The organism is Brevibacillus fulvus, from assembly GCF_016908525.1.
Lineage (GTDB): Bacteria > Bacillota > Bacilli > Brevibacillales > Brevibacillaceae > Brevibacillus_G > Brevibacillus_G fulvus.
This window is the reverse complement of record NZ_JAFBEB010000001.1, coordinates 2,501-116,205: the sequence shown is the minus strand read 5'-3', so window position 1 is coordinate 116,205 and position 113,705 is coordinate 2,501. Positions and strand designations below refer to the sequence as shown.

111 protein-coding genes, 5 tRNA genes, 1 other RNA gene, 2 pseudogenes, 1 riboswitch and 1 other annotated feature (2 of these 121 running past the window's edge) are annotated in these 113,705 nt (G+C 51.1%); of the genes and pseudogenes, 36 read left to right on the top strand and 83 right to left on the bottom strand.

Translation table 11 applies throughout. The features are described 5' to 3' along the window. Positions 1–81: the 3' portion of a molybdopterin-binding protein gene (locus JOD01_RS00615; RefSeq protein ID WP_204516282.1), read on the top strand. 423 nt of this gene lie to the left of the window's left edge; 81 of the gene's 504 nt are visible here — the last part of the coding sequence; its start codon lies beyond the left edge, outside the window; the stop codon is at positions 79–81. Between the two features lie 108 nt (positions 82–189). On the opposite strand, the gene sda is transcribed toward JOD01_RS00615, so the two are convergent. The 4 genes from sda to JOD01_RS00595 form a co-directional block, all read right to left on the bottom strand. Next, on the bottom strand, positions 190–327 hold the full coding sequence (gene sda / locus JOD01_RS00610; RefSeq protein ID WP_204516281.1) for a sporulation histidine kinase inhibitor Sda: 138 nt from the start codon (positions 325–327) through the stop codon (positions 190–192). Between the two features lie 351 nt (positions 328–678). Continuing rightward, a complete protein-coding gene (locus JOD01_RS00605; RefSeq protein WP_204516280.1) occupies positions 679–966 on the bottom strand; it encodes a hypothetical protein in 288 nt (95 codons plus the stop codon). A 248-nt stretch (positions 967–1,214) separates the two neighbouring features. Then, positions 1,215–3,467: an Ig-like domain-containing protein gene (locus tag JOD01_RS00600; protein ID WP_204516279.1), complete on the bottom strand. Its 2,253-nt coding sequence runs from the start codon at positions 3,465–3,467 to the stop codon at positions 1,215–1,217. A 24-nt stretch (positions 3,468–3,491) separates the two neighbouring features. Continuing rightward, a complete protein-coding gene (locus tag JOD01_RS00595; RefSeq protein WP_204516278.1) occupies positions 3,492–4,700 on the bottom strand; it encodes an MDR family MFS transporter in 1,209 nt (402 codons plus the stop codon). A 133-nt stretch (positions 4,701–4,833) separates the two neighbouring features. Between JOD01_RS00595 and JOD01_RS00590 the strand changes: the two genes are divergently transcribed. After that, the gene (locus tag JOD01_RS00590; RefSeq protein ID WP_204516277.1) at positions 4,834–5,715 is read left to right on the top strand and encodes a LysR family transcriptional regulator; all 882 of its coding nucleotides are present in this window, start codon (positions 4,834–4,836) and stop codon (positions 5,713–5,715) included. 7 nt (positions 5,716–5,722) lie between these two features. Here the strand turns inward: JOD01_RS00590 and JOD01_RS00585 are convergent, their stop codons facing one another. Together JOD01_RS00585 and JOD01_RS00580 are read right to left on the bottom strand one after the other, a co-directional pair. Further along, positions 5,723–6,388: a phosphatase PAP2 family protein gene (locus tag JOD01_RS00585; RefSeq protein WP_204516276.1), complete on the bottom strand. Its 666-nt coding sequence runs from the start codon at positions 6,386–6,388 to the stop codon at positions 5,723–5,725. Next, the gene (locus tag JOD01_RS00580) at positions 6,375–6,830 is read right to left on the bottom strand and encodes a DUF188 domain-containing protein (protein WP_204516275.1); all 456 of its coding nucleotides are present in this window, start codon (positions 6,828–6,830) and stop codon (positions 6,375–6,377) included. Before JOD01_RS00580 ends, JOD01_RS00585 begins: the two co-directional genes overlap by 14 nt. A 130-nt stretch (positions 6,831–6,960) precedes the next feature. On the opposite strand from JOD01_RS00580, the gene JOD01_RS00575 reads away from it, so the two are divergent. Further along, positions 6,961–7,227 carry a hypothetical protein gene (locus tag JOD01_RS00575; RefSeq protein ID WP_204516801.1) on the top strand — a complete coding sequence of 89 codons (267 nt, stop codon included), beginning with the start codon at positions 6,961–6,963 and terminating at the stop codon, positions 7,225–7,227. A gap of 46 nt (positions 7,228–7,273) precedes the next feature. On the opposite strand, the gene JOD01_RS00570 is transcribed toward JOD01_RS00575, so the two are convergent. From JOD01_RS00570 to rnz, 3 genes are all read right to left on the bottom strand, one after another. Then, positions 7,274–7,936: a YczE/YyaS/YitT family protein gene (locus tag JOD01_RS00570; protein ID WP_204516274.1), complete on the bottom strand. Its 663-nt coding sequence runs from the start codon at positions 7,934–7,936 to the stop codon at positions 7,274–7,276. After that, positions 7,924–8,094: a hypothetical protein gene (locus tag JOD01_RS00565; protein WP_204516273.1), complete on the bottom strand. Its 171-nt coding sequence runs from the start codon at positions 8,092–8,094 to the stop codon at positions 7,924–7,926. Before JOD01_RS00565 ends, JOD01_RS00570 begins: the two co-directional genes overlap by 13 nt. Before the next feature lie 72 nt (positions 8,095–8,166). Further along, positions 8,167–9,111: a ribonuclease Z gene (gene rnz / locus JOD01_RS00560; RefSeq protein ID WP_204516272.1), complete on the bottom strand. Its 945-nt coding sequence runs from the start codon at positions 9,109–9,111 to the stop codon at positions 8,167–8,169. A gap of 212 nt (positions 9,112–9,323) precedes the next feature. Here rnz and JOD01_RS00555 point away from each other — a divergent pair, with 212 nt between their 5' ends. Next, on the top strand, positions 9,324–10,175 hold the full coding sequence (locus JOD01_RS00555) for a manganese catalase (RefSeq protein WP_204516271.1): 852 nt from the start codon (positions 9,324–9,326) through the stop codon (positions 10,173–10,175). Between the two features lie 46 nt (positions 10,176–10,221). On the opposite strand, the gene JOD01_RS00550 is transcribed toward JOD01_RS00555, so the two are convergent. From JOD01_RS00550 to JOD01_RS00540, 3 genes are read right to left on the bottom strand one after another with little or no spacing between them, the layout of a single operon-like run. Next, positions 10,222–11,670: a glutamate synthase-related protein gene (locus JOD01_RS00550; protein ID WP_204516270.1), complete on the bottom strand. Its 1,449-nt coding sequence runs from the start codon at positions 11,668–11,670 to the stop codon at positions 10,222–10,224. Then, positions 11,654–11,956 (bottom strand): hypothetical protein, encoded by a 303-nt coding sequence (locus tag JOD01_RS00545; RefSeq protein WP_204516269.1) that lies wholly within the window; start codon positions 11,954–11,956, stop codon positions 11,654–11,656. Before JOD01_RS00545 ends, JOD01_RS00550 begins: the two co-directional genes overlap by 17 nt. A 39-nt stretch (positions 11,957–11,995) precedes the next feature. Continuing rightward, positions 11,996–12,334 carry a hypothetical protein gene (locus JOD01_RS00540; protein ID WP_204516268.1) on the bottom strand — a complete coding sequence of 113 codons (339 nt, stop codon included), beginning with the start codon at positions 12,332–12,334 and terminating at the stop codon, positions 11,996–11,998. A gap of 170 nt (positions 12,335–12,504) precedes the next feature. Here JOD01_RS00540 and JOD01_RS00535 point away from each other — a divergent pair, with 170 nt between their 5' ends. Further along, entirely contained in the window at positions 12,505–12,708 is a 204-nt protein-coding gene (locus JOD01_RS00535; RefSeq protein WP_204516267.1) for a hypothetical protein, read from the top strand. Between the two features lie 210 nt (positions 12,709–12,918). Here JOD01_RS00535 and JOD01_RS00530 read toward each other — a convergent pair. The 3 genes and pseudogenes from JOD01_RS00530 to JOD01_RS00520 form a co-directional block, all read right to left on the bottom strand. Continuing rightward, positions 12,919–13,281: pseudogene (locus JOD01_RS00530) on the bottom strand (transposase); the annotation flags it as partial. A gap of 357 nt (positions 13,282–13,638) precedes the next feature. Beyond that, the gene (locus JOD01_RS00525; RefSeq protein ID WP_204516265.1) at positions 13,639–14,184 is read right to left on the bottom strand and encodes a hypothetical protein; all 546 of its coding nucleotides are present in this window, start codon (positions 14,182–14,184) and stop codon (positions 13,639–13,641) included. Positions 14,185–14,211: 27 nt separating this feature from the next. After that, positions 14,212–15,378 (bottom strand): alpha-hydroxy-acid oxidizing protein, encoded by a 1,167-nt coding sequence (locus JOD01_RS00520; RefSeq protein WP_338028498.1) that lies wholly within the window; start codon positions 15,376–15,378, stop codon positions 14,212–14,214. A gap of 301 nt (positions 15,379–15,679) precedes the next feature. On the opposite strand from JOD01_RS00520, the gene JOD01_RS00515 reads away from it, so the two are divergent. From JOD01_RS00515 to JOD01_RS00505, 3 genes are read left to right on the top strand one after another with little or no spacing between them, the layout of a single operon-like run. Continuing rightward, positions 15,680–16,672, top strand: a complete 993-nt coding sequence (locus JOD01_RS00515) for an ABC transporter substrate-binding protein (RefSeq protein ID WP_204516264.1) — start codon at positions 15,680–15,682, stop codon at positions 16,670–16,672. A gap of 5 nt (positions 16,673–16,677) precedes the next feature. Continuing rightward, the gene (locus tag JOD01_RS00510) at positions 16,678–17,475 is read left to right on the top strand and encodes an ATP-binding cassette domain-containing protein (RefSeq protein WP_204516263.1); all 798 of its coding nucleotides are present in this window, start codon (positions 16,678–16,680) and stop codon (positions 17,473–17,475) included. Next, positions 17,462–18,268: an ABC transporter permease gene (locus JOD01_RS00505; protein WP_204516262.1), complete on the top strand. Its 807-nt coding sequence runs from the start codon at positions 17,462–17,464 to the stop codon at positions 18,266–18,268. The genes JOD01_RS00510 and JOD01_RS00505 overlap by 14 nt, the downstream gene beginning before the upstream one ends. Before the next feature lie 164 nt (positions 18,269–18,432). Here the strand turns inward: JOD01_RS00505 and JOD01_RS00500 are convergent, their stop codons facing one another. The 3 genes from JOD01_RS00500 to JOD01_RS00490 form a co-directional block, all read right to left on the bottom strand. Then, positions 18,433–19,923, bottom strand: coding sequence for a catalase (locus tag JOD01_RS00500; protein WP_204516261.1), 1,491 nt, complete (start codon positions 19,921–19,923; stop codon positions 18,433–18,435). Positions 19,924–20,261: 338 nt separating this feature from the next. Further along, a complete protein-coding gene (locus JOD01_RS00495) occupies positions 20,262–21,212 on the bottom strand; it encodes a tetratricopeptide repeat protein (RefSeq protein WP_204516260.1) in 951 nt (316 codons plus the stop codon). A gap of 133 nt (positions 21,213–21,345) precedes the next feature. Continuing rightward, on the bottom strand, positions 21,346–21,723 hold the full coding sequence (locus JOD01_RS00490) for an ATPase (protein WP_204516259.1): 378 nt from the start codon (positions 21,721–21,723) through the stop codon (positions 21,346–21,348). A gap of 174 nt (positions 21,724–21,897) precedes the next feature. Here JOD01_RS00490 and JOD01_RS00485 point away from each other — a divergent pair, with 174 nt between their 5' ends. Beyond that, positions 21,898–22,332, top strand: coding sequence for a DUF2621 domain-containing protein (locus tag JOD01_RS00485; RefSeq protein WP_420829062.1), 435 nt, complete (start codon positions 21,898–21,900; stop codon positions 22,330–22,332). 56 nt (positions 22,333–22,388) lie between these two features. On the opposite strand, the gene JOD01_RS00480 is transcribed toward JOD01_RS00485, so the two are convergent. Then, positions 22,389–22,931 (bottom strand): DUF502 domain-containing protein, encoded by a 543-nt coding sequence (locus JOD01_RS00480; protein ID WP_204516258.1) that lies wholly within the window; start codon positions 22,929–22,931, stop codon positions 22,389–22,391. Between the two features lie 97 nt (positions 22,932–23,028). On the opposite strand from JOD01_RS00480, the gene JOD01_RS00475 reads away from it, so the two are divergent. Both JOD01_RS00475 and JOD01_RS00470 read left to right on the top strand, forming a co-directional pair. Continuing rightward, positions 23,029–23,862 (top strand): sulfurtransferase, encoded by an 834-nt coding sequence (locus JOD01_RS00475; protein ID WP_204516257.1) that lies wholly within the window; start codon positions 23,029–23,031, stop codon positions 23,860–23,862. Between the two features lie 65 nt (positions 23,863–23,927). Then, positions 23,928–24,683: pseudogene (locus JOD01_RS00470) on the top strand (DUF817 domain-containing protein); the annotation flags it as partial. Positions 24,684–24,686: 3 nt separating this feature from the next. On the opposite strand, the gene JOD01_RS00465 reads toward JOD01_RS00470, so the two are convergent. Both JOD01_RS00465 and JOD01_RS00460 read right to left on the bottom strand, forming a co-directional pair. Next, on the bottom strand, positions 24,687–25,853 hold the full coding sequence (locus JOD01_RS00465; RefSeq protein WP_204516256.1) for an MFS transporter: 1,167 nt from the start codon (positions 25,851–25,853) through the stop codon (positions 24,687–24,689). Between the two features lie 112 nt (positions 25,854–25,965). Continuing rightward, a complete protein-coding gene (locus JOD01_RS00460; RefSeq protein ID WP_204516255.1) occupies positions 25,966–27,570 on the bottom strand; it encodes a peptide chain release factor 3 in 1,605 nt (534 codons plus the stop codon). A gap of 185 nt (positions 27,571–27,755) precedes the next feature. Here JOD01_RS00460 and JOD01_RS00455 point away from each other — a divergent pair, with 185 nt between their 5' ends. Beyond that, positions 27,756–29,276, top strand: coding sequence for a carboxypeptidase M32 (locus tag JOD01_RS00455; protein ID WP_204516254.1), 1,521 nt, complete (start codon positions 27,756–27,758; stop codon positions 29,274–29,276). Positions 29,277–29,394: 118 nt separating this feature from the next. On the opposite strand, the gene JOD01_RS00450 is transcribed toward JOD01_RS00455, so the two are convergent. The 3 genes from JOD01_RS00450 to JOD01_RS00440 form a co-directional block, all read right to left on the bottom strand. Next, a complete protein-coding gene (locus JOD01_RS00450; protein ID WP_204516253.1) occupies positions 29,395–30,534 on the bottom strand; it encodes a Ger(x)C family spore germination protein in 1,140 nt (379 codons plus the stop codon). Continuing rightward, on the bottom strand, positions 30,531–32,129 hold the full coding sequence (locus tag JOD01_RS00445; RefSeq protein ID WP_239565101.1) for a spore germination protein: 1,599 nt from the start codon (positions 32,127–32,129) through the stop codon (positions 30,531–30,533). Before JOD01_RS00445 ends, JOD01_RS00450 begins: the two co-directional genes overlap by 4 nt. A gap of 296 nt (positions 32,130–32,425) precedes the next feature. Further along, positions 32,426–33,529 carry a GerAB/ArcD/ProY family transporter gene (locus JOD01_RS00440; RefSeq protein WP_204516252.1) on the bottom strand — a complete coding sequence of 368 codons (1,104 nt, stop codon included), beginning with the start codon at positions 33,527–33,529 and terminating at the stop codon, positions 32,426–32,428. A 171-nt stretch (positions 33,530–33,700) separates the two neighbouring features. Here JOD01_RS00440 and JOD01_RS00435 point away from each other — a divergent pair, with 171 nt between their 5' ends. Beyond that, entirely contained in the window at positions 33,701–34,276 is a 576-nt protein-coding gene (locus tag JOD01_RS00435; RefSeq protein ID WP_204516251.1) for a mismatch-specific DNA-glycosylase, read from the top strand. A gap of 44 nt (positions 34,277–34,320) precedes the next feature. On the opposite strand, the gene JOD01_RS00430 is transcribed toward JOD01_RS00435, so the two are convergent. Continuing rightward, positions 34,321–36,180 (bottom strand): bifunctional homocysteine S-methyltransferase/methylenetetrahydrofolate reductase, encoded by a 1,860-nt coding sequence (locus JOD01_RS00430; protein WP_204516250.1) that lies wholly within the window; start codon positions 36,178–36,180, stop codon positions 34,321–34,323. Positions 36,181–36,279: 99 nt separating this feature from the next. After that, positions 36,280–36,379: riboswitch (SAM riboswitch) on the bottom strand. A gap of 189 nt (positions 36,380–36,568) precedes the next feature. Between JOD01_RS00430 and JOD01_RS00425 the strand changes: the two genes are divergently transcribed. From JOD01_RS00425 to argS, 3 genes are all read left to right on the top strand, one after another. Beyond that, entirely contained in the window at positions 36,569–36,670 is a 102-nt protein-coding gene (locus JOD01_RS00425; RefSeq protein ID WP_204516249.1) for a YjcZ family sporulation protein, read from the top strand. 150 nt (positions 36,671–36,820) lie between these two features. Then, positions 36,821–37,303, top strand: coding sequence for a hypothetical protein (locus JOD01_RS00420; protein ID WP_338028497.1), 483 nt, complete (start codon positions 36,821–36,823; stop codon positions 37,301–37,303). Between the two features lie 32 nt (positions 37,304–37,335). After that, positions 37,336–37,568 (top strand) — a binding site (T-box leader). 47 nt (positions 37,569–37,615) lie between these two features. Beyond that, positions 37,616–39,328, top strand: a complete 1,713-nt coding sequence (argS, locus tag JOD01_RS00415) for an arginine--tRNA ligase (protein ID WP_204516248.1) — start codon at positions 37,616–37,618, stop codon at positions 39,326–39,328. Positions 39,329–39,358: 30 nt separating this feature from the next. Here the strand turns inward: argS and JOD01_RS00410 are convergent, their stop codons facing one another. The 10 genes from JOD01_RS00410 to JOD01_RS00365 all read right to left on the bottom strand — a co-directional run bounded on the left by JOD01_RS00410 (position 39,359) and on the right by JOD01_RS00365 (position 50,325). Next, positions 39,359–39,769 (bottom strand): hypothetical protein, encoded by a 411-nt coding sequence (locus JOD01_RS00410; protein ID WP_204516247.1) that lies wholly within the window; start codon positions 39,767–39,769, stop codon positions 39,359–39,361. Positions 39,770–39,829: 60 nt separating this feature from the next. Continuing rightward, entirely contained in the window at positions 39,830–40,690 is an 861-nt protein-coding gene (locus JOD01_RS00405) for a deoxyribonuclease IV (RefSeq protein WP_204516246.1), read from the bottom strand. 51 nt (positions 40,691–40,741) lie between these two features. Continuing rightward, positions 40,742–41,641 carry a phosphogluconate dehydrogenase (NAD(+)-dependent, decarboxylating) gene (gnd, locus tag JOD01_RS00400; RefSeq protein WP_204516796.1) on the bottom strand — a complete coding sequence of 300 codons (900 nt, stop codon included), beginning with the start codon at positions 41,639–41,641 and terminating at the stop codon, positions 40,742–40,744. Positions 41,642–41,709: 68 nt separating this feature from the next. Continuing rightward, the gene (locus JOD01_RS00395; protein WP_204516245.1) at positions 41,710–42,342 is read right to left on the bottom strand and encodes a cyclase family protein; all 633 of its coding nucleotides are present in this window, start codon (positions 42,340–42,342) and stop codon (positions 41,710–41,712) included. Between the two features lie 14 nt (positions 42,343–42,356). Further along, positions 42,357–43,868 carry a glucose-6-phosphate dehydrogenase gene (zwf, locus tag JOD01_RS00390; protein WP_204516795.1) on the bottom strand — a complete coding sequence of 504 codons (1,512 nt, stop codon included), beginning with the start codon at positions 43,866–43,868 and terminating at the stop codon, positions 42,357–42,359. Positions 43,869–44,135: 267 nt separating this feature from the next. Next, positions 44,136–45,677 carry a solute symporter family protein gene (locus tag JOD01_RS00385; protein WP_204516244.1) on the bottom strand — a complete coding sequence of 514 codons (1,542 nt, stop codon included), beginning with the start codon at positions 45,675–45,677 and terminating at the stop codon, positions 44,136–44,138. 120 nt (positions 45,678–45,797) lie between these two features. Next, the gene (locus tag JOD01_RS00380) at positions 45,798–47,330 is read right to left on the bottom strand and encodes a solute symporter family protein (protein WP_204516243.1); all 1,533 of its coding nucleotides are present in this window, start codon (positions 47,328–47,330) and stop codon (positions 45,798–45,800) included. A 6-nt stretch (positions 47,331–47,336) separates the two neighbouring features. Then, positions 47,337–47,675 (bottom strand): DUF485 domain-containing protein, encoded by a 339-nt coding sequence (locus JOD01_RS00375; RefSeq protein ID WP_204516242.1) that lies wholly within the window; start codon positions 47,673–47,675, stop codon positions 47,337–47,339. 147 nt (positions 47,676–47,822) lie between these two features. Further along, positions 47,823–48,551, bottom strand: coding sequence for a LytR/AlgR family response regulator transcription factor (locus JOD01_RS00370; protein WP_204516241.1), 729 nt, complete (start codon positions 48,549–48,551; stop codon positions 47,823–47,825). Beyond that, positions 48,526–50,325, bottom strand: coding sequence for a LytS/YhcK type 5TM receptor domain-containing protein (locus JOD01_RS00365; RefSeq protein WP_239565100.1), 1,800 nt, complete (start codon positions 50,323–50,325; stop codon positions 48,526–48,528). The genes JOD01_RS00370 and JOD01_RS00365 overlap by 26 nt, the downstream gene beginning before the upstream one ends. Positions 50,326–50,446: 121 nt before the next feature. On the opposite strand from JOD01_RS00365, the gene asnB reads away from it, so the two are divergent. After that, a complete protein-coding gene (gene asnB / locus JOD01_RS00360; protein WP_204516240.1) occupies positions 50,447–52,291 on the top strand; it encodes an asparagine synthase (glutamine-hydrolyzing) in 1,845 nt (614 codons plus the stop codon). Positions 52,292–52,345: 54 nt separating this feature from the next. Here the strand turns inward: asnB and rnpB are convergent. Continuing rightward, positions 52,346–52,728: RNase P RNA component class B (rnpB, locus tag JOD01_RS00355), an RNA gene on the bottom strand. A gap of 145 nt (positions 52,729–52,873) precedes the next feature. On the opposite strand from rnpB, the gene JOD01_RS00350 reads away from it, so the two are divergent. Continuing rightward, on the top strand, positions 52,874–53,194 hold the full coding sequence (locus tag JOD01_RS00350; RefSeq protein WP_204516239.1) for a hypothetical protein: 321 nt from the start codon (positions 52,874–52,876) through the stop codon (positions 53,192–53,194). 45 nt (positions 53,195–53,239) lie between these two features. After that, positions 53,240–53,773, top strand: coding sequence for a gamma carbonic anhydrase (locus JOD01_RS00345; protein ID WP_204516238.1), 534 nt, complete (start codon positions 53,240–53,242; stop codon positions 53,771–53,773). A gap of 66 nt (positions 53,774–53,839) precedes the next feature. On the opposite strand, the gene JOD01_RS00340 is transcribed toward JOD01_RS00345, so the two are convergent. Beyond that, positions 53,840–54,505, bottom strand: a complete 666-nt coding sequence (locus tag JOD01_RS00340; RefSeq protein WP_204516237.1) for a DUF1385 domain-containing protein — start codon at positions 54,503–54,505, stop codon at positions 53,840–53,842. A gap of 240 nt (positions 54,506–54,745) precedes the next feature. Between JOD01_RS00340 and JOD01_RS00335 the strand changes: the two genes are divergently transcribed. Further along, complete coding sequence (locus JOD01_RS00335; protein ID WP_204516236.1) at positions 54,746–55,015, top strand: alpha/beta-type small acid-soluble spore protein; 270 nt, start codon at positions 54,746–54,748, stop codon at positions 55,013–55,015. A gap of 16 nt (positions 55,016–55,031) precedes the next feature. Here JOD01_RS00335 and JOD01_RS00330 read toward each other — a convergent pair whose 3' ends face one another. The 4 genes from JOD01_RS00330 to JOD01_RS00315 all read right to left on the bottom strand — a co-directional run bounded on the left by JOD01_RS00330 (position 55,032) and on the right by JOD01_RS00315 (position 58,221). After that, entirely contained in the window at positions 55,032–55,220 is a 189-nt protein-coding gene (locus JOD01_RS00330; RefSeq protein ID WP_204516235.1) for a hypothetical protein, read from the bottom strand. Between the two features lie 79 nt (positions 55,221–55,299). After that, positions 55,300–56,103: a carbon-nitrogen family hydrolase gene (locus tag JOD01_RS00325; protein WP_204516234.1), complete on the bottom strand. Its 804-nt coding sequence runs from the start codon at positions 56,101–56,103 to the stop codon at positions 55,300–55,302. Positions 56,104–56,211: 108 nt separating this feature from the next. After that, positions 56,212–56,526, bottom strand: a complete 315-nt coding sequence (locus JOD01_RS00320; protein WP_204516233.1) for a LysM peptidoglycan-binding domain-containing protein — start codon at positions 56,524–56,526, stop codon at positions 56,212–56,214. Between the two features lie 159 nt (positions 56,527–56,685). Continuing rightward, on the bottom strand, positions 56,686–58,221 hold the full coding sequence (locus tag JOD01_RS00315; protein WP_204516232.1) for a fumarate hydratase: 1,536 nt from the start codon (positions 58,219–58,221) through the stop codon (positions 56,686–56,688). Between the two features lie 228 nt (positions 58,222–58,449). On the opposite strand from JOD01_RS00315, the gene JOD01_RS00310 reads away from it, so the two are divergent. Next, positions 58,450–60,354 carry a beta-propeller domain-containing protein gene (locus JOD01_RS00310; RefSeq protein WP_204516231.1) on the top strand — a complete coding sequence of 635 codons (1,905 nt, stop codon included), beginning with the start codon at positions 58,450–58,452 and terminating at the stop codon, positions 60,352–60,354. Positions 60,355–60,437: 83 nt separating this feature from the next. Next, positions 60,438–61,127 (top strand): tetratricopeptide repeat protein, encoded by a 690-nt coding sequence (locus JOD01_RS00305; protein ID WP_204516230.1) that lies wholly within the window; start codon positions 60,438–60,440, stop codon positions 61,125–61,127. A gap of 15 nt (positions 61,128–61,142) precedes the next feature. Here JOD01_RS00305 and JOD01_RS00300 read toward each other — a convergent pair whose 3' ends face one another. The 8 genes from JOD01_RS00300 to xylF form a co-directional block, all read right to left on the bottom strand. Continuing rightward, complete coding sequence (locus JOD01_RS00300) at positions 61,143–61,838, bottom strand: MBL fold metallo-hydrolase (protein ID WP_204516229.1); 696 nt, start codon at positions 61,836–61,838, stop codon at positions 61,143–61,145. Positions 61,839–61,980: 142 nt separating this feature from the next. Next, on the bottom strand, positions 61,981–62,874 hold the full coding sequence (locus JOD01_RS00295; RefSeq protein WP_204516228.1) for a DMT family transporter: 894 nt from the start codon (positions 62,872–62,874) through the stop codon (positions 61,981–61,983). Positions 62,875–62,920: 46 nt separating this feature from the next. Further along, positions 62,921–63,697: an ABC transporter ATP-binding protein gene (locus JOD01_RS00290; protein WP_204516227.1), complete on the bottom strand. Its 777-nt coding sequence runs from the start codon at positions 63,695–63,697 to the stop codon at positions 62,921–62,923. Between the two features lie 168 nt (positions 63,698–63,865). Continuing rightward, entirely contained in the window at positions 63,866–65,365 is a 1,500-nt protein-coding gene (gene xylB / locus JOD01_RS00285; protein WP_204516226.1) for a xylulokinase, read from the bottom strand. A gap of 11 nt (positions 65,366–65,376) precedes the next feature. Continuing rightward, positions 65,377–66,702 carry a xylose isomerase gene (gene xylA / locus JOD01_RS00280; protein WP_204516225.1) on the bottom strand — a complete coding sequence of 442 codons (1,326 nt, stop codon included), beginning with the start codon at positions 66,700–66,702 and terminating at the stop codon, positions 65,377–65,379. A 55-nt stretch (positions 66,703–66,757) separates the two neighbouring features. Then, positions 66,758–67,933, bottom strand: coding sequence for a sugar ABC transporter permease (locus JOD01_RS00275; RefSeq protein ID WP_425550340.1), 1,176 nt, complete (start codon positions 67,931–67,933; stop codon positions 66,758–66,760). After that, positions 67,914–69,446 (bottom strand): xylose ABC transporter ATP-binding protein, encoded by a 1,533-nt coding sequence (locus JOD01_RS00270; protein ID WP_204516223.1) that lies wholly within the window; start codon positions 69,444–69,446, stop codon positions 67,914–67,916. The genes JOD01_RS00275 and JOD01_RS00270 overlap by 20 nt, the downstream gene beginning before the upstream one ends. A 78-nt stretch (positions 69,447–69,524) precedes the next feature. Beyond that, positions 69,525–70,634 carry a D-xylose ABC transporter substrate-binding protein gene (xylF, locus tag JOD01_RS00265; RefSeq protein WP_204516222.1) on the bottom strand — a complete coding sequence of 370 codons (1,110 nt, stop codon included), beginning with the start codon at positions 70,632–70,634 and terminating at the stop codon, positions 69,525–69,527. Positions 70,635–70,796: 162 nt separating this feature from the next. Here xylF and JOD01_RS00260 point away from each other — a divergent pair, with 162 nt between their 5' ends. Next, complete coding sequence (locus JOD01_RS00260; protein ID WP_239565099.1) at positions 70,797–71,981, top strand: ROK family transcriptional regulator; 1,185 nt, start codon at positions 70,797–70,799, stop codon at positions 71,979–71,981. A gap of 51 nt (positions 71,982–72,032) precedes the next feature. Here JOD01_RS00260 and JOD01_RS00255 read toward each other — a convergent pair whose 3' ends face one another. Continuing rightward, positions 72,033–72,380, bottom strand: coding sequence for a carboxymuconolactone decarboxylase family protein (locus JOD01_RS00255; protein WP_204516220.1), 348 nt, complete (start codon positions 72,378–72,380; stop codon positions 72,033–72,035). Between the two features lie 117 nt (positions 72,381–72,497). Between JOD01_RS00255 and uvsE the strand changes: the two genes are divergently transcribed. Beyond that, a complete protein-coding gene (gene uvsE / locus JOD01_RS00250; protein WP_204516219.1) occupies positions 72,498–73,412 on the top strand; it encodes a UV DNA damage repair endonuclease UvsE in 915 nt (304 codons plus the stop codon). A gap of 65 nt (positions 73,413–73,477) precedes the next feature. On the opposite strand, the gene JOD01_RS00245 is transcribed toward uvsE, so the two are convergent. Beyond that, entirely contained in the window at positions 73,478–73,978 is a 501-nt protein-coding gene (locus tag JOD01_RS00245) for a hypothetical protein (protein WP_204516218.1), read from the bottom strand. 332 nt (positions 73,979–74,310) lie between these two features. Here JOD01_RS00245 and hutH point away from each other — a divergent pair, with 332 nt between their 5' ends. After that, a complete protein-coding gene (hutH, locus tag JOD01_RS00240) occupies positions 74,311–75,810 on the top strand; it encodes a histidine ammonia-lyase (protein WP_204516217.1) in 1,500 nt (499 codons plus the stop codon). 118 nt (positions 75,811–75,928) lie between these two features. Here hutH and JOD01_RS00235 read toward each other — a convergent pair whose 3' ends face one another. The 5 genes from JOD01_RS00235 to JOD01_RS00215 form a co-directional block, all read right to left on the bottom strand. Further along, a complete protein-coding gene (locus JOD01_RS00235; RefSeq protein ID WP_204516216.1) occupies positions 75,929–76,438 on the bottom strand; it encodes an acyl-CoA thioesterase in 510 nt (169 codons plus the stop codon). Positions 76,439–76,544: 106 nt separating this feature from the next. Beyond that, positions 76,545–77,324, bottom strand: a complete 780-nt coding sequence (locus tag JOD01_RS00230) for a DUF3109 family protein (protein WP_204516215.1) — start codon at positions 77,322–77,324, stop codon at positions 76,545–76,547. Then, positions 77,321–77,635: a hypothetical protein gene (locus JOD01_RS00225; protein WP_204516214.1), complete on the bottom strand. Its 315-nt coding sequence runs from the start codon at positions 77,633–77,635 to the stop codon at positions 77,321–77,323. Before JOD01_RS00225 ends, JOD01_RS00230 begins: the two co-directional genes overlap by 4 nt. Positions 77,636–77,859: 224 nt before the next feature. Continuing rightward, positions 77,860–78,546, bottom strand: a complete 687-nt coding sequence (locus JOD01_RS00220; RefSeq protein ID WP_275581906.1) for a deoxynucleoside kinase — start codon at positions 78,544–78,546, stop codon at positions 77,860–77,862. Positions 78,547–78,569: 23 nt separating this feature from the next. After that, positions 78,570–79,217, bottom strand: a complete 648-nt coding sequence (locus JOD01_RS00215; RefSeq protein WP_204516213.1) for a deoxynucleoside kinase — start codon at positions 79,215–79,217, stop codon at positions 78,570–78,572. A 174-nt stretch (positions 79,218–79,391) separates the two neighbouring features. Here JOD01_RS00215 and cysK point away from each other — a divergent pair, with 174 nt between their 5' ends. Further along, entirely contained in the window at positions 79,392–80,300 is a 909-nt protein-coding gene (cysK, locus tag JOD01_RS00210) for a cysteine synthase A (RefSeq protein ID WP_239565132.1), read from the top strand. On the opposite strand, the gene dpsA is transcribed toward cysK, so the two are convergent. The 4 genes from dpsA to thiD all read right to left on the bottom strand — a co-directional run bounded on the left by dpsA (position 80,287) and on the right by thiD (position 83,153). Then, positions 80,287–80,829, bottom strand: a complete 543-nt coding sequence (gene dpsA / locus JOD01_RS00205; RefSeq protein ID WP_204516211.1) for a DNA starvation/stationary phase protection protein DpsA — start codon at positions 80,827–80,829, stop codon at positions 80,287–80,289. The two genes, cysK and dpsA, sit on opposite strands and share 14 nt — an antisense overlap. Positions 80,830–80,868: 39 nt before the next feature. Next, a complete protein-coding gene (gene splB, locus JOD01_RS00200; RefSeq protein WP_204516210.1) occupies positions 80,869–81,942 on the bottom strand; it encodes a spore photoproduct lyase in 1,074 nt (357 codons plus the stop codon). 62 nt (positions 81,943–82,004) lie between these two features. Further along, the gene (locus JOD01_RS00195; RefSeq protein WP_204516209.1) at positions 82,005–82,217 is read right to left on the bottom strand and encodes a hypothetical protein; all 213 of its coding nucleotides are present in this window, start codon (positions 82,215–82,217) and stop codon (positions 82,005–82,007) included. A 132-nt stretch (positions 82,218–82,349) separates the two neighbouring features. Beyond that, complete coding sequence (gene thiD, locus JOD01_RS00190; protein ID WP_204516208.1) at positions 82,350–83,153, bottom strand: bifunctional hydroxymethylpyrimidine kinase/phosphomethylpyrimidine kinase; 804 nt, start codon at positions 83,151–83,153, stop codon at positions 82,350–82,352. Between the two features lie 107 nt (positions 83,154–83,260). On the opposite strand from thiD, the gene JOD01_RS00185 reads away from it, so the two are divergent. After that, complete coding sequence (locus JOD01_RS00185) at positions 83,261–84,070, top strand: sensor histidine kinase (RefSeq protein WP_204516207.1); 810 nt, start codon at positions 83,261–83,263, stop codon at positions 84,068–84,070. After that, a complete protein-coding gene (locus JOD01_RS00180; RefSeq protein ID WP_204516206.1) occupies positions 84,067–84,717 on the top strand; it encodes a response regulator in 651 nt (216 codons plus the stop codon). Before JOD01_RS00185 ends, JOD01_RS00180 begins: the two co-directional genes overlap by 4 nt. Positions 84,718–84,774: 57 nt before the next feature. On the opposite strand, the gene JOD01_RS00175 is transcribed toward JOD01_RS00180, so the two are convergent. The 3 genes from JOD01_RS00175 to acsA form a co-directional block, all read right to left on the bottom strand. Continuing rightward, positions 84,775–86,007, bottom strand: a complete 1,233-nt coding sequence (locus JOD01_RS00175; protein ID WP_204516205.1) for an aminopeptidase — start codon at positions 86,005–86,007, stop codon at positions 84,775–84,777. A gap of 61 nt (positions 86,008–86,068) precedes the next feature. Further along, positions 86,069–86,980: a M15 family metallopeptidase gene (locus tag JOD01_RS00170; protein ID WP_338028496.1), complete on the bottom strand. Its 912-nt coding sequence runs from the start codon at positions 86,978–86,980 to the stop codon at positions 86,069–86,071. Positions 86,981–87,331: 351 nt separating this feature from the next. After that, positions 87,332–89,047 (bottom strand): acetate--CoA ligase, encoded by a 1,716-nt coding sequence (gene acsA, locus JOD01_RS00165; protein WP_204516204.1) that lies wholly within the window; start codon positions 89,045–89,047, stop codon positions 87,332–87,334. Positions 89,048–89,333: 286 nt separating this feature from the next. On the opposite strand from acsA, the gene JOD01_RS00160 reads away from it, so the two are divergent. Further along, the gene (locus JOD01_RS00160; protein ID WP_420829061.1) at positions 89,334–90,218 is read left to right on the top strand and encodes a metallophosphoesterase; all 885 of its coding nucleotides are present in this window, start codon (positions 89,334–89,336) and stop codon (positions 90,216–90,218) included. 75 nt (positions 90,219–90,293) lie between these two features. Here JOD01_RS00160 and JOD01_RS00155 read toward each other — a convergent pair whose 3' ends face one another. Next, the gene (locus JOD01_RS00155) at positions 90,294–90,935 is read right to left on the bottom strand and encodes a trimeric intracellular cation channel family protein (RefSeq protein ID WP_204516203.1); all 642 of its coding nucleotides are present in this window, start codon (positions 90,933–90,935) and stop codon (positions 90,294–90,296) included. 203 nt (positions 90,936–91,138) lie between these two features. Between JOD01_RS00155 and JOD01_RS00150 the strand changes: the two genes are divergently transcribed. Next, the gene (locus JOD01_RS00150; protein ID WP_420829065.1) at positions 91,139–92,530 is read left to right on the top strand and encodes a S8 family peptidase; all 1,392 of its coding nucleotides are present in this window, start codon (positions 91,139–91,141) and stop codon (positions 92,528–92,530) included. Between the two features lie 19 nt (positions 92,531–92,549). After that, positions 92,550–93,143, top strand: coding sequence for an NAD(P)H-dependent oxidoreductase (locus JOD01_RS00145; RefSeq protein ID WP_204516202.1), 594 nt, complete (start codon positions 92,550–92,552; stop codon positions 93,141–93,143). Between the two features lie 16 nt (positions 93,144–93,159). Here the strand turns inward: JOD01_RS00145 and JOD01_RS00140 are convergent, their stop codons facing one another. The 5 genes from JOD01_RS00140 to JOD01_RS00120 form a co-directional block, all read right to left on the bottom strand. Next, the gene (locus JOD01_RS00140; RefSeq protein ID WP_204516201.1) at positions 93,160–93,672 is read right to left on the bottom strand and encodes a DUF3907 family protein; all 513 of its coding nucleotides are present in this window, start codon (positions 93,670–93,672) and stop codon (positions 93,160–93,162) included. A gap of 179 nt (positions 93,673–93,851) precedes the next feature. Continuing rightward, positions 93,852–94,484: a YhcN/YlaJ family sporulation lipoprotein gene (locus JOD01_RS00135; RefSeq protein WP_204516200.1), complete on the bottom strand. Its 633-nt coding sequence runs from the start codon at positions 94,482–94,484 to the stop codon at positions 93,852–93,854. A gap of 106 nt (positions 94,485–94,590) precedes the next feature. Then, on the bottom strand, positions 94,591–95,379 hold the full coding sequence (locus JOD01_RS00130) for a copper amine oxidase N-terminal domain-containing protein (RefSeq protein ID WP_204516199.1): 789 nt from the start codon (positions 95,377–95,379) through the stop codon (positions 94,591–94,593). 135 nt (positions 95,380–95,514) lie between these two features. Next, a complete protein-coding gene (locus tag JOD01_RS00125; protein WP_204516198.1) occupies positions 95,515–96,156 on the bottom strand; it encodes a nitroreductase family protein in 642 nt (213 codons plus the stop codon). Positions 96,157–96,302: 146 nt separating this feature from the next. Continuing rightward, a tRNA-Ser gene (locus tag JOD01_RS00120) sits at positions 96,303–96,388 on the bottom strand. A gap of 185 nt (positions 96,389–96,573) precedes the next feature. On the opposite strand from JOD01_RS00120, the gene JOD01_RS00115 reads away from it, so the two are divergent. Further along, on the top strand, positions 96,574–97,833 hold the full coding sequence (locus JOD01_RS00115) for a DUF1343 domain-containing protein (RefSeq protein ID WP_204516197.1): 1,260 nt from the start codon (positions 96,574–96,576) through the stop codon (positions 97,831–97,833). 83 nt (positions 97,834–97,916) lie between these two features. Here JOD01_RS00115 and JOD01_RS00110 read toward each other — a convergent pair whose 3' ends face one another. The 8 genes from JOD01_RS00110 to JOD01_RS00075 form a co-directional block, all read right to left on the bottom strand. After that, positions 97,917–98,540, bottom strand: a complete 624-nt coding sequence (locus JOD01_RS00110; protein ID WP_204516196.1) for a DsbA family oxidoreductase — start codon at positions 98,538–98,540, stop codon at positions 97,917–97,919. 102 nt (positions 98,541–98,642) lie between these two features. Further along, positions 98,643–98,731, bottom strand: a tRNA-Ser gene (locus JOD01_RS00105). 138 nt (positions 98,732–98,869) lie between these two features. Next, positions 98,870–100,288, bottom strand: coding sequence for an aldehyde dehydrogenase family protein (locus JOD01_RS00100; protein ID WP_204516195.1), 1,419 nt, complete (start codon positions 100,286–100,288; stop codon positions 98,870–98,872). A 17-nt stretch (positions 100,289–100,305) separates the two neighbouring features. Further along, a complete protein-coding gene (gabT, locus tag JOD01_RS00095) occupies positions 100,306–101,661 on the bottom strand; it encodes a 4-aminobutyrate--2-oxoglutarate transaminase (protein ID WP_204516194.1) in 1,356 nt (451 codons plus the stop codon). A gap of 63 nt (positions 101,662–101,724) precedes the next feature. Beyond that, on the bottom strand, positions 101,725–103,005 hold the full coding sequence (locus JOD01_RS00090) for a peptidase (RefSeq protein ID WP_204516193.1): 1,281 nt from the start codon (positions 103,003–103,005) through the stop codon (positions 101,725–101,727). 20 nt (positions 103,006–103,025) lie between these two features. Then, a complete protein-coding gene (locus tag JOD01_RS00085) occupies positions 103,026–103,691 on the bottom strand; it encodes a 3-oxoacid CoA-transferase subunit B (RefSeq protein ID WP_204516789.1) in 666 nt (221 codons plus the stop codon). Continuing rightward, the gene (locus JOD01_RS00080) at positions 103,682–104,380 is read right to left on the bottom strand and encodes a CoA transferase subunit A (protein ID WP_204516192.1); all 699 of its coding nucleotides are present in this window, start codon (positions 104,378–104,380) and stop codon (positions 103,682–103,684) included. Before JOD01_RS00080 ends, JOD01_RS00085 begins: the two co-directional genes overlap by 10 nt. Continuing rightward, the gene (locus tag JOD01_RS00075; protein ID WP_204516191.1) at positions 104,377–105,744 is read right to left on the bottom strand and encodes an aspartate aminotransferase family protein; all 1,368 of its coding nucleotides are present in this window, start codon (positions 105,742–105,744) and stop codon (positions 104,377–104,379) included. The genes JOD01_RS00080 and JOD01_RS00075 overlap by 4 nt, the downstream gene beginning before the upstream one ends. 153 nt (positions 105,745–105,897) lie before the next feature. Here JOD01_RS00075 and JOD01_RS00070 point away from each other — a divergent pair, with 153 nt between their 5' ends. Then, positions 105,898–107,460, top strand: a complete 1,563-nt coding sequence (locus JOD01_RS00070) for a PucR family transcriptional regulator (RefSeq protein ID WP_204516190.1) — start codon at positions 105,898–105,900, stop codon at positions 107,458–107,460. On the opposite strand, the gene ablB is transcribed toward JOD01_RS00070, so the two are convergent. Next, on the bottom strand, positions 107,441–108,283 hold the full coding sequence (ablB, locus tag JOD01_RS00065; protein WP_239565096.1) for a putative beta-lysine N-acetyltransferase: 843 nt from the start codon (positions 108,281–108,283) through the stop codon (positions 107,441–107,443). The genes JOD01_RS00070 and ablB overlap by 20 nt on opposite strands. 408 nt (positions 108,284–108,691) lie before the next feature. Here ablB and JOD01_RS00060 point away from each other — a divergent pair, with 408 nt between their 5' ends. Beyond that, on the top strand, positions 108,692–109,438 hold the full coding sequence (locus JOD01_RS00060; protein ID WP_204516189.1) for a glycerophosphodiester phosphodiesterase: 747 nt from the start codon (positions 108,692–108,694) through the stop codon (positions 109,436–109,438). Positions 109,439–109,664: 226 nt separating this feature from the next. On the opposite strand, the gene mnmL is transcribed toward JOD01_RS00060, so the two are convergent. Next, on the bottom strand, positions 109,665–110,627 hold the full coding sequence (gene mnmL, locus JOD01_RS00055) for a tRNA modification radical SAM protein MnmL/YtqA (RefSeq protein WP_204516188.1): 963 nt from the start codon (positions 110,625–110,627) through the stop codon (positions 109,665–109,667). A gap of 174 nt (positions 110,628–110,801) precedes the next feature. Between mnmL and JOD01_RS00050 the strand changes: the two genes are divergently transcribed. Together JOD01_RS00050 and JOD01_RS00045 are read left to right on the top strand one after the other, a co-directional pair. After that, on the top strand, positions 110,802–110,996 hold the full coding sequence (locus JOD01_RS00050; RefSeq protein ID WP_204516187.1) for a spore coat protein: 195 nt from the start codon (positions 110,802–110,804) through the stop codon (positions 110,994–110,996). Positions 110,997–111,020: 24 nt separating this feature from the next. Further along, entirely contained in the window at positions 111,021–111,308 is a 288-nt protein-coding gene (locus tag JOD01_RS00045; RefSeq protein ID WP_204516186.1) for a spore coat protein, read from the top strand. A gap of 59 nt (positions 111,309–111,367) precedes the next feature. On the opposite strand, the gene JOD01_RS00040 is transcribed toward JOD01_RS00045, so the two are convergent. The 4 genes from JOD01_RS00040 to JOD01_RS00025 form a co-directional block, all read right to left on the bottom strand. Beyond that, positions 111,368–112,606, bottom strand: coding sequence for a glycosyltransferase family 2 protein (locus tag JOD01_RS00040; protein WP_204516185.1), 1,239 nt, complete (start codon positions 112,604–112,606; stop codon positions 111,368–111,370). An 890-nt stretch (positions 112,607–113,496) separates the two neighbouring features. Continuing rightward, a tRNA-Arg gene (locus tag JOD01_RS00035) sits at positions 113,497–113,573 on the bottom strand. A 10-nt stretch (positions 113,574–113,583) separates the two neighbouring features. Beyond that, positions 113,584–113,657: transfer RNA gene (locus tag JOD01_RS00030), tRNA-Cys, on the bottom strand. A gap of 3 nt (positions 113,658–113,660) precedes the next feature. After that, positions 113,661–113,705, bottom strand: a tRNA-His gene (locus JOD01_RS00025) (it continues 31 nt past the right edge of the window).

The following is a 113,705-nucleotide window of genomic DNA, read 5'->3' as shown; positions in this document are numbered from 1 at the left end:
GTCTATTTGTATCTGCCCGAGACTTGGAAAAAGAAGGAACCAATCGATCAAATTACGGTTTTTGAATTTGTCAAAGAATAATTGCCAATCATTGTCAATCCTTGGGGAAGCAGGACGAAACCCGCTTCCCCTGTAAAAAATAAAAAGCTATCCTTTGTCGGATAGCACTTATACGTTCGAGCAGCCAAATTAGACAACAATCCGGTCGGTAGCAATTGCGCGTCTTTTCATCTCTTCGAACAACAACTGGATAAACTCGTTATCTAATTGAAGGTCGACAGCTCGCTGGTATACTTCTACTAACATCTGATCGCTCAAGTATCTCACGGTTGTCACCCCCACATTTTCGGTCTGTGTTCATTCTAGCATCTGATAAAAGGCGGGACAACTATTTCCCTATCCACAGCGCTTGTGGACATCATGTGGGTAGACTGTGGGTAGTTTGTGGGCAAGCTGTGCACATATACTCAAAAAGCAGTTCCCCGTTTGGGGATTTCTTTTTTACATTTATCCACAATAAGTCGATATTTGTCGAAAGATTTTTTGTTTCACGCCCCTTTTGCATGAAATTACATTTATCCGGTAAAGGAATCCAGGCAAAAGGAAAAGGCTTGTCTCCGGTATGATCCCGCAGGCAAGCCTTTTCTGTTGTGTCATGTCCGATCCAATCCCGCTTATTTACTCTCGCTTCCACCTTTTTTGAATGAGCATCAGCGAACAGCCTGACAGCAAGGCAAAGGCCATATCCGTCAGTCCATAAATCAGCCAGGCGTCGAGATTGGCCACCAGTGTCGTTTGATCAGATGCGATCGCCAACAATGGCAAAAAGAAAGCAAGCAAAGGCCCGATCCACAAGCGCTTGGCTGCAAAATACCCTACTGCCCCGAGCAAAAAAGCCAACAGCGGCAATATCATAAAAATGAAGACATATGGGTCAAAATCTATCGAAAAATAACGGTAGAGCATGTTTGTCACCTTTCGTTCCGTTTGACTGATGATTGCTTTGCTTTACAGGCCGAACGCTAACGGATCGATACCCGAACAATTTCCGTAATGACAACCAATGCGAAGACGAAAGCACCTGCGGAACTGGTTAACAGCAGCAGACGTTTCAATTTTTTGATTTCTTCCATTTTTGTCTCCCTCACTCTCTTCCATCCCGGTTTTTCAGGAATGTTACTTCTTATACGAATGAAGGAGCAAAAAAGTTTCAATTATTTTTGCACGGTTTTAAACAGATAAACCGTTTTTTGTTTTAACGCTTTGCCATGAACCGAGCGCAAACCTGTTGTCATTTTGACGCAATAGAACGTATCGTACTGCAAGCGTTGCTTTGGCAGGACATAGATGCTTTTGCCGTCTTTTGAAAGACTTAGCTCAGCCGCTACTTTTTCTCCGGTGGCATCCTCCAGCCAAATATACCGGGAAGTAACCGATTGCTTGTCCAGTTTGAGCGTAAAATTGATCGAGATTCCTTTTGACACAGACCGATCCAGATCGACTTGCGCAAACAGCTTGTAGCCATCCAGCCAACCGCGGTTTTCCTGCTGTCCACCGACGGTAAATTTGACAAGCGGCAGTCCTTTGTAGCGCAGCATCAAAGCTTCTCCTGACGGCCATTGCCGCTGCGGCTTGATCGATAAAGCGTGGCTGCCAGGGGAAAGCCGATAATCGACTTGTTCTCCATCCGCTGTGCTCACGGAGAATTGGGCGGCCGCAAGAGCAGGGTCAATCTCATCGTGAAACTCCAGTTCGATTGGTTCATCTGCGGCCAGCATTTCCCCCCACTTTGGCGTCAGCATTTGCAATAAGCCGTCCCTTGATGGTTCGGGCAGTTTTTGCTTGCGCTTTTGCTCCGTCCACTCCAGCCACAATTGATTCCAAGAGTAAGCAAGCAAAGCGTCTTGCAATCCCCCGTCATCCAAATCCGACCAGGCGATGTTTAAATCCTCGCCTTGCAAATACAAGTTTCGTCCATCACGCTTCAAGGCGTTCGGATCGAGGCGCTCAATCTCTTTTTGCCACACTTGCTCCAGCGAGATTGTTTCGTCGCGAACCGCAATGAGGTAGTAGCCGGCAACCCAGCCTTTACCGCGATCGCTTTTGATCTGATACCAGAACAGATCATCTTTCTCTCGCGGGCCGGACAAGATTTCCGCCCGTTCCCGCGCCTGCAGCGTATCGACCACTTTTTCTCTCATCCCCGGCGCTTGCCGGACATTTAATGAACCGGCAGCAGCCGCCACTTCCACCGTATCTCCCTCGGCAAAATGGCGGCGCTCCACATCCTCGCCGGCCTCATGAATGGGCAGCGGAGTATCGTAACGTTTGCTGCCGCCGGGAACGCCGCTGGCGGGAATCAGTTCCCGGGGAATCGGCGTAATCGGCTGGCCAAACTGCTCGCGGGCAATTTTAATAATATTGTCCTGATAGGCCAGCGTTGTCCGAAACTTATTAGGAATATTGTGCGGATTGTTGTATTGGGACCAGCCGTTGTATGCCCAGAGAGCAAAATACCAGCTTTCCATCTCGTCCTTGTCCATCTTGCCGATTCGCGGCAGCAATCCGGATTCGGTGTAGGCCCGTTTTTCCAACAGCACCTGCGCCCCTGCCTCGAGGTTGTACCGAAGATCGTATTTCAACCGCTGTTGATCAAAGCGGGTTTGGTTGGTCAACTGCATCATGCCGATGCCGCCGTCATAGCTGATCAGCGGGTTCCCGTTGCTGTCAAACTGCCGCCAACTGCTTTCTTGCCAGGCCACTGCCTTGAAAATAACGGCAGGAATGCCATATTCTTCGGCAACTTCCTCGAGTTCCGCTTCGATTTCGGCCAACGGAGGATTTTTGCTGGTGCGGGCGGCAGCGGTCGTTTGCCATCGGTTGCTTGTCTCGGAGCGGCTCTCGCTCAATTTGGTAAAAGGAATGCCTGTCCAATGCTCTGTCACCCGTTCGGAAGGAAAGGCCGTCGCATCGCCATCGCGGTAGACCGAATACTGGACATAAACGCCGTCCGCCTTTACCTCCACCTGCCCTTGCGGATATTCATCCGATTGGTAAACAAGCTGCGGTTGTTCTCCGCCCTCCACTACCCAAAAAGATGCCGCGCCTGCCGATGAAGCCTCCTTGAACACAAGCAGCAGTTCCGGACGGGCATCCCCATTCAAATCGGCCGTCCAGCCGGCGACGGGTTGGAAAAACGGCGGCGTCATCCGGGAAAACAACAGTTGCCCTTCCCTTCCTGTCCATTCCACAAAATACTGATCGTCGACGGAAGTCCAACGCAAATGTTCGCTTTGTCCGCCACGTTCTGGATCATCGAGGCTTAGCTCGTTTTGTGTCTGCAAGTCGTAATGCCCAATGTTTCCCGTTGACTCGGCGAAAACCGTTTGGTCTGCGATCAGCAGACTACAAAGAAAAGCTGCTGTGACCAGCACAGCAGGCAAACGTTTCAGTTTCAATTTCGTCACCCATCTCGCTCCCTTCTGCCTAAACTATTTAACGCGCGACGGGCTCAATTGTTGCTCCAGTTTTCCTTCCATTCGGTAAAGATTCCAGACGACCACCATACCGACAAGCAAACATAAGGTCCATGGCAGCCACTGCATATCCAGATTCTTGCCGACATCATAAATCCATCCGCCAAACAATTGGCTGACCGTACCGCCGATCGCCAATGAATATCCGTTAAAACCGTAGTAGGCGGCCACATGCTCTTTCGGCGCAAATCGCGGGACCATATCAACGATTTGCGGCATGGAGATCATCGTGCCGAGCGAAAAAATAAACGCATCCAGCATCAAAAGCCACAAGTGATTGGCAAACATCAGCAAAAACAGGCCAATCCCCATGACCATCGCCCCGATTCCGATCAGAATGAGACGCTGCTTGTACGATTGCAGCCACTCGACGATTTTCATTTGCAGCAAAATAACCGACAGCGAGATCGTCGACAAAACAATGCCGACATAGGTTTTGTTGTGCATTATGTCTTCGACCAGCTGAGGAATTGTCAGGAACGTTTGCATGTAAAGATAATAGTAACCGATCAAAACAATCGTATATTTCAGGAAAAATTGGTCATGCAACACATGGGAGAAGCTGCTCCAAATCCCCTGTTTCGTGTTCGTTGCCGCAATCGGCGGCAAGAACAGAAAAGCGACCACGGCCGTGGTTGCATAGAGCGCTCCGGCAAACAGGGACAGCCAGTAAAAATCAAGGCTGGCCAAGGCCGTTCCCACGATTTGCGAACCGACGACTCCGACGTTTTGCAGTACATTGCGAAAGGCAAACACTTCTTTGCGAATCGCATCAGGGGTCAGCACGGCATAAGCGGCTGATCCGGCTGGTTCAAACAGCGATCCGCCCAGACCCGACAAAATGGCGGCTACAAAGAAGTGCCATTCTTTTGTACAAAAGGCAAACAGGGCAAACCCGATTGCCCGGATTGACATCCCGAGAATCATCGTGCTTTTGTAGCCAAACTTGTCGGCGACCATTCCGCCGAGAAAAGCAAAACCTTGCTGGGAAAACTGGCGGACTCCCAAAACCAGGCCGGCCATCGCCAACGTCCAGCCGATACTTCCGGTCAGGTGAAGGGTCAAATAAGGGATCAGCGCGTAAAAACCAAGATTCATAATAAAAGAAGTGATGTACAGCAGTTTGACTGATGCAGGCGTTTGCCTCCATATGTCCGATTTCATTGTGGAGCTTCACTCCGTTCGCTTATTGTGTTAATTTTGGATACCCTCAAATATAAAGAAAGAGTTATAATTTTAGAAACGATCTTTTTTGCATATGGTTATCAAAATTTCACATAAGAAGGACTTAATATCGATGGACTTTGATCAATTGAAAGCCTTTTATATCGTCGCCCAGACGAAAAACTTTACCAAAGCGGCCGAACTGTTGCATTTGGTGCAATCGACCGTTACGATGCGCATTAAACAATTAGAGGAAAAAGTGGGCAAACCGCTGTTTATTCGCGACAAGCGCAGCGTCGAAATCACCCAGGCCGGACTGACGTTGCTGCCCTACGCCGAGCGTATTTTGAAATTGGCCACCGAGGGCTTGTCGGAAGTTGCCGCCTTGCACCCTTACGAAGATTATTTGTCGATCGGGAGCCTGAACTCGATCTGGACGGCGATCCTGGAACCGATGCTGAAAGAGTACCATATCCGTTATCCGAACATTGCCGTGAAAACCCGGACCGGTCATTCCTCCGACGTCATCCAATACTTGCTTGACAATCTGATTCAAATTGGCATCGTTTACATTCCGCCGTCGCTGCCAAATTTTGAGGTTATTCCGACGTATGAAGATGAGATCGTTCTGGTCAGTCCGATTCATTCCTCTGTTTTGCCTGATACGATGATTGATGCCAACGATTTGGCGAAATTGCCGCTCATTTATATGAACTGGGGACCGCCGTTTCTTGACTGGATTTCATCGACGCTGCCCGCCAGTTATGTTCCCAAACTGCAAGTAGACAAAGCGGAACTGGCGATCGACTTTGTCAAGGAAGGTTTGGGGCTTAGTTTGCTTACCCGCTCTGTGGTCAAAGCGGAACTGGAGCGAGGAAATTTGCGGGAGATTGCGATTATTGGCAACAAGCCGCCAAAGCGGTCGGTTTATATCGTTTTGCCAAAAGAGAAAAAAAATCGACCCAGCGTCGAAAAATGGCTGGGTCTGATGAGAGCTTTCGGTTATTCTACTTGACAGGCGATCATTTAAAAAGAGAATGGCGACTCGGGCGGTAGACGTTGACCGCATGATTGTACACATAGCGGACCAGAAAGTACCAAACAGCGGAAAAACACAATCCGGCCAGCACATCGCTGGCGTAGTGAACGCCCAAATAGATGCGGCTGAGGCAAAGTCCAACGAGCAGCAGACTGTACAACGGCGTGATCCAGGAACGCCACGGCGCGTCTTGCCCCACTCGTTTCAGCATGTAGGCGAGCACGCCATAAAAGGCGACTGCGACCATCGCGTGACCGCTCGGAAAAGAGTATGATTCCGGCAAGGCGATGAGATGAAAGGCGTCGGGACGGGGCCGGGCAAATATTTCTTTGGTTATGTCCTGCAGCCAGTTGCCCGCCACCAGCGTAACCAGGATAATTAATGCTTCGATCCGATAGCCTCGCAGAAAAAAGCCGATGATGATCAGCGCGCCCAAAGGAGCGACAACGATCGCGTCGCCAAGCAGCGTGATTGTTTTCATCACGGCGGTCAACCAGGGAGTCTGCACCATTTCCGCGATCCGAAAGGCCGTCTCATCAAGCGGACGGTACGCATCCTTGTAAAAGAGAGTGATCGCCAGCGCAGACAATAGAGCAAAGACAAGCGCCCATAACAATTGGATTTGTTGTTCCCGTTCAGTTCGATTCATTCTGTTCCTCCTCGATGAGTTGGCGAAGCGACCGTTCAAACCGCAAATCATCCTGTTGCGTCCGCGGAGCAGGACCGCGCGTTCTGCCGCCGCCTCTGCGGTAACGGGCTTTTTCGTTTCGCTCCTCAAGTTGAAATGCGATCGTCTCGGGGCGGAAAATTTTCCCCTGCGGGCTGAGCACTTTGGCTTGCCTGCCCAGCAGCAAAGCAGCCAGCCCAATATCTTGCGTCACTGCTATATCGCCTGCCCGCGTTTCGTTGGCAAGCCGCAGATCGACAGCCTGCGGACCGGCATCGACGATCGTATGGTTCGGACCGGCAAGCTGGTGGTTATATGTGGCATAGGTCAGGCATGTCCACCCTTTTTCCCGGCAGACGTTTTGCGCGATCGCCAGCGCTTGTCGCGGACAAGCGTCAGCATCGATCAAGACGCGATGTGGCACGTTCGTTTCTCCTTTCGCAAGGATTCTCCCTCTCCTTCAAAATTTTTGGTATGATGAATAGCGAGAGAGGAGTGACCCAAAGTTGCGCTATCAATTTACACTGGATGATCGCTTGGGCATACGCTTGCCTATGCTGTACCTTGATTGGGAAGAATATACCGCCGCGGAACGAAGTGAGATTCTGCTGGAATGGGAAACGATCCGGGCAAAAATTCCCGATCGCATCCTGGCGTTGGAAAAAGTCATTATCACCAAGCAGGATCAGCTCTTTGAAGAAGAAGATTTTGAGCGCTCCTGTGAATTAAACAGCGAAATTGCGGAGTTGGCCAGTATCATTAACGATTTGAATATATGGTTTCGTGTCCAACAAGATTATGATACCAAACCTCATCAATAACAAAAAGAGCGGGACAACCTGTCGCCCGCTCTTTTTTGTTTCCTATTCAGTGGCTGATCTGTGCCGGTATCGAGTGTTTCTGTTGCTGCGGCTGGTACTGCCGTTTCATCAGCTTTTCCCAAAAAGGGATCGTCCGCTGGATGAGCGGTCCGGTCAAACCGGCGATGATCAGCGTGCCGATCGAGACAGGACCGCCCATAAGCCAGCCCACTGCCAACACCAGCACCTCGATCATCAATCGAACCTTCTGAATACTCCACCCCGTCTTTTCATGCAAAGCCAGCATAAAACTGTCACGAGGACCGGCACCCACGCGCGGGGAAATATACATGCCGATCCCGATGCTGATGACCAGCAATCCGGCCAACAGCAAGATCATCCTTTGCCACATCGCCTGATATTCGGGGATCAGGTCAAGATAGGTAAAGAAATCGAAAAACAGCCCAAACAACAGCATGTTGAGCCATGTCCCAATCCCCGGTTTCAGCCGGGCGACTGCATAAGAGGTCACGATCACAAATAAGCCGACGACTTGCGACCAGACCCCGATGGTTAAGCCGAAAGTCCGATACAACCCGATATTTAAAGTATCCCAGGGAGCAACGCCCAAATTGGCCCGAACGGTCATCACACTGCCCAGTGCCATAATCGCGATCCCCAAGGTAAACATCAAAAAGCGCACGCAAAGCGGTCGATTTATTTTACCCATTTGGCCTTACCCTCATCGGATTCCCTAAGTTGCCGGCTGCCCGCCGCCACTTCAGGGGTTCCTCTGTCCACTTCGCGGTGTCTCTTTACATCCACTCTCCGTTCAACATGCTCATACTTGCTCAGCTCCGCTGCTGAGGCGCTCGCCTCCCGGTTCACCACATCCACCTCGTCTATTCCATCGCTGTTCTTTAACGCGTGTATCCATTATAGAGCAGGGTTCCTTCGCTGTCATCCTTTTTCCCGCGACCGTTTCAGTTCATAGCGAAAGAAGTCTGCGGCCAGCAGCGTCTGCGGAAATTCCCGTTGCGCCTCTGCCAACAGTTCATCGAGCAAATGCTCTTCTTCGCGATCATAGCGCGGACTGAAATGCGTCAAAATCAACTGTTTTACGCCGGCTTCCCTGGCGATCAGCGCCGCCTGTCTGGCGGTGGAATGTCCGCTGCGCTCTGCCAACCATTTGTCACTATCGGCGTATGTCGCCTCGTGAATCAGCAAATCGGCCCCTTCCGCCAGTTTCACCATTGCCTGGCACGGTACTGTATCTCCGCTGTAAACAAATTTCCGTCCAGGCTGTGGCGGGCCAACCAGCTGTTTGCCATCGATAACTGTTCCATCAGTCAGTTGTACCGTCTCTCCCCTCTTCAGGGCGCCGTACAACGGACCTGGCGGAATGCCAGCCTGTTTGGCCAAATCGGCGCGAAATGATCCTGGTCGTTCTTTCTCTACTACCGCGTATGCAAAAGACGGAACCCGGTGTTTCATGGGGGAACAGATAACGGTGACCTCGTCATCTGCGAAAATTTCGCCTGCTTCAATCACGCGAATCGAAAAAGGATACTGCAAGTGCACCGGACTTACCGACATGACCGCTTCGACATATCGCTCAATTCCCGGCGGACCGTACAAGGTGACGGGATCGGGCGCTCCGCCCCGCAGCGAGCGGCTGGCCAAAAGTCCCAGCAATCCGTACAAGTGGTCCCCGTGCAGATGGGTGATGAATATTTTTTCCAAATGACTGACCTTGAGCGGCGAGCGCATGATTTGATGCTGGGTCGCTTCTCCGCAATCGAACAGCCACCATTTCCCGGTTTGGATGAACTGCAGGGCAATAGCACTCACATTGCGCTTTGTTGTCGGCGCTCCCGAACTTGTTCCCAAAAAGGTAATAATCAAGCTGTTTACCTCCAATTTCTGCTTCGCACTGCAATTTGCTGAATGCGTTCATTTTGCCACAACTTCCGGCAAATAGGCAAATCAATCCTTTTGACAGCAGAAAAGCTGCCGAATTGCTCGACAGCAGGAACTGAGCATTTGCTTCACCAAATAGTAGGCACTCGCATATGTGTGTAGGAGGAAAAACCAATCAAACTGAAGAGGTGGACGACATGTTTTTTCATATTAAGGAAACCCAATATTACGCCCGTCCCGAACGGCCCGATCCGGTTTACGCCAAAAAACTGCAGGAAATATTAGGCGGCGCCCACGGGGAAATGACTGTGGCGATGCAATACCTGTTTCAAGGCTGGAATACGCGAGGCGACGGCAAATATCGCGATCTGCTGCTTGATACCGGTACGGAAGAGCTGGCGCATGTGGAGATGTTGGTCACCATGATTGCCCGTCTGCTCGACAATGCTCCGGTTGACGAACAGGAAAAAGCAGCGCAAGATCCATTAATCGCCGCTGTGTTGGGAGGCATGAATCCGCAGCATGCGATCGTTTCAGGTTTGGGAGCCCAACCGGCAGATGCCGTCGGCTATCCCTGGAACGGACGTTACGTGGACGCAAGCGGCAACCTGCTCGCCGATTTCCGCTCGAATCTGAACAAAGAATCGCAAGGTCGTTTACAAGCCGTTCGTCTGTATGAAATGACGGACGATCGCGGCGTCAAAGATATGCTCTCCTTTTTGATCGCCCGTGACACGATGCATCAAAATCAGTGGGCCGCCGCGATCTATGAACTTGAACAGCGCGAAGGATTGGTTGTGCCCAGCACGTTCCCGCGGAAACTGGAAAAACAGGAAGTCTCCTATACGTTCTTCAATTTCTCTCGCGGCGAAAAAAGCAGCACCGGCCGTTGGGCAAGCGGCCCCAGCATGGACGGCTGCGGTGAATTTACTTATGTGGCGCAACCTCAACCATTTGGCGAACGGCCCTATATCATCCCCGCTCCGCCGTATATTCACGACACGTTGCCGGCCGTCATGAAAGGACAACGGATTGATCCCTGCTTGTAACGAAAAAGCTGTCGCCTTTAGACGACAGCCTCGGTTACGCCGGTTTTCAATGGACTTGCGGCTGAGCAGATTCAGGTTGCTCCGGCACATACCGGAGTTGTTTCGGTTCAACAGTACGGGGGAACAACGCCTCCGTATCCGCAAAGAAACGTTCCTGACGATCGGACGCGACATAGCCCAACTCGATTCCGGTCGCCTTGGCCAGGAAAGGATCAAGCGTGCACAAATCCGATTTGGATACGTCGCTTAACGCTGTTTTTCCCAACGTGATCGCCACCAGTTCCATTTCCCGCACACAGGCGTTTAAATAACGAACGAGATTTTTGGCGGCCTCCTCAACATTCAGTTGATCGGTCGCCTTTCCCGTATAAACGAGCAAACTGGTCGGCGCTTCAAACGGCAATGTTTTGACCATCTGTTCACTGGCCAATGCCATGACGGCGGCGGTGCCGATATATACCGCATCCGCGCCGAGCGCGATCGCTTTCAGCATTTGCCCGGGCGTCACCAAGCCACCGGTGGCGATCAGGCTGATTTCCCGAATGACCCGCTTTCTGGTGAAAAATTCCGTTGCTCGCGTAATCGCAAACATTGTCGGCAAACCGACATCGTCCTGCAAGGTCGGCGCGCCTCCATGTGTGCCGCCTTCCGCTCCATCGAGCGTGACAAAGTCCACTTCCGCTTCGATGGCTATTTGCAATTCTTGCTCCAGATGATGAGTTGCGGCGATTTTCAAGCCGACAGGCACACCGGTTTCGTCTTTCAGCTTGCGAACCAACTGAATAAATTCCTCTTTGCGGTTGACGCCGGACAGACGGGAATGGATCATGGCGTCTTCCCCTTCCTGCAAGCCGTACACTTCTCGGTAATCTTCCCCGATATTTTTGCTTGTCGTCCGCTGTGGAGCGGAACCTTGGGCGCCTTGCCCCAACTGAATTTCGATCGCATCCAGCCGTTTGTACTTGTCCGGTGTATTCATCCAGCCGCCGCGATTGTATTGGCCGATAAACAGCTGCGCTTCTTCCCGCTCTTCTTCCATCAATCCCGCTTCCCCGGAATTGGTCGCCGTGCCGACGGCCGTTGCCGCTTTCGCCAAAGCCAACTTGCTGTTTTTGCTTAAAGCCCCGCCGAAAGACATGCCCGCGATCATAATCGGGATAGAGATCGTCAGCGGTTTTCGCGCGTTGGGACCGATCGTCACCGCTGTTTGAATCGCGACATTTTCCGGTGTCGGAAAGCGAAACAGATGAACCGGATTGAACAGAATCTGCTGCCATGGCGAAAAATGCAGCGGGCTGCCCAGCGGCCGCGGCACCGGCATCCCCATATTTGCGCGCATGGCCAGCTCCATCAGGTTGGTCACGCCGACCTTGTTGGCAACCGGTATCATCTCAAAGATGTTTTCGATGTACTGATCTTTGACCATTCGGCTGACCGCTTTGTCAACCGTTTCATTCACGATCGAGCGGACAAAATTTTCAATGAGTTTCAGCACGTGGCGCACTCTCCTGCATGTTTCCGCCATCCAGAGCGTTTTTCATCGCTTCGATTTTTTCGGCCATCGCCAGGCACATCGTTTTCATCGTACCGAGTTGACGGGCAGCGTTCTGCTCCTCAACCGCGATGTCCATCAAATCACGCTGGTCAAAATTGGTCAGTTTGTAATAATGCTGCCTTTCGACTGTCGACAAAGTGCCCGCCATCGTTTCCAATCGGTTCAGTTCGGAATGCAGATAGCTGAGCGTATTTTTCAAGTCTCGTATGTCTTGCGTATTTTCCATGCTGGCTTCACCTCGTGACCTTTTGATTTTGACAGATTTTTAAGGGTAATACCGATCAGGTATTTCCAGAAACCCCCGCAGACGGTTGACTGCACTGAGCAGTTCATTTTGCCGTTTGGTATCCGGATGGCTTTTTGCGACTTCTTCCAACTCGGAGTACAGGTCCTGCAGCAAGTACAAAGGATGGTCTTCCTGCAGTGGTTGCCGGTCAGCCGTTTGCGTTACGACCATGTTGTACTGATCGGCAAAACTCGCCTCCGTTTGCGCTTCAATGACCTGCATGGCATGCTGCAACTTTCGTTCAACCGCTGGCGGCATTTGGTCGGCATGTTGGGCAAACAACTGCAAAGCGCTTAGCAAATACTGTTTTTTGCTCATTTGTTCCCCTCCCCGACAAAGGTTGGTTATTGGTTATTTAAAGGCTTTCCTGTTTGTCCAGGATTATGCGTAAGCTCTTGCCGAACGAGTGACAGGCGTAACGGTATGAAAGCAGCCGCATTCAAGCAAACTAATCGGTGAACATTCACCTAGCGAAAAGGGGAAAGCCGATGCAATTTGACGTTTCATTGATTCAGCGGGTTGGAAAAGATATTGAGGAGTCGGGCAAACGACTGCAAGAGTATGTAAACGCTCCCGACGAGCTTCAATCGGAAGTGCAAAAAATTCAAGCAAACCTCAACAGTTTGCTGTCCTTGGCGAAACAAACCGATAGCGCCGGTGCCAATGCCCGAACTTATCCGGCAAACAGTTGAGTTACTTATGATCGTAAAAAATGCGCCTGGCGGATTTGCTGTCTGCCAGGCGGTTTTGTCCCCAAAGGAGAGTCCTGCAAAATACCTCTGTTGAGGTTTGCGGATCGGGTAACCCACACTATTTTTTTACAAAAAAGGACTTTAACGAAAAATGCAGTCCATTCTCCTTTAAGAGACGGGCTGCATTTTTTCTGCCAATTTTATCATCCGTTATACATTTACGACGAAAGTCGTAAGTATTGCCTGTATTCGCATACGAAAGAGACCACGGTACTTGGCCTTGGTCATCCCATGATACCTTTTTAATACAGCATTTTTGTGCTCAATAATCGGTCTGCGACGAATACGTTCTTTGAACGTATCGCTGTTTTCAAACTCGATTTGCGCCTTGTAGGGTTCCGTCACGATCCGGATGGAGTAGGTCTTGCTCTTCGCTCCTGGTTTGAAACAGCCTTCCCTAAGTGGGCATGTCTTACATTTCTCCGTATCGAAGTAAAAAACGAGAGAACGACTTTTGCCACTCTGCTTGCTTCCTTGGACAGCCTTTCGGATACTATGTTGTCCTGCCGGACAAGAAGTGATTGCTGACACCGCATATTCGGGTAAAGATAACTGATGCAGACTTTGTTTCCAGGCCGAGCGACTAGCGGAGTCCAGCCGAGCGGAACAGCGAAGCCCGGGGAGACAGAAGCGCAATCCATGAGTAACCTTCGGAGCTGCGCGCCGTTTTGCGCTTCCCCCGGGATCGCTGTGGAGCGGACAGTTTCACATCCTTGCAGGACGTAGACCGGAGCGCAGATCGGAAACATGCTTCTCCCCATTACAGCTACATTCTCGATAATTGAAACCCCAGTACCTAAGGGCACTAGGGTTACGGTTTACAGATATTAGGTGGACTTTTGCAGGGCTCCCCCAAAGGCGAGGATTTTTTTATGGCGATACGGTTGGCGGCGGTGGATCGTTGTCAAAATTGGGGGCTTTCCCTGTGGTTGGTGCGGGAACGACAGAAGAATAGGTAGTTTTGGCCAGCGCATGGTCCAAATCGAGCAACTGGGTATTCAATCGATCCAACATATCGGTCAGTTCATTTTCGTCGCGATAGGCTTGCAACGACTGGTAGGCCAGCGGGTTGTTCATTTGTTGTTCTGTTGCCGTCGCCTGTTCAAACTGTTCTTTTTCTTCTCCGATTGCATTTCGGTAGACATTGGCCAAAGTGCTTTGCGATTGACCAATTTTGTTGCGCAGGTCATCCAGCTCGATGCGGATGGCCACCAATTGCTTCCGCGTGCTTTCGACCGTCTGTTTATTGCCGCTGAAACGAGGGCTGTTTAGTCTATCGGTGACCGCCTGGATATCTTTGCTGATTTTATTCAGCTCTGAGGCAAACAGGGCGCCTTTGGTCATGGACATTTGGTTGACCGCAGCCAATGTTGAATCCATTTGATTGATCATCTGGGTGATCTCTTGGTTCGCCATGATCTTGCCTCCTCCTTCACAAAAGGTTCAATTCCGGCTTCGGGCCAGAACACTTTCATCCAATTCCGTTACTTTCGCTTTGCCGGAAATCGCCAGCTGCAATTCTGTCTGCGCGACAAAATGACGTAACACTTCCTCGACACCGGCTTGACCGGCCACGGCCAATCCATAGATGTACGGTCTGCCGATCAAGACCGCCGTTGCGCCTAAACAAAGCGCTTTGATGATGTCTGCTCCGCGTCGGATACCGCTGTCAAGCAAAAGCGGCACACGTTTGTTTACCGCTGCAGCAATCGCCGGAAGCATATCCAGCGTAGCGACCGCTCCATCCAGTTGGCGTCCGCCGTGGTTGGAAACGACAATTCCGTCCACCCCGTGCTCGATCGCGATCAACGCGTCATCCGGATGGGTAATCCCTTTGATCAAGAGCGGCAGGTTTGTCATTTTTCTCAGTTTGTCCAATTCGCGCCAGGTAAAACAGGTGTTGTTTCCCTCCGACAGAGCCAGTTTGCAAGCAGCCAGCTTGTTTTCTTCGAGCGGTTGCTTCAGCTTTTTGCGAAAAACAGGATCGGAAAAGTAATTGCCCAATCCCTCCCCATGGAGGAAAGGCAGATACCCATTGGCCAAATCTTTCTCGCACCAGCCGAGCAAAGTCGAATCGATGGTCACGACAATCGCGGAGTAACCGGCTGCCTCCGCCCGTTCCAGAAAACTTTTGGCCAGCTGTTCATCCTTGGGCGGGTAAAGCTGAAACCAGCGGACAGCCTCACCCATCGCTTCCGCTACCTGTTCCATCGGCGTGGTGGACACGTTGCTGAGAATATAGGGGACCCCTGTTTTGGCCGCCGCCCGAGCAGCAGCCAACTCGGCATCCCGGTGCACGATGGAATTGACGCCAATCGGAGCCAGCAAGAAAGGATAAGGAAACGTCTGTCCAAATAAAGAGATGGACGTGTCTCGTTTGGAAATGTCCATACAGACGCGAGGGCGAATCTGCACTTTTTGAAACGCTGCCAGATTGGCTTTTAACGTATCGCCGGCACCCGCTGCCCCGAACACATAATCAAAGGGACCTCGAGCGAGAATTTTCCGCGCTTCCTCTTCCCAATCTTCAAATGAGACGGGAAGTCTTCTGGAGTGATCCAGACCCCGTTCATACATCTCCATCTGGATCTGTTCACAACTGACCGTCACACGTAGTTCCTCCCTTTTCCTTTCTATACCAGCTTCTTTTTGTTGTGAATGTGGCTGGCCCGTTGGGGCTTTGCTGCCTACATCACGCAAGCCATTTAATAATGTAACCAATCTGCTTGCCGTTATCCCGTGCTGCGGCCTTATCCTCGTTTGCCCCTGTTCCGCCCGTTCGCCAGCTGAATATGCATATCGTATACGACAGCTCGGCGTTCGCGCTGATTTGTTGTCTGCCCCCTGTGACATTCACCCCTATTTCGGAACCTGCATAGTCTGTATAGACAAATGCCTAGGAGGAATTGCCATGAAACCATTACTGTCACTGGGCCTGGCAGTCGGTCTCGGATTTACGACATTGCTTGCTGGCTGTTCCGGCGGTTCGGAAAAAGTGCGAATCGGAGAGGTCACCCGCTCGCTCTTTTATGCACCGGAATATGTAGCCATTGAACAAGGTTTTTTCAAAGAACAGGGTCTCGACGTGGAGCTGACGACAACGTGGGGCGGAGACAAGACGATGACGGCCTTGCTGTCCGATGGGATTGACGTCGCTCTCGTCGGTTCGGAAACAAGCATTTATGTCGACCAGGAAGGCGGAACGGATACCGTAATCAATTTTGCCCAATTGACGCAAACCGACGGAACGTTTCTGTTTGCGCGCAGCACGCAGGGCGACTTTTCATGGGATCAACTGAAAGGGACGGTTTTCCTTGGACAGCGCAAAGGCGGAATGCCGCAAATGGTCGGCGAATATGTGCTGAAGCAGCACCAGATTGATCCGCACCAAGATTTGCAACTGTTGCAAAACATTGATTTTGCCAATGTGGCTCCTGCATTCGCATCGGGTACGGGCGAATTTGTTCAATTGTTTGAGCCGCAAGCGTCCCAGTTTGAACAGGAGGGCCTCGGCAAGGTCGTTGCCTCGTTTGGCACCGAAAGCGGCAAAGTCCCCTATACCGTGTTTATGGCCAAACAAAGCTATATCGAGAAAAATCAAGAAACGATCCAAAAGTTTACCAACGCGATTTATCAAGCGCAACAATGGGTAACCAGCCATTCACCGGCGGAAACAGCCAAGGTGATCGCTCCTTATTTCAAAGAAATCAAAATGGACATTTTGGAAAGTTCGATCAAACGTTACCTTGAACAAGGGTCCTACGCCTCTGATCCGATTTTGGAGGAAGAAGAATGGAACCGACTGCAGGATATTATGGATGAAGCCGGCGAACTGAAGCAACGGGCCGATTACAACAAACTGGTCAACACCACCTTCGCCAAAACCGCAATGGAAGGGAGGTAATCATCGTGAGCCAAGTTCCTTCTTCACCAGCAAAGATCCAATTGCATCACGTGACTCATTTGTATGTTTCATCCACAAACGCGTTTATGGCCGTCCAAGGAATCGACTTGCGCGTAGAGGAAGGGGAATTTGTCTGTCTGGTCGGACCGAGTGGCTGCGGAAAAACAACCTTGCTCTCCTTGATTTCTGGACTGGAACAACCAACCGCCGGCAAAGTTCTGATCGATGGCGAAGAAGTACGCGGCGCTTCCCGCAAGGTCGGCTACATGCTCCAGCAAGATTATTTATTTAATTGGCGAACGATTGAGGAAAACATTTTCCTTGGTTTGGACATTCAAGGGATTCGGAACCGGGAAACGGAAGAGTACGCCCTGCATTTATTGAATGAAATGGAGTTGAGCCAGTTTCGCCATGCTTATCCCTCTCAATTGTCCGGCGGGATGAGACAACGGGTGGCATTGGTTCGTACGCTCGCCTGCCAGCCGGAAATTCTGCTGCTCGATGAACCGTTCTCCGCTTTGGACCATCAGACCAAATTAAAACTCGAAGACTTGATTATTCTGACCTTGCGGCGTCACAAAAAAACAGCCGTTTTGGTCACCCACGATTTGTCCGAAGCGATTGCGATGGGCGATAAAGTATATATCCTTAGCCGTAATCCGGGACGCATCAGCAGCGAACTCGAAGTACCGAAAACCATTTCCGCTTTGCTGCCATTTCAAGCCAGGAATCATGAAAGCTTTTCTGAACTTTTTCACAAGGTTTGGAAGGAAATGGAGGCGGCGATTGATGGAACAAAATGAAATCAATGAGATTCACCGGGCGTATTTGCGGCATGAAGCCAAAACACGCACCTTCGTATATCTTTCGCAACTTCTGCTATTGGTGCTTTTTTTCGGCGTGTGGGAATGGCTGGCCCGGCTCAATTTGATCAACGTATTGATTTTCAGCTATCCCAGCAAAATTTGGGCGTTGTTTTGGGAAAAGTTATGGGATGGCACGCTGCTGCCCCACGTGGGTATGACGGTGTTTGAAACCGTCGTCGGTTTTTTGTTGGGTACGTTGCTGGGAACGATCATCGCGATCATTATCTGGTGGTCCCCTTTTCTCTCCCGCGTGCTCGAACCTTATCTCGTTATCGCCAACAGTATGCCCAAGGTAGCGCTGGGACCACTGTTTATTGTGGGCATGGGCACAGGACTCGTTTCGATTGTCGCGATGGCTTGCACGGTTTCCGTGATTGTCACCACTTTGGTGATCTATACAAGCTTTAAGGAAGTCAACGAAAATTATATCAAAGTGGTGCGCACGTTTGGTGCCAACAAGCAGCAAATCTTCCGGTTGGTCATCCTGCCGTCGAGCATACCGACCATTGTGTCCACCCTAAAGGTAAATGTCGGTTTGTCCTGGATCGGGGTAATTGTCGGCGAATTTCTCGTATCAAAAATCGGTCTCGGCTATTTGATCATTTACGGTTTTCAAGTATTCAATTTCACGCTGGTGATGGTCGCCCTTGCCGTGATCGCGATCGTCGCCACATTGATGTATCAGGCTGTCGCCTATCTGGAGAAACGCTTGACGAAACAGTTCAAATAAACGCCGGTCATTTCATTCTGCAGCGCGCCTGTTTATGTAATTGAAAGCAATGGCTCACAAAGGTACTTTCTGCGTGAAAGAAAACAGTCGCTTTACCCGCTGCTCGCCTGTGCGGAGCCGGGAAAGCGACTGTTCTTGTATTGATCAGCTTATAACGTCAAACTTTATTTCGCGAGCGCCGCTTCGATCTCGCTCATCGCAATGCCCAACGCGTTCGCGACACCTTCACCGTATGCCGGATCAGCTTTATAGCAATTGACAATATGTCTCACTTGAATTTCTTTGGTAGTTCCTTGCATCGCGCGCGCAGTGTTTTCAAACAATCTTTGCTGCTCTTCTGGGCGCATCAAATTGAACAGTTTGCCTGGTTGTTCATAATAGTTATCGTCATCTTGGCGGAAATCATGATAATCGGCATTGCCGAACAAATCCAATGCCGGTTCTTGATGTTCCTTGCTGTCTTGCCATTCGCCGTAGCTGTTCGGGCTGTACGATACCGATCCTCCTTCAGCAGGATTGAAAATTCTCATCGCGCCGTCTCTGTGATATGGATGGAAGTTTTCCGTATTTTTCGGATAGTTGACCGGAATTTGCCAATGATTTACGCCCAATCGGTAACGTTGCGCATCGCCGTAAGAGAACAGGCGGCCTTGCAGCATTTTGTCTGGCGAGAAACCAATCCCCGGTACGATGTTTGTCGGCGCGAATGCGGCCTGCTCGACTTCGGCGAAGTAGTTTTGCGGATTGCGATTTAATTCGACAACCCCTACTTCAATGAGCGGGAAATCTTTCTTATACCAAACTTTGGTCAAATCGAACGGGTTGTAAGGGAGATTTCTCGCTTGTTCTTCCGTCATCACTTGAATGTACATCGTCCATTTTGGATAATCGCCGCGTTCGATAGCTTCGTACAAATCTCGTTGATGGCTGTCACGGTCTTTTCCGATTAATTCTTGCGCCTCCTGATCGGTCAGGTTTTTGATTCCTTGTTGTGTCAGGAAGTGGAATTTTACCCACACACGCTCATTGTTCGCATTAAACAGGCTGTAAGTATGGCTTCCGAACATATGCATATTGCGATAGCTTGCCGGAATACCGCGGTCGCTCATGGTGATGGTCACTTGATGCAGCGCCTCGGGCAGCGAAGTCCAGAAATCCCAGTTGGACTGGGCATTATGCATATTCGTTTTGGGATCGCGTTTCACTACATGGTTCAAATCCGGAAATCTTTTTGGATCTCGCAAAAAGAAGACCGGCGTATTGTTCCCGACCAGATCCCAGTTTCCTTCTTCGGTGTAAAATTTCATCGCAGTTCCGCGAATATCGCGCTCGGCATCCGCTGCTCCGCGCTCGCCGGCTACTGTGGAGAAGCGGATAAACATATCGGTTTGTTTGCCAACTTCGGAAAACAGCTTCGCTTTTGTATATTTCGTAATGTCATGGGTTACGGTAAACGTCCCGTATGCGCCGGATCCTTTGGCGTGCATCCGGCGTTCCGGAATCACTTCTCGATCAAAATGCGCCATTTTTTCCAAAAACCAGACATCTTCCATTAACAGCGGACCTCTGGCGCCAGCCGTTTTCGAATTGTCGTCGTTTGCTACCGGTGCCCCAAATGCGGTCGTCATTTTTTTCGGATTTTCTTTTTCACTCATGCGATATTCCCCTCCGCAATTCATAAATTGTAATAATTATAACTTAATATTTGATTTAAATATAATTTAATACTAATTATAAAACAAGTGGCATTTTTGTGAACGTCCATGCAGCAGTGCTTTAAATGATCTGCTCACACTTTTCTTCTCTCAACAGTGCGGGAATAGTCATGCATTTCGAGGCGTGCGGCCTTACATCAGTAACGTATGACAAGAGACAAGACGATATGCTCGCGGGGCGGACCGTTCCCAAGATGTTTTGCAAAGCATCTTCAGGCCCACGTTGCTTGCCGTTATCTCCAAGCAAAAAAACCCGAGAAACATCTCGGGTTTTTGTTTTATTTCCAGATTTTCCACCATGCTTTTTTTGCTTCCCCGTCTGCTGCCGCCGGTTGTTCCGTCATAACCGGCTGCTCGTTGGCGCCGGGGATGCGTTCGATAAATTGATCAACCATCTCTTTCTTTTCTTCCGGAAGATGCTGCTGACATTCTCGCAAAATCGCGAGAGCCTTCGCTTTTTGGTCGGTAACCAGCAAGGCATTGGCATAGTTGAAGGCAATGTACGGCTGGGCAAAAGTCGGCAGCCAGTACTTTTCACACATTTGGATCAGCTGATAAACATAGCCCGCCTGCCCGAGTTCACCGGTAACCGCCAGCAATGCTGCTTCTCTTTCGACGGTTCGTTCCAATGCTTGCGAAAAAAATTGCATCGCTTGCAGCAAGTTTCCCTCTTGCATCGCAAGCCGTCCAATCGTTAACTGGGGCCGCCAAGCGGATTCTTTTTCTCCCCATTGCTGCAATTTGTCCAACAGTTCCTCGTTTTTCTCCAGCTTAAGGCAGTTCTCTACATATAATTTGAGCCCGGTTTCATGGTTGGGATCTTTGGACAATACTTGTTCCAATGTTTCCAAAGCTCGCAAATGGTCGCCCTCATAAGCGAAAATTCTTGCCAGATTCAGATAACCGGTGTCCGAGTCGGGATAACGTTCGATCGCTTCCCGGATTTTTTTCTTGGCCTTGTCCCATTTGCCCGCTTGCATATACACGACTGCGCGGAAGATCAGAGCGGATTCAATCGGGCCATATAATTCCAGCAATCGGTCCGCAGCCGTCGCTGCATGGGCGGTAAACTTGTCCCGAACGAGGTCCACGGCAAATTGGCGCAATGACTCCCGGTCATCCCAAAACCGTTCCAGATTGTACGGAATGATCTTCTCTTCATAATCGGCACGCGGCATCTGTACAGCATGCCCGTGTTCATTGGTAAACGTGATATATTCTTCAGACATCCGTTCCGTCATCCCTCTTTCTTCGTTTTCTGCCAAAAAGCAAACCGAATGATCATCTGATAAGCCATTCCATTGTATCATGTTACATAAGAAAGCGATCTCCTTTTGGGAAATCGCTCTGAGTGGTGACGTCTTAAATCCACGCCTTGATGTTTACTTTACGAATGAATTCTTCCGTAGATTCTTTGATTGAATCACCTGATTCCTCCGCAGAATCAGATTGTATTCCCATCACTTGTCGAAAAAGCGCCTCGTTGCGTGTAGCAAGAGCGTAATCAAGCAGAGTCTCACGTTGCACACGTTCGGCTTCTTGCTCTAATAACGTTTCCTCTAAGGCGATATCTGCCTCGACAATTTGAAAATGCTTATCAATTTTCGGAATACGAACGATCCATTGAAAAACGCTGTCCGGATTCCGATCGCGACCAATAATATATGCATGCTCACCAAGAGGAAGGCCTTGCTCATAGGAGTCAGCAACGATTATGACGCGTTGTCCAAGCTTGAACATAGCCGTCAACTCCTTTATGCTTTGTCTTTTATCATACTAAATTGCATACCCGATTGGGAAGGGCAAACTGAAAAAATCGCTTTGAAAGTGCAATCGATCTCGCCGCTTGTTGGAAAAGCAAAAATCAGCTAAACTTCAAAGTAAACGATTTCGTATTGAGGTGGAAAGTGTCAGATGCAAATGTCATGGTCGTTATCCCTGTTTATCGTCGCATGGATGTTTGTTCTCGTCGGATTGTTCGCCATCGGCGGCTATTTCATGTTCCGGAAATTTCTCAAATCCATGCCGAAGCAGGATGGAAAATCGGATTTGGACTGGCAAGATTATTATATCGAACAAACCCGCTCGTTGTGGAACGATGAAACACGGGAATTTCTAAATGAACTGGTAGAGCCCGTCCCGCAGCTGTTTCGCGATGTTGCCAAAAGAAGCATCGCCGCCAAAATCGGTCAGCTGGCCTTGGAAAGCAAAGCCGACGCCATTACTACCGAGCTGATTATAAAAGGATATATAATGGCGACCCCGAAGCGTGACCATAAGTGGTTAATTCAGCATTTAACCAACAAACAGATCAACTATGCACCCTACGAAAAATATTTGAAAGCATAGAACGAAAAAGCTCCGCTGTCAAGGTGACAACAGGATCTTTTGGTTTTTTTCGGCGATTACCGGCCCGATACCCCGCCAGAAACGAGAAAAGCCATCGCCTCCGCACTGTCAATTTCCAGTGGTTGCACTTGCTCTTCGGGAAAAATCAGCAGGTTGCCGGCGAAATTGTAAGACTGGGGCAAGTAGACGGCGACATGCCCAATCAACCCGAAACTTTCCATGCTTTCTTTGGTAATAAATCCGATCGCTTTGGCCGAGCCATTTGGCGTGAGCGAGACCAGCACCGGCTTGTCAAAGCTTTTTTTCTCCCCGACAAACGCTCCGATCAAATCTTTCAGGGAAGTATAGATCAACTTGATAAACGGCACCTTTTCGAACAGATGATCAATCCAGGAGATCAATCGTCTGGTCAAAACATTGGAAGCAAGAAACCCGATCAAGGTAATCGCGCAAATCGTAATGACGAATCCGACGCCCGGTATTTTCAAGCCGAGAAATCCATCGACGATCTCAAATATTTTATACAGAATGTAAACGGTCACGGCCAGCGGGATGACATACAGCAATCCCTGCAAGAAATAGCTTGCTACACGCTTCATGTTGTTTCTCCTTTTCCTGCTTTTTTAAGGTAATTGTATCCCAGTGTCAGTGAATCTGCTATCATTTAAGGAAAAAAGATTGGAAAGAGGGGATTCCATGCAGCAGCAAAACCTTGTCAGCACCGACTGGCTCGAACAGCATTTGCATGACACCGACCTTGTTGTGATCGACTGCCGTTTTCAAATGGGCAAACCGGATCAGGGAATTGCCGACTATGTTCAAGCTCATATCCCCGGCGCGCTGTATTTTCATCTGGAACAAGACTTATCCGCTGCCAAAGCAGCCCATGGCGGACGCCATCCGCTTCCGGACCAGGCCGCGCTTACCCGCCTGTTTTCGCAAGCCGGCATCGACGAGCGGGTCACCGTCGTCGTTTATGACGGTCAGGACCTTTCGATGGCCGCGCGTCTTTGGTGGCTGCTTCGCTATATGGGACATGACAAAGCAGCCGTACTGGACGGCGGTTTTGCGGCTTGGCAACGGGAAGGACGCCCGGTTACGCAGGAAGTAACGACGCCGGCGCCACGCGTTTTCACCGCCAAGCCGCAGACATGGATGCTGGCGACCGTAAAAGATGTGCAGGAAAGACAGCCGGAAACGGCGCTGCTGGACTCTCGGGCCGGCGAGCGCTACCGCGGCGAAGTCGAGACGCTTGATGTCAAGGCGGGTCACATTCCCGGTGCAGTCAACTACTTCTATAAAGACAATTTGCGCGAAAACGGGACGATGCGGCCTCTGGCTGAACTGCAAGAACGCTTCGCCTCGCTCGCTGATCGCCCATTGATCGTTTATTGCGGTTCCGGCATCACGGCTTGTGTGAATCTTCTGGCGCTGCATCAGATCGGACGGACAGACGCACGATTGTATGCCGGCAGTTGGAGCGATTGGATCAGCTACGAACAAAATCCGATTGCCACCGGAGAGGAGTAGCCATCTCCGGCAATCGCGGAAACATAAAGGAGGTTTTCTCCATTTTTTCTTTTCTATCGGGCAAGATCAAGCGTTGGGTTTACTTTTTGCTTCATTTTGGTTACCAGGAAGCTTTATCTTGCCTGTTTGCTGTTTTTATTTTTGCCATTTTGGGACTCTCCCGGCTCGTCGCGATCCCTGGTCTGCCCCGCTATGACCTGCTGCTGCTGCTCTGTTTGCTGTTTCAGTATGCAATGGTTCGCAGCGGTCTGGAAACACGGGACGAACTGAAGGTGATCTCCGTCTTCCATCTGTTGGGATTAACGCTGGAACTGTTCAAGGTTCATATGGGTTCATGGTCCTATCCGGAGGCGGCCTACACGAAATGGTTTGGAGTCCCGCTGTACAGCGGATTTATGTATGCGAGTGTCGCCAGTTATCTGTGTCAGGCTTGGCGGCGTTTGCACGTCTCTTTGGAACGGTGGCCCGATTACCGTTTGACGGTGCCATTGGCCATCGGCATTTATTTGAATTTTTTCACCCATCATTATATTTGGGATGTCCGCTGGCTGTTGACGCTGGCGATCTTTCTGATTTTTTGGCGCGCCAAAGTTCATTTCCGGGTTGCGGGCAGCGACTATCACTTGCCGCTTGCCCTTTCCTATTTGTTGATCGGATTTTTTATTTGGATCGCCGAAAATATCGCCACCTTGCTGGGAGCGTGGCGATATCCCAACCAGGATCAAGGCTGGCAGCTCGTGCATGTCAGCAAAATCAGTTCATGGTTTCTGCTGGTGATCGTCAGCTTTATCATCGTCGCCCAATTGAAACGGCTTAAATCGGAGCTACTCTCGCGCCCGGCTGACCACGCCGAACTGCAGCAAACAGAGCAAACTGCAAGTCATCAGGACAAAGAAGGCAATAAAAAAAGCGTGATGCAAGTTGTCAATAAACCCGGAGACAAGCGGACTGAAACTGGTGCCAATCGACAGGACAGCGGAAAACAAACTGAATAGACTGCCGTACAAATGAGGCGGAGCCTGTTGCGCCAGCAATGTTTTGATCGCCGGAAAAAGCAGGCCAAAACAGGCGCCCGCCAGAAACATCAGCACATAAAGGGAAAAGGGCAAGCCGACCGCCACCAGGTACATCAACAAGCTTAACGCCAACAAGCCGAAAAAGATGCGGAGCTGCGGCTGCGTACGACTCAGCCACATTTGCGCCAGGACGAGCAGCGAGCCAAGCCCCATTACGCTGAACAATGCTCCGGTGACGGAAGGCGACAGCTGCTGACGCAAAATTAACAACGGAACTTCATAAACGAGTGTTCCCTGTGCATACAAGACCGCAAAGCCGCTGATAAACACCAAATACAACCAATGACTGCCAACGATATATTGCCAGACTTTCGCTCTCTCCCGCACCGCTTCCGGTTCCTTTTTCCCTTCCTTGCTGACCGCCTGTTTGGGCGTCAAGCGAAACAGAGCCAACGCGCTGGCCACCATCATGATCGCCCCAAACAGCAAAAAGGCATTGGCGTAGCCAAAATGAGCAGCCAAGTAGGCGCCGATACTGGGAGAGACAATCGAGGCTGCGGTCATCACCATCCCGCTCTTCGCCATCAGTTCCCCTTGCTCTTGCAGCGTGCGTCCATGCTGGGCCAAAATGGCATAGCAAGCCGGTGAGACAAATGCCATGACAAACCCTAAAGCGAGTCGGAGATAAAGAAAATAATCAGGTTCTTCCGCAAACCCTTGCCCCATCAGCAGAGCCCCGGCGAACAGCAACCCTACCGTAATAAACAGTTTTTTGGAAAACCGGTCAAGCAGCGGACCGGCGATCAAATTCCCCGTCAAATTGCTGATGGAATATGCCCCCATCACAATCCCGATCATCGCGGTCGACGCCCCCAGCAGGTGCAAATAAGGCGACAACAGCGGTAGCTGCGCATGACTGTCGAAGGAACACAGAAACAAAATGGCGAGCAACAGCCATAAAGGGCTGCCTATCATGGTTTCTCCCTCCTCGATGCTTTTTGTCCCATTATATGACGGCTTGGCCCGATCCATGAAAAAAACCGCCAATCGGTAAAACCGTTGGCGGTTCTTGATTTTATACATCCATTCAGTCTTGATTTGCTTTCAATCCGAGCGAACTTTCATGGAAGGTGATCGACGGATATTTCTCCTGCGCCATCCGCAGCTGATACTCGCTTTCAAACAGCATCACCGGCCGTTCATAACGGTCTTTCACCGTTTGACTGCGATTCATCAGCGTATTGATTGTCGCCTTGTCCCCTTCCAGCCAGCGGGCAATTTGATACGGCAAACGCTGCAGCGAAATATCCACGCCATACTCCGCTTTCAGGCGGTATTCCAATACCTCAAACTGCAGCACGCCAACGACTCCCAGAATCAGTTCATCCATCGGCGATGTGCGGAACAATTGCACCGTTCCCTCTTCGGTCAGCTGCATAATCCCTTTCTGGAATTGTTTATGCTTCATCGCATCTTTTACGGTTACTTTGGAGAAAAATTCCGGTGAGAAATGCGGCATCTCTTCATATTCAAAGCTTTCCCCGACACAGAGCGTATCACCAATCTGGAAAATTCCCGGATCGAACAGGCCGATCACGTCGCCGGCAAAAGATTCTTCGACGATTTCCCGATCCTGGGCCATAAACTGCAAAGGCTGCGCCAACTTGATTTCCCGGTTCAGGCGGACATGCTTCACCGTCATTCCCCGTTCAAAACGACCCGAGCAAATCCGCAAAAAAGCGACGCGATCGCGGTGTGCCGGATTCATATTGGCCTGGATCTTGAAAACAAAACCGGAGAACGGGCGCGTATACGGGTCGATCGGCCCGATATTGCTTTTTTTCGGACTTGGCGCCGGCGCCATCGCCAGGAAGTTGTCCAAAAACGTTTGCACCCCAAAATTGTTGATCGCGCTGCCGAAAAACACGGGAGTCAGCTCGCCTTTGCTGATCAATTCCGGGTCAAAACTGTCCCCGGCCACGTCCAGAAGCGAAATCTCATCTTGCAGCTGTTGCCACAAATCTTCCCCGACACGCTGCCCGATCAACGGATCTTCAGGGCCGTTGACCTCGAAAAACTTGATTTCTTCGTGGTTGCCACCCTCTTCGTATAACTCGACCCGCGATTTCACCCGGTCGTATACGCCGTTAAAGTAGCTGCCCATCCCGATCGGCCAGTTCATCGGATAGGAACGAATGCCCAACACGCGTTCCAGTTCTTCTAAAAGCTCAAAAGGATCTTTCCCGTGACGGTCCAGTTTGTTGATAAAGGTGAAAATCGGAATCCCGCGCATCCGGCAAACCTTGAACAATTTAATCGTTTGCGCTTCCACACCTTTGGCAACGTCGATAATCATGACCGCCGCATCCGCCGCGGTCAAGGTGCGGTACGTATCTTCACTGAAATCTTGGTGGCCAGGCGTATCCAATATATTGATATGATGATCTTTGTAAACAAAATCCATCGCACTGGAGGTAACGGAAATTCCCCGTTTTTTCTCAATCTCCATCCAGTCGGAGGTGGCATGTTTTGAATTCTTGCGACCTTTCACCATTCCTGCTTCGCGGATGGCTCCGCCGTAATACAACAGCTTTTCGGTCATCGTGGTTTTCCCTGCGTCCGGGTGGGAGATGATCGCAAACGTACGTCTTTTGGCAATCTCCTCCTGCCATTTTGGATCGATCTGAGTCATTCGTCATTCTCCTTCTCGTTACTCATGCCCTCTGTCGGCTGCACACACTTACCACGTACGATTATACAGAGAAAACGGAAAAGGCGAAAGTGGCAAAGCCAAGGCAAAAGGAGCTGGAAAATTTACCCTTGTCATTATAAGATGGATGCAGGACTTTCGAATTATGGCTGGGTAGGAGGTTATTTATGAACAAAACACCCTTGGAAAAACGCACTGCCGCTTTCCGCGACTATGTCAAGCGTATGATGAGCTACAGCCAGGCGCTGGCCATCCTTAATTGGGACTTGCGAACAAAAGCCCCGCGCAAAGGCGTAGATGCCCGTTCCGAATTGATCGGCGTCATGTCTGGAGAACATTTCCGTCTGCTGACTTCCCCGGAATTGGCGGAGCATTTGGCTGCCTTGCAAGAGGCGGGCACTTGGGAGCAACTCGATGCGATAACCCGCGGCACTGTTCAGGAATGCCAAAAAGAGCTCGCGCGGTTTCAAAAGATTCCTGCCGATCGCTACCAAAAATTTGTGACGCTCGCGGCCAAATCGGGAGCCGTCTGGGAAGAAGCGCGCGCTGCCAACGACTTTGCCTCCTTCCGCCCTTATCTGGAAGAAGTGGTCAAGTTTCAATTGGAATTTATTGAATACTGGGGATACCAAGACAACAAGTACGATACATTGCTGGACATCTATGAACCGGGGATGACAGTCGCTCAATTGGACCCGCTCTTTCGACAATTGCGGGAAAAAACCGTGTCACTGGTCAACGCCATCGCTGCAGCTCCCTACAAACCGGACACCCGTTTTCTCGGCAAACATTATCCGGAAGCCGCGCAAGAAGCGTTCAGTCGCTTTGTCTTGGAAAAGATCGGTTATGATTTTCAGGCGGGCCGGTTGGATCGCAGCGTTCACCCGTTTTGTACCAGCTTCGCTCCCGGCGATGTCCGCATCACCACACGCTTTAATCCCGATCATTTGAACGAGGCGTTGTTCGGCTGTATCCACGAAGCCGGGCATGCCATCTATGAACAAAACATCAATCCGGAGCTGTTTGGCACACCGCTGTGCGACGGGGCATCGATGGGGATTCACGAATCGCAATCGCGTTTTTGGGAAAACATGGTCGGACGGAGTCTCCCTTTTTGGCAACATTTCTTCGCGGAAGCAGTCCGCCGCTTCCCCGATCAGCTGGCAGGAGTCAGCGTCAAACAATTTTACCACGCTGTCAACGAAGTCACACCTTCGTTGATCCGGATTGAAGCGGATGAGGTTACCTACAATCTGCACATTATGATCCGTTATGAAATCGAAAAAGGGTTGATTGAGCAAACGATCGAAGTCGGAGAGCTGCCAACGATCTGGAACCAAAAAATGAAGGAGTACTTGGGAGTGGTTCCGTCTACCGATTCGGAAGGAGTGCTGCAGGATGTCCACTGGTCTGACGGCAGCTTCGGTTACTTCCCAACCTATTCGCTCGGCAATATGTATGCCGCGCAAATCGCTGCCGTCATGAAAAAACAGATCAGCGGCTATGAGCAATTGATCGCTCGGGGAGAGTTTGCCCCCATCCGGGAATGGTTGCACCAAAACATCCACCAATACGGCAAGCTGAAAAGTCCCTCGCAACTGCTGCACGATATAACCGGCGAAGCGCCAAATGCCGACTATCTGGTTGAGTATTTGGAGAGCAAATACAAAGCGATCTATCAATTATAGTCAACAAAGAGTCCCATTCGGCAAATTCTCTCGCTTGCTTGCCGAATGGGACGTTTGCTGTGGGCCTATTTCAAATGGTCGATAAAGCTTTGAACACGAATGCCGGAGCGCCGCAATTTCACCAGCACATCCACCTGTACTCTCGCTCGGGCAAATTCGTCATTCCAATTTTTTTCACCTGGGCAAATTGTTCGGGGTTCTGGCGATATAAGATCAAGCCGAACCCGAAAATATCAGAGGCAAACTTTTTCTGCACCGTGTGAATCGTTGTCTTAATCTGTTTTTCTATCTCCGCTTTGGTTTGTCTCTCCAGTTCCCGATAACTCTTCGGATCGTCCAGTTTGCTGTTAAACTGCGCCGTATCGATGCGGCCCTCCGCCTTTATTTTGATGGAAATCACCGGCCTGCCTTGTTGGTAATCAACGTTTATTCGTGTGCCGCTGCGAAAGATGCGGACACTGAAAAACTTGTTGTTTTTGTACGGCACGAGCAAAGACGTAAACCGCAGCTTGTTGCGAATCCACATAAAATTGCGGGTATCGGTTACGGATACATATCCCAACAGCTTCTCTTTTTTAAAGACGCCCATTCCTTTGACAACCAACAGCGCATTCGGTTCGACCGACTTTTCGTTATCCATGGACATGCCTTGTTCCGCATCTCCCTGCACGCCCACCGCGATCGCCACCGGCTCAATTCCTTCTGTCGTCAGGGCGTTGATCACATCCGCTTCCCGGACATCGGGAGAACCTCCCCAATCTCTCGCCAGCGCTTGCAATTGCGCATGAACTTTTAACGACGGGGCTTTTTGAATCGGGTATGTAATCGCTAACGCATCCTTGGCCGGCACGCCGCTTGCGACGATCATGTAAAAGTCATCGCGAATTTCTCTGTCCCGCTCCAGGAAATCGAGAAATTCCAAAAATCCTTTCCTGGCGATTTTCTCATCGATATAGACGATTCGCATATGCGAATAGACCATTCTTCTGGACATGCCCACATCCATTTTATTACGCAACTGGGAGAGCGCGTCTCCCTCCATGCTGTAAGTGATCGCGGGTGTCGTACTGGTGCCTTTCGCCGGGTTAAGCTCCGCCGTTGGATTGATCACTTCTACCGTCATGCGATATTTTTTCTTTTCTCCCTGTTCGACTGCCATCCCGCTCACCATCGAGATTTCGTTCAGTTCGCGACGATCCCAGCAACCCGTCAAGAACAGACTTGTCAATAAAAGAAGTATCATCACCTTGCGTTTCATGACAGCAAATCATCTCCTTCCGGCGGAGAAGGTGATTGGGAATTTCTCTGCTTGATCAACCGCTTCACTTTGGAAAACGGCGAACGCGTCTTCAATGTGAAGATAGGCAGTCGGATGAACACGTCTTTTTGCGCCCCGATAGACAACGGCGCAACCGGCGAGAGGTAAGGCACGCCGAAGGAACGCAGGCTGGCCAAATGGGCGACCATCGTCACCAGTCCCAACAGCACACCGTAAAGACCGAGAAACGAAGCAAACAGAATCAGCACGAATCGCAGCAAACGCGAGGAGACGGAAAAACTGTACACGGGAGAGACAAAGTTCGAGATCGCGGTCAAGGCGACGACGATGACCATTGTGTTGGAAACGATCCCCGCTTCCACCGCCGCCTGCCCAATCACCAATGCGCCGACGATCGAAATCGTCTGTCCGACGGCACGAGGCATTCTAATCCCCGCTTCCCGCAAAATTTCAAAAGTCAATTCCATTGCCAGCACTTCCACAGCCGCTGGCATCGGCACCCCTTCCCGTTGCGCCATCAAATTGACCAGCAAAGCAGTGGGAATCAGTTCAATATGATAGGTGATAACCGCCAAATATAAGGATGGGAGGACAAGCGAAATTAAAAAGGCTACATAACGAATCACACGGATAAAAGACGCCATTAAAAATGGTTGGGCATAATCTTCGGTCGTTTGGAAGAAATCTGGCAACGTTACAGGCACAAGCAAGACAAATGGAGTACCGTCCGTAATGATCGCGATCTTTCCCTCGACGAGATTGGCTGCCACGCTGTCGGGGCGTTCGGTATTATAGACGGTTGGGAACGGCGTGATCGTTTTATCTGTGATAAATTCCTCGATATTGCCGGAGTCAAAAACCCCGCTCACTTGGATATCTTTGATTCTGCGGCGAACTTCCTCAACGACCTGCCCATCGGCAATGCCGTTGATAAAACAGACTGCCAGCGCTGTCTGTGTGTCCTTGCCGACGATATACCGCTCAAAACGTAATTGGGGATTGTGCAAGATTTTGCGAATTAAGGTGATATTCGTATCCAACGATTCCACAAACCCTTCTTTTGGTCCGCGAATCGTCGTCTGGGTACTCGGTTCAGTAATGGATCGGCCTTCTTCGGTCGTTGCCCGTATGACCAGCGCAGCCTCGACGTTGGCAATGATGATCAGCACATACCCCAGCAAAAGGTCCCGGACCATTTCGCTCTCGTCCATAATGACCTTCGCCATCAGTCCGCCCAACTGTTCCCGACGAAATTGCTTCAGCTTGTCTACACTGGTCAATTCGTAGTTTTGCCCGGCTTGTGTCAGCTTGTTGACGACTTCCTGAGAAATCAGCTTGGGATTGACCATACTTTCCAAATAAACAATCAGCCCCGGCTGTTTTCCCACCGATAAGTGATCCAAATAGAAATCAAGGGTGTTGCCAAAAATACGGCGTAATTCTTGTTCAATTTCGGGTAGCCCTTTGCTTAACAAATCCGACACCTCAGGCTTGGGCAGCAAAGCCGACGAAGTCGTCGCCGGAGTAGGTTGATATTTTTGCTTCTGGTTAAACCAATTGCGAAAAATGTTCAAGCAGGTGTTCCTCCTTTCCTTCCAGCATGGAGTGACGGATGAACCATTTATGAATGTGACTGTTGTTGTTTGTTCTGCTTTTCTCGTATTCGCTTGTAGTCGGTACGGATTGTACTTAATAACCCGACCAACAACGCAACAAACACAAACGATCTGCCGGTTTTCGCTTCCTCCCAGAAGATCAACCGGAGAATACTGCCCACGGACTCATGAAAGAGCAAAACATCAAAAAAAATGTTCACAGAAAGCAATAACACAAAGAGCAGCAAATACCAAAATGTAACCATCCCTATCACCTATGACCTTGCAGTCTTCCATTTGCGCCAGAGCAAAAAGAGCAACACGAACCCGGGGACGACGATTTGAAACGGAATGTGCAAGAGGAGCGGAACAAGTTCTAGCCCCTCTTTTATATGCTCTGCGTAGTTTTCCGCGCTGATAATCGAGAAAAAGGTGATCAGCATACAAACGGGAACCACAAAGGAACGATACTGAAGACGCGTGATCGCTTCCAACCCTTTCAAGCCGGCAAAGACATACAGGCTCACTTTTACAATGATCCCCAGCATCATGATAAAGACAACCAGTGCGTCGATGCGCTCGATGAAATTGGCCACAGAGATTTCACGCACGGCACTGAGCAAGGGAAAATTTGCTCTCAGTTTCGAATCGACGCCTAGCGCTGCGAGTTTGATCATCTCGGAAATCGTCAGCAAAATCGTGGTGATCAAAATGCCCATAACCGCTGCAACCCGAGATTGACGAAAGAAATTGACATGGCCGAACACGACCGTAAACACCACCAACTCCCCAAAAGGGAAGGTGATCAGCGACGGAAACAATGCCGAAAGGACGGGCTGCACTCCTTCCGGCAGCAACGGCAGGAGATTGACCCATTCCATTCGTCCGGTCAAAACGAGCATCAGGGCAATAATGATCAAAAAGATCAACAAATAAGGACTAAAGATCTCGGAGGTACGGGAGACCACTTCCAGTCCCAAATAAATCAGATACCCAATCATCAGCATGAATGTAATCGAGATAACCTCAATCGGCGTGTTGGGCAAAATGGCTGTTACGATCAACTCGCAAAAATCCCGCAGTACCCGGGCGGCCAAATAAAAGAAGTACATCACGTAAAGCGAACCGAAAAAAACAAGAATGGCGCGTCCCCACAGACTCTCCATAATTTGGAACAAGTCTTCCTTTCCGGATAAATGAATCAATCCGTGGTAGAAGAAGACAAACACCAATCCGAATGCACCGGCGACGAGCGTGGCTATCCAGGAAGCCTGCTTTGCTTCTGGAGCAATCCCTACGACGATTGCGCTGCCTAATTCAAAATTGACGATGAGGGTAAATAACTGCCACAACGATATTTTTTCAATCAAATGTTTCATAAGCGACTCCTGCTTCCCATTGTTTGGCTGCCTTAGTTTTCCTCCTTCCCTGAAAATCATTCCTGCTTGGGGAGCACTTGCATGATTTTTTGTATGTTTGTCAGGCTCGCCATGTTGCTCATGGCTTGGGTATAATGTCGTTGGGCTGTTTCCCGCAAGGAGGAGATTAGGATGGAAAAGTTTACCGAGAGATGGTTGCCGACTTATGTGAAACGAGATCTGGTTGTGCTTTTTTGCGGAATCAACCCAGGGCGAATCTCTGCAACCGCGGGGTATCATTATGCCAATCCGGCCAATCTGTTTTGGCGCGGTTTGTACGCAGGAGGTCTGACCCCCCGCCAGTTTCGCCCGGAAGAAACGGCGCAATTGCTTGAGTTGGGATACGGAATCACCGATTTGGTTGCCCGTCCGACATTATCCTCCGGCGATTTGCACAAAACCGATTTTGCTCAGGGGGCAGCCGATTTTGTCCAACTTGTCCAAACGTATCGACCGCGGCTCATCTGCTTTAATGGCATCACCGCTTTCCGCCATGCAACCGGCACAAAGCGGGGAACCGTAACCTTGGGCTTGCAAACGGGAACATACTTCGGGACGGAAGAGTGGCCGGGCAGTTTCGTCTTCGTGATCCCTTCGACCAGCGGTGCCAACGCCGCCTACACGCGTGAACAGCGGCTGGCCATGTTTCAATCATTAAGCGACGTGCTCCGCGAAAAAGGCTGGCATCCGTTGCAGACAAAAAAATAGCCCCACGTTGCCTTTGGCAGCATGGGGATGGAGCTATGCGCGGCTTAACCGTTGGCCGCCTGGTTCAAGGCGGTGCGTTGCCGGATATATTGCAGCAACTCGACACTCATTTCGTAATAATGAAACGGGGTTATCAGATAGAGCCCCTGAAAATATTGAATGGCCACATCCAGCAGTTCTTTCGCGAGCGCCAATCCTTCCCGGCGGGCCGCTTCGCCCTGCACCTGTCTCATCCGCTCCAGCGCGGCTGGCGACAGTTTGATACCGGGCACTTCATGGTGTAAAAACTGCGCATTGCGATAACTTGTCAACGGCATAATCCCGATAAACAGCGGAATCGGAATATGCCGAGTCGCTTGATGAATCAGTTTGAGCGTTTCCACGTCATATACGGGCTGGGTCATAATAAAATCAGCGCCCGCTTCCACTTTTTTCTCCAACCTGCTGACCGCCGCCTCAATCTGCCGCACATGCGGATTAAAGGCGGTGCCGACAATGAACTGCGCCTTTTGTTTTAAAGGTCTCCCGGAAAAGGAAATTCCCTCGTTCAACTGCTTGACCATGCGGATCAATTCAAAAGAGGTCACATCAAAGACAGAACTGGCCCCTGGCAAATCGCCAAAACGCGACGGATCGCCCGTGACGACCAACACCTGGTCGACGCCCAATGCGTATAGCCCCATCAGGTGGGATTGCTGGCCGATTAGATTGCGATCGCGGCAAGTGAGATGGACGAGCGGATCGATCCCGTATTTGCTTTTCATAATCGCTGCCAGCGCCATGTTGCTCATCCGGACGTTGGCCAGCGAATTGTCCGCCAATGTTATCGCATCCGCTCCCGCTTTGTGCAATTCGCAACAACCATGCAAAAACTGTTCCACTTCCAAATCTTTGGGAGGATCAAACTCAACCAGAACGGTATAGCCATGTTTGACTTGCTCGACAATACTCGGCTGATGCCGTTCCTTGACCGCTTGCACCGCGACAGGCTGCTGCTCTGGCAGCGGTTGCGGATTGATGCGGGGAAGCGGCGGCAACCCGGCTAACGCCTGAGAAATTTGTCGCACATGGGCCGGTGTCGTCCCGCAACAGCCGCCAATCAAACGAACCCCCAATTCGCGCAATTGCAAGGCAGTTTCCGCAAAGTAGTCCGGTGTCGATTTATAGGCATAAGCTCCATCGTGCAAGCCCAGCCGGCCGGCATTGGCAAATACAGACAAGATCACGTTCTCCGGCGTAACGGTTTGTTCAAATGACCGCAGCATCTCCGCCGGTCCCAGGCGACAGTTCAAACCGATGATGTCAGCCCCCGCTTCTTGCATCTGGCAAAACGCTTCGGTCAGCGTATAACCATCCCGCGTCCTGCCCACTTCCAGGGTGGCCAACTGCCCGATGATCGGCAAGTCAGTCAAGGGACGAATCGTGTCCAGCGCTAGCAGAATTTCCTCCAGATCGAGAAACGTCTCCAGCATCAACCCATCGACTCCGGCATGCAGCAGGGCGATTGCTTGCTCTTCGAACTGATCGCGCAGATCTCCCGACAGTTTCGTCCGTACACGTCCGGCGATGATCGAACCGATGCTGCCGACCACATAAGCGTCTGTCCCCGCCGCTTTTCGGGCAATCGTCACCGCTTCGCGATTGATGCGCGTCACCTTGCTTTCTAATCCGTAGCGGCTCAAGTTGTCCCGGTTGGCGGCAAAGGTATTCGTTTCCAACAGGCGTGCTCCAGCTTCATAGTAAGCTCGATGCACTTGATAAACCAGTTTGGGATTGGATAGGCACAATTCTTCAAAGCTGACGCCGATCGGTACGCCCAATTGATACAGTTGGGTCGCCATCGCCCCATCGCCGACGAGCAAATTGTCTTGCAAACATGCACGCAAATCCAGCTTTTTGTCCATCTGCTTCCCCTTCCCTGCTTCACAACTCTTGCGCGGCAACCGTCTGAATAAAAAAACCTCTTCCCGAAAGAAGAGGATTTGCCTGCGATCCGCCAGATCCTCTTATCTTTCAAAGCTGTTCGCTTTGCTGGATTTGGCACCTGCAATATCGGTTGCCGAGGCTTCGTAGGGCCAGTCCCTCCACCTCTCTTGATAAGAGTTGTTGCTTTTATGAACTTGTTTTTCCCGATGAGTTTGTTTGAAAGTATCGTATCACCACTTATCTTTCCAGTCAATCCATAATTTTCCTTGCAATTTCGCCTAATTTTGGCGGATTGGGGCATCCGCCCAGTCCAAAAATTATCGCTGCGTATAGACTATAGCATAACTGAAAGGAGGGAAAACAAACGTGAGTACATCTTACTCCGGTAACTTCTTTTGCGATAATTTCGCCCTGGTGCTCGTTCTGTTTATCCTGTTGGTGATCGTGGGTGCGACCGAAGATTGTTAATGGGCAAACCTTAGCCCGCTGACAAAAGCTAAGCTAGAGGGCCTGTTCACAGGCTCTTTAGCTTTATTCCCCGGTGTTTTCCGGCGATTGTCAGCAACCGGCAGTTTTGTTATCATGGGAATACTTCAAAAAATAAAGGGGCGAACGGTCGTGCCAAATGAACTTCCAGGCAACGTAACAGAGTTTCTCTCCCGTTTGCAAACGGTTAAGATGCTGGAAACAACCGATTTTGAAACATACTCGATTGTCAAGGATAAAGAGAGCGGTCAACACTATCTCCGCTACTCCTTCTTTCATATCCAGGTATCGGCTGGGGGAACACGATTTGACTATGAACAATTCCTTCCGCTGGAAGCCGACGATGTGCTGGGCTTGGTCTTCGGCGAACAGCCTTACCGGTTTCCCGATCATTGGCGATCGGTTTACTACCGCAGCGGCACAGACGGACGTTTGATGTTGTTCGATCCCAGCGAAAATCATGATTTGGAAAAGGCGGCCGCAGCCGAACGGGACATGTTGGAAAAGCTGCTCGAATACAAGCAACGCTGGCAGGCAGCGGAGCAACGGGAAGAGCTGACCAAGCAATTGTTTGCCGATCTGGATGAAATTATGAAAAAAACGGATGACAAGTAGTTGCATCCCTTCTTTCACTTTCGATATAATAAAAAAAATCGTGGATGAGGAAAGTACATATTCGTGAAGCGACAGCGAGCTGGGAGCCGGTGGAAGCCCAGCGTGGAGCGGATAAGGAAGCGCCCCTCGGAGATGCGACCTGAACGGCAACTGCCTGGTAAGGTTCGACGGGACTGCCCGTTACAGCAGTCAAGCGGCCTTTCGCCTGTGGCGGAGGCAAGAAGAGTGGCACCGCGGGAGTAAATGATCACCTCTCGTCTCTTCCTTATGGAGAGATGAGAGGTTTTTTTGTTGAGAAAGGATGTATGAACAATGAGCTACAAACAACAAGCCGCCGAAAAAATCGCCGCGGCCATCAATCAGTTGGGGGTTGCAGATTTCCCCGCAGAAAAAGTGCAAGCAATGCTGGAGACGCCGCCGAATCCGCAAATGGGTGACATCGCCTTCCCTTGCTTTCAACTAGCCAAAGCGTTGCGCAAAGCACCGCCAGCGATCGCCGGTGAACTGGCCCCGTTGCTTTCCGGAGCGCCATTGCGGGAAGCTGCGGCTGTCGGCCCCTATGTCAATCTGTTTCTGGACCAACAACAGGTGGCCGCCGAAGTCATTACAAAGGTAACCAAGGAAAAAGAGGCGTACGGCAGCCGCAATCTCGGTCAAGGGCGCAAAGTGCCGATTGACCTGTCCTCGCCTAACATCGCGAAGCCTTTTTCCATGGGCCATCTCCGTTCCACCGTTATCGGCAACGCGATCGCCAACATTATGGAAAAACACGGTTACCAGCCGGTACGGATCAATCATATCGGGGATTGGGGTACGCAATTCGGCAAATTGATCGTCGCTTACCTCAAATGGGGCAGCGAAGAAAAAGTCAAAGCCGAACCGATCAAAGAACTGCTGCGCCTTTATGTCCAATTCCATGAAGAAGCGGAAAAAGATCCCGCGCTCGAGGATCAAGGGCGGGAATGGTTTAAAAAGCTGGAAGACGGCGATCCGCAAGCACAGCGTCTCTGGCAGTGGTTCCGCGACGAATCGTTGAAAGAATTTACGAAGATTTACGAGTTGATGGGCGTCTCCTTTGATTTTGTGCAAGGGGAAGCCTTCTATAACGATAAGATGGACCGGATTGTGCAACTGTTGGAGGAAAAAGATTTGCTCACCGAATCGGAAGGGGCAATGGTTGTACAGCTGGACGAATTCGACCTGCCGCCTTGCCTGATCAAAAAGTCGGATGGCGCTACGCTTTACGCAACCCGTGATTTGGCTGCCGCCCTTTATCGTCACGAAGCGTTCGATTTTGCCAAAGCGCTTTATGTCGTCGGAAACGAACAGCGCCTGCACTTCCAACAACTTTTCCGCGTGCTGCAAAAAATGGGCTTCGCTTGGGCGACAGAAATGTACCATATTCCGTTTGGCATGATGCTGAAAGATGGCAAAAAGATGTCTACCCGGAAAGGCAAAGTCGTGTTGCTCGAGGAAGTGTTTGCGCAAGCGATCGCGGATGTGAAAAAGGTGATCGAGGAAAAAAATCCGCAGCTGGTCAACAAAGACGAAGTCGCCCGTCAAGTCGGGGTTGGCGCTGTTATTTTCCACGATCTGAAAAACTTCCGTTTAAATGATGTCAATTTCTCTTGGGAAGAAATGCTTACGTTCGAAGGTGAAACGGGACCGTATGTGCAATATACCCACGCGCGCGCCTGCTCGCTTTTGCGCAAAGGAAACTATCAGCCTGCGGAAGCTCCCTTCCCTGCGGAAGCGTTTGACAGCAAGGAAGCATGGGCGATTATTACCACACTGAACAACTTCCCGGATGTGGTTGACAAAGCGCGGGAACAGTTTGACCCGTCGCAAATCGGCAAATATGTAATCGATCTGGCGCAACAGTTCAACAAATTTTACGCCAATGTCCGCATTTTGGCCGATGAGCCGGAGTTGAAAGCCGCACGCCTGCAATTGGTACATGCTGTTGTGATTGTGCTGAAAGAAGGATTGCGTCTGCTCGGTTTGCAAGCGCCGGAAGAGATGTAACAAAGAGCAAAGACAAGAGAAACGGCATGCCTATTCCGGCACGCCGTTCTTCTTGTCTTTTTTATCGCCAAACCAGGTCTTGGCCAACCCGGCAATGAGCGCTTTCGGCAAAGATTGCGCCGCCTGGAGTTCATTGCCCGCTGCGTCTACGCCGCGGTACAACAACGCCGCATCATCGGCGGGATCTGATTTGGTTTCGATCCGCATCTCCCCCACTGTGCCGGCAGGTGTCCATTCGGCGATGATATACTCATATTCGTCCGGAGCCAGTTCGATATAATCCTCGTCCGTCAGATCAATGACAGCATAGCCATCGTGTTCGATCTCCGCCTCGTACAGTTGGCCATTGGCTGATTCATACAGCTTCAATTCATTCGGATCGTTCAGATTTTCCTCCAGTTTGGAAAAATCGCGGATCGTCACTTTAATCGTTCGTTTCATGCAGGGTACGCTCCTCGTTGTTAATCTTGCCCGGATCAAACAGGCAAACAAACCTTCTGTTCAGTCCATCGCCGCTTCCGGCTCGGCAAAGAACTGTTGTTGAATCCACATTAGTTCGCTCTGATGAGAGGTATCTTGAGCTGTTGGCGTTTCCAGGACAAACGGAATGTCGCGAAATTCCGGTGTCGCAAACAGTTCGGCAAATCCTGAAGGAGGAATATAGCCTTTGCCGATGTTGGCATGCCGATCGCGATATGAGCGATGCGGAAACATCGAGTCGTTCAGATGAACAGCTTTTACATGGCCGAGATAATCCAGTTTGCGGGCCGCCTGAACAAACGCCTGCCAATCGCTCCCATTCCACAGTCCACTGGCAAAGGCGTGGCAAGTATCCAGACAAAACCCGACTTTTTCGGGACAAGCCAGCAAACTCCTCACTTGCGCCAGTTCTTCCAGGGTGCTGCCCATCCGATTCCCTTGCCCCGCATTGTTTTCGATGAGCAAGAGTGTCTCCCCTTGCCAGTCGCCGAGCACCTCGTTCAGCATCTTAATCATCCGCTGATAACCGCGCAAAGGCTCCGTTTCCCATTGCTTGTATTGGCCGAAATGAACGACAATCCCCAATGAGCCGCAAGCGTTGGCGATGGCCAAGTCATTGCGCAATGATTCCACCGTCAGCCGATACAGATCAGGGTCGTCAATCGCCAGGTTGGTCGGATAGGGCGTGTGGGCGATCGAGACGAGCCCGTACTGTTGGCAATATTGCCGACAAGCCTCGGCATCGCTTTGATCCAGCCGCTTGACGCTCAAGCTGCGCGGATTTTTGGGAAAGTATTGAAAGGCGGTCGCCCCGATTTGCCGAGCGTGCTTGGCCGCCCCCAAATAGCCTTCGCGAATGCTGACATGACACCCCAGCAACATAGATACCGCCCTCCGTCATAAAGAGTCAGCGACCGCCCGAATCGTTTTGCTTTAGTCCGCTTTGACTACGGCGTGACCGCCAAATTCATTGCGCAGCGCAGCCACAACTTTGCCATGGAACGTATCGGACTCCAGCGAACGGTAGCGCATGAGCAAAGAAAGTGCGATTACGGGCACATTCGCCTGCAGATCAAGCGCTTCTTCCACGGTCCATTTTCCTTCACCGGACGATTGCATGACGCCTTTGATACTTTCCAGTTTCGGATCTTTGGCAAAAGCTCGTTCCGTCAATTCAATGAGCCATCCGCGAATGACCGACCCGTGGCCAAACACGCGAGCAACCGCCTCATAATCGTAATCAAACCGACTTTTGTCCAACACTTCAAAGCCTTCGGCAATCGCTTGCATCATCCCGTATTCAATCCCGTTGTGCACCATTTTGAGGAAATGGCCGCTGCCGCTTTCGCCTGTGTAAAGGTATCCCTGCTCCACCGCCAGATCTTGAAACAGCGGTTCGATGGTCGGCCACACTTCTTTATCCCCGCCGATCATGAAACAGCCGCCGTGGCGCGCTCCTTCCATCCCGCCGGAAGTTCCGCAGTCAAAGAAATGAATGCCTTTCGCCTTGCAAGTTTCCGCACGGCTGAGCGAATCTTTGTAATGGGAATTGCCGCCTTCGATGATGATATCTCCCGGGCTCAGCAAGTCAACCAACTGCTTGATGACCGAATCGGTAATGTTTCCGGCAGGTACCATCACCCAAACAATTCGCGGCGTTTCCAGCTTTTGCACCAATTCTTCGATCCGTAAAGCGGGTACAGCCCCTTTTTCCGCCAATTCCTTGACCGCCTGTTCGTTCACATCATTGGCGACAACGCTATGTCCATGTTCCAACAGATTTAACGTCAGGTTGTAGCCCATTTTCCCTAAACCAATCATTCCCAGCTTCAACTTTTGCGCCATATGTTCCACTCTCCACTCCTTGATCATTCAGCCAATCGCTATGGCTTTGCCGTCCCTCAATAGGACAATCCTTCAAACAACAGGACGCGTGCCGGAGCCGCTTCCGTTTCCAGCAGTTTAATCGGCGCGCCGACAAAAAAATAGTTGCCGGCGGGGACTTCCGCCAATCGCAGTCCTTCAAAAATGACGATGCCTGCTTCAAACAAAGTTTTATGCGTTGGATGTCCAGGCTGGCTGCGCTCGATCCCCAAGGCGTCGATCGCGACGCTGCGAATGCCGATCTCCGCCAAATATTTGGCGCCATCCTCAGCAAGATAAACAAAGTCGGGATCAAAATGATCAACCAACGAATTTTTTGTTTTCAACACGAGGATCTCGTCTTTTTCCATTTGCAGACCCTGCAAATCATTGCGCGTAATGCCTCCTTGGACGTGGGTGAGATCGAGCACGCGGCACGGTCCGACCAGCTTATCCAGCGGCAATGTCGCCACGGTTCCGCCCCCTGGAACCATGTGCAGCGGCGAGTCTACATGCGTGCCGGTGTGCATGTCAAGGTCAGCCCGGGATTCGCGCGCTGCCGCCGTGTCAAAATCTTGGACAACGCGGATTTGCGGCTTCTTCTCCGGCTTGTTTTTATAAACAGCCATGTCGGCGTGAATCGCCGCTGAGACATCATATACCTTATACATCCCTAATTTCCCCCTCAGGTCAATACTTTCACCTGCTTGTCCGCGGCGGCATTCAGCTGCTCCCGTCCTGTTTGTACTTGCCACCAGTGCGCCCCGTGAGGAGCAAGCAAGCGTTCGACTTCAAGCGGGCCCCAACTGCCTGCCTGATAAGAAAACAACGTGTCGGCTGCTGCCTTATCCCATGCCTGCCGAATCGGATCAACAAACTTCCAGGCGAGCGCCACTTCATCCCAACGGGTGAAGAAAGTAGAATCCCCTTCGATCGCATCATAAAACAGACGCTCGTATGCTTCCGGCGATTCTTTGCCGCAGTTGTTGCAAAATTCCAGTTCAATCGGGGAGACATCATCCTCGGTTCCCGGCCGCTTGGCATTCAAGATCAGCGAAAGCCCTTCATCCGGATTGATGCGGATAACCAGCAAGTTCGGATTAAGATTGCCTTCCCGGTTGAAGTAAAGATACTTTGGCATTTCCTTGAACTCGATCACGATCTCGGTCATTTTCTTGGCCATGCGTTTGCCCGTACGAATGAAAATCGGGACTCCAGCCCAGCGGAAGTTGTCAATAAACAGCTTGCCGGCGACAAACGTTTCCGTCGCTGATTCCGGGGCGACATTGTGTTCCTGGCGATAACCGGGCACCGGCTGTCCGTTGATCGTCCCTTCGGCGTACTGACCGCGCACAAAGTAGTTGTCCACTTCCTCAACCTGATAACGGCGGAGCGAGCGAAGCACCTTTACTTTTTCATCGCGAATCGCTTCCATATTTAAAGCGCTGGGCGGCTCCATGCAGACCATCATCAGCATTTGCAGCATATGGTTCTGCACCATGTCGCGAAGCGCGCCCGCATGCTCGTAATAAGCGGCCCGCTCCTCCACGCCAACCGTTTCACTGGCCGTGATCTGAATGTTTTTAATAAAATTATTGTTCCACAGCGGTTCAAACAGCGAGTTGGCAAAACGGATCACTTCGATATTTTGCACCATTTCCTTGCCCAGATAGTGGTCGATCCGGTAAATTTCCTCTTCGCTGAATGTTTGTTCAATCTCTTCATTTAATGCTTTGGCTGACAAATAGTCTTTGCCGAACGGCTTCTCGATGACGAGGCGCTTCCATCCGGAAGTTTGCGTCAATCCGCCATTTTTCAGATTGGTTGAAACCATTCCGAACAACTCCGGAGCGATGGCCATGTAAAACAGGCGGTTGCCCGCGATGCCCCATTTCTTTTCTTGGCTTTCCACCGCTTGCCGCAAGATCTGGTAATCTTCCGGTTTGCTGACATCCACTCTGGCGTATGCAAAATGCTCAATGAACTTACGCCAATCGTGTTCATCCTCCACCTTGAGGCGGCCAAACTGGTCTACGCACTCCCGAATATATGTATGAAAGGCATCCGGTTCCTTGGAAGAGCGGCCAACGCCGATTACCGCAAACTTTTCATGCAGCAACTTATTGCGGTACAGGCTGTACAGGGCGGCGTACAATTTGCGTTTGGCCAAATCCCCCGTCGCTCCAAACATGACCATGACAAATGGGTTCAACGCTTGTTGACGTGTAGACACTGCATACACTCCTATCACAAAACTGTCTGGCTATTTTTTCGTTAAATTTTTCCGGTATTGGACACTTTATTATCTCGCAGTTTTACAGGCTAATCAAGATTGGATTGGCCAAAAAGCTGCCGGTTTTACACCTTCTATCCTGACATTCTACTTGGTATTCTTCCTTCTGCACACAAAGCTATGCGGCCTGACACCAGCAAACGCCGCTGCCAATAAATGATAGACTGGCGCCTACCAGCGGTTCGGGTGCCCCTTTACCCCCGTATGCGCACGCACAAGCAAGGCTTCGTAGCTTTGCTGATCCGCCTTGCGGAAGGTAACCAGTGTGCCGACAATTCCGCCGAGAAAACCTAACGGGATAGAAACGATCCCCGGATTGGACAGCGGGAACCAAGGCGCCAGTTTGATCATCCCGTTCAGCGGATTCATCACATGCGGACCAACGACCACCAGGATAACGGCAGACAGCATACCCGTCACCACACCGGCAATCGCGCCTGTCTCGGTAAACCGCCGCCAATAAAGCGTAAACAAGATCAGCGGCAAATTTGCGGAAGCAGCGACGGCAAACGTTAGCGCGACCAGAATGGCAACATTCATATTTTCCGCATGTATGGCGATTAAGGTGGAGATCGCGCCGACGACGAGTGAGGCTGATTTGGCCGCAACCAGCTGTTCGCGTTCAGAAGCGCCCCCTTTCCGCAAGATATGGCTGTACAAATCATGGGCAAACGCCGAGGAAGCCGACAGCACCAATCCAGTCACGACGGCCAAAATGGTGGCAAACGCAACGGCTGAAATATAGGCCATCAAAAAATCGCCGCCCAGCGCATAGGAAAGCAAAGGCAAAGTCAAGTTGCCGCCATAGCCAGATTGCTGCAAGTGTTGCCATCCGACAAATGAACTGGCACCGAATCCCAAAAACACCGTCATAATATAAAAGACGCTGATCAGCCAGGTAGCCGTCAAGATGGAACGGCGCGCCTGCACCGCGCTTCTTACCGTAAACAGCCTGATCAGGATATGCGGCAGACCGGCCGTGCCCATGATCAAGGCCAGATGCAGGGAAATGGTGTCCAGCGGATTAACAAACTGGTTGCCGGGATTCAAGTAATTGTCCAGCAGCGGCGTAATTTGCTTCACATGTTCAAACATCTTCAGCACACTCCAGTCGAAGCGTGCCAGCACAATCAAACTGACGATCAAGGTGCCGCTCAACAGTAGTATCGCTTTGATGATCTGCACCCATGAGGTGGCTACCATCCCGCCGAACACGACGTAACTGGTCATCAGCGTCCCGACCAGCAACACCGCGACGCGATAATCGAGATCAAGCAGCAGATGAATGAGTGCTCCGGCTCCGACCAGCTGGGCAATCATGTAAAAAATCGTGATCGAGAGCGTACTTGCCGCGACTGTGCTTCGCAACAGCGATCCGGGAAAACGGATGGCAATCGAATCGGCCAACGTGTATTGGCCCAGATTGTGCAGCGGTTCAGCCACCGTCAGCAGGATGACCAGGTAGGAGACGAGAAAGCCGATGGAGTAAAAAAAGCCGTCAAACCCATAGCTGGCAATCGCTCCGGTGATTCCGAGAAAGGAAGCCGCGCTCATATAATCGCCGGCGATCGCCCAGCCATTTTGCATACCGGTTAAGCGGTTGCCGGCGGCATAAAAGTCCAGCGGTTTACTCGTTCGTTTGGCGGCCGAATACGTTATCGCCAGCGTCCCGACGACAACCGCGAGAAAAAAAACAATCACGGTTATGTTCATACAACGGTCCCCTTTCCCCCATGACCCAATCCGAAAGCAGAGAAAACCCACTTTCGCCGATCAATCAGACGAAAGTGAGTTTTTTCTCTTAACCTCTGCTGCTCCGCTCAAAACTTGGCCTTATAAGCTTTCTTCCCGCAAACCCGTATTCGCTTTCACCAAAATTTCATCATACTTGGCGTCATCCGCTTTGGCCGTAGAGAAGATCGTCCCGAGCCAAGCAGCCAAAAATCCGATCGGGATGGAAATAATCCCCGGATTGCTCAAAGGAAACAACGCTTCGCCGACAAAGATCGCTTTCCCCGGTTCGGGGTTCCACAGGTTCGGGCTCAATGCAACCAAAATCAGCGCGCTGAGCAAGCCGACAAGCATGCCGCAGACCGCCCCGGCGGTGTTGAATCTGCGCCAGAAGATGGTAAAAATGATCACGGGCAAGTTCGCGCTGGCGGCTACCGCAAACGCAAGCGAAACAAGAAACGCAACATTAAATTTCTGGGCAAACAAGGAAAGCAGGATGGAAATGACCGCCACACCCACCGAGGCCCATTTTGCCGCCTTCATCTGCTCCTGTTCCGTCGCCTTGCCTTTGCGAACGATGTGGCTGTAAAAGTCATGGGCAAAAGCAGAGGCTGCTGAAAGAACCAACCCGGCGACGACGGCCAAAATCGTCGCAAACGCTACGGCCGAGATGAAAGCGAAGAAGAAATCGCCGCCCAGCGCTTTCGCCAACAGTGGCGCTGCCATATTTCCCGCCTTGTTTGCCTCCACAATCGTGTCCGTACCGACGAAGGCAGCAGCCCCGAAGCCGAGGAAAATTGTCATAATGTAGAAGATACCGATGATCCAGGTAGCATAGACAACCGATTTGCGCGCGGTAGGCGCATCTTTTACCGTGAAGAAACGAATGAGAATATGCGGCAGCCCGGCTGTCCCCAACACAAGGGCCAAGTTGAGCGAAATGTTGTCCAAACCATTCTTGAAGTTATTGCCAGGATTCAAAAATTGTTCGCCCAATGGCGTTGCTGTCTTGAGATGGTCAAACATCGCGGTCATGCTGAAGCCGAACTTGGCAAACACGATGATGGAAATGATGATCGTTCCCGTCATCAGCAACACGGCTTTGACGATTTGCACCCAGCTGGTAGCGGTCATCCCGCCGAACACAACGTAGATCGTCATCAGCACGCCAACGACCAGCACCGACGTCGTATAATCCCAGTTAAGCAGCAGCTTGATCAGCCCACCGGCACCGACCAGCTGCGCGATCATATAAAAAATCGAGATGGTAATTGAGTTGAGGGCGGCAACACCGCGTACCTTGCTGCTGTCAAAACGGGCGGCGATCATGTCGGCCATCGTATACTTGCCGAGATTGCGCAGCGGTTCGGCAACGAGATAAAGCACGACCAGGTAGGCAACCAAATAGCCGATACTGTAAAAAAAGCCGTCAAAACCGGACAAAGCAATCATTCCGGCAATTCCCAAAAAGGAAGCGGCAGACATGTAATCGCCAGCGATCGCCATGCCATTTTGCCAACCGGTCAATCCCGAACCGGCCGTATAAAACTCACTTGTCGTTTTGGTTTTTTTCGCAGCGTAATAGGTGATGACCAACGTTAACAGCACGATTGCCAGAAATAGTGCAAATGCCATCGATAGCTACCCCCTTTTGATCTCTTGCTTGATCTGTTCGACCATTTCGTCAAACCGCGCTGCCCGTTTGCTGTAAATCATGCACAGCGCCCACGTCATAACGAACTGGGCAAAAGCAAACACCCACGCCCAGGTGATCGAGCCGATCGCCGGCCTATTCAGCACCGTAAAGTAAGAGGTCATGATCGGGAGCGTAAAATAAAAGACAAAAAAGAAAATGGAGTAAGGAAGAATAAAGCCTTTCTTGCTTTTGAGCAATTGCTGAAAGGTTTTGCTTTGGACAACCGCGGAATAATTCACATTGCCGGCCGTCGTTTGTTTTGCCGTCGAATCATTGGTTACCATCTCTTTCCGCCTCCTTGATTCACCGAAAATAGCGCTGAAAATTCCGAATGTAAGCGCTTTAAAAACAGTATAGCGGAAAGTTCACAATTTCGTTAAAATTTCGGTTTATGATGTTTGATTTCCGGTCTAACCGGCAGAAAACTTTGACTAAACAGCACCGCCCAACCGTTTGAGCAATTCTTTCGCATATGATCGTGAAACCGGAATCTGCATCGGCTTTCCCGTCTTCAAAGTCAAATTGTACGCTCCGTTAAACCACGGCGTCAGCTCGCTGACGTAATCCAAATTGACGAGATAACTTTTGTGCGTGCGAAAAAACGGGTACCCCTGCAATTTCTCCTCCAGCTGTTGCAAGGTCAGCTTGGTGGAATAACACTCGGTTGATGTGCAAATCTGCACCAAACGCTCATCGCGAAAGGCGTATAGAATGGAAGCGGGGTCGATCACCGCGACGCGATTGTTCTCTTCAACCAGCAGCTTGGACAGCTTTTGCACGGGACTTTTCGTATCCGTCAAGCGATTGCGCACGCGGCGAAATGTTTCTTGCAGCCGTTGCGGTTCAAACGGTTTCAGCAAGTAATCGACGGCATTCAAGGCAAACGCCTCAATGGCGAATTGATCATAAGCGGTGGAAAATACCAGCAGAGGCTGCTGCTTTCGGGACATCAGCATGCGCGCTGCCTGAACTCCTTCCAACTCGGGCATTTTAATATCCAAAATGACCAAATCCGGTTCTGTCTGTTCGACCAATTGCAGCAATTCGCGCCCGTTGGCGGCCGTGCCGACCAGCTCTACGTCCTGAATTTGCTGCAGCAAATAAATCAGCTCTTCTCTCGCCAATCGCTCGTCTTCAGCTATCACTACGCGTATGGTCAACCATTTTCCCTCCCCGCGGAATGGTAAAGGCGATCAAAGCGCCTCCGTCTGGCTTATTTTTGAAACGAAGATGTGCCTGTGGCCCCAGCAAACGTATCAAACGCTGATTGACATTGTAGACACCGATTCCGTTTCCCGTCGTACTTTTGATCGGCGCTTGTCCCAACTGATTTCGTATCTCTCCGGGTATGCCCGTGCCGTTATCTTCGATTCTGATCTCTACTCCGCTTCGTTTTGTCCGGACGGTGATGCCGATCCAGCCGCCGCTGGTTACTTTTCGCAAACCGTGCTGAATACAGTTCTCGACAAGCGGCTGCAAAGTGCCGGGCGGAATAAACACGTCCAACCGCTCGGAGGCAAATTGGCACGTTATCGTCAGCTGTTCAGCGAAGCGGACCTTGATAATATCCACATACGCCTGCAAATGATCAAGCTCTTGATGAAGCGGGATCAGCTGCGATGCCGTAATTCTGATCGTCAGGCGCATATAGCTGGCCAGCTGGATCGTCATGTGCCGAGCCAGATCGGGATCGACGCGAATCAAGGTTACAATCGAGTTCAGCGTATTAAACAAAAAGTGGGGATTGATTTGCGCCTGCAGCATTCGCAGCTCCGCTTCCCGCATCAGGTTGACCATCTTTTCCGCGATGTCCAGCGTCAATTGATTGGAAAGAAGGTTGCTTAAACCGACTGCCAGCACTTCCTCCACTTTTCTGATCTGTTCCGGCCGTTTGTAATACAAAACCAATAACCCGACCGTTGTCCCCGCCTCTTTGATCGGAATCAGGATGGAAGCGGCCAGCTGGCAATCTTTTCTCGGGCAGGCAAGCTGCTCACGGGACAGTCCAACCTGCACATGTCCGCTGCTTAGCGCTCGGCGGGCAAGTTCGGAATCAAGCCGCTGTCCGCGCAAATGATGGCCCGCTTCCAGTCCCACATGAGCAAGGAATTGCTGCTGATCGGACACGGCAACAGCGGCTGCTTTCAGCTCTTTGCGCAGCAAATTGGCAACGGTCTCCGCGGTCTGCGGAGATAGCCCCTGTTTCAAGTGAGGCAGTAACAGTTCCGCGATCTTCAGGGCGCGTTCCGTCTCGATCGCCGCCGAACGCTCCTCTTCCTGCAAAGCGACGCGAATCATCGTCGTAAAAATCGCAATGGAAATGCTGTTGGTTAAAACCATGGGAATCCCGATCTCGTTGACGATTTGACGGGCGATTTCCGGGGGATTGGTCAAGATCAGGATCAGTGCCATCTGCAAAATCGGAGCAAACATGCCGATGAAAATCGCTTTTGAGGGAGAAATGACTCTTTCTTGCGAAAAAAAGCGGGCTACATAGCCGGCCAACAGTCCGGTCAACGGCGCCGACAAACCCATCGCCGCCGCGGCTGCTCCTCCCATGCCAAGCGCATGGATACCGGCAATAAACCCAGCGCCGAGCCCAACAATCGGACCGCCCAACAATCCGCCAATGACGACCCCGACCAAGGTAGAATTGGCGATCACTTCATCCCGGTTCAATGGCTCCATCCAAAAAGCCGGCATCAGCTGCTCGTCAGCTACGATCACGCCGGCATAAGTTCCGGCGATGCCAAACAAGCCAAAAACGAGCGAAAACGAGACCGCTGTGGATATGCGCACTTCCCTGTCCAACAGTTGGCGAAACAGCGGTATGCGCGTCAAAATAAAGGTCAGCGTCAACAAGATGCCCATCCGTTCGAACAACAGTAAGGTCAATGCCTGCAACCCGGTTTTCTCCTTTCGCTCGGCCAGCATTAGGTGAAGGGCTCCTCTTTCCATTATCCATCTTTCTGGGCGGACAGACAATTCCCCGTCAAAAATTGCATAGGATACAGCCTAGGAATTTTAATTGCTACAAGTGGAAGGATGGACAGCTATGTGTGGAATTACAGGTTGGTTGGATTTTGAACGTGACCTTACGGAAGCAAACGAGCTGGTTCGCAAGATGGCGGAAAGTTTGCGTTATCGCGGGCCCGACCAGGCAGGATATTGGGCGAGCGGACCGGTTAGCTTCGGGCATCGTCGGCTGTGCGTTGTTGATCCTTCCGGCGGTCAACAACCGATGAGCAAACAATACGGGGATGCTACCTATACGATGGTCTATAACGGAGAGCTGTACAACACCGAAGATCTGCGTCAGGATTTAAAACGGGCCGGACATCAGTTCCGTTCCCATTCCGATACAGAAGTGCTGTTGACCGCCTATATCGAGTGGGGTGCCGATTGCGTCCGCCGCTTGAACGGCATCTTTGCCTTTGCCATTTGGGACGAACGGAAGCAAACGCTGTTTCTCGCCCGCGATCGTATGGGTGTCAAGCCATTATTCTACGCCGTTCGGGGCAGTTCCTTCTTTTTTGGTTCGGAACTAAAGGCGCTGCTCGCCCACCCCGAAGTTAAGCCGGAAATCAGCCGGGAAGGATTGGCGGAAATATTCGTGTTGGGCCCCTCGCGCACTCCTGGTCACGGTGTGTTTCATAATGTCCATGAAGTTCGGCCCGGGTTCCATTTAACCGTCAGCAAAGAGGGGGTAAAAACGGAGCGATACTGGGAATTGGTCAGCCGTCCCCATTATGATGATTTGGAGACGACCGCCGAAACGGTTCGCTCGCTGTTGATTGACTCGATTGAACGGCAACTGGTCGCGGATGTGCCGGTAGCCACGCTGCTCTCCGGCGGCCTTGATTCCAGCGCGATCACGGCGATTGCCTCCAGAGCTTTCCAACGGCAAGGCAGAGGGACCCTTCACACCTATTCGATCGACTACAAAGATAACGACCTGCACTTCCAGGCCAATGCCTTTCAGCCGAATTCCGATGCCCCCTGGGTCAAACGCGTTTCCGAATATTTGCAAACGATCCATCATCGCATCGAATTTGACACACCCGAACTGGTCGAATCGCTGAAAACCGCTGTGTTTGCCCGCGACTTGCCAGGAATGACCGATGTGGACAGCTCGTTATACCTTTTCTGTCGGGAAATCAAAAAAGAAACGACCGTTGTGCTGTCCGGCGAATGTGCAGACGAAGTGTTCGGCGGGTATCCGTGGTTCCATCGGGAAGACTTGTTCAATGCCGGGACATTCCCTTGGGCGGTCATGTCAAAAGAAAGAGCGCGCTGGCTTTCTCCTGAATTGCGGGAATATTTGCGTCCGGACGAATATTTGGCGCAACGTTATGAAGAAACTTTGGCGGAAGTGCCGCGTCTGCCCGGCGAAGATCCGACCGAGGCGCGCAGACGGGAACTGTTTTACTTGAATCTGACCTGGTTTATGAATACGTTATTAGACCGGAAAGACCGGATGAGCATGGCCGCCAGTCTGGAAGCGCGCGTGCCATTCTGTGACCATCGCCTCGTTGAATATGTGTGGAATATTCCGTGGGAAATGAAAATGTATGCCGGACGGGAAAAAGGAATTTTGCGCAAAGCAATGGAAGGGATTTTGCCAGATGATGTGCTTTACCGGAAAAAAAGCCCTTATCCGAAAACGCATAATCCCGCCTACACGGAAGCGACCCGCGCCTGGCTTCTCGAAATCCTGGATGACTCCCAGTCGCCCTTGCTCCCGTTAATTGATCAAACGGTGATCCGCGAGATTGCTGCCTCCGTCGGGAAAGCTTCCGGCATTCCCTGGTTCGGCCAGTTGATGAGCACGCCGCAGCTGTTTGCTTATTTGGCACAGATCGATTATTGGCTCAGAGAATATAAAGTAACCATCATCTAACGCAAAAAAACCGTCCTATGGACGGTTTTTTCCGTTTTCCTCACTAGCAAGGAATGCTGTAAGCCAGGTTCTGTCTCTCCCGTGCTGCAAACGGGGAAATCCCCTCGCACCAAGAGCGGTAGTCATCTATCTATGGCATGATCCATGCCATCCGTCCCTCCGTTTGATTCCTTCAGGACGGTTCCCCTACCAAATTTGGGTTTCTCGCTCGCAGGGTTTACCGCGTTCCATCTTCCTTGTCGCCAAGGAAGCTCGTTTCTGTGGCACTTTCAGCGTACTTTGGTCTCAGGGAGAACCAGTTCCGCGCCGTCAGCGAAGCTGTCGCCTCACTGCCCTAGTTTGCACTAGGTACGAACACTCCAGACATCTCAGTCTGGGCGAGCCTGGACTTTCCTCTATCGCCGCCAAAATGACCGCGACAGCGACTACCCGCATTCCTTGCTATTACTATGAATCGGTAACATTTAATTTATCACAGTTTGCCCCACGCGGCAACAAGAACTGTCTGGAAAACAAGCCAAATTGTTCATCTATCTGCACTGTAGTACAATATGGGTAAATGCCAAATCGGGAGGAATCAGCATGTTTTCGATCACACCGGAAGCCGCTGCCCGCTTGTCTGCTTTGCTTCAGCAAGAGCCCGACGCGGACAAGTTGGGCTTTCGTATCAACCGCACCTTGTCCGGTTGCGGCAGCCACGACTACAGTATCTCCATTACCGAACAAAATCATGATGAACTGTCCATGCTTCTGGGTGACCTTCGCTTTTTTTATCGGGAGAGCGATTTGCCGTTTCTCGATGATCTGCAGATTGCTTTGAACCGGGAAACCGGCCGTTTGCTGATCCGCCAATCCACCGCGCCGGAATCTTCTTCCTGCATTTTACCGAACAACCGGCCCTAAACTTGGGTCTGTGCAAAGATGATGACTTAGAAAGGGGTAGTGAATATGCTGTTACTGCCATTTGCCGACAAACAACCGCAAATTGATCCGTCCGTTTTTTTAGCCCAAGGCACAGTTATCTCCGGCGATGTGACGATCGGCGCCGACACCTCCGTTTGGTACAACACGGTTATTCGCGGCGACATCGCCCCTACCCGGATCGGTGCTCGGGTCAGCATTCAAGACAATTCTACCTTGCACCAAAGCCCGGACAAGCCGTTGATCATCGAAGACGAAGTGACGATCGGCCACAATGCCGTTCTGCATAGCTGTATCGTGCGCAAAGGCGCTTTAATTGGCATGGGCGCGATTGTACTCGATGGCGCGGAAATTGGCGAGGAAGCGATGGTCGCAGCCGGCGCGCTCGTTCCACCGGGCATGAAAGTACCGCCCCGGACGTTGGTGATCGGTTCCCCGGCCAAAGTGAAGCGGGCTGTCAGCGAAGCCGATCTGCTAGAGTTGCGCCGGATTCGCCAATCGTATGTGGATAAAGGAAAAACGTATCGCCAGCTGGAGTTATCCCCGCTTCCACGGGACTGATTGCCTGCCGGCAAATGAAAAACCGGTGACTGCTTCCGCAATTCACCGGTTTTATCCTGTTCACGCTTAGGCCAGACGTTGGCAACTCGATACAAACATTTGGTAAGAGCGAATCGCCGTTTCCAAATGCATACGCTGCGGCTCTTTGGTCGTCACATGCTTTTGCAAAAATGCCGACAGCGGGAAAATAAACGGCAAAGCGCGGCGAAGATACTTGTCGCCGGCGATCCAGGCCAGCATGGCCACGGCACCCGCTCCGATGCTCCAATCGAGCGGCAAAAACCAGATCGTCAGCAGAAAAGCAAGAAAAAAGCAGGTTACCATATTGGTCGAACAACCTTCGTTGACGATACTGGCCTGCTGGATTTCCGCCAGCGCTTCCAGTTTCTTTTCTCCCGGATAACTGAACACTTTATGTTCCGCCCCGTGAAATCGTTTTAAACGTTTGGGAAAGACAAAATGGAACCCGGCCATATAGACGAGCACCCATGTCGGATCGACCGGTCCATGGCCTTGCCAAACGGCATAGCTGACATACAGCAGCAAAAGCAAATGGAATACATTATAATACCACGGATGGGCAAACAGGATTCGGTGCCACATTTTCAATAAAGTCCAGATGGTCATTTTCTCCGCCCAGACATGGATAACTCCCCGCTTGATTTCCGCGCAAGCCAATATTTCCCGATTATGAAAAAACACGCCACGTCCAAAGGAGATCCCCATAATCATAAAGCTGCCTCCCGTCTTCCCCTTCTTCCGATAAATAATCAGAGCCTTCTCTATATACGAATCAGCACAGCGTTTGTTTCAATTTTTTCAAACCGCAGCGCGGCTCTTTTTATTGTACCTTGCCACCAATCGCCTGGTAAAGGGCAGGGCAATCAGGAAATACTAAAAAAGCTCCCTATTCGGCAATCCAGCTTTGCCGATGGAAGAACCCGCTGGCAATTCGCCTGAAGGAGGAGTACGATGGGCCGGAGACGCCGACCGTTGGTGGCAGATGCGCAAGATGGGCTCGATCTGTTAAAAGCGCGTTTGCAAAATGTGTTGGAGCCTGAACAGGCGAAATTCCAGGTTGCCGATCAGTTGCACATTCCCTTGAAAGAAGGGGATAACGGCGATTTGGCCGCGCGGGACGCCGGCCGCATCGGCGGCAGACTGGGAGGCAGCATGGTCAAAGAAATGATCCGCTCGGCGCAACAACAACTGCTTCAGAGACAGACAGACCGCGGAAGATAATCTCCGCGGTCTGTTTCTATCTGAGCCGTTGTATTTTGCTCCGGGTGATTTTCGGCTGCCCGACTAACGATCGGCTGATTCGATTGAGTCGATGAAACGAATCAAACATTTGATCCAACACATCCACCAGCTCACGTACTTCTCCCACTTTTCCCCGTATCCCGGTAAAGTGATGGTGAATCGAATTCTTGTCTAGCCGTACCATCGCTTTCACCTCCTCCACACGCTCTTGTATAAACCTATGCGGCGTGTGCGGATGTGGGGAAGAAAACATCGCGCCCAATTTACTGTAATTTGTAGAGAGTCGGTCGGCGATCGGCGAATACGGGGATTTTCCCGCGCACTTCCTCCGCCAGCGAGAGGTCAAGCTCAGCAAAGATGATCTCTTCCTGCTGCAATCCTTCTGCAAGGACTTCCCCCCAAGGATTGATTACCATCGAATGGCCGCAAAACGTATTGTTTACGTCTTCCCCCACACGATTGCAGGCAACGACAAACATCTGGTTCTCGATCGCTCTGGCAATCAACAACTGGCGCCAATGATTCAGGCGCGGGTGCGGCCACTGTGCACAGACAAACAATACGTTGGCTCCCTGCAGCGAATACGTTCTGATCCATTCCGGGAACCGGATATCGTAACAGATGACGGAACTGACTTTATGCCCATCCAGTTCGTATATACCGGGCTGCTCGCCGGCACTTAAATATTTCTCCTCATCCATCAGGCGAAACAGATGGATTTTGGAGTATCGGCCAACCTGCTGACCTTCCCGATCGAAAACATAGGTCGTGTTGTACACCTGATCGCCGATGCGTTCCGCAATCGATCCGCCCACGACAAAGCTATGTAATTTGCGCGCCGCCCAACTGAGCAACGCTTTCGCCTGTTCGCCGTTTTCGTCGGCGATTTCATCAAGGCGTTGCAAATCGTAGGCGGTGTCCCACAGTTCCGGCAACAAAACAACATCGGGCTGTTGTTCGCTTTCCGCCAATCGTTCCACCAGTTTTCTTACTTTTTCCCTGTTTTCTTCCGGCTTCCCAAATGACACATCAAATTGCAATAAGGCAGCATTCCATTTTTGCGACATCCCCACTCCCCCTGCTTCCGAAGTATATACAGCTATCGTAGCTTTCCCGCCGTTTGAGTTCAAGCAAAAAAAATAACAGGAGAGCGAGCTGCTCTCCCGGTTGCCGAACTATGGAGTCCGGCGGGGACGTTCCAAGCGGTCGAGGCGGTTGTCAAGGTTGGTCAATTGCCGGTCCAGCCGATCGATTCTCGTTTCCAGCCGATCGACCCGATTCTCCAGGCTGGTGACGCGCCGCGACAGACCCGTTTCCGGCTGCGGAGAAGGAATTCCCGGCTGGCCTTGCGTCGGAATAAACAGCGTTTGCCCAATATAGAGAATATAGGGGGGAGTCAAATTGTTCGCTCTGATGATTTGCTGAACAGAAACGCCGAAACGCGCAGCAAGCTGATTAAGCGTGTCGCCAGGTTGTACCACGTAATTCATCTGGGTGTCACTCTCCTTTGGTGGTCAGTCGCTACTAAGCTATGCATACCAAGATGTTGGCGTAATCGAGCAAAGACACATTTGCCGCATTTTGGTTATCCCCCCATAAAAAAACCTTTGGCTGCCATTCCCAACAGCCAAAGGTTCTGTTTGAAGCGATTATTTGAAAACCGGTTCGGCAAACTGAGCCAATTTTTCCAGCGAACTTTTGGATACATCGGCATGCAAACTGTTGCCGTGGGAATCCATCGTGACAATTGCCGCAAACCCTTTGACGCGCAGATGCCACATCGCTTCCGGAATCCCGAATTCCATGTAGTCGACGCCCTCCACCTTTTCAATGCAATCCGCATAATATTGTGCCGCACCGCCGATTGCATTCAGATAGACACCGCCGTGTTCCTTCAACGCCTGCAGCGTTTTTGGCCCCATGCCGCCTTTGCCGATGACGACGCGAATGCCAAATTTCTTCATAATCTCGCCTTGGTAAGGCTCCTCCCGAATACTGGTCGTCGGTCCAGCCGCTTTCACATGCCATTCGCCGGCTTCGTCCTTCAACATCACCGGTCCGCAGTGATAAATAATTCCTCCGTTCAAATCGGTCACACAGTCGTTGTCCATCAAGTATTTATGCAAAGCATCGCGGCCGGTATGCATCAAGCCGTTGATGATGACCACGTCGCCCACTTTCAGGCTGCGTATCTGCTCTTCGGTGATGGGCGCTTCCAGCACGATCTCATTGCGTGCTTCCTGCTTTTCTTCAGCAGCGGCAGCTGTCGACAGATCCATCGCCACTTCCTGATCCTTGTAGAGATACTGTTTAATCTCCCCTGTGACCGGATCGATCGTCACGCCTTGACGACGGAATGCCCAGCAGTTGTAGGCGACGGAAACGAAGAAGCTGGCCGGCAGCCGGTTTTCTACACCAATTTTGCAGCCGAGCAGTGTCGTATTGCCGCCAAAGCCCATTGTCCCGATACCGAGTTTGTTGGCGGCTTCCATAATATAGTCTTCCAGTTGAGCCAGCTCCGGAATCGGATTCACATCGTCGACACGCCGGAACAACTGATGTTTGGCCAGCGCATAGCCGGAAGTGCGGTCGCCGCCGATGCCAACGCCGATGAACCCGGCGCTGCATCCTTGTCCCTGCGCTTGATAGACGGCATGCAGGATACATTTGCGCACGCCATCGAGATCGCGTCCTGCTTTGCCCAATCCCTCCAGCTCGGTCGGCAGGGAATACTGAATATTTTTATTTTCACAGCCTCCCCCTTTCAGGATCAGCTTTACTTCAATTTCATCTTTTTCCCATTGTTCAAAATGAATCACAGGCGTACCTGGTCCCAGGTTATTGCCGGAATTGACGCCGGTCAAGGAATCAACGGAATTGGAGCGCAATTTCCCCTGTTTGGTCGCCTCGGCAATCGCTTCGTGAATCGCTTTCTTCATCTCGATCTGGTTGGCACCGACCGGTGTTTTGATTTCAAAAGTAGGCATCCCCGTATCTTGACAGATCGGCGAGACATTTTCTTCCGCCATTTGAATATTGCGAGCGATCGTGGAGAGCGAAAGCGCAGAGCGCGTTCCGGCATCCTCTTTCAACTTCGCAGCATTGATCGCCACCCGCACGTCAGGCGGCAAATACGTCGAGGTTTCGGTAATCAACTGAAGCATGCTTTCTTTGAACTTTTCCATTTATGTCGCTCCTTTTTGAATAAAGAACTTGGCCCTCCCCGCTAGCGAAGAGGCCTTCTTGATGCGCAAGCAATCTTCTAAAACGCTTACAGCCAACGAATGGAATTTGCGAGAATTATTATAACATACTTGCATCTGTCTGTCCGCAACAATGACCGCCAGTCGCAGGAAAAGCTGAAACATCTGCGGCCGCGCTGCGTCCAACCTGTAACAAGGAGGTGTTTGAATTTGCAAAAACGCAATCTGCTGCTCCGTATATGCGTTTGTTTGCTTGCATGTTCGCTCATTTGCACCGTAACTTCAGTCTCGCCGCTTCCGGCAAATGCCGCCGATCAACCGCTGCCTGTCCTCGGTTCGGCAGAAAAACTGCGCGAATTATTGAAAAACGACCTTGGCACCCCGGCTCTCGCTTATCCGCCCCCTATTTGGACAAAGGAAAGCAGAGCGACCGTGATGGCGCCCGCTGCCTCTGTACAAACAGAATCCGCCGCCTTTGCCGGAACCAACCTGCAGGTTGCGGGGGTGGATGAAGCTGATCGGGTCAAAACCGACGGCCAATATATATATCAGGCGGCCGGCCGGCAGTTGGTCGTAACCCGGGCAATCCCGGCGACCGATCTGAAAGTGGTCAAAACGATCACGATCCCTGGGGATGAACTGGAACTTCGCGAATTGTTCGTCGACCAACAACATTTGGTGGTGCTTGGCACTTCTCGGAATGCGAAAGTCTCACCGCTCAGTCCGATCGCAACGCGAGTGCTGATCTATGACAAACGCACGCCGACCGCACCCAGGCTGGTTCGCGAGTTGGAAGTGGAGGGGATGTACTTGTCGTCACGAAAAATCGGCAATACACTTTATTTTCTGACCAACCGCTGGCTTGACCTGCGTCTTCTCTCGGCTGAAAACACGCAAACGGCGGCGCTGCTTCCCGCCTATCGCGACACAGCTCAAGGCGAGCGGCAGTTGCGATTGGACTACCAAACCATCCGCTATTTTCCCGACGCCATCCAGCCGAGCTATTTGGTTACAGCCGCCGTCGATCTGGCCAGACCCGAGCAGCCAGCCGCGATCAACGCCTATTTAGGTGCGGGAGAAGCCGTATACGCCTCCGCTGGACATTTGTATGTTACGGCACAGCTCGAACCTGTCGCCAAACCGGTCGGTATATGGAGACGGGGGGTTCCCGTCCGCAAACCGATGTTGCGCCAAACCGTAATCTATCAATTTTCGCTGACGGATGATCAGATCGTCTATCAGAGAAAAGCCAGCGTCCCCGGCGTTACGCTGAATCAGTTTTCGTTAGACGAACACAACGGCTTCCTGCGAATCGCCACAACCGCTGATACGTTTCAAGATGGACAATATTCAACGGAAAGCAATCTGTATATTCTCGATCAACAGCTGCGGATGGTCGGCAAACTGGAGCATCTCGCTGTGGGCGAGTCGATCTATTCGGTACGCTATACCGGCGACCGGGCTTATCTGGTTACGTTTGAACAGGTCGACCCGCTCTTTGTCATCGATCTGCAGCAGCCAGCCACCCCAAAAGTGCTCGGCAGCCTGAAGATCCCCGGGTACAGCAACTATTTGCATCCGTATGACGAGAACCACTTGCTGGGCTTTGGCAAGGATACGGTAACAGCGGACAATGTCAGCTACTATCAAGGAATGAAGGTTGCTTTGTTTGACGTCTCCGATGTGGCGCATCCGATTGAACAATTCAAACAATTGATCGGCGATCGCGGCACAGATTCGGATTTGCTGAATACCCATAAAGCACTGCTGTTTTCCAAGGAGAAAAATTTGCTGGCCTTTCCCGTTACGGAGCTGGAAACCGCCTCAAGCGAAGCGGCAGGCCCTGTCTGGCAATACGGCCAGTTTGCCTTTCAAGGAGCCTATGTCTACCGGCTGGATTTGCAGCATGGCTTCCAGCTGCAGGCGAAAATCACACATCTGCAGCAGGAAGAGAAGACAAAACCAAGTTCGTACCGGTATGAAGACTCGCGGGCAATCAAACGGCTGCTTTACATCGGCGACGCGCTTTACGCGGTTTCCGACAGCATGATCACCGCTCACCGCCTGTCCGATATGAAGCAGCTCGCGTCCGTTTCCTGGGAGCCGCTGCAGTGACCAGGCCGTCCCCGCCTCTACCCGACTCGTCTCTTCTGTGTTAAGATGAAAGTACGCCTATTTTAGAAAGGGTGTAATCCGCTATGGAATTACTAAACCTCAATGTGCTCTCCACTTTATGTGGCATAGCGGCCGTTACCATTGTCGCTTTTATACGTTTGCATTGGCCATTCCGTTATCAATATGTATCGGTTTTGTTCAAACGAAACCCGGAACGGGTCATGCGTATTCTCGATGCATCTTACCGGAAAAACAAGAGTCGCTCCGTCGCTATGTTGGATAAATCGACAGGCGAAATCTTGGCAGGCAATTTTGAGTTGGCCGAAAATTTTGTTGCTCAAGGGTTGACCGTCTGCAAAGAGCATCCGTCGTTGTTCAATCGTGCGCTGATCCATTACTTGTTTTACAATTTGGCGATCGCCTATTTTTATCAAGGAAAATACGATAATGCCCTTGAACTGGCCTTTCGCGTTTACCAGCGGGACCGTTCGTTTACCAACGCATTGGGCGTGATCATTTGTGCCCATGCCCGCATGGGAGATTTGGGCAATGCTTTGGAAGCATATCATCATTTGCCCAAGAAAAAAGCGCGAATGGAACTTCAGCTTTTTTGCATGGCCGAAATCGAAGCGGCCAGCGGAAACTTTGACCACGCCGTCAATCATCTGCGCAAATTGATGACGCTGCACTATTCTGTTACGATGCATTTACCAATGAGCGAACTAGAAAAACGGCTGCAAGAATGGACAAAAGCCTCTACCCGTGTCGGGTGAGGCTTTTTGTTTGGTTCAAGCATCGGCTGTCAATGTTGTGATAATGGATTGTAAAAATGGCTTGATCTCCCCTTGCAAAACCGGCCCGTGTCCGGTAGCGAGCATTTCCATCGGCCACTCCATCACCGCGCGAAGCCCCTGCACAAATGCTTCGATCCGCTCCGGTTCCCGCTCTTTCCAGCGGCCGATAAATTCCAGATACGATTGCCGATGCTCCGCTTCAAACCCGACAACGTTGCCGATCGGTGCCGAGAAAAAACAAAGATGATCGCCGATAAAGCAAATTTTGCTCTCTTTGTCGTAAAAAGCGACCGACCCTTCGGTATGGAACGGCAATTGCTTAAATTGCAATGTTTGCAGATCGCCGCTGTTGCCCATGAACGTATGGCCAAACAACGTTTGCGAAAAGTCATCGAGTTCATAGTAATCATCGAGATGAATCCAGTTATTGCGAGAAGAAAACAACTCAGCGTTGCCAATATGGTCAGCATGGCGATGTGTGAAAAAGGCGGTCACTTCCGAGTTCTCTTTCACCCCAATTTGCTGCAGAGCCTGTTGGAAGTAGGGGCGATGTTTCCGTAAATGGGAGTCAATGAGCACAAACGTATCTTTCTTGGCGATAACGTAGCTGTTGATAAAACTTTTCCAGGCCGGTTCATAGATGATGATTGCCCAAACATTGCTAGCTAGTTGTTTTGTAAGATTAGACACGCTCCCATTCCCCTTTCTTTTCCATTTTTGCCAAACCGGTAGCTGATATGGAATTCGGATTGTTTTTTGGTTTCGAACAAAAATTCTCTTTCCTTATTATACACGAAATCCGAAAGAAAGGTCAGAATCAGAAAAAACGGGATCAGCCCGTCTGTGGCTGCGACTGATGACTGATCCGCAAAAAATACTGTAAACCTGCAATGGTGAGCAGGCCGCCGACGATTTGCATTGGAAAAATCATCTCCCCCAGCAGCAGATAAGCGAGAATCGTTGCGCCAACCGGCTCCCCCAGGACGCTCATGGAAACTGTGGTTGCTTTTACATATTTTAGCAGCCAATTAAAGACCATATGACCAAAAACGGTTGGCACTATTGCCAATAACAAAAAGATTCCCCATTCGCGAGCAGGATACCCCAGCATCGCCGTTCCCGTCAATGCATTGTATAGCGCAAACGAGCAGCCGGCAATCAAAAAGACGAGCAGGCTGTACAGAGAGGATGGCACCTCTTTCAACAAAGCCTGTCCTAGCAGCATATGGATCGCTACGGCGACGGTTCCCAGCAGGGAAAGAAAATCGCCCAGCAACTGCTTGTCCGACAAGCCGATGTCACCCCAACCGATCAGCACCGCGCCCAGAATGGCAATGGCCATGCTCAGCGACGCTCGGGTCCCCGCCTTCTCTTTAAAAACAAAAAAGGCACCGACCATCACAAACAGCGGTTCCAAGGCCATGATGATCGTCGAACTGGCCACCGACGTCAACCGCAGGGAACTCATCCAGAACAGAAAATGAGTGGCTAAAAAAAGACCGGACAAACTCAAGCGCAGCCAGTTTCGCTTGGAAATGCCCGATAGTTGGCGGCGATATTTCCACAACAATGGTGACATCAGGAGTACCGTAAAAAACATGCGATACATTCCTTGGACGGAAACGGGCGCCTCTGACCATTTGATAAAAATCGAAGAAAACGAGACTGCAACGATCCCCAGTATGATCGGAAGCAGCAGCGGTACCGGACTTTTTGTCGTATTCAAGTTGTCATCACATTCCTTCGGGTCAATTGTCAAACAAGTTGTTGCGTTATGTGCCAATGGAAATCCAGATTCGTTCGTTTTCTTCCTGCGTATGGATCGGAACCCCAAAAAATCCGCTTAACGTCTCGGAAGTGAGCAAGCTTTTGGTTTGTGCCGCTTGGTAAACGCTGCCGTCTTTAATCAGCAGCGTATGGCTGAAGCACGGCAAAATTTCTTCGATATGATGCGTAACATACAGCAGCGTCGGCGCTTCTGGCTGTTCCGCGATCTGGCTGATCACCTCCAGCAGTTGCTCACGGGCCAGCAAATCCAGTCCGGTGCACGGCTCATCAAGGATCAGCAACTTCGGGGAAGCCATCAATGCCCGGGCGATCAGCACTTTTTGCTTCTCCCCTTGCGACAAGGTGGCGTAAGTCCGTCCGACCAAGTGAGAACAGCGGAAAAATTCCAGCAATTCCAGCGCTCTTGCCCGGTCCTCGCCGGTTGGCTCCGTATATAGACCAATCGTGGCGAACTTGCCGCTGACCACGATTTCTTGCGCACGATCCTGCCCATGCAAATTAACTTGCAAGGCAGAACTGACCCAGCCGATTTGCTTTCGCAATTCGCGCAAATCGACTTCGCCAAATTTATGACCCAAGACGGAAACTTCCCCTTTTGTCGGCCAAATATGACCCGTGATCAAATTGAGCAAGGTCGTTTTGCCGGAACCGTTCAAGCCGACCAGACACCAATGTTCGCCTTGTTTCACCTGCCAGTTGACATCGCGCACAATCACGCGCTCATCTCGTTGCCACGACACATTTTTTAGTTCAACTATCATCCTTCCTCACCTTTCCCTCATTGTACGAACAGTCTGACTCTTATAGAGTATACACGTCCCTTTTGCATAGCTCAATTGTTTTTCCCGAAACAAAAAGGCAGCATCCCTGCAAGGAGCTGCCCTTGTCGCCTGACTAGTTGTTGAGCGAACACGCAACCGAACGAAAGCTTATGCGCGAAAGCGTGCCAACGCGTGCGACAGGTCTTTCGTCTGATCATACACCTGCTTATAAAGTTGATAGAGCGCCCGATAACGCTGGACGTTGTCCGCGATCGGCCGGTAGGTTTCCACGACTTGCAGGAAGCGGTCGGCGCAAGCCTGCAACGAAGCGAACCAGCCGCACCCGTAAGCCGCGATCATCGCTGCTCCCAGCGCCGGACCTTGTTCACTGGACAGTTTGACGACATCGGTTTGAAAAATATCCGCCTGCATCTGCAGCCATTCCGCATTTTTCGCACCGCCGCCAATCGCCACCACTTCGCGAATCGGCTTGCCGCTGTCCTGCAACAGTTCAATCGTTTGCTTGAGCGAAAACGTGATCCCTTCCATCACCGCGCGGGCAAAATCAGCTTTCGTATGTTTGGAATCAATCCCGATGAAGCTGCCGCGGATCGCGGCATCAGCATGGGGAGTCCTTTCCCCGGTGATATATGGGGTAAAGAGCAGGCCGTTCGCGCCGATCGGCACCTCGCCAACACGGGCCAGCAAATGATCCATTTTCTCTGTCTCGGCAAACGTCTCACGGAACCAGCTCAGGCTGTGTCCGGCCGCCAAGGTCACCCCCATGGAATAGTAAGCCGCTTCCTCGGCATGGTCAAAGCAATGTAACTGTCCGGCAAACTGTACATCCGCGCTGCGCTCATATGCCAGGACAACGCCGGATGTCCCGATGCTGCACAGCGTTTTCCCTTCCGCCAGCACGCCAGCCCCGATCGCTCCGCAAGCATTGTCCGCTCCGCCGGCAAACACCTTGGTCGACTTGGCCAGGCCGGTCATTTCAGCGATTTCCGCCGTAATCGTGCCGACGCAGGCATGAGATTCGACAAGCGGCGGACAAATCTCCAGCGGAATATCGAGCTGCTCGCAGATCTGCGGGCTCCACCGCTTGGCTCCGACTTCCAGCAGCAGCGTGCCCGCGGCATCGGAATACTCGCTGTTGAGTTTACCGGTGAGCCGAAAGCGCAAATAATCTTTGGGCAGCAAAAACAGTTTCGCTTGTCGGAACAATTCCGGCTCGTGCTGCTTGACCCAGAGCAGTTTTGGCAAAGTAAAACCTTCCAACGCCCGGTTTTTGGCAAGCTGCAGCAAAGTTTCTTCCCCGATCCGTTCTGTAATGAACCGGCATTGTTCCGTCGTCCGGGTATCATTCCACAGGATCGCATGCCGCAGTACCCGCTGCTGCTCGTCAAGCAAAACTAATCCGTGCATTTGGCCGGAGAAACTCAGTCCCTCAATCTCTTCCACTCGCCCCGGAAAAGCGCTGACAAGTTCCGCCAGCGCCTCCGTCGTTTTCTTTACCCAAAGCTCGGGGTCTTGTTCACAGTGACCATCCTTTTCCTGGAGCAACGGATAGGAGCGGGACACTTCCTGACAGACTTCCCCCGCTTCATTGACCAGCAACAGTTTGACACCGCTCGTTCCCAGATCAATTCCGATCACATATCTCATCGCATACCCTCCTACGCCCGGGTGTTCACATCCAACAAATATTGATTAATCAGCGCCTTCAACGATTCCTGCTTGCCCGATTGATTGCGGATTTCGCCCAATTGCAGAGCGTGCTGTTCCAACAGTTGAAAATTGGCCCGCCCTTCGACGATATCGAGCCCAATCCCGTGGCGATAGCTTTCATAGCGTTTGGCGATAACCTGTTCCAGCGCTTGATCTTCCAACAGTTTGTGGGCAACTTTCAGGCCGATCGCAAAGCTGTCCATTCCAGCGATGTGGGCGTGAAACAAATCTTCCAGTTCAAAAGAGCTTCTGCGCACCTTGGCGTCAAAATTCAATCCGCCCGCTCCCAGACCGCCATTGCTGAGAATTTCGTACATCGCCAGCACTGTTGTATACAGATCTGTCGGAAATTCGTCCGTATCCCAGCCGAGCAGGACGTCTCCCTGGTTCGCATCGACGGAACCAAGCATCCCGTTAATCCGCGCAAAACGCAGTTCATGTTCAAACGTATGCCCCGCCAGTGTGGCATGGTTGGCTTCAATATTAAATTTAAACCGGTCTGCCAATTGATATTTTTGCAAAAAGGCAAACGCTGTGGCGACATCGGTATCATACTGGTGCTTGGTCGGCTCTTTCGGCTTGGGCTCGATCAACAGTTGTCCGGTAAAGCCGATTTCTTTTGCATAATTGGCCGCCATTTCCATAAAGCGGGCAAGATTATCCAACTCCAGCTTCATATCCGTATTGAGCAAAGTTTCATATCCTTCGCGGCCGCCCCAAAATACATAATTTTCCGCTCCCAGTTCCTTGGCGATCTCCAATCCTTTCTTCACCTTTGCCGCCGAGTAGGCAAACACATCGGCATTGCAGGCCGTGGCGGCTCCATGGACAAACCGGGGATGCGAAAACAAATTGGCAGTATTCCAGAGCAACTTGGTTTTGCTCGTTTTCATATAATCTTTCAGCATCGCCACAATCACATCGAGGTTTTGATACGTTTCCCGCAGATTGCCGCCTTCCGGTGCGACATCGACATCGTGGAAAGTAAAATACGGCACATTCAGTTTTTCAAACAGTTCAAAGGCCGCTTCTACTCTTGCCTTGGCTGCATCCATACTGTCGTAGCGGTCCCACGGCCGCGGCATATTGTCCGACCCGAACGGATCCGTCCCCTTAAAGGTGAACGTATGCCAGTAAGCGACGGAAAAACGCAGATGTTCCTCCATCGTCTTCCCGCCGATCTTTTCCTCGGGATTGTAATACTTGAAGGAAAGCGGATTGGTGGAACGCGCGCCTTCGTATTGGATTGGGGTTACGTTTGCAAAGTATGCCATTAAAAATCCTCCCTTTCGTTTGCTCGTCGTTTTTTCAAGAGTAAGTATAGAAGCATCATGCCTGACGCTTGCTGCTGATATCGATCCAGACGGCCACGACCAAAATCAAGCCTTTGACGATATATTGCCAAAATGTTTCGATATTCATCATGCTCATTCCGTTGTCGATGCTGGCCATGATCAACGCCCCGATGATCGCGCCGACAATGTTGCCCTTGCCTCCCATCAGGCTGGTTCCGCCGATGACACAGGCGGCGATCGCATCCAGCTCATAGTTGCTGCCCGCGCTGACGGAGGCTGCATTCAAGCGGCTGGTCAGCAGTACGCCGGCAACTCCCGCCAATGCCCCCATCAACACAAATACATACAGAACGTTTCGCTTGATGTTGATCCCGGACAACAAAGCCGCTTCCACGTTCCCGCCGATCGCATAAACATACCGGCCGAAAGACGTTTTCACGGAAATAAACAAGACGATGGCCGCCAGACAGACGACGATCAGCAACGGCAGCGGAATCCCGTAATAGCGGTTCAGCATGTAGGCGATCAGGCAGATCAGCAGCGAATAGAGCGTTGCCTTGCCATAATCGATCCAGCCTGGCACCGGGAGCAGCCCAACCTTTTGCCGGCGACTCCGCTTGCGGGCCGTCCCCATAAAGAGCAACACCACCGCCAAGCCGGCCAATCCATAGCCCAAGGCATACGGAAGATAACTGTTGGCGATCAGCTTGAAGCTGTCTTCCAAAGGAGCGATCGTTTGGCCTTTGCTGATCCCGATCAGAATCCCGCGGAAAACGAGCATCCCGCCAAGTGTAACGATAAAGGCGGGAACAGCGCGATACGCCACCCACCAGCCTTGCCAGGCTCCCAGCAAAGCGCCGGCAGCAATCGCCACCAGGACGACCGCGACCGTGCTCCAGCCGAACCAGACTTGCAGAATGGCGGCAACACCGCCGGTCAAGCCGACGATCGAGCCGACAGATAAATCAATGTGACCGCCGACGATGACCAGAGTCATGCCAATCGCGAGGACGGCCACTACCGACATTTGCGTGAACAGGTTGGAAACATTTCGCGACGAAAGAAATTCGCCATCGGTGCAAATGCCAAAAATCAGTAACAGCAGAATCAAAGCAATAATAAGCGCATAAGATTGCAAATCAAACCGGAAGCGAACCTGTAATCGTTTGGCCGGGGTCGCCTCCACCTTTTCAGACAGCGGATTGTTCACGGTTTTTCCCTCCTGTTGCACAGGCCATGATATTTTCCTGGGTGGCATCCTGCCGGCGGAATTCTCCCTTGATCGTTCCCTCCGCCATGACGAGAATCCGGTCGGACATCCCCAGCACCTCTGGCAATTCGGATGAAATCATGATGATTGCGACTCCTTCTTTGGCCAGTTCATTCATTGTTTTGTAAATTTCATATTTGGCTCCGACATCGATTCCGCGGGTCGGCTCATCCAAGATGAGAATTTTCGGCTGATTGATGATCCACTTGCCTAACACTACTTTTTGCTGATTGCCGCCGCTCAGTTGCCCGACCTTTGTCTGCAGGCTGGCCGATTTCAACCTCATTCTTTCCATGATTTCCATTGTTCTGGCGACCTCGGTTGCCTGATCAAGAATTGGGCCTTTCATCAGCTTCTTCAATGCGGCCAGCGTGGTATTTTGGATAATGTCCATCCCCAGCACGAGACCATAGCGTTTGCGATCTTCCGACACATAGGCCAACCCCGCGCGGATCGCATCAGACGGATTGCGAATTTGGCTCACTTTCCCCTCGATTCGCACGATGCCCTGTTTTTTGCCCGGCAATGCGCCGAACAAACTGGTAAACAGTTCGGTCCGCCCGGAACCCATCAGCCCGGCTATGCCCAGTATTTCTCCCTTTCGCACCTGGAACGAAACTTGCTCAATCAGTTTCTTTCCCGAGTCAGCCGTAAATGAGTAGTTCTCCACCTCGAGGATGTTGTCACCGATGTCCCGCGGCTCATAAGGAAACAGTTCGCTAAGCTGCCGGCCCACCATTTGGGTAATGATCCTTTCCTGGGTCAGTTCGGCGATCGGGGTGGACCCGATCGATTGGCCGTCGCGCAGAACCGTTACGGTATCGGCCAACTCCATCACCTCCCCCAGCTTGTGGGAGATGTAGATGCAGGTTACGCCTGTTGCTTTCAACTCTTTCAAGATTCTCATTAAGATCGCCACCTCATGCTCGGTCAAAGCAGCGGTAGGTTCATCGAGAATCAAAATTTGCAGGTTTCGCGTTAATGCCTTGGCAATCTCGATCAGCTGCTGTTGGCCAACGGATAACTGCTTCACTTTGGTTTGCGGGTCCACATGCAAGCCGATTCGGTTCATCCAGCGCATCGCCTCGGCGTAAAGCAAATCCCAATCAATGACCGGCTTGCGCATATAGTCATGGCTGAGAAACAAATTTTCGGCAACAGTCATCTCCGGAACTAGCGCCAGTTCCTGGTAAATGATGGCGATTCCCGCCCTTTGCGATTCGATGATGTTCTTGAAACGAACCGGTTCCCCATTGAGCAAGATTTCCCCCTCATAGGTAGGATGGGGATAGACGCCGCTGAGAATTTTCATCAGCGTTGATTTTCCCGCTCCATTTTCACCGCACAGCGCGTGAATTTCCCCTCTGCGCACAGCAAAGGAAACTTGGTTCAGCGCACGTACACCCGGAAACTCTTTGGTAATACCGATCATCTCCAGCGCATATGGTTCCATCTGCCTTTACCTCCTGGTGTGTTGAATAAGGAGAAAAAAGGGGGAAACACCATTTCCCCCTGTGATCAGCCCGCCGGATTACGGACGGGGTGGACGCTGATCTTCCGGAATATTTTTAAAAACATCGTCATAGGAGTGGAAATTGTCCTTGATGATCGTATCCATCACATTTTCTTTGTCGACCATAATCGGAGCCAGTTTGATGAACGGTACGTCAACCTTGCCGTTGTTGACGGAACCATCCGCTTGCACTTTTTCCTTTTTCGCCAGTTGCACCGCTACTTCGGCACATTTGGTGGCAATCTCGCGAATTGGCTTGTAAACCGTCATCGACTGGGTCCCTTCAACGATTCGCTGCACGGCAGCCAAGTCGGCATCCTGGCCGGAGATAACCACTTTGCCGGCCAAACCTTGGGAAGCGAGCGCCTGAATCGCGCCGCCGGCCGTATTGTCATTGGAAGCAACGATGGCATCGATTTTGTTCTGGTTTGCAGTTAAAGCGTTTTCAATAATGCTTAACGCTTCGGAAGCCTGCCAGTCTTTCGCCCACTGGTCCCCGACCACTTTGATGTCGCCTTTGTCGATCAGCGGCTTGAGAATGTTCATCTGGCCTTCCCGGAACATTTTGGCATTGTTGTCGGTTGGCGACCCGCCCAGCAGGAAATAGTTTCCTTTTGGCATTTTCGAGACCAGATATTCGGCTTGCATCTCGCCGACCTTGACATTGTCGAAGGAGACATAAGCGTCGACCTCGCTGTTGTTGATCAGCCGGTCGTATGCCAGTACAGGAATGCCTTCTTTTTTGGCCTGATCGACAACTGGGGTCAACGCGTCGGAATTGTTGGCGATAATCACCAGAACGTCAATTCCTTGGGAAAGCATGTTTTGAATTTGCGAAAGCTGATTGGCGTCATTGCCGTTGGCCGATTGCACCAGCACTTCCGCCCCCAACTCTTTTGCTTTCTCCACAAAAATATCACGGTCATGCTGCCACCGCTCCAACGTCAAGTCGGATACGGACAAGCCGATCTTGATCGCATCTGTTTTTGGCGCTTCGGCTTGCGCACTGTTTTGATTGACACTGGAAGCGTTTTCATTTTTCGCAACATCCTGCCCACACCCCGCTGCAGCCACTGCCAGCACAACCGTCAAACCGATTTGCAGAAACACTTTCCACAACCTCTTCATGACCCTTCCCCCTAATACTCTATTTCAAATGATTTCCTTATTTCAGATTATACTGACCATTACTTAGTTTGTCTAGTGGATAAACTAAGTTTTTATGTTACAATAACACTCAAGAACTTCCTGTCACTTTGGCCGCAGTGTGTTGAAAGGATGAAAAACGTCATGAAAACGACTTGGAATCAGCATATTGTCAAAAAAAACAACAAAGCGCTCGTCTTGCAAACCATCATCGAACAAGCTCCCGTCTCGCGCGCGGATGTCGCCTTGTCCCTCGGCTTAAATAAAGGGACAGTTTCTTCTTTGGTAAACGAGTTGATCCATGAAGAACTGGTTTTTGAATCCGGTCCCGGCGAGTCGAGCGGCGGCCGCCGTCCGGTGTTGCTGCTGTTTAATCGGGAAGCAGCCTACTCCATCGGCATCGATATCGGGGTGAATTATTTGCTTGGCCTTCTCACCGACTTGCAGGGCAATATTATCCAACGGGCCCATCTCGATTACGATGATTTGCCGTGCCAAGAGATCATTCAACTTGTCAAGGAAATGATTCGCTCTTTGCTCGCCCAAGCGCCGAGCAGCCCGTATGGCGTCGTTGGCATCGGCATCGGTGTTCCCGGCATTGTCGATATGGAAGGAAAAGTATTGCTCGCCCCCAACCTCGGCTGGAAAAATGTGCAGTTAAAAACGGAAATTGAGCGGGAGTTTCAGTTGCCGGTGATCATTGACAACGAAGCCAATGCAGGCGCTTATGGCGAGATGCGGTTTGGCGCCGGCAAAGAAACCGACAATTTGGTCTATATCAGCGCGGGCATCGGTATTGGGGTAGGGATGATCTTGCAAGGCAGTTTGTATCGTGGCAGCAATGGCTTTTCCGGCGAATTGGGGCATATGGTGATCGAATCGAATGGAAAAGAATGCCGCTGCGGCAGCAAAGGCTGCTGGGAACTGTACGCCTCAGAACAAGCTTTGCTCAAAGAAGCGAGAAGCTCCGCCCTGCTTCCATCCAGCGGAAAAGAGCTGTCGCTGGAAAAACTGATCCAGTTTGCACATGCACAGGATCAAGCAACGATTCAGCTCTTCGATAAAATCGGCTTTTATCTCGGAATAGGCATCAATAATATTTTGAACGGCTTAAATCCGCAAACAGTGATTATTGGCAATCGCCTGGCCCTTGCCCATCAATGGTTGGGGAAACCGATCGAACAAGTGATCCGCAGTCAGACCCTGTCCTTTCACCAGGAACATGTGCAACTGAAATTTTCCGATTTGTCCTATTACTCCACCGCTTTGGGGATTGCCGCCTTTTCCGCAGAAAACTTCCTTACCCAAGACCAATCGTCCAAGTCATGAAATCGAATGCAGCAGCGGCGCTGTCCCCTCCGGAGACAGCCGCTGCTTGTTTCATTGTCTGGCCTGTTGGCGTTGCTGCAATACTTCGTTGATCAAAATCACACCGTGGGAAAAAGTCGTTCCGCCACCGTATGCTCCGGCAACGGCAACCGTTTCGGCAATTTCCTGTTCGGACGCACCTTCGCTGAGCGCCCCTTCCATATGATACACGATACAGTGCTCATTGCCGCTGAACAGCGAGATCCCCAAAGCTGTCAGATGTTTGTGCTTCACTGACAGTTCCCCCGCTTCGAAACAAGCGTTGGTGAACTGATTGTAGGCTTGCATGACATTGGGCATCACTTCCCCGAAGGAGCGCAGCCCTTCCCGATACTGATTGGCCAAAATGTGCTCCTGCATGGAACATCCTCCTCTTTTCTCCAAACTCTCCTTTATCCTCCCACGAAGCGGACTGCTTCATGCAACGGAAACGGGAATACTACTGACACAAACGGCAAACAAAAAGGGGCGATGTTGGTGATTCGGTTGGGTTATGCCTGTATCAGCATGGCTACGAAAAACAACCCGAACAAAAAAACGACGGTCAAACAGCTGGAAAAGCTGACGCCGGCCGAACGGCTGAAAAAGCTGCGAAAAGTGCTGCAAACCAACTTTTTTAACCTGATGGATCTGTTGGCGTATAATCTGGAACAGAACATCTTCTTGTACCGGCTGCCTTCGGAGTTTGTCCCGATGGCAACCCATCCCATTGCTGCCGACTGGGATTGGGCAAGCGAGTTTCTGTGGGATTTCGAAAAAGCCGGCGCCTACATCCGCGAGCACGGGATACGCCTGACTTCCCATCCGGGCCATTACAGCATCCTCAACTCCCCCAACCCGAAAGTGCTGGAAGCAACCGTCAAAGATTTCGCCTATCACGCCCAGGTGTTTGACCTGATGGGCCTTGACGACAATTCCGTCCTGGTCACCCATGTCGGCGGGGTTTATGGAGACAAAGCATCATCACTTGCCCGCTTCCAGGAAAACTTCGCCAGCTTGCCGGAATCGATCAAGAAGCGGCTGGTCGTGGAAAATGACGATACGTCCTTTACCATGCGCGATGTTCTGGAATTGTGCGAAGCCCTCTCTGTGCCGATGGTGTTCGATTACCACCACCATACTTGCGCGAACGAAGGGGAAAACTGGCTGGATTATTTGCCGCGAATTCTTGCAACATGGGGAGACCGTACGCCAAAGATGCATTTTTCCTCCCCCAAATCGGAAAAGGAGTTTCGCGCACACGCCGATGAAATCGTCCTTGAAGATTTCTTGGCCTTTGTCGCTTCGTTAAGCGACTATGATGTCGACGTTATGCTGGAGTGCAAAAACAAAGATACCGCCTTGCTCAACCTGCGGGCTGGGTTGACGGCCGGCAGCTGCCCAGTCGGTTAAACCAGAGCAAAAAAAATACACCGCTTCCCAACGAAGCGGCATATCTTTTCCGGGGGCTTCCTATGTTAGCTGGAGGAGGAAGAAGAACATCCATCCACGCTGCATGTGCAATGGGAATGGTTATGGGAATAGGAATGAGAATAGCTGTCGTAGCTGCTGGATTCAGGATAACATTTGCTGTAATAATGATGCATTCTTTCTTTATGATATTTGTAGTATCGGCGGTATTTGCGGTACTTTCGATGGTGGCGCGGGTAAGCTTCCGTTTTTTGTTTGAAGTATTTCATCCATTCCAAGTGAAAATGGTATTTGTTTACAATATTGATATTAATGTTGGGCAAGGTCAGTTTCGGCAGCGGCTTTGGCATCGGTTTCGGCATTGGCATTGGCTTTGGCGGCAGCGGAATCTCCTTTTTGGGAATGATCGGCACCGGCACCATCGGAACTTCCTTCTTCGGCATGACCGGCGGATGCATCGGCACCTCTTTTTTCGGCATGACCGGCGGCATCGGCACTTCTTTTTTCGGCGGGGTATAGGGCACTTGCGAACTTTCTCTTTTTTCCAACCTACTCACACGTCCTTTCTGGTGAAATCGCACAGTACATGGTATGACACTTATCCCCGGCAAGGCACGACACCTGCCCAGCCTTCCCAAAAAAGTCGCGCCCGTTTTTTGGTCAATCGCCTTTTTTGTTACCTATTGACACCCGAATAACTTATACTACAATGGAAAGAAATACTGTCAGCAGAATCAGGAAGCGAGGATGGCCATGCGCAGTCCATGTCAACTTCAACAATCCATTCATCATAGATCTGGAGTAACCAGTCAAGGGGTTAGGAATTATATTCCTAACCCCTTTTCTTTTGCTTCTCTGCTCTGCTAAAGGAGGAAAATATATGGCACCCCGCATATTTGTTGATGGCAATCAGTTGACGATTGAACAAGTCGTCGCCATTGCCCGAGATTTTGCCCAGTTGGAATTGACCGAAGAAGCGCGACAAAACATCGTTCGGTCCCGCCAGATGGTGGAAACGATGGTTGAACAACAGCGGGTCGTGTACGGCATTACGACCGGCTTCGGAAAATTTTCCGATGTGGTCATCCCAGCCGAGGAGGTCAGCCAGCTGCAGGAAAATTTGATCATGAGCCATGCTTGCGGACTTGGCCAACCTTATCCGGTTGAAGTCGTCCGAGCGATGATGGCTCTGCGCGTCAATGCTTTGGCGAAAGGATATTCTGGCATACGCCCGCAAACCGTTCAGTTGCTGATCGATATGTGCAATCTCGGCGTTCATCCGATGATTCCCCAGCAAGGTTCTTTGGGGGCAAGCGGCGATTTGGCTCCGCTCGCTCATATGGTACTGGTGATGCTGGGCAAAGGAGAAGCGGAATACAAGGGAACACGCATGGCCGGAGCTGCCGCCTTGCACGCCGCCGGGTTGGCGCCGATCCAACTCCAGGCCAAGGAAGGACTTGCCCTGATCAACGGCACCCAAGCGATGACCGCCTTGCTTTGTTTGTCTCTGTACGATGCCCGCAGACTGATGGAAAACGCGGAAGTTATCGCCGGGATGACGATGGAAGCTCTGCGCGGCATCCGCGACGCCTTTGATCCGCAGCTACATGCGGTTCGACCGCATCCCGGCCAGCAGGAGTCGGCCCGTAAAATGCTGCTGCTGCTGGAAGGCAGCGAACGAATTACGTCACAGGGCCAACTGCGTGTGCAGGACCCTTACAGCCTGCGTTGTATCCCGCAAGTTCACGGTGCCACACGCGATGCCCTGGAATACGTCTGGACGGCGGTTACCCGCGAGTGTAACAGCGTCACGGACAACCCCGTGTTGTTTTCCGATACGGGAGACGTCATTTCCGGCGGCAACTTCCACGGCCAGCCGATGGCGTTGGCCGCTGACTTTTTGGCTATCGCCATGGCGGAATTGGCCAATATATCCGAACGCAGAACGGAACGGCTGGTGAATCCGCAGCTGAGCGGATTGCCCGGTTTTCTCACCGAGAAGGGAGGACTGCATTCCGGCTTCATGATCACCCAGTACGTCGCTGCCTCGATCGTTTCGGAAAATAAAGTGCTTTGCCATCCCGCTTCGGTCGATTCCATACCTTCATCGGCCAACCAGGAGGACCATGTCAGCATGGGAACAACGGCTGCTCGCAAATTGCGGACGATCGTGGACAATGTGAGGAAAGTGCTGGCGATCGAATATTTGGCAGCCGCCCAGGCGATTGATTTTGGCGAAGGACGACTAGGGCGCGGCACGGCACAAGCTTACCAGCGCATTCGTCAGGAGATCCCGCGCTTGCTGGAAGATCGCGAAATGCATCCTGATCTGGCAAAAGCGGAACAGCTGCTGCAAAACGAATGGCTTTGGACGATGTAACTGGGCGAAAAAGGCACAACCAAATCATTTTCGCGTAAAGCATGCCAACTGCGGCTTTCCTTTGCGAAAGTTCATGACAGCAAAAACCTGCTCCTCATTTTTGAGGGGCAGGTTTTATTTATATTTCTTTGGTGATATTCAGTTGCTGAATAAACTGTTCGGTCGCATCGCGCCGTTCTTTGCGCATCGCTTTGCGATCTTTGGCGGTATTAAACAGGTAAATTTCCTCTTCCGTTTCCGGTTGAATCGGCGGGACTGGAGTCGGCTTGCCATTTTCGTCCAGTGCGACAAAGGTCAGAAAAGAAATGGCCGTGAGCTGGCGTTCGCCCGTCCGCAAATCTTCAGAAATGATCTTGACGAAAATTTCCATCGAACTGGTTCCGGTTGAGGTGACAAATGCTTCGACGCAGACGGAATCGCCCATTTTCGCCGGATTGAGAAAGTCGATCGAGTCGAGCGAAGCGGTTACTACCGTTTTCCGTGAATGTCTGCTGGCCGCGATCGCTGCCACTTCATCGATATAGGCCATCATCGCCCCGCCAAATGCGGTGCCAATGTTATTCGTATCCGTAGGCAACACCAGCGATGCCTGAACCGTTCTCGATTCTTTCGGGGTTTTTGGTTTCATCCTTCTTGCTCCTTTTTCCGCTTTTATTCTAAAAATAGCATAGATCTCCATCATTTTGAACGATGGGGTTTTTCTTCCTATACACTAAGATACCCGAAACACGCGATCAAGATGAGGAGGCTTGCGGCACATTATGATTCTCCATAATATCCTTGAGCGTTTCTGCCACCTCCGGACCAAAAGCTCCGCCAATAAAAGCAAGTCCCCATAAGTAGGCCGGCCGGTAATCCTCGATGGCGAAATGTTCCGGCGCGAGATGCTCAGCCGCTTTCCTGCGATCCTTGCTAGCGCAATAAAAGTTGTCCAAATAATCGCTTCCCCAGCGAGAAAAAGCGGCTGTATCCCGCGTCACCGCAGTAATCAGAATTTGTTCGTCCGCCTGGATCAGATCAAGCGGATACAGCTGGCAACTGAACGGTTTCAACGGATACAGTTCATGCTGATGCGCCTCGGCATATGCGTGGATCGAGCAGCATTTTTTGCCGTCAATCTCGGTATAAAACAAGCAACTGCCGTGACGCAAGGCCAAATTTCCGGGGGTGCGGCTGCCCGCTTCCCAAATTCCTTGTTGGTTGACTTGTTTTTTGACAGCTTCACTCAGATAAAGTTCAGCGATAGCCGGTGCTGTCTGTTCCAGCGTCGCCCGTTGCCAGTCCGCTACGGCATACGGCTGACCATTTTCGCAACACGTCTCCCGATGAACGTGCAAACAATGAAAGCAATCCAGATTGAATGGCGCGAGCAACGCTTCCTGGTCAATCAGATAGCGCCCGACGGCGATAAGCCGCTCCCGGTGACGCTTTATATATTTTTCACAGTGATATTGCTCTTTTTGAGTCATCCGATCAGGTGTCCCGTAATAGGAAAACTTGCTGTTTTTGCTCATTTCGTCAAAACCAGCTCCGCCTCGGTGCCAAAAATACGGAGCTGTTCCTCCTCGACCGAACCTAAATCCGTTTCTTCTGCGGGTAATTCCATCAATATTTCCACCTTGTCGCCATCGGTTTCAAACTGAAGCCACAGGTCTTTTTCCCCGAACTGGTTGTCTGTCAGTGTTACCTCCAGCAGACGGCCGTGAAACTGCGTTTCTTCTTCGTCCTCTCCTTCTGTGTCCCATTGCGTAAAACTGATTTCAGCTTGAGCGGCAAATTGCTCACGCAGCAACTGCAGCAGCTGCTGGTGCGAATGAATCTCCATAGTCTGTTCCTCCATTGTCTTTACGACGGTTTGGTTCTGCTCGTTCTATCGGTAATCTTGCCCTTGTCTCGGCAATCGATGTATTCGACAGCGAACTCTCCATATAGCGAAATCATTATATCACAGCCCCCACCCGCTTGCAGAATGGAGGATAAAAAAAAGGTCTCGCCTGTTTTCCCCTCAGCGAGACCTGTTGCAATCCGATTGTATCTGTCGTTCTCACGTTATAACCGTGAACTTCTAACCAGTCTGATTTTTTCCGCCAATCTGTCCATTATCACTTCGAGTGAGCTGATATCTTCACTGAGATCATACTCGTTGATATTGATCCGCAGGACGGGACACGTGGAAAAATTGCGAATCCAATGCTCGTAACGCTCGTACAAGTCTTGCCAATACTCGATTGGCGTTTGCTGTTCCATCGGTCTGCCCCGTTCCCGAACCCGTTGCAAAATTTCTTCGAAGCTGCCCTCCAGATAGATCAAAACATCCGGGTGCGGAAAATACGGTGTCATCACCATCGCTTCGAACAATTGCGTATACGTTTCGTAATCCTCCGGTGTCATTCGCCCTTGTTCGAATAACATTCTGGCAAAGATTCCGGTATCTTCATAAATGGACCGATCCTGAACAAAGCCGCCGCCGTAATCAAACATTCGCTTTTGCTCTTTAAAACGCTCCGCCAAAAAGAAAATTTGCAAATGGAAGCCCCAACGGGAAAAGTCTTGATAAAATCGGCTCAAATATGGATTGCCGTCCACTTTTTCGACCGAAATGCGAAACCCGAGCAAATCGGCCAGCGCTTTGGTAAACGTCGATTTGCCGACCCCCACCGTTCCGCCGACCGTAATAATCGCATTGTGGGGAATTCCGTATTTTTCACGCATCTCCGTGTTTCGATATTGTGACATGTAATCTTTAGCTCCTTACCCATTTATGAATACTCGTTCTTTTCAACCTGCGTCTGTACCGCATTCCGAACCTGATCAAGGATAAACCGCCGATCCTCCGGTTTATGTACAAAATCGAGATCGTCGCATTGAAACTTCAGAACAGTCGTCTCCGGATGTCTCAGCTGGAATTCTTGCATAAACCGCTCATAGTCGGCAATCAGATTTTCCATGTAGGTCACATCCATATTTTTTTCCATTTCACGTCCCCGCTTCGCAATCCGCTGCATCAATGTATCGATTGACGCAGTCAAGTAGACGATCAAGTTCGCCTGCGGCAGATCGCTCGTCAGGATGTCATAGATTTTCAAGTATTTGGGCAAATTACGGGAATTTAAGGTCCGTCTGGCGAAGATCGTATTTTTAAAGATATTGTAATCGGCTACCACCGAAATGCCCTTGTGCAAATAATTGTTCTCAATATCTTGCAGTTGTTTGTAGCGATTGCATAAAAAAAACATTTCGAGTTGGAAACTCCATTCCGAAATATTTTGGTAGAACTGACTCAAGAACGGATTTTCATCTACAATCTCCAACAATAGCTCCAGCTGCAGCTCCTGGCTGATTGCCTGTGACAAAGAGGTTTTTCCAACGCCGATTGGCCCCTCCACGGTAACGAAAATTGGCTTCATATAAAATCGTAATCCTCCCCGGAATATCAAAGCGATTTTCATTGTACCATGCTTGTCTCCATTTGTCGAAATGAACCGTACTTGTCTGTTCGCTTATATTCTTGTATTCCGATGTGGTAAGATGTAATCAAGTTTGTGTGGAAAGGGTGTTTGCTAGTGCGTATCGCCAATCATATGGGGGAATTGATCGGACAAACCCCGGTCGTACGATTGCGGCGGCTGGCCACGGAAGAGATGGCCGCTGTTTATGTGAAACTGGAAAAATTTAATCCGAGCGGCAGTGTCAAGGACAGAGCCGCTTATCATATGCTGACCGAAGCGGAAAGAGCGGGCAAATTGCAGCCCGGCGCAACGATTATTGAGCCGACCAGCGGCAATACGGGAATCGGTCTGGCGATGGGCGCTGCCGTCAAAGGCTACAAAGCGATCCTTGTCATGCCCGATACGATGACCCGGGAGCGCATTCAGCTTCTGCAAGCGTACGGGGCCAAGGTCGTCCTGACGCCTGGCGCGGAAAAGATGCCCGGCGCGATTCGCAAAGCGGAGCAATTGCTGCGGGAAATTCCCAACAGTTTTATGCCGATGCAATTTGAAAACAACGCCAATCCGGAGATTCACCGGTTGACCACAGCCAAAGAAATTTTGCAACAAATGAATGGTGAACTGGACGGTTTTGTTGCCACCGCCGGAACAGGCGGAACGATTACCGGCACCGGAGAAGTGCTTCGCCAGCATTTGCCCCAGTTGCATATCAGCGTTGTCGAACCAGCTGGCTCGCCTGTCCTGTCCGGCGGGCAACCCGGTCCGCATAAGCTGGTCGGAACCAGTCCCGGCTTCATTCCCCCGATCTTGAATCAATCCGTTTATGATGAGATCGTGCAAATTACCGACGAGGAAGCATTGGAAACAACACGCCTGCTGGCGAAACGGGAAGCGATCTTGGTTGGACCTTCTTCCGGCGCGGCCGTCTATGCCGCCTTGCAACTGGCGAAGAAATTGGGGCCAAATAAAAAAGTGCTCGCCATCTGTGCGGACAGCGGCGAGCGTTATCTTTCGATGGAAGAACTGTTTACCGGCGAGTAAGCGTATCTGCTTCCAGCACGTGTTCCAGATGATGCGCGTCAAATTCCAGCTGCTCCAGCTGAGCCTTTAACAAGTGCTCGCTTCCGAAATCGCCGGTGTTGGCCACCAGGCGAATGACGTCGCGGTAGCGGACGATAATTTCTTGATAAGCCTGCAGATCATTTTGCAGCATAAACCGCAAATCAAATACCCCTTCCTCCTCGACCGGAAAGACACAAAGTTCCTGCTGTTTTCGCGGGGAGGAAATCGGGTAAGCGGCCAGCACCGTAATTCGTTCGGCCAAATCATCGGCCAGCTTGAGCAATCTTGCCGCAAACTCGTCCAGCATCTGGTGCAAATCGCGGAACTGAGGGCCTTCGACGACCCAGTGATGCTTTTTGATTTGATGATACAATGTGTAAATACTGGCTAACAAAGGGTTCAGCGCATCGCTGACTTGTTTGGCCTGCATTGTATCAAAACGGATCGGGTTTTCCTTGACTTCCCCGATTTTATGCAGCATCCCCTGATAGGTTTGGGTTCCTAACATGTGCCCATCACCCTCCATTGGTTTAGCCCTATTTTGACCTCAAGTAAAGTACTCAATACGCGCCTGGGGAAACAGCCGGGCGATCTCCTTTTCCAAATGGCCGCGCAATGCGTGGGCCTGCAAATCAGGATAAATATACTTGCCTTTGCCGTATTTTCCCCATTTGTACTTTCGTTCTTCTTCTTCCATTCGCAGTTTTGTTTTGGGATAGCGCTCCAAAATCAATTTTTTGGCTACCTTCGTAAATCGATGCTGGATCAGTTCAAAGGTCAGATCCTGCTCGGCCTCGGGAACCAATTGTTGTTTCAACCTTTCCAACAGCTCGGTATATCCCGCTTCCCATCCGTCAAACCAGTACAACGGCGCGAGAATGAAGCCGAGTGGATAGCCGGCCTTGGCCACTTTTCCCGCAGCCTCAATTCGCTGCGCAAAGCTGGATGTCCCTGGCTCAAAATTTTTGATCACATAGTCGGCATTCATGCTGAACCGAAACCGGGTATGTCCATTATGTTCGGCATCGAGCAAAGAATCGACATAATGGAATTTGCTTACAAATCGCAGGCGGCCATACGGTTGTTTGCCCATGAATTCAATCGTCTTGCGCAAATTTCCGGTAATATGCTCAATGCTGAGCGGATCAGAGGTACAGGCCGCTTCGAAACGGGTAATCTCCGGCGCCCGCTCCTGAATATATTTTTCTGCCTGTGCCAAAATTTCGTCAGTATTGACATAAACCCGAATATACGGCTTCGTTCCAATGTTTGTATTCAAATAACAGTAATGGCAATGGGCTGCACAACCGGTCGCCAAGGGGAGCGCGTATTCGGCCGACGGTTTGGAAGGCTCGAATTTCAATGTTTTGCGCACGCCGACAACCAAGGTCCGCTTCGCGTTGCGATATTGCTCAATCGCGGTTTCCCCTGGGATGCCGCGCACCTGATTGTGGCTGGTCGTCATCCGAATGGGAATTTCCGCGGCTTGGTACCGCTCAAACAACTGTTTCCCCAATGGATAGTCGAGAGCTTGCGGTTCAAAAAAAACCAGATCGGGCGTAAAGGGTTTGTCGGTTCGTGTCGGAGCTGTTTTCGGCCGTTCCGGTGCAATGGTCGCCATTCTTATCCCCCCTTGCGCTTAGTATTCCACATTGCTTGCGGAAAGCGTACGGAGATGTTTGGTTAGGCCAGCGTCTTTTTGAATTGGGCCAACAATTCTTTCGCGCGGCGATGAGATTCTTTCGGCACTTGCAAAATGTAGAGGACGGTCGCCCGTTTGTTCCGTTTCAGCTTCAGTCTCACGCGCACTCCGTTGTTCTCCAGATACACGCGGCATTCCTCGGCAGCCCGCGGAAAGCCATAGGACCGATGCAGCGAAATCCATTTTGTCCACATTTTTACCGCCCCATTTTTCCCTTTTACCATACGATAAGCGCAACCATCCGCGGTGGTTCATCAAATAAAAAAACTCGCCCGGCAAACGGGAATGCTGGTCACAGCCCTTTCCCCGTTTCCGAACAAGTTTCGTTATATCGACAGCTTAATCGCAGCCCAGTGATTCGTTGGACCGTGTCCACGCCCAATTCCGGGCGCCGTCGCAATCGCTTCGATAATAAAGCGGTTGGCTCTCTCCATCGCCTCATACACCGTGCTTCCCTTGGCCAGCTCTGCGGTCAATGCTGCCGAGAAAGTGCAACCGGTGCCGTGCGTATGCTGTGTGTTTACACGTTGGTGGACAAAGGTGAAAAACTGCTCCCCATCATACAGCAAGTCGACGATTTCATCGGCCGGCAAGTGCCCGCCCTTCATGACGACATGTTTGGCCCCCATGGCGACGATCGCTTTGGCCGCTTCTTTCATTTCCGCTACATTGCGAATCGGACGTCCCGTCAGATGTTCCGCTTCCGGCAGGTTGGGCGTTACAATCAGCGTATAGGGCAACAGCTTTTCCACAATGGCTTTCACTGCCTCGTCCAACAGTAATTTTGCGCCTCCCTTGGCGATCATCACCGGATCGACCACCACGTTCTTTACTTGATGTTGACGAATTTGCTCCGCAACCGCTTCGATAATCTCCACGTTAAACAGCATCCCGGTTTTCATGGCATCGACACCAAGATCTTCAATGACCTGTTGCATTTGGTTGGCAACCGCCTCGGCCGGCAACGGATAGACCCCGTGTACGCCAAGCGTGTTTTGTGCGGTTACCGCCGTCAATGCACTCATCCCATATACATGAAATTGATGAAATGTTTTCAAATCGGCCTGAATCCCAGCACCGCCGCCGCTGTCAGAACCGGCTACCGTCAGTGCTTTCGCCAAGTTTCCCATCCGCTTCAGCCTCCGTTCTGTTGTAAGCTGTCTATGGCTACCAGTATATCACCAGCTTGTCAGATTCGGTATAATATCTTGAGAAGGCAAAGAAAGGACTGTTGGCCATGACCTACCGCACCATGTTTATTTTGACGGTGTTCATTCCCACCTGCATTATCGGCGGGTTTGAATATTTGCGTCATCATTTGCTGCTGCCATACATGTCGATGGAATACGGCAACCTGTTGATTACACTGCTGACCCTCGTCCTCTCTTATTTGTTCGCCTCCTGGATGTTCAGCTGGATCCGGCAAATGAGCGAACGGTTGGCAGCGGAACGTTCCAGACGAGCCGTCTATGAAGAACGGGAACGACTGGCTCGCGAGCTCCATGATGGCATCGCACAATCGCTCTTTTTCCTCAATGTCAGTCTGAAGCAAGGCAAATTGGAGGAAGCCGGGCGGGCGATCTCCGTAATGGACACCCAGGTGAGACAAGCGATTTTCAATCTGCGCTCGTTGCCGGAGGAGAGCCAGTCTTTATGCCAGCGCATCGACAAATGGCTGGCGGACTGGAGCGCGCTTTCCGGAATCGACGTCAATCAAGAGCTTCACTTTTCCCCCGGTTTTTTTACACTGACTGAGGAAATTCAAATATTTGGCATCGTTCAGGAAGCGTTTGCCAATATCCGCAAACATGCGGATGCCAGCCAAGCTTGGCTCTCCTTGCTCACAAAGCAGGACGGCTCATGGGAATTGCGGATTGCCGACAATGGCAAAGGCATTCGGCAAGGGCGGGAAAAACCGCAAAATTATGGCATCACGATCATGCAGGAGCGCGCTCAACAGATAAACGCCGCCTTTCAGCTTGTCGAGTCACCACAGGGCGGAACGGAAATACGCCTAACTGGCAAAAAGGGAGAGAAGCGTTCATGATGATTTATCGCGTGCTAATTGCCGATGACCATCCGATGGCACGAATGGCCATTCGCAGTTTGTTGGAACAGTCCCCCTCTTTTCAAATCATCGGAGAGGCGGTAGACGGTGTGGAAGCGTTGCAGTTATGCGAGGAACTGCAGCCAGACCTGCTGCTGGCGGATATCCATATGCCGCGCTTGAACGGTTTGGAGACAACCCGTGAAGTGAAAAAAGCATTTCCCCAGATCAAAGTGGTCATCCTCAGCGTATCCGATGATGTCGCCGATTTGATCACCGCCATCCGCTACGGTGCACAAGGGTATTTGCTGAAAAATTTGGAACCGGAAGACTGGATCAGCTATTTGCATGCCCTCCTGGAAGAAAATGCGGAAATTCCCAAAGAGATGGCCAGCCGTTTGCTGAACCGGTTTCAGTCGGTTCCGCCGGTAGATGAGCCTAATCTGGAGCTGCTTACGCCGCGCGAGAAAGAAATCTTGCAATTGGTCGCCAACGGCCACACCAACAAGGAGATCAGCAGTCAACTGCACATCGCCGAAAACACGGTAAAAAATCATATCAAACATATCTTGGAAAAATTGCAGCTGTCCAATCGTGTGCAGTTGGCAGCATATGCGGTGCGCAACGGCTTGCAAGACCCGCAATAACGAAACATCCCTCCAGGCCATCCAGGTGACCGGGAGGGATGCTTTTCTTGGTTTCTTTTAAAAAGCCCATTGTCCTTTGCGGAAAATCGCTTCCCTGTTGCCTTCAGCGGTTTCTCCATCAATGTCCATCTCGCCAGAACCAATCATAAAATCGACGTGGGTGAGGCTGTAGTTCAATCCGCGCTTGTTCAGCTCTTCCTGCTCCAGATCCGCGCCTCCCTCGATGTTGACCGGATAAGCGTTGCCAATGGCCAAATGATTGGAGGCGTTCTCGTCAAAAAGCGTATTGTAAAAGATCAGGTTGGATTGAGAAATCGGCGAATTATGCGGGACCAGCGCCACTTCTCCGAGATAATGCGAACCTTCGTCGGTCTCAATCAATTGTTTGAGCACCTCATAGCCGGTTTCAGCCTGAAACTCGACAATTCGCCCTTGTTCAAAACGAAGTGAAAAATTGTCGATCAAATTTCCGTGGTAACTTAACGGTTTCGTGCTGCGGACCACACCGTTAACGCCCTCTTTTAACGCTGCCGTATAGACCTCTTCGGTAGGAATATTCGCCATGAACAGTGTCCCCTGAGAATTATAGCCGCCGCCGCCGATCCAGACATGGCGTTCCGGAAGCTCGATCGACAAGTCTGTCCCCGGCGCTTTATAGTGCAGCTTCCGATACTGTTTTTGATTTAAGTAATCGACCTTCTGATTCAGTTTGGCATGATGCTCCATCCACGCTTGAATCGGATCGTCCTGATCGATGCGGGTCGCCCGAAAAATCGCGTCCCACATCGCATCGATTTGCTGTTCGGCGGGAAGCTCCGGAAAGACCAAAGCAGCCCATTGCGGTGAAGGTACAGCCACGATCGACCAGCTCACCCGATCCGCCATCGTATAGCTGCGAAACTTGTACAACGCTGTTCCCGCCGCCTTGCTGGCTGTGGCAATTCGCTCCGGGTCAATCCCTTTCAACAGATTCGGATTGAAAGAGATAATCGATAAAAATGCTGCACCTTGTTCGGCCAGCTCCTCGCGCGCCTTTGCTTTCCACCACGGATACTCTTGAAAAGTTTCCGCTGGCGCCAGTTCATACTTGATCCGGGTTAATTCATCATCGGTCCATTCGATCTGTACATCCTTGGCCCCCGCTTGATACGCTTTACGCGCAACGCGTCGAACAAAATCCGCTGAACCTAACGGAGCGGTCACAAACAAAATTTGCCCCGGTTGGATATTCACGCCTATTTTAACCGCCAGTTCGGCATAACGTTCAAGCTTCGTTTCAAATGCTGTCATGATGTACCTCCTCAATTCGGGCTTTCGTCTCAGTTCCCACGTCTATTATAGCAATTTTTTCCTAGTTCCGCGGACCGTTTGATGGAGTTTGACCCAGGTATTCTTCCAACGTGAGATTTTGCTCCTTGATTTTTTGGGCAATCTCTTTGCCGACGTAGCGGATGTGCCACGGTTCATACTCATACCCGGTAATGGCTTCTTTTCCTTGGGGATAGCGGATAATAAAGCCATATTCGGCAGCATGCTGGTCAAGCCACAGCGCTTCGCTGCTTCCGGCAAAGCAGTCTTCCGCAGCGCATCTACCGTCAATCCCGGATACATCGATGGACAGGCCGGTTTCATGTTCACTCGCGCCCGGAACGGCACTGTACATTTTCGCCTTTTCCTCTCCGTCCTTTTTTACATAGTGTGCAAACAAGCTTTTTTGCGTATTGTAGGAACGATACGCCGAAACGCCGGCCAGCAAGACACCATCCCGCTTGGCTCCGGCAAACATCTCTTCCAGAGCTTTTGCAGCCTCCTGGCGCATCATTCTTTTTTCAATTTTATCCTGAAAAAGAAAGGGGACATCAGGATAAACCAGATCCGCAGGTTTATAGTCGGGTGCCAAGGAGAACTGCTTGTTGATTAGCACCGTTATACTATCAGGATTTGTGACCATTTGCGGAGCAGCATTCGCTGTGTCGTCGTCAGGCTGGTCAGCAGCCGTCGCTTCCGTCGGCTTGTTTTGTGAGGTCGATTCGGTTTTTTCCTTGCCCGCCTCCGTTTGTCCATTTTGCTCGGTTGAGGCAGCCTGTTCCGTCGAAGAATCGTTCGCAGCGGATGGCTGCTGTTCCGCTTGTTGGACTGGAACCGCCGCTGCTTGCTGTGCCTGGTCACCGCCCAAACCGGCAAACGGGACTTCACATCCAGACAAGGCTGTCATGGTTGTCGCAAGAAACAGAGTAATCGATAGCGTTTGAAACTTTTGCACAAAGTAACCTCCTTAATCATTTCGCCCGGCAAACCGGAACGCACACGCTCGAGATTGCCGCGCTGCCCTGCTTCTCTTCAACTGGTGCAGGGAAAGAAAAAGGCTGCCCCATTCACATGAGGCACCCCTCATAAGCAATCTGACGACAGCTATTATATCAAAGTTCTTCGCCGACGTGTCATCATTTTGGAAAACAGCCCGTTTTCTGCAAATTGTTCAGCGGTTCCTATTTCCTTACTCTCCCCTTCTGGAACAGTCCCAGTGGCAATCCGGGACGGCGGAGTAATCCAGCAAAAAAAAGTTGCCGAGAGTTAATCTCGACAACCTTTCATCGGAAGTTTGCCAGAGGCATCAGTCTTCCATGGTAGATGTGTCGCCGGTTGGCAACCCAAGCTCCCACGCTTTCAAGACGCGGCGCATAATTTTACCAGAACGCGTCTTCGGCAATTTGTCGCGGAATTCGATTTCGCGCGGTGCGGCATGCGCAGCGAGTCCTTCCTTCACAAACTTGCGAATCTCTTCCATTAAGGCGTCACTTGGTTCATAGCCGTCCCGCAAGGCAATAAACGCTTTGATGATTTCGCCGCGAACAGGATCAGGTTTGCCGATCACCCCGGCTTCGGCAACAGCAGGGTGCTCCACCAACTTGCTTTCTACTTCAAATGGTCCGACCCGTTCACCGGAAGTATTGATCACATCATCGATCCGCCCTTGGAACCAGAAATAGCCATCTTCATCTTTGTATGCCGAGTCTCCGGAAATATACCAGCCCGGAACGTAGAAATACTCTTGATATTTGGCCGGGTTTTTCCAGATTTGGCGCATCATCGACGGCCAACCGACGCGGATGGCCAGATTTCCCATGCGGTTGGGAGGCAGTTCATTGCCCTGATCATCCAAAATCGTGGCATAGATGCCTGGAAGCGGTTTGCCCATTGAGCCCGGCTTGATCGGCATGCATTTGTAGTTACAGATCAACTGTCCGCCGGTTTCCGTCATCCACCATGTATCATGGATGCGCTGCTTAAACACTTTTTGCCCCCAATAAACCACTTCAGGGTTCAACGGTTCCCCTACGCTCAACACATGCCGCAGCGAGGAGAGATCGTAGCGTTGAACAAGCTCGTCGCCCGCTCCCATCAGCATCCGGAAGGAGGTAGGCGCACTGTACCAAACGGTCACTTTGTATTTTTCGATCGTACGGTACCAATCATCCGGCGTAAATCGGCCGCCGCGAATGACGCTCGTTGCCCCGTTCAACCACGGTGCAAAGATACCGTAAGAAGTCCCGGTCACCCAGCCTGGGTCGGCCGTACACCAGAAGATGTCATCATCTTGCAGGTCGAGCACCCATTTCCCCGTTTGATAATGTTGGATCATGGCGTTGTGAACGTGCAACACGCCCTTCGGTTTTCCGGTGGAACCCGATGTATAATGCAAGATCAGGCCATCTTCCCGATCGACCCATTCGATTTCAAGCTCGTCTGATACCGCTTTCATTTCTTCATGGTAGCTGATCACGCCAGCCGGCAAATCCGCTTGTTCACCGACAACAATCACGTGCTTCAAGTGCGGCAGGTCCGCTAACGGAATTCGCGGCAACAAGGCTGGTGTCGTCACAATTGCCACAGCTTCGCTGTCCTGCAAGCGGTCGCGCACGGCCCCTTCCATAAATGCTTCAAACAGCGGTCCGATGATCGCCCCCACTTTGATTGTCCCTAAAACGCTTACATAAAGTTCCGGAGTTCGAGGCATAAACACAAAAACGCGATCGCCTTTTTGAATCCCCAGTTTCCGCAAGACATTGCCAAATTTGTTGGACAATTTGCTCAAATCGGCAAATGTATAAGATTCATCCCGCGTTTGGTCAAAATAATAGAGAGCAACTTTGTCGCCTTTTCCCGTTTGCAAATGGCGGTCAATTGCTTCATATGCCGTATTGATCTTGCCGGTTTTGTACCAGGAGAACTCTTTTTCCACTTCGGACCAGTCAAAATGGTCGTACGTTTTCTGATAGTCCTCAAGATTAAAGTTTCCTTCGGTTGGTGGGATGATTTCTACCTTCATACATTCACTCTCCTTGCGAATTTTATCATCTGTTCTCTTGTTTTCGCGTTCCCATTATGTTGTTGAAGAGTAAACCGCATCCTATAAAATTTGATCAAGCCAGTTCTGTCTTTCTCCTCCATCATACCATTTTTCTGGGCATTTGACATTCCCAAATTCTCCAAAGAAACTGAATTTTTCGCTTCTGCCGAAGGCGCTCCCAGTAACTGCTTATGAATTTGCCCGTTATTTTTAGTATAATAGACCGTACTGCAACACGAGATTACTAGATTTGAGGTGAACAAGCGTGACCATTCTTATGTTGGTAGTTGTCCTGCTCTTCCTTTTATTTTTCCGCGCTTACCGCAATACTTTTCAGGCAACGATCAATTATATCCCGGTTGTCGTGCACACGTCTGCCGAGAATCGCACCGAACCGTTTGCTCCCCTGCAAGTGCTGCATTTGTCCGATTTGCATATGGAAAACATTTCGGTAAAAGCAGAAGAAGTGGTCGACCGCTTCCGCAACGAACCGGTTGACATCATTGCCATTACCGGAGATTTGCTGGATCGGGAAAAAAACATTGGCCGCGCCATTGAATACGTGAAAACGATTATGAAATTACAGCCCGCGTACGGTACTTTCGTCGTGTTCGGCAACCATGACTATAAATTGTCTGCAGAAAAACTGACTCAGCTAAAAGCCGGCTTGGAGCGAATCGGCTCTCATGTCCTCGTCAACGAGACTATCACGTTTCAGCGGGATGGTCAAAAAATTCATGTCATCGGCGTCGATGATTATTCCACACGGCACAGCGATCTGGCAAAAGCGTATAACGGCGTTGATCAGGACGGGTTGAAGCTCGTTTTGACACACGACCCCAACCTTGTCTTGCAAATGAAAGACTTTACTTTTGATTACTTGTTGTCCGGTCATTTTCACGGCGGACAAATTCATTGGCCGAAACCTTATCACTTGGCCAAAATGGGCAAACTGCCGCGAATGAATATGGTCAAAGGCTTGCATTACTATGAGGGCCGTCCCTTCTATATCAGCGAAGGTCTCGGTCAGACCGGCGTGAACATCAGAGTTCGCTCCCGTCCGGAAATTACGTTGCACACTTTGCAAGCAGACTTTTCACCGATCGCTTCGTTTGTTCAGGAAGCAGCCGTCGGTCTGGCCCCTAAGTAAAAGACGGAAGGAACATGCACAGCATGCCTTCCGTCTTTTTTTTATTTATGTCAGCGGTCCAACATAACCGTTTCATTACGCCCGGTAGACAAAATGCCGATTCTCGTCAACAGGCCTGTTGCGCAGCGATCGTCTGGGCAATTTCCAGCCATAGTAAATGGACAGCATGCGGCATACGACAATGACGCAAAACAAAACGGACAAGTAAAAGTTATGCTGCGGCATCCCCACGCCAATCGCAACTCCCGCCAGCATGGCCCAGACCGCGTAAATTTCTTCTTGGAAGACAAGCGGTTTGCGGCTGGCGAGCACATCACGAATGATCCCCCCGCCGATTCCGGTCAAAACAGCCGCCACAATCGTCGCACTTAACGGATAATGCATATGGGTGGCGAACAGCGCTCCTTGGATGGCAAAAGCGGCAAGACCAACGGCATCAAGAAACAATCCCCAGCGATTCCAATAATGAATGAACTTGGCCGGCAATACGAAGACGAGCAGCATCGAAGCCAAGGCGATGGTAAACAAGTCGCCCTGTTCCCAAAATTGCCCCATCGGAATGCCCAGCAAAATATTCCTCAGCAAACCTCCACCGAAGGCGGTAACGAGCCCCAACACGAAGACTCCCAACAAGTCATATTCTTCCTCCATCGCTACAATCACACCGCTGATCGCAAACGCAATGGTCCCGATCAAACTAAACCATTCCCACGGCAAGCAAGTATAACCTCCTCTGACTTATCCTGTTGTTTTCAAGTCCTTGTTCATTATACCGATTTATCGGCTTTGTGCAATCTTTTTCGCTGGCTGACGGAGTGGTATCGTTAAACAGCTTTTTCCTTCATAAACACCCCCGCTCTGTAACACGCTAAACGGTAATAAGACTGCAGGGAGTGAGTTTGTTGAAAACGTTCTCCACCATTTTGGTTGCTATCGTTTTGATTGCTGTTATCGCCATTCCGGTTTACCGTCACAATGCGGAAGAGATGCAGGAGCCTCATCCCACGGTGACGTCGCTGGATTCGGCAGTGCCGCGGATCAACTATATTGAACAAGTGAAAGATACACGCCGCAACCTGGAAGGTCAGCCTCATATCAAGGAAATCCATCACAATGCCAAAGACCGCAGCCATTATGTAGAACATGAGGTAGTCGTTCGGTTTACTCCCCGCCCCTCTGCGGAAGAAATCAACAAATTACTGAAAGCGGTAGATGGCCATATTAAGCGGGATTACGGCAATGCGATGATTATTAAATCAAACTCGAAAACAACGCACGAATTAATGAAATACTTTGCCGAGCATCCCGATTCGATGTATGCGGAGCCCAACTTTTTATTGCTGCCCAATGTCATCCGCCCCAACGATCAGCTCTATGAACGATACCAATGGAACTTGCCGATGATCGGGATGGAGCAAAGCTGGGAAATCAGCGAAGGCAGCAAGGACGTTATCGTGGCTATCGTCGATACCGGACTTGATTTGCAGCATCCCGAATTCCAAGGAAAGGTTGTCTCTGGCTACAATGTGATCGAAGACAACAACAACCCGATGGATGACAACGGCCATGGCACCCATGTCGCCGGAATTATTGCCGCCAGAACCAACAATGCGAGCGGAATCGCCGGGATGTCATGGAACAGCAGATTGATGCCGATCAAAGCGATTGGTGCCGATGGTTCAGGGACCGCGTACGACATTGCCCAAGGGATCATTTGGGCGGCCGACCACGGCGCTGATGTGATCAATTTGAGCGTGGGCAACTATACACCATCGGCAGCGTTGCAGGAAGCCTGTCAGTACGCTTTTCAAAAAAACGTGGTGCTTGTTGCGGCAACTGGGAACGACGCCACCGATCAACCCGGTTATCCGGCAGCTTACAAAGAAGTGCTCGGGGTTTCCGCCGTCGATCACAATCGCCGCCGAGCCGATTTCTCCAACTTCGGCAGTTACGTCGATGTGGTAGCGCCAGGCGTAGATATTGCCAGCACCTACATTTACAGTGATTACGCCGCGCTTTCCGGCACATCCATGGCATGTCCTCACGTCGCCGCTTTGGCTTCGTTGATCCGTTCCGTCAAGCCGAATTTGAAAAACAGCGAAGTGATGGACATTATCCGCCGTACTTCACAGGATCTCGGCCAGCCAGGCAGAGACGATCTGTACGGATACGGACTTATCAATGTCAACGCTGCCTTAGAACAAGCCGGACCGGAACCGACAGCCAATCGAGCCCCTGCCGATCAAGGCGGATTCGGCGGTCTGATCAGCCGATTGTTCCAACGTCTTGGCTTTGGACTGGGCAGATATTAACCAAACAGGAGGAATTGTCATGAAAGCATGCATCGTGTTCGCTCACCCTGGCGACAGCAGCTTTAACCATGAAATTTTGCGGACGGTCATCGACGCTTGTCAGGAGAAGCAGATCGAGACAAACGTTCGCGATCTGTACAAACTCAAGTTTTCACCCGTGTTTGATGAGCATGATATGCAGGCTGTGGAGCGAGGAACGGCTGCGCCGGAAATATTAACCGAACAAGAGTTGATTACCGAAGCCGATTTGCTGGTGATGATCTATCCCGTCTGGTGGTGGTCGCAGCCGGCGATCCTCAAAGGCTACATCGACCGGGTGTTTGTGGACAATTTTGCCTTCCGTTACACACAAGCGGGACCAGTCGGTTTGCTATCCGGCAAAAAGGCAATCGTCATCACCACCACGCGGGAATCTGACAAGGAAATGGAGCAAAGCGGCATGGCCTCCGTCATCAAGAAGCAGATCGCGGATGGCATCCTCGGATTCATCGGATACGATGTCCAGCATAAAAATTTCGCTGCCGTTCCTTATGTCAATGACAACAGCCGTCAACAAATGTTGAAAGAGGTACAAGCGCTGATTGGCAGCGTCCCGGTCCCCGTCACAAGCTGAAAAAGAGCACAGTTGTTTACAACTGTGCTCCCTCTTTTTGCATCCGTTTTTTGGTGATGTAGTCCGTTTCATAATATTGCAGTTCATCCCGAAGCTGTTCAAACACTTTTGACATGGATAAGGTCAAATTGCGCAAATCGGCTGTAACAGGTTTCCGAAAAATAATCGCGTCCTGTCCCGTATAGGAGTAGCGACCATCCTCGTCATACACTTCGCCGCGAGGATAATAAAAGTTATTAATGCATGTGTGATACACTTGGTACAGTACTTCTTCGGCAAACTCCTCGTTAAATTTGGCTCGGCGCAAGGCAACGCCCAATTTTTCATAAGCGTTCTCGCAGTAAACCAACAGGTGTCGAAAATCGGAGAGATAATCGCGATAATACGCTTCGTACTCTTCCGGATCACCTGACTGTTGAACCAAACCGTTTAAAGTAGTCTGATTCAGAAACCGTTCCAGTTCCATGCTAACTTTTTTTAATCGCAGATAAGTATCCTCACATAATTGCTTTAAATGGTTCCCAGCCATAACGACCTCCTTGGGAGGAATCTGTCACTTTTTTATCATTGTAAAAAAACAAGACGGGATACACAAGAATTTTCTTTTTCCAATCAACTACAATCTTATTGAAATTTCTACAAACATCTCCGAACAAAAAAAAACCTGCCCGTGTCACAACAACACCTTCAGCAGGTTTTGCTCTTGCTTCAGTCGGTCAGGTTTAACGGTTTTGTCGTGTAGCCGATTTCATTCAGCAACACGCGCAGTTCGTCTTCATGCACATGGTCCCTGCCAATCCGCTGTGACAATTCGCTGATTCGCCGATAGAAAGCCGGATTGGTTGTCACATAAAGCTGATTAAACCGGGTTTCCGCCTGAAGTCGTGCGCGGATCTCTTCAACGACCAGCTGTTGCGTATGGTCCGGCTTTCCGGTATAGGGCTGAACGGTCCGCTTTTGCGTGTATGGGCTGTCCACTTCGTAACGGAGATCGGGCCGCGGACTGCCTTTTGTGCGGACGCCGACGATCAGGTTATCTTGATAAGAGATCACTTTGACATCTTCCACTCCGCCGATCGTTCTGATCCGATTCTGGAGATGCTGAATCAGCTGCGGTTCCCGCCGTTCCTCTCCGGTAACATAAAACATCGCCAGCATTCCCTTGTCGCGTCCGGCATTGTCATCTGATAAATTGTGTCCATATGCGTCAAATTTGGTTTTGTATTTGTTTGGCCCGAGATCTTCCATTCCCCTTTGCTTGTCGGGCGTACAGCCGGAAAGCATCGTCAGCAGGCCTGCCAACAAACCGAGATAACCGATTGTCTGTTTCCAAGATCCCATAAAAAAACCCCTCCTTCCACACCATTAGCTTGTGCGGAGGAAGGGTTTTTAACCGAGTTAAGATTCTCCTCTCCGGTCGAGAGTCAGCCTTACTCGCCGGTACGATTTATCTGCTTTCAAACTCGCCCTCAAATTTCTCGAATTCATTGTCCTTCACAGCAATGAGCGTATATTCTTCATAGGCGCCGCTGACCGGGACCGTGAATTCAAACGAACCGTCGCTTTCCGTTTGTACGTCATACTCTTTGTCAATCTCCAGCGTTACTTTTGCTCCCGGTTCAACTTGTCCCGAAACACGGTAAATGCCTGTTTTCCCCAATTGAACACTGCGGCCAAAGACGGTCTCCTCGTCAATCAAGTCGGCTTCCGTCAGCTTGGACGTATCTTGTTGGCTGGAAGCGGTGTCTGTCGCTGCAGGTGTCGTTTCCGCCGCAGCCGGTGCAGCCGCCTTGTCCGTGATCGCAACTGTTTGCGTTTTTGCTTCCCAGTTCACTTCATAGTTCAGCGCTTCAGCAATAAAGCGAACCGGCACGACAGTACGCTTGTTGATGATTTGCGCGGGAACGTCGAGGGTGATCGTTTCATTGTTGCGTTTCGCAATTTTTTGACTGACCACGAGGCTGACCTTGTTGTTGCCTTTTTCCACACTGACCGTGCGCGTTTTCTCATCCCAGCCTACTTGGAAGCCGAGCGCTTCGGCGATCGGACGGATTGGCACCAGGGTGCGTTGATTCAAAATCAACGGTTTTTGATCAGGAAAAGCAATCGCACTCGCATTGTATTGAACCTTAATATTGGCTTGCGTTGCGGTCGAAGTCGTCGCTCCCGCTGCAAACACGGTGGACGGGATCAGCGTAATCGCCAGAAAAAGAGCTGCCAGTTTCTTTTTAAACATTTCGATTCGTCACTCCATTCCAGATTAGTCTAGCCGCTCTTAATCTACTATAATATTTTTGATCCCGCAAGAATTTTGCTCAAATTCCTCAGGCGGTAAAAGGTGCCAGACACTTTGCCAAGCACCCGATCGCCTTTAGGAAAATTGATTCCACCTGGTGACTTGCTCGACAGCGAATCGGCTGGACGGCCGAGCGGGCTTGGCCGCTTTTCCGATCGAAATCAGCAAAATCGGCAGATAACGATCCGGAATGCCGAACACTTCCTTCAACTTTCCAGCATCAAACCCGCCCATCGGACAACTGTCATATCCCTTGGCCTTCGCCGCCAACATCAGGGTCATCGCGGCAAAAGCGGCATTTTTGATCGCTTCATCCCGAGCAGCTTGCGGATTCGTTTCATACAATCGATAAATTTGGTCGAGCAGCGCATCCTTGATTTGCTGCGGCAGTTCTCCTCTGTCGGCCGCTTCCTGGTAGACCGCTTCCGCATTTTGATCGGCTTGCAGATCGCCTAGTACCGCGACTGTAACAGAAGCTTCCACCACCTGTTTTTGCTGATTGGCGATTGGCAGCAATTTTTCTTTTGCCTGCTGCTCTTCAATGACGAGAAACTTCCAATGCTGCAAATTCCACGACGAAGGGGTCTGGATCGCCAATTCCAGCAATTCTTCAATCTCTTCATGCGACATTTTTGCGGTTGAATCATAGTGCTTGACCGCATGCCGCTCCCTCACCACTGCAGAAAAAGCAGCAAACGGGCTTGTCGATGTTGTCATGATCAGATCTCTCCTCCTTATGTAGTTAGTAAGATGTCCAGCAGCAGCCAACGATATAAGTCTGGAATGATTCTCTTGTATGTCAAGAATGACGAAACAACAAAAAGCCAATGGGATCACCATTAGCTTGTACACGTTTATTAAGGCGGAGGGAGAGGGATTCGAACCCCCGTGACGTTGCCGCCTAACGGTTTTCAAGACCGCCCCGTTATGACCACTTCGGTATCCCTCCATAGAACTTAATCATAACCGATTGAGGCCGGATTTGCAACAGACAATTTCCCCCTGCCGCCGTTTTCCCTGTTCCATTTTTTCAAAGAATGCAGAAACATGTCGATAGACTCTGGCGTCTAAAAGAATAGAGATGGTATGATTTCTCAGAACATGAATTTCACATCAAGGGAGAGGTTGGAAGAAATGCGAAAATTCCTAATGGTATTCCTATTGGCCATCCTGGTTGCCAGCTTCCCGGCATCCAGCTTTGCCGAAGACATGCCTGCACCTGCGATCAAATTGGGAGACGAGTTGTTATTCAGCAAGTTTCACGATTTGATCAAAGGAAAACGGGTTGGACTGGTGACGAATCAAACGGGCGTCAACAGCCAGGGAATCAGTACGATCGAAGCGCTGCGCCAAGATCCTGAAGTGACCTTGACCGCTTTGTACGGTCCGGAACACGGAATTGACGGGAAAGCGAAAGCAGGCGCAACCGTGACCAGTTATATCCATCCCGTGTATAACATCCCGGTATACAGCTTGTATGGCTCGACGCGCATGCCCACGCAGGAAATGCTCAGCAACATCGATGTGCTGCTGTTTGACATTCAGGATATCGGCGCCAGATCGTATACATACATGTCAACCCTGAATTATTGTATGATTGCCGCGCAAAAATACCAGAAGCAGATCATCGTGCTGGATCGTCCCAATCCGGTAGGCGGAACGATCGCGGAAGGCCCTGTCGCCGAAGATCCTTTTATCTCCTTTGTCGGCGTGGATAATATGCCGATGGCTCATGGCATGACGGCAGGCGAACTGGCCTTCTTTTTCAATCGGAAAATCGGAGCGGATCTCGTTGTCGTGCCAATGGAAGGATACACGCGCGGCATGATCTATCAGGATACTGGTCTCAAGTGGGTGCCCAGCTCTCCGATGATTCCTGACCTTGAATCCGTATTTGGCTATATGGCCACCGGGCTCGGGGAAGGGACCGGTGTATTTCAATCCAACTTCCGCTGGATCGGCAGCAAAGGGTTGGATTCCAACAAGTTTGCCGCTCTCCTCAATCAAGCCAATTTGCCAGGCGTGCAATTCATCGCCGAGCCACGAGGAGCAAACGGCGGCGTGAAACTGCAAATCAACGACTATCATCTGTTCAATCCGGCGAAGACCGGCATTTACGCCTTGGCCTATGCTCGACAATTGACCAATTTTACCGTACCGAAAAGCGGATCGACCATTGTCATGTTTGACAAAATTATGGGAACAAACAAAATCGGTCAATATTTGGAGAAAAATCTGTCACCGCAGCAAATCGAAACAATGTATGCTCAGGATTTGGCCAATTTCAAAGAGTTGCGCAAATCGTACTTGATTTATGGGGAGGAGCCTTATCAACCGGTTGCGCCGTTGATTGGTCCAAACCAAAACGGCAATACCGCTGTCTACGGCTGGTGATCTCGCCTTATAGCAAGCAATGCAAAAAGCCGCCCTTTTCCTCTTTTAAGGAAAGGGCGGCCTATTTATACACGTCTTCCTGCTTACGCTTCTTCTTCTGCGACCGTTTCCAACGCTTTGAGGAAATTGATTACCGGATGAGCGCCGGACAACGCCAACTTCTCATCAAAGACAAACAGCGGAACTCCGGTAATTTGCAATTCCTGCGCAATGGACAAGTCTTCCTCGAGGTCATCCTGCGCTTCATCGCTGAGAATCTGCTCGCGGATTTGTTCCCCATCCAACCCGTTTTCTTCCGCAATCTTCACCAGAACGTCAAGATCGCCAATGTCCAGTCCATCCTCAAAATACGCTTTATAGATTGCTTCAACAATGTCCGACGCTTTCTCCTCCGGCGTCAGCTTGATCAATATGTGGGAAGCAACCGTATTGGGCCGTTTTTGCACGCGGTCATAGCGGAAATTCAAACCGACTGCCTCTCCCGCTTCGGTAATGCGGGCAAGCGCCTCATCGAGATTCCCACCGGTAATCGCCTGCATTGTTTCATGAAACGGCAAACCTTCTTTCGGTACGCCCGGGTCCAAAAAAAATGCTCTGTAACGAATCGTGACAGGCTCCCCTTGCCATTGGGCGAGAGCATCCATCAAATTCTTTTTGCCAATGCGACACCACGGACAGACTGTATCTTGAAACACATCAATAATCATTCGGGCTTCCTCACTTTGTTTAGAGTAGAATACGGCTTAGCGCAAACGGAAGTTTAAAAAAACCGATGATCTGTTGAATCATCGGTTTTGCTCTCGTTTTTATGGCGGAGGGAGAGGGATTCGAACCCCCGTGACGTTGCCGCCTAACGGTTTTCAAGACCGCCCCGTTATGACCACTTCGGTATCCCTCCGCGTTGTTCACTTGTTTTTGACAAGTATTAATATAGCATATTCATTTTATGTTATGCAAGGCTTTTTTATAAATTTTTCGCTGAGCGTGCCCAATCGCTCAAACTGCCCGGCCGTGTTGCGACCGGGCGGCAATTTCCTTACTTTTTGATCACGACCAGTTTCAATTCTGTGAGCTCTTCAATGGCATATTTGATTCCTTCCCGGCCCATGCCGCTTTCCTTCACCCCGCCATAAGGCATATGATCGACACGGAAGGTGGGAATATCATTGATGATCACCCCGCCGACATGAAGCAGATCTGCCGCACGCAGCGCCAGCGAGAGGTCCCGCGTATACAGCCCCGCTTGCAAACCGTAGCGCGAGTCATTGACCAGCGCGATCGCTTCTTCCACATTCTCCACCTGATTGATTACGACAACCGGACCAAATACCTCCTGACAGGAGACTTTTACATCAGCAGGTACATCAGTCAAAATCGTTGGCGTCAAAACCGTGCCTTTGACCTCTCCCCCTGTAACCAAACGTGCGCCCCGCTGTTGCGCTTCGTCAATCCATTCGACCGCCCGCGCCGTCTCTTTGGGGGTAATCATCGCCGAATAATCGCTGTCCTCGGAGAGCGGATCGCCGCCCTGAAGTTTCTTCGTTTCCGCGACAAACGCCGACAGAAAGGCATCATACATTTCCTTGACTACGTAAATGCGCTGTACGGAGATACAAACCTGGCCGGAATAGGCAAACGCTCCAAACACACAGCGCGCAACGGCTTCTGACAAATCGACATCTTTATCCACGATGACTGCGGAATTGGACCCAAGCTCGAGGGTAACCCGCTTCAAGCCGGCCCGATTGCGAATCCCGATCCCTACATTTGGACTTCCGGTAAAGGTGATCGCCTTGATGCGAGGATCAGCGACCATTTTCTCACCGACGACTGCGCCGCTGCCGGTGACGACGTTCAGCACGCCTGCGGGCAGGCCGGCTGCTTCCGCCAGTTCTGCCAGGAACAAAGCGGACAGCGGAGTTTGCGACGCCGGTTTGAGTACAACCGTATTGCCTGCCGCCAGCGCCGGACCAACCTTGTGCGCCACCAGGTTCATCGGGAAGTTAAACGGCGTGATCGCCCCAATCACTCCCAACGGTTCGCGTACCGTATACGCCAACCGGCCTTCGCCGCCGATCGCCGCATCAAGCGGAATCGTTTCGCCATGGATGCGTTTTGCCTCTTCTGCGGCGAATTTGTAGGTCTGAATCGTGCGGATCACTTCACCGCGCGCCGTTTTGATCGGTTTTCCCGCTTCCAGCGCGATCAGTTTCGCTGCCTTTTCCAACCGTTCTTCCAGCAAAGCCGCCAATGTATATAAATAATGGGCACGCTGATGCGCTGGCATTTGCCGCATCACGCCAGTCGCCTGCTCTGCCGCCACAATCGCTCGTTCGATGATCTGTTCATCAGCCATTGGAATTTCGGCGATCATTTCACCGTTATAGGGGGCATACAGCGGACTGTAGCTGTCCCCGCCAACCCAATTGCCGTTAATATAAAACGATTTTTTCATTTCAACTACTCCTCCGATCATTCCGGGGTGCACAACTCCGTCAGTACACCCTCCAACACATCAAGTCCTTCGTTCAACTGTCCCTCGGTGATGACCAACGGGCAAAGGATGCGGACAACATTGCTGTACAATCCTGCCGAGAGAATAACGAGTCCGCGTTGATTGCAGGCTTGAATAATTTTTGCGGTCAATTCTTTGTCAGGTTCTTTGCTTTGTTTGTCGCTGACGATTTCCAGGGCACACATCGCGCCTATACCGCGCACATCGCCCACTTCCCGGTATCGTTGGCGGAATTGCGCCAAACGGTTCATCAATTGGGTTCCGATCAACTGTGCTTTGTCAGGCAACGCTTCCGCTTCCATCAGCTTGATCACTTCCAGCGCTGCAACGCATCCGAGCGGACTTCCGCCATAGGTTCCGCCGATTTCGCCGGGATTCGCGGCATCCATAATCTCCGCCCGTCCTGTCACGGCGCTGATCGGCAAGCCGGCGGCAATCGATTTGGACATTACCATTATATCAGGAATGATTTCGTAATGTTCGATGCCAAACAGTTTGCCGGTACGGCCAAAGCCGGTTTGCACTTCGTCGGCAATGAACAGGATGCCATGCTGTTCACAGATCGCTTTAACCCCTTGGACAAACCGCCTGGACGGGATGATAAAGCCCCCTTCGCCTTGCACCGGTTCCATGATCACGGCGGCGACCTCATCAGCCGGCACTTCCGCCAGGAAAAAGTCTGCGAAGCGGCGAAGCAACTGCTCATCCAGCTGCTCGGCGGATAGCTCGTAAGGAGCGCGGTAATAATACGGGTAATTCATTTTGTATGTTTCCGGAGCAAATGGACCGAATTGATATTTGTAGGGACGTACCTTGCTGGTCAAACTCATCGCCATCAACGTCCGGCCGTGGTAGCCGCGTTCAAACGAAATAATCCCTTTGCGCCCCGTATATTTTCGCGCGAGTTTGACGGCATTTTCGACCGCTTCCGCACCGCTGTTCAGGAAAAACGTTTTTTTGCTGTGATTGCCGGGCGTAATCTCATTCAGTTTTTCGGCCAGTTTGACATAAGGCTCATACATCATGACATGAAAACAAGTATGGAGATAATTTTGCACCTGTTCCTGAAGCGCTTTGACAACGGTGGGCGGACAGTGTCCGGCATTGATCGAACCGATCGCGCCGGCAAAATCGATCAGCGTATTTCCATCGACATCCGTCAACAACGCTCCTTCCGCCTTTGCCACAAATGTCGGCGAGGTCGTGAACGGACCGCGCGGAACATTCGCTTCTTTGCGTGCCCATAGTTCCCGGGCGATCGGACCAGGCAAAGGGGTTTTCAATTCAATGTATGTTCGCTTGACCGTGCTCATTCGTGGTTCAGCCTCCTCGTATTCTTTGTTTTCAACGCGGTTCGTTTCAGACGACCGGACGGACTATTCAGCCGGTTCACACCACCGCAAAATCGTTAACGCAAAAATTGCGGCACATTGAAAAATGTCAGCAAGCCGAATATATTCATTGGGATAGTGGGCCACTTCCGTCACACCCGGCCCGATCACAATGGCTGGCGTATCGGCAAGCGCGGTCAACAAACCGCCGTCTGTCCCCCAAGGGGACGCCGCGATCACTGGCGCCTTGCCCGTTACGGATTGAAACGTTTCCCCCAGCAGCCGCATCAACGGATGATCGGATGGAACGCTGCCGGGAACCCATTGCGCCCCAAACCATTCCACTTCCACAGGATGCTCGGCGAACCAGCTGTCTTGTTCGGCCAGCCCGGCCAGCGCCTGCTTCATCTCCTGCTTTGCCTGCTCCATCGTTTCATCGGGTGCAACCCCCATGCGCCCTTCCATTTTGACCAAATCCGGCACAGAGGATGGCCATTTGCCGCCTTCGATCACACCGACGTTGATCGGGATCGGAATCGGCAATTCGGCGTAAAGCGGGTCGCTGAGCCGTTCGTTTCGGCGTTTCTCCAAGCGGGCAAGCGCGGCCAGGACTTGCGTGCTTTTCTCGATCGCGCTCACCCCTTCATAGCGTGTACCGCCATGTGCCGACCGTCCCTTGATTCGGAGCCGGAACCACATCGATCCTTGCTGTTTCGGAAAAATTTGCATATTGGTCGGTTCGGGAATCAACGCGGCATCGGCGCGATAGCCGCGTAAAATCGCCGACAACGTGCCGGCGCCGCCGCTCTCTTCCTCGACCACACTCTGAAAAATGACGTCGCCTTTCAATTTCACCCCCAAGTCGCGCAACACTTCAATCGCCAACAAGGAAGCGAGATTTCCGCCTTTCATATCGGTCGACCCGCGGCCATACAGCTTGCCGTCGACGATCTCTCCGCCAAAAGGGTCCTGCTTCCACTGTAAGCGATCCCCAATCGGCACCACATCCACATGTCCGTTTAAGATGAGCGAGCGCCCACCGCCCGTACCTTTCCAGACAGCGGCCAGATTGGGGCTTTCAGAAAAATCGAGCCGCGGCGAAACGAAATAAGGATGTTGGCTCAGCTCTTTGCCGTCCATATACCAGAGATCCACTTCCAAGCCGAGCTTCTGCAAGTAGCACGCCAGCTGTTCTTGCAGTCCGCGCTCGTTGCCTTGGACCGTCTGCTCCCGAACCCAGCCTTGCAACAACTCCGTGGCCGCTGCTTGTTTGCGGGCCAACTGCTTGTGAATTTTTTCGCTCCATTCTTGAATCAAGTCTGCCATCTCGTTTTTCCGCCCTCCCATTAATGAAAAATGGCTACCTCTCCGTCCGTTTTCAGTTCCGCCTCTGTGACAGCAATCACATCGGCCAAAGAATACGGCTCCATCACCTCGCGCAAATAAAGCCCGTCTTGACGAACCTCCAGCACGGCCATATCCGTAATGATCAACGAAGCTGCTCCTTTTGCCGTCAGCGGCAAGCGGCATTCACGGACTATTTTCGAACGCCCGTTTTTGTCCAGATGGGTGGTCAACACCATCACCTGCTTCGCTTTTTGGGCCAATTCCATTGCTCCGCCCATCCCCGGCACCCGCTTGCCGGGAACAATCCAGTTGGCGATGTCGCCGGTCTGACTGACTTCCAGCGCCCCCAATATCGTCACATCCAGCAAACCTTGGCGAATAATCGCAAAGGCGGTTACGCTGTCAAAACAGGATGCGCCGGGAAGCAGCGTGACCGGAAATCCGCCTGCATTGCAAAGCATCGGATTCTCTGCTCCCCGTTCCGGACGGGGGCCGGAACCGAGAATACCGTTTTCTGCATGAAACACCACTTTCACATCAGCAGGAATGTAGTCGGCCACCAATGTCGGAATGCCAATCCCCAAATTGACAATCATGCCCGTTCGCAGTTCCTGGGCCGCTCTTCTCGCAATTCGTTCACGATAGCCCGCTTCCCCTACTCCCATGCCCATTTCCAGTTCACCCCTCCGCTTGGTACGATCCAATCGACAAATACCCCCGGTGTGACAATCGTCTCCGGATCAAGCGTCCCGGTTTCGACGATCTGCTCCGCTTCCACGATCGTAATGTCCGCAGCCATCGCCATCAATGGGTTGAAGTTGCGGCCAGTGGTGTCATACAGCAGATTGCCAAAACGATCGGCCTTGCTGGCATAGATCAACGCCACTTCCGCCCGCAGCGGCAGCTCCAGCAAATATTCCTTGCCCCCAACCGACACTTTTTGCTTTCCCTGCTCAACGATCGTTCCCAGACCGATATCGGAAAGGATTCCCGCCAATCCGACGCCGCCAGCGCGAATTCGTTCGGCCAAAATCCCTTGCGGGGAAAACTCCACCGTCAGCTCGCCTGCGGTCATCTGTGCCCCTGCGTTCGGATTGGAACCGATGTGGGAGGCAATGACCTTTTTTACGCGCCGCTCGGTAATCAAGCGGCCAACGCCAATGTCCGGAAAGGCGGTGTCATTGCTGATCAGCGTCAGCTCGTCAATCCCCCGATCCAAAATCGCTTGAATCAGGCTGGGCGGATTGCCAACGCCGCCAAATCCGCCGACCATCAGCGTCATTCCCGAACGAAGATGTTGCATCGCTTCTTCCAGCTCTACCACTTTGTCCAACCGTTTGCTCTCCCTGTTCATACACGACCTCCTGATTCGCTCGCCAGGACACCGGCGTTGACTTGTTCCTGCACTTCGGCGATCGCGGCATCGAGCAATCCGATCATTTCATCAATCTGTTCTGGCGTGATGATCAATGGGGGCGCGACGATGACGGCATCCCCAGCCATTCCGTCCAAACCGCCAAACGCCGGATAGATCAGCAGTCCTCTGCGGAAAGCCGCTTCCAACACCCGCTGTCCGATCCCCAGAGACAAGGCAAACGGTTCCTTGGTTGGCCTGTTTTTGACAAATTCCAGACCTGTCAACAGCCCCAATCCCCGCGCTTCCCCGATGAGCGGGTACTTTGCGGCAAGCTGCTGCAATCTCTCCAGCAAATAACGGCCGTTTGCCGCCGCTTGCGAAACGAGGTCATGCTGCTCCATATATTGAAGAACAGCGAGCGCGGTCGCTGTCGACTGCGGATTGGCACTGTAGGTATGCCCGCCCATGATCACACCGCTGCCGGCTGCAATTGTCCCGACGATGTCATCGCTGGCCAAAACTGCGGCGATTGGCGTGTACCCCGCGCCCATCCCTTTGCCCAAAGCGATCAGGTCAGGGTGGATTCCCCAATGCTCGACCGCAAACTTTTTCCCCGTTCGGCCCAGTCCGGTCATGACCTCATCGGCGATCAGCAAAATGTCGTATTGATCGCAAATCTCCCTGATTCGCTGAAAGTAGCCATCGGGCGGCACAACCGCTCCCCCCGCTGCGCCGATCACGGGCTCTGCGATAAAAGCGGCTACATGTTCCGGACCAATTCGCAGCAAGGCCTGTTCCAGTTCATTTGCACAGGATACAGCGTACTCTTCCAGACTCATGCCGGCTGGCCGGCGGTACGGGTAGGGTGCCGATACGGCCGGATAATCGTTCAAGATCGGAACGAACCGTTTGCGGCGCAACACGTGTCCCGACATCGACAAAGCGCCTTGGGTAATGCCATGGTAGCTCATCCAGCGGGAGATGATTCTCGTCTTGCGCGCAAATCCTTTTTCCTGCCAATATTGAATCGCCATCTTCTGAGCCGTTTCCGTCGCTTCCGAACCGCTGTTGACAAAAAAGCTCCAGTTCAATCGATCCGGTGCCCACTCGGCCAGTTTGGCCGCCAATGCTTCCGCCGGCTCACTCGTGAACTGCGCGCGATAGGCAAAGGAAACGCGGTTGGCCTGTTCGGCCATCTTTTCGATTATTTCCGTTATTCCATGGCCAATGTTCGCCGACACGGCTCCCGAACAGCCATCCACATAGCGCTTTCCGGTTGCATCGTACAAGTAAATGCCTTTTCCATAGTCAATCAACGGGTAGGCTTTGCCCAACTCCGGTTTGATCAAATGACTGCGCATCCATTTAGCCTCCTGTCAGTTCTTGTTGCTTTTATCGTAGCGCGGGCGGCCGCAGTCGCCATTCTCCCAACTGACAGAAAATGTTTCGGCAATAAGCGAAATATTTTGTACATTTTGTATAATGGAAACAGACAGAGAGGGGGAGACGTTGCGATGACGATAACGATCCGCGAAGCGATTCAGCTTCCCGATATGGTGCAGACCCGTCTGGTTGCCGGCGAAGCTGGATTGGACAATGTGATCCGCTGGGTGACGATTGTCGAAATTCTGGAAGACGTGACCCGGTTGCAGGAAGGGGAATTTTTGATTACCACGGGGTATGGGTTGCAAGACACTCCGGAGAAGATGGCCAACTTTATTCCCTCGCTGGTGGCGCGCAAGTTAAGCGGCGTTGCTTTGCACACCGGCTTTTATTTGCAGGAGATACCCGCTTTTTTGCGGAAGATGGCCGACCGGCACAGCCTGCCTTTGATTGAGATTCCGGCCCAGCTGAATTTCTCCACTGTTACACGCGCCATTTTGCAGCCGATCATCAACCGGCAGTTTGAAACAATGGCTTATTCCGCCGCCATCCATCACCAGATGATTGAGGCCGCTCTGTCGCATGGCGGACTGCCGGCGATCGCGAAAATCCTTGCCGAATTGACGGGAGGACGGGTAGAACTCAGCGATGTGTTTGGCGATCGCGTATTAACGATCGGCGATTCACCGGAAACGTCGATCGACAGCCAAACCGGCTTTACCGTCCCGATTCGCGCCCATCTGGAAACCTACGGCCAATTAACGTTGACGAAACCTCAAAACCAGTGGCAGGAGTTGGACTATATCGCCATCAAGCATGCCGCTACGCTCTGTGCGCTGGAATACATGAAGGAGCGGGCTATCGTTACGACGGAGTGGCGCATGCAGGGAGATTTGGCCGAGGAGTTGTTGCAAGGCCGTGCCACCGCCGGCCGGGAGTTGGAGGCTCGCAGTCAGATGCTCGGATATTCCCTGACGGGCCGCCACTTGGTCGCGGCAATCCAGGTCGGACAGTGCGGCCCGGCCGCTTTGCCATCCGCGGAACAATCTACCCGTGTCAGTACCATTGTCCAACGGCTGGTTGCCCGCAAGCAGATCTCCTGTTTGTCACGGCAGCGTTCCGATCTGTTGCTGCTGCTCCTGCATGCACGGCCGGAAAATGAACGGTTTTTGCGCGATTTCGTCAAGGAATGGACTCGGCTGTATCCGCAGGAACCGGTGCAAGTTGGCGTCAGTCTGGCGCGGTCGCAGCTATCCGAACTGGGGGAAGCGGCCAAAGAAGCGATTTTTTCCGTGAAGACGGCTCCGTTGGTGGGGGGGAGGCGTCACGTGCTTCGTTATGATGAGTTGCAAGGCTACCAATTTTTATTTCCCTTTCACCAGCAGGCGCAACAATTGGAGATGCTTTGGCGCCCCCTTTTGGCAAAACTGCTGGAGCACGACCAGAAGCACGGGCAGCAGCTGTTTGAAACGTTACAGGTCTATTTCCGGCAAAACCTGAACGGTCTGCAGTCAGCGCAAGCCTTGTATATACACCGCCACACTTTAAAGTACCGCTTGCAGCAGATTGAAGAAAAAACAGGCTGTGACCTGAGCGACCACGCGCAACGCTGGCAGTTGCAGCTGGCAGTGATGGCCTATCGGCTGCACCATCTTCTTTATCCGGAGGACTTGCCTATTCCCAAGTCGCTTTAAGCGGCTTGACCCAAATATTCATATCTTCAAAACCGGAAAAAATCGTGCAATTGTTGATTAATCTTCCGCGATACTGATAACCATGCTTGGCGGCGGTTACATTCATCCCCAGCGACAAAGCTCTCGTTAACGTGTAAAGGTAGTAAATGCCGAGCTCTTCCATTTTCCGTTGCAAGGTAGTAAACAATGGCTGCATCAAGCTGTTGCCAAGATGATCGGGATGAGTCACACAATCGGTCAATTCCGCGGAACGATATTTCCGGCTGACTTCAGCCGAGGCAGCGCAGACAATCGCATCGTTCCACTCAATGACAAAATAGTAGGTCGATTCGTTCATTGTTTGACGAATGTAGGCAGGATCATCTAACGGGGTCGGATAAGTAGAGAATACTTGCTTGTACAATCTGGCCATTTCTTCCGCATCTGCCGCATGTGCAGCCCGCATGCGGTAACCGTTTGGCAACGATTTTGGCTCTCCGCTGCCTGACTTTGCCAGGCTGATTTGCATGATTTCATCGGCCAGCGTCCCGGCGGCAGAGGCAGCCCGTTCTTCAGTCAGAAACCAGGATAACAAATAGGCATTCTCTCCGGCGTAAAAGCCGTCAATTCTGCCCTCTTCCCGATAGCCGGTTTGAACGAACGTTTCCTTTTCCGCTTTTCTGGCATACACAATCAGTTTGCTGGCAGACTCCCGCTTGGCTAACGTACACAGCTCCTGGTGGATCGCTTCTGTCTCACCGCCAGGGTGACCAAACAGCTTGATCCGCTGATTTTGCCGGTCAATGATCAATTCGCCGCGCTCTATCATTCGCGAAACATTCATCTCCGCGTCCCTCCTCTCTACGCATTCATTCTAGCCGGGAGAGACCGTTGCGTCATTCGCCATACTGTATAAACTTTTGCGAATCTGTAAATGCGTTCGTGCCAGTGTACCACGTTCGTGCATATGCTAATCAGAAGCAGATTTATGGTGAGGAGGGACTTCCCATGTCGCTCGCAGGCAAAACCGATTTTCGGCTGGTGCTCGTTCTCTTTGTTCTTTTGGTCATTGTCCTGACCGTCCTTGACAGTTAGCTTCGCCTCAGGCTCCCTTTTTTCGCAGAGGGAGTTTTATTCTTCTCGGCAAGTCAGCCCGTCCCCCGGCATATTTATCTGGTATGAAGAAAAGCCGACTCTGGCCATACCCGCTTGTGAAAGCGCCAGTTTGGCAGAGGAAGGAGGATTCCTTGCCATGCAACCGCTCATCTTTGCCCATCGCGGTGCTTCCGGCCGCTATCCCGAGAATACGTTGCCAGCCTTTCAGGCAGCCCTGCGCCATCACGCAGACGGAATCGAATTGGATGTTCAGCTGACCAAAGATCAGCAAGTTGTGGTCATCCACGACCACTTTCTGGATCGGGCCACAGACGGAACCGGACTCGTTTCGCACCATACATTGGCTGAACTGCGGCAATTGCGTGTCGGAAATTGGCTGGATGAAAGACTCCATCCCACCACGATTCCAACTTTTGAGGAAGTGTGTGCCTTCGTCGCTTATACCCCGTTGCTGATGTTGGTCGAACTCAAAAACTTTTTGCTGCCGCAGCCTTCACTTGAGGAAAAAGTGATTGAGCTGATCAAAAAATATCAATTGGAACATCGCGTGGTCATTTCTTCGTTTAACTACGACAGCCTGCTTCACGTCAAACAGTTGGCGGGCGATTTGCGAACCGGCTTGTTATACATCGGCCGTTTGCGAACCCCCTGGGAAATGGCTTTGCGGTTTCAGGCGGATCAATTGCACGCTCCGCAAGAGGAAATAACGGCCTCGCTCGTCGAGGAAACGCGGCGGCATGGGTTGACCTTGTACGGGTGGACGATCAATGATGTGAAAGGGATGAAAAATCTGGCGAAGTTGCAAATTGACGGCATTATTACAAACTATCCGTTGCGGGCCTATAAACAGTTTTCGAAAATGAGCAAAAGCAATTTGCGATGATTCATCCCCCTCTGCTTGACACCTCTTCCCGGCTTTCCCGCTGGACAGCATACATACGGCGCTGGCGTCGATGAACCATCCCGAACTGTTTTCGGCATGAACAAGTGTATCGCGCCGAACGGGAGCAGGACAGCTATGCCGTGACGTGTCCATCCTCGGCGAAACACACTGAACGAAACGGAAACAGCCCCGCCAACGGTACAACCTGCCGCTGGAGGGGCTGTTATTATTCGCGCCAATATTTCCCTTGCCAACTGTTGCGCTGCGCCAATTCTGCGTCAATGCCGTTGAGCACTTCCCATTTGTTGCGGCTCCACATCGGACCGATCAACAGATCGGCGGGACCGTCTCCCGTAACCCGCTGCACAACCATTTCCGGCGGCAGGATTTCCAATGTATCAACCACCAGTTTGGTGTACTCTTCGCGTGTCAGGAACCGCAGCAATCCTTGCTCATACTGTTTGACCATCGGTGTTTTGCGCAACAAATGAAGCAGGTGAATTTTGATTCCCTGCACATCAAGTTTGGCTACTGCACGCGCGGTCTCCATCATCTCCTGCCTGCTTTCGCCCGGCAAGCCGAAAATAATGTGCGAGCAAACCCGGATCTTGTGCTTGCGCAATTTTTCCACCGCATCGAGATAACATTGATAATCATGTCCGCGGTTAATCAAAGCGGATGTCCGTTCATGGATCGTTTGCAAGCCCAGTTCTACCCAGAGGTAGGTGCGTTCGTTCAGCTCTGCCAAATATTCGACCACATCGTCCGGCAAACAGTCGGGGCGGGTGGCAATCGACAGGCCTACGACATTTTCCTGTTGGAGGATAACTTCATACATCTCGCGCAGTTCTTCAACCGGCGCATAGGTGTTGCTAAAGGCCTGGAAAAAGCCGATATATTTGGCATGCGGCCATTTTTCATGCATGCGGCTTTTTACATCGTCAAATTGTCTCACCAAATCCAGCCGCCGATCTCCGGCAAAGTCGCCCGATCCTCTGGCACTGCAAAAGGTGCAGCCGCCGATCGCTACTTTTCCGTCGCGATTGGGGCAAGTGAATCCTCCATCGAGGGGCACTTTAAATACTTTATCCTCAAATTGCTGGCGTAAATGATAATTCCATGTATGAAAGCGCTTGTCTCCCCATCGCCGGCCTTCAGGGACAATCAGCGAGTCGGTGCTCGTGTTCATTGCCATAACTCCTTTCATAACCTGACTTTTTTATTCTAACAGGTTTTTATGTAAGTTCGCGATAAGTAAATCCTGCTGGCATAGAGAAACGAGCTGTGATCCATCCTATGCATGTGCCGCTCTGTTCTAAAACGGCCCCGTTCGACAAGGAACAAGGAAAAGGAGGAGCATCCCATGCCCAGTCAATCGTTCGCCCCTCACGAATGCCTCGACGTCCATGAAATTATCGGGTTTAAAACGATTTGTGCCGAAAAAGCGCAGGTTTACCTTTCCCAAGTGAACAGCACCGAACTGCGCTCCCTGATCCAGCAAGATCTCCAGGTGAGCCGTCAGCATCTCCAACAATTTCAGCAAATCTTCGGCCAATAATCGCTGCCAGGAGGAAAGATGCCCATGAGCACAACTGCCGCTTCCGGCGTTTCTGAAAAAACAATCGCCCTTGATCTGTTGAACTCGGCCAAACAAGCAGTGATGTTGTACGCGCGTGCGATCAATGAAGCGCAGAACCAACAGCTCCGCAATGTCCTGGAGAAACAGATGATGGATGCTGTCCATTACCAGCAAAGTCTGGCCCAATTTGCGATCCAGCAAGGCTATTATCAAGCGAAGATGGAACCGATGCAAATGGTTAAGCAAAATTTGCAGGAAGCTTCACAAGCGATGGGCTACCAAATGGTGTAGCCAAAAACGACAAAAACCACAAGGAGCTTCCCTGTGGTTTTTGTTCATTCTGCAGTTCGCTATTGTTGGATCTCTTCGATCCGAATCGCCCGGCTGTGCACCGTATGGCTCCAGACCTGGTTCTTCTTTGTAAAGAACGCGTAAAAGAAAATCGGCAGCCAGGTCAAGAAGAAGAAAGGCAAAAAGATCAAGCCGATGTATCCTTTCAGCGGTACCTTATCCAGATACAAGGCGAGGAATGGCAACAGGTAAAACAGCCCGGTGGTCGTAAAAACAAACCAGTCCGGTAACGGCTGAACGGATGGGGTCAGCCATTCGATATCGAAGAAACGTCCGGCAAACAAAATGGACATAAATGTAACAATTAGAACATACATCGGTTGAAACAGATAAAAAGCAGCATCCAGCATTCCCAGTTTCATTTGTTTCAACCCATTTTTACTGACCGAGCCGATGTAACGTCCCGCTACATCGTAATGACCTTGCATCCAACGCAACCGTTGACGCATGGATGATTTCAAGTCAATCGGCTTCTCGTCGTAAACTTTGGTGTCATGCGCCCACGTCGGGTAAATTCCCCGTTCGATGCAACGTGTGGCGAACTCCAGGTCTTCGGTCAGGCTGGTTGCTCCCCAGCCCATTTCCTTAAGCAGTTTGGATTCGATACACAATCCGGTTCCACCGAGTGTATTTGGCAATCCAAGGTTATGGCGTGCCAGCTGCCACATCCGGTTTGTAAACCAGTAAGTAACCGCATAAGAAAGCGTAATCCACGAGTCAAACGGGTTTTTGGAATCCAGGTATGCCTGAATCACGCGAGCCCCTTTGCAGAGCCGGTCGTTCATCACCAACAAAAAGTTTTTGTCGACCAAGTTATCGGCATCAAACATGACCACTGCATCGTACTGTTTCGGCATGGACCAGAGGTTCTCCAGCATCCACTCGATGCCGAATCCTTTTCCCCGTTTTGTGTTGTCGAAACGTTCGCAGGCAATCGCACCATGCTGTCGGGCAATCTCCGCTGTGTTATCGGTACAGTTATCACAGATGACAAAAATATCGTACATTTCTTTTGGGTAATCCAGTTTTTTTAGATTTTCAATCAGGGGTGCGATGACTGCACTCTCATTATGGGCAGCAATCAGCACCGCAAATGTTTTTTGCGGCTTATTTGCCACTTCTTCTTTACGACGAAATAACCCTCCACACGAAACCAATGTCTGGTAAGTACTCACGACACCTGTAACCGTTGTAATTCCGATGATTAAACCCTCAATTATCTCTTTTAGTATACTCATTTGTCTACTCCTCGACCTAAACTCGATCTTGTTTCTGTTCCGTTTAGGTTAGTGATTACTTCCAAATTTTCTCTATTTACAACATCACATTGCGAGTTTACATCATTTCGAGCCTTGCCGCAATCATACAAAAGTGGCAAAACAAGAAACTATGCTTTTATCACCTTTCCCCCGTTTCCACCTTTCTATTCCTCTAGGAAAACGGTCAGAAAAAAAAGCCTCCCCTTCGAAGCTTACTTGCCTGTTTGATTGAAGAACTATGCCCGAATTTGTCAATGGGCTTTTTTATATAACGTTGCACTGTCTATGGAATCATGCTCACGTTCCCCAATGGGCTGCAAACGGACTGCTTCTGTATCATATATGTGCCAATCCGCTGCTCCAGTTTTTTCTTTGCACTCCTCGCCAATAACGAAGTATACACAGCGCTTCTCTTGGCGTCAATACGCATTTTTTCGCATAGAACCAGATAATAAGGCTAGTTTTACTTATATTCCGAAAAGAGATCTTTAGAACGATTTCATCATCCATTTCTCTCGTTCTTTTGGCATGTCTCATAGATCGCTATTTTTTACCGGGTATTTTATGTCAACTAGCTGCATCAGACAAAGAATCACCTCGGTCCAAGCGACTAATCTTCCTCTTTTTTCCGGACAATGGTCAGGATAAACGGATCATTGACGGTTAAGCCATTTCTACCACCAATGAACTGCCGATTTACGCCTAACTGAGCACAAAACGTGAAAAACCTCCCTTGGACTTTTGTAGTCCGCAGGAGGTTAACAACTATGTTTCTTCCTCGCCAACAAAGCCCGTTGCAGCGTAGATCCTTCGGCGTCTGCCGTAATCATTTGCTACACAGCAGTGTTGCTAGACAATTTTAAACAATATGGCGTCCCAGGAGAGATTCGAACTCCCGACCGACGGCTTAGAAGGCCGTTGCTCTATCCAGCTGAGCTACTGGGACTTAAGACAGATGGAGGGAGTACCCGGATTTGAACCGGGGATGAGAGTTTTGCAGACTCGTGCCTTACCCCTTGGCTATACTCCCATATGGGGCGATCGATGGGAATCGAACCCACGAATGTCGGAGCCACAA

What these genes read in the sequence shown, in the direction of transcription:
- JOD01_RS00605 (WP_204516280.1), bottom strand. Translation starts at nt 966, where the DNA reads ATGCTCTACCGTTATTTTTCGATAGATTTTGACCCATATGTCTTCATT.
- JOD01_RS00595 (WP_204516278.1), bottom strand. Translation starts at nt 4,700, where the DNA reads ATGAAATCGGACATATGGAGGCAAACGCCTGCATCAGTCAAACTGCTG.
- JOD01_RS00590 (WP_204516277.1), top strand. Translation starts at nt 4,834, where the DNA reads ATGGACTTTGATCAATTGAAAGCCTTTTATATCGTCGCCCAGACGAAA.
- JOD01_RS00585 (WP_204516276.1), bottom strand. Translation starts at nt 6,388, where the DNA reads ATGAATCGAACTGAACGGGAACAACAAATCCAATTGTTATGGGCGCTT.
- JOD01_RS00575 (WP_204516801.1), top strand. Translation starts at nt 6,961, where the DNA reads ATGCTGTACCTTGATTGGGAAGAATATACCGCCGCGGAACGAAGTGAG.
- JOD01_RS00570 (WP_204516274.1), bottom strand. Translation starts at nt 7,936, where the DNA reads ATGGGTAAAATAAATCGACCGCTTTGCGTGCGCTTTTTGATGTTTACC.
- JOD01_RS00555 (WP_204516271.1), top strand. Translation starts at nt 9,324, where the DNA reads ATGTTTTTTCATATTAAGGAAACCCAATATTACGCCCGTCCCGAACGG.
- JOD01_RS00545 (WP_204516269.1), bottom strand. Translation starts at nt 11,956, where the DNA reads ATGGAAAATACGCAAGACATACGAGACTTGAAAAATACGCTCAGCTAT.
- JOD01_RS00540 (WP_204516268.1), bottom strand. Translation starts at nt 12,334, where the DNA reads ATGAGCAAAAAACAGTATTTGCTAAGCGCTTTGCAGTTGTTTGCCCAA.
- JOD01_RS00535 (WP_204516267.1), top strand. Translation starts at nt 12,505, where the DNA reads ATGCAATTTGACGTTTCATTGATTCAGCGGGTTGGAAAAGATATTGAG.
- JOD01_RS00525 (WP_204516265.1), bottom strand. Translation starts at nt 14,184, where the DNA reads ATGGCGAACCAAGAGATCACCCAGATGATCAATCAAATGGATTCAACA.
- JOD01_RS00515 (WP_204516264.1), top strand. Translation starts at nt 15,680, where the DNA reads ATGAAACCATTACTGTCACTGGGCCTGGCAGTCGGTCTCGGATTTACG.
- JOD01_RS00505 (WP_204516262.1), top strand. Translation starts at nt 17,462, where the DNA reads ATGGAACAAAATGAAATCAATGAGATTCACCGGGCGTATTTGCGGCAT.
- JOD01_RS00500 (WP_204516261.1), bottom strand. Translation starts at nt 19,923, where the DNA reads ATGAGTGAAAAAGAAAATCCGAAAAAAATGACGACCGCATTTGGGGCA.
- JOD01_RS00495 (WP_204516260.1), bottom strand. Translation starts at nt 21,212, where the DNA reads ATGTCTGAAGAATATATCACGTTTACCAATGAACACGGGCATGCTGTA.
- JOD01_RS00490 (WP_204516259.1), bottom strand. Translation starts at nt 21,723, where the DNA reads ATGTTCAAGCTTGGACAACGCGTCATAATCGTTGCTGACTCCTATGAG.
- JOD01_RS00485 (WP_420829062.1), top strand. Translation starts at nt 21,898, where the DNA reads ATGCAAATGTCATGGTCGTTATCCCTGTTTATCGTCGCATGGATGTTT.
- JOD01_RS00480 (WP_204516258.1), bottom strand. Translation starts at nt 22,931, where the DNA reads ATGAAGCGTGTAGCAAGCTATTTCTTGCAGGGATTGCTGTATGTCATC.
- JOD01_RS00475 (WP_204516257.1), top strand. Translation starts at nt 23,029, where the DNA reads ATGCAGCAGCAAAACCTTGTCAGCACCGACTGGCTCGAACAGCATTTG.
- JOD01_RS00465 (WP_204516256.1), bottom strand. Translation starts at nt 25,853, where the DNA reads ATGATAGGCAGCCCTTTATGGCTGTTGCTCGCCATTTTGTTTCTGTGT.
- JOD01_RS00460 (WP_204516255.1), bottom strand. Translation starts at nt 27,570, where the DNA reads ATGACTCAGATCGATCCAAAATGGCAGGAGGAGATTGCCAAAAGACGT.
- JOD01_RS00455 (WP_204516254.1), top strand. Translation starts at nt 27,756, where the DNA reads ATGAACAAAACACCCTTGGAAAAACGCACTGCCGCTTTCCGCGACTAT.
- JOD01_RS00450 (WP_204516253.1), bottom strand. Translation starts at nt 30,534, where the DNA reads ATGAAACGCAAGGTGATGATACTTCTTTTATTGACAAGTCTGTTCTTG.
- JOD01_RS00440 (WP_204516252.1), bottom strand. Translation starts at nt 33,529, where the DNA reads ATGAAACATTTGATTGAAAAAATATCGTTGTGGCAGTTATTTACCCTC.
- JOD01_RS00435 (WP_204516251.1), top strand. Translation starts at nt 33,701, where the DNA reads ATGGAAAAGTTTACCGAGAGATGGTTGCCGACTTATGTGAAACGAGAT.
- JOD01_RS00430 (WP_204516250.1), bottom strand. Translation starts at nt 36,180, where the DNA reads ATGGACAAAAAGCTGGATTTGCGTGCATGTTTGCAAGACAATTTGCTC.
- argS (WP_204516248.1), top strand. Translation starts at nt 37,616, where the DNA reads ATGAGCTACAAACAACAAGCCGCCGAAAAAATCGCCGCGGCCATCAAT.
- JOD01_RS00410 (WP_204516247.1), bottom strand. Translation starts at nt 39,769, where the DNA reads ATGAAACGAACGATTAAAGTGACGATCCGCGATTTTTCCAAACTGGAG.
- JOD01_RS00405 (WP_204516246.1), bottom strand. Translation starts at nt 40,690, where the DNA reads ATGTTGCTGGGGTGTCATGTCAGCATTCGCGAAGGCTATTTGGGGGCG.
- JOD01_RS00395 (WP_204516245.1), bottom strand. Translation starts at nt 42,342, where the DNA reads ATGTATAAGGTATATGATGTCTCAGCGGCGATTCACGCCGACATGGCT.
- zwf (WP_204516795.1), bottom strand. Translation starts at nt 43,868, where the DNA reads ATGGTCATGTTTGGAGCGACGGGGGATTTGGCCAAACGCAAATTGTAC.
- JOD01_RS00385 (WP_204516244.1), bottom strand. Translation starts at nt 45,677, where the DNA reads ATGAACATAACCGTGATTGTTTTTTTTCTCGCGGTTGTCGTCGGGACG.
- JOD01_RS00380 (WP_204516243.1), bottom strand. Translation starts at nt 47,330, where the DNA reads ATGGCATTTGCACTATTTCTGGCAATCGTGCTGTTAACGTTGGTCATC.
- JOD01_RS00375 (WP_204516242.1), bottom strand. Translation starts at nt 47,675, where the DNA reads ATGGTAACCAATGATTCGACGGCAAAACAAACGACGGCCGGCAATGTG.
- JOD01_RS00365 (WP_239565100.1), bottom strand. Translation starts at nt 50,325, where the DNA reads ATGCTGGCCGAGCGAAAGGAGAAAACCGGGTTGCAGGCATTGACCTTA.
- asnB (WP_204516240.1), top strand. Translation starts at nt 50,447, where the DNA reads ATGTGTGGAATTACAGGTTGGTTGGATTTTGAACGTGACCTTACGGAA.
- JOD01_RS00350 (WP_204516239.1), top strand. Translation starts at nt 52,874, where the DNA reads ATGTTTTCGATCACACCGGAAGCCGCTGCCCGCTTGTCTGCTTTGCTT.
- JOD01_RS00345 (WP_204516238.1), top strand. Translation starts at nt 53,240, where the DNA reads ATGCTGTTACTGCCATTTGCCGACAAACAACCGCAAATTGATCCGTCC.
- JOD01_RS00340 (WP_204516237.1), bottom strand. Translation starts at nt 54,505, where the DNA reads ATGATTATGGGGATCTCCTTTGGACGTGGCGTGTTTTTTCATAATCGG.
- JOD01_RS00335 (WP_204516236.1), top strand. Translation starts at nt 54,746, where the DNA reads ATGGGCCGGAGACGCCGACCGTTGGTGGCAGATGCGCAAGATGGGCTC.
- JOD01_RS00330 (WP_204516235.1), bottom strand. Translation starts at nt 55,220, where the DNA reads ATGGTACGGCTAGACAAGAATTCGATTCACCATCACTTTACCGGGATA.
- JOD01_RS00325 (WP_204516234.1), bottom strand. Translation starts at nt 56,103, where the DNA reads ATGTCGCAAAAATGGAATGCTGCCTTATTGCAATTTGATGTGTCATTT.
- JOD01_RS00320 (WP_204516233.1), bottom strand. Translation starts at nt 56,526, where the DNA reads ATGAATTACGTGGTACAACCTGGCGACACGCTTAATCAGCTTGCTGCG.
- JOD01_RS00315 (WP_204516232.1), bottom strand. Translation starts at nt 58,221, where the DNA reads ATGGAAAAGTTCAAAGAAAGCATGCTTCAGTTGATTACCGAAACCTCG.
- JOD01_RS00305 (WP_204516230.1), top strand. Translation starts at nt 60,438, where the DNA reads ATGGAATTACTAAACCTCAATGTGCTCTCCACTTTATGTGGCATAGCG.
- JOD01_RS00290 (WP_204516227.1), bottom strand. Translation starts at nt 63,697, where the DNA reads ATGATAGTTGAACTAAAAAATGTGTCGTGGCAACGAGATGAGCGCGTG.
- xylB (WP_204516226.1), bottom strand. Translation starts at nt 65,365, where the DNA reads ATGAGATATGTGATCGGAATTGATCTGGGAACGAGCGGTGTCAAACTG.
- xylA (WP_204516225.1), bottom strand. Translation starts at nt 66,702, where the DNA reads ATGGCATACTTTGCAAACGTAACCCCAATCCAATACGAAGGCGCGCGT.
- JOD01_RS00270 (WP_204516223.1), bottom strand. Translation starts at nt 69,446, where the DNA reads ATGGAACCATATGCGCTGGAGATGATCGGTATTACCAAAGAGTTTCCG.
- xylF (WP_204516222.1), bottom strand. Translation starts at nt 70,634, where the DNA reads ATGAAGAGGTTGTGGAAAGTGTTTCTGCAAATCGGTTTGACGGTTGTG.
- JOD01_RS00260 (WP_239565099.1), top strand. Translation starts at nt 70,797, where the DNA reads ATGAAAACGACTTGGAATCAGCATATTGTCAAAAAAAACAACAAAGCG.
- JOD01_RS00255 (WP_204516220.1), bottom strand. Translation starts at nt 72,380, where the DNA reads ATGCAGGAGCACATTTTGGCCAATCAGTATCGGGAAGGGCTGCGCTCC.
- hutH (WP_204516217.1), top strand. Translation starts at nt 74,311, where the DNA reads ATGGCACCCCGCATATTTGTTGATGGCAATCAGTTGACGATTGAACAA.
- JOD01_RS00235 (WP_204516216.1), bottom strand. Translation starts at nt 76,438, where the DNA reads ATGAAACCAAAAACCCCGAAAGAATCGAGAACGGTTCAGGCATCGCTG.
- JOD01_RS00230 (WP_204516215.1), bottom strand. Translation starts at nt 77,324, where the DNA reads ATGAGCAAAAACAGCAAGTTTTCCTATTACGGGACACCTGATCGGATG.
- JOD01_RS00225 (WP_204516214.1), bottom strand. Translation starts at nt 77,635, where the DNA reads ATGGAGATTCATTCGCACCAGCAGCTGCTGCAGTTGCTGCGTGAGCAA.
- JOD01_RS00220 (WP_275581906.1), bottom strand. Translation starts at nt 78,546, where the DNA reads ATGTCACAATATCGAAACACGGAGATGCGTGAAAAATACGGAATTCCC.
- JOD01_RS00215 (WP_204516213.1), bottom strand. Translation starts at nt 79,217, where the DNA reads ATGAAGCCAATTTTCGTTACCGTGGAGGGGCCAATCGGCGTTGGAAAA.
- cysK (WP_239565132.1), top strand. Translation starts at nt 79,392, where the DNA reads ATGGGGGAATTGATCGGACAAACCCCGGTCGTACGATTGCGGCGGCTG.
- dpsA (WP_204516211.1), bottom strand. Translation starts at nt 80,829, where the DNA reads ATGTTAGGAACCCAAACCTATCAGGGGATGCTGCATAAAATCGGGGAA.
- splB (WP_204516210.1), bottom strand. Translation starts at nt 81,942, where the DNA reads ATGGCGACCATTGCACCGGAACGGCCGAAAACAGCTCCGACACGAACC.
- JOD01_RS00195 (WP_204516209.1), bottom strand. Translation starts at nt 82,217, where the DNA reads ATGTGGACAAAATGGATTTCGCTGCATCGGTCCTATGGCTTTCCGCGG.
- thiD (WP_204516208.1), bottom strand. Translation starts at nt 83,153, where the DNA reads ATGGGAAACTTGGCGAAAGCACTGACGGTAGCCGGTTCTGACAGCGGC.
- JOD01_RS00185 (WP_204516207.1), top strand. Translation starts at nt 83,261, where the DNA reads ATGACCTACCGCACCATGTTTATTTTGACGGTGTTCATTCCCACCTGC.
- JOD01_RS00180 (WP_204516206.1), top strand. Translation starts at nt 84,067, where the DNA reads ATGATGATTTATCGCGTGCTAATTGCCGATGACCATCCGATGGCACGA.
- JOD01_RS00175 (WP_204516205.1), bottom strand. Translation starts at nt 86,007, where the DNA reads ATGACAGCATTTGAAACGAAGCTTGAACGTTATGCCGAACTGGCGGTT.
- acsA (WP_204516204.1), bottom strand. Translation starts at nt 89,047, where the DNA reads ATGAAGGTAGAAATCATCCCACCAACCGAAGGAAACTTTAATCTTGAG.
- JOD01_RS00145 (WP_204516202.1), top strand. Translation starts at nt 92,550, where the DNA reads ATGAAAGCATGCATCGTGTTCGCTCACCCTGGCGACAGCAGCTTTAAC.
- JOD01_RS00140 (WP_204516201.1), bottom strand. Translation starts at nt 93,672, where the DNA reads ATGGCTGGGAACCATTTAAAGCAATTATGTGAGGATACTTATCTGCGA.
- JOD01_RS00135 (WP_204516200.1), bottom strand. Translation starts at nt 94,484, where the DNA reads ATGGGATCTTGGAAACAGACAATCGGTTATCTCGGTTTGTTGGCAGGC.
- JOD01_RS00130 (WP_204516199.1), bottom strand. Translation starts at nt 95,379, where the DNA reads ATGTTTAAAAAGAAACTGGCAGCTCTTTTTCTGGCGATTACGCTGATC.
- JOD01_RS00125 (WP_204516198.1), bottom strand. Translation starts at nt 96,156, where the DNA reads ATGACAACATCGACAAGCCCGTTTGCTGCTTTTTCTGCAGTGGTGAGG.
- JOD01_RS00115 (WP_204516197.1), top strand. Translation starts at nt 96,574, where the DNA reads ATGCGAAAATTCCTAATGGTATTCCTATTGGCCATCCTGGTTGCCAGC.
- JOD01_RS00110 (WP_204516196.1), bottom strand. Translation starts at nt 98,540, where the DNA reads ATGATTATTGATGTGTTTCAAGATACAGTCTGTCCGTGGTGTCGCATT.
- JOD01_RS00100 (WP_204516195.1), bottom strand. Translation starts at nt 100,288, where the DNA reads ATGAAAAAATCGTTTTATATTAACGGCAATTGGGTTGGCGGGGACAGC.
- gabT (WP_204516194.1), bottom strand. Translation starts at nt 101,661, where the DNA reads ATGAGCACGGTCAAGCGAACATACATTGAATTGAAAACCCCTTTGCCT.
- JOD01_RS00090 (WP_204516193.1), bottom strand. Translation starts at nt 103,005, where the DNA reads ATGGCAGACTTGATTCAAGAATGGAGCGAAAAAATTCACAAGCAGTTG.
- JOD01_RS00085 (WP_204516789.1), bottom strand. Translation starts at nt 103,691, where the DNA reads ATGGGAGTAGGGGAAGCGGGCTATCGTGAACGAATTGCGAGAAGAGCG.
- JOD01_RS00080 (WP_204516192.1), bottom strand. Translation starts at nt 104,380, where the DNA reads ATGAACAGGGAGAGCAAACGGTTGGACAAAGTGGTAGAGCTGGAAGAA.
- JOD01_RS00075 (WP_204516191.1), bottom strand. Translation starts at nt 105,744, where the DNA reads ATGCGCAGTCATTTGATCAAACCGGAGTTGGGCAAAGCCTACCCGTTG.
- JOD01_RS00070 (WP_204516190.1), top strand. Translation starts at nt 105,898, where the DNA reads ATGACGATAACGATCCGCGAAGCGATTCAGCTTCCCGATATGGTGCAG.
- ablB (WP_239565096.1), bottom strand. Translation starts at nt 108,283, where the DNA reads ATGAATGTTTCGCGAATGATAGAGCGCGGCGAATTGATCATTGACCGG.
- JOD01_RS00060 (WP_204516189.1), top strand. Translation starts at nt 108,692, where the DNA reads ATGCAACCGCTCATCTTTGCCCATCGCGGTGCTTCCGGCCGCTATCCC.
- mnmL (WP_204516188.1), bottom strand. Translation starts at nt 110,627, where the DNA reads ATGAACACGAGCACCGACTCGCTGATTGTCCCTGAAGGCCGGCGATGG.
- JOD01_RS00050 (WP_204516187.1), top strand. Translation starts at nt 110,802, where the DNA reads ATGCCCAGTCAATCGTTCGCCCCTCACGAATGCCTCGACGTCCATGAA.
- JOD01_RS00045 (WP_204516186.1), top strand. Translation starts at nt 111,021, where the DNA reads ATGAGCACAACTGCCGCTTCCGGCGTTTCTGAAAAAACAATCGCCCTT.
- JOD01_RS00040 (WP_204516185.1), bottom strand. Translation starts at nt 112,606, where the DNA reads ATGAGTATACTAAAAGAGATAATTGAGGGTTTAATCATCGGAATTACA.